This is a genomic window from Burkholderia sp. 22088, from assembly GCF_052045915.1.
In the GTDB taxonomy this organism is placed as follows: Bacteria; Pseudomonadota; Gammaproteobacteria; order Burkholderiales; family Burkholderiaceae; genus Burkholderia; species Burkholderia cepacia.
Genome location: NZ_JBQEPY010000018.1, coordinates 108719 through 212603 on the forward strand (window position 1 = coordinate 108719; position 103885 = coordinate 212603).

Sequence of the window (103885 nt, forward strand, 5' to 3'; positions counted from 1 at the left end):
CCTGCCGCCGTACGCGTTCACGTCGCAAGAGGTGGAAATTTCCTATGTGTAGATCCATCACTCGCGAGCGCGTCGCGGAACGCCTCACGTACGACGCAGCCACCGGACAGCTGATCTGGAAGACGGCCGCCAAGAACAAGGCACACGTGATCGGTAAGCCTGCGGGCCGCATCGAAGCCAACGGTTACTGGCACGTGAAGATCGACAACGTTCTGTATTCATCGCACCGCCTGATCTGGCTGTTGGCCCACGGCGAATGGCCGAAGGGAATGATCGACCACATCGATGGCGACCGCACCAACAACCGCCTTTCCAATCTGCGAGACGTCGATGCGAAAGGCAACGGCGCGAACCGCAACAAGGTTCGAAAGGATTGCCGATCAGGTGAATTCGGCGTCTTCGAACAACGCTCGCGCTGGTATGCGTACGTGTGCCGCGACGGACGAAAGATCAGTTTGGGCGGCTATCCCGACAAGGCGTCAGCAGTCGCCGCACGGGCCGCATTCAAGAAATCTGAGGGAGAAAACCATGTCTGATATCACCGACCTCCGCGGCACCATCGTGCCGAAGTCCGACCAGCTGAACGCGGAGCAACTGCTCGCAGGCGACCTGACCATCACCGTCACCGATGTGCGCATGGGTAGCGAGGATCAGCCCGTGATCCTGCACTACCAGAACGACGAAGGCCGGCCGTACAAGCCGTGCAAGACCATGCGCAAGCTGCTGATCTTCGCCTGGGGCGAGGATGGCCGCGCGTGGGTCGGAAAGTCGATGACGCTCTACAACGACCATGCCGTGCGTTTCGGCGGCATGACGGTGGGCGGCATCCGCATCAGCCACCTGAGCAACATCGAGCGCGAGATCTCGCTTTCGCTGACCGCGACGAAGGGCAAGAAGGCGATGCACACAGTGCTGCCGCTCGAGGTCGTGAAACTCGACGACGTGCTGAAGGCGATCGCAACTGCGACCGACCGCAACGGCATGAACGCAGCGCGTGCGCTGGCGATGAAGCTGCCGCCGGGCGACCAGGCGCAGGCAGCGCAGGACGCATACAACGCCCGCATGAAGGAACTGCGCGGCGCGGCGACGCGCAAGCCTGCCGACCAGCCGTCGACCGACGGCCCGAGCACCGAAGAAGCGGCCGCGCTTGCGCAGATCGAAGCATGCGCAGACGTCGACACGCTCGACGCCTGCCTCGATGGCTTCCGCGACTACCCGGCAGACATGCTCGAACGCCTGACCGAAGCGTACAACCGGCGCCGCGAAGCGCTGCTCGGCGCGTAACCCCCTCCATCACCACCCGGAGCAACCATGTTCGAAATCAAAGACAGCACCCTCGCGAAGATCGTCAGCTGCACGAACGTTTCCGAGAAGCACGGCGCCGAGCGCAAGCCCGCGATCTCGACCGGCCTCTACATTGTCGGCGGCGGCGAACTGCTCGATATGTTCGACCCGGCGCTGCGCGGCATGCTCTACCGCCGCCCGCAGCCGAAGCCCGGCGAGCTGGAAATGGAGCACGACGGCCTGACCGAGCTGCGCTTCCCGTTCATGCGCAACCTCGTGTGGGACAGAAATTACGAAGGGTATCTGCTGCGCTTCCACATCGGCGCGACGGGCGCCGAGGACGTGCTGCTCGCCGAGTGCGGCCTGAAGGACATCCGGTTCACCACGCAGGAAGGCGGCTCCGTCGGAGTGCACTTCAAGATCACCGCGCATCCGAAGGACGACGAGGACCACGGCAAGATCGCGCGCCGCGTGCAGCAGGAGATCGGCATCACGCTGACGCCGCCGAGCGACTACGTCGAGCCCAGGCTGTTCGGCGATGCGCCGCCGGCGGACGACGAGCACCGCCCCTTCGCAGGATCGGATCTCGACACGCAGCCCGACGAGGAAGTAGAGGAAGAGTGAACTACCAGCCGCGCGGCACCCGTCGCGCGGCAACCCAAGCTTCAACGGTGGGTGCTCGGTGTGACGGGTGGGCGCCGTCACAACGCCAAAAGATCTGCAGCGCGGCGCTTTCATGCAACCAGCTGCCACATGCTAGCCGAGCACTCGCCATTGAGGCTTGATCTACTGATTTAGAGGATGACGATGGTACCAACCGCGATTTTCCTGTTCGACCGCACCGGCAACATGGCTCGGCCGTGGGCGGACGCCGGCTATCGCTGCATCTGCTACGACATCCAGCACGTCGGCCGCACGGTGCGTGACGGGATCATCTTTCAGCAATGGGATGCGCTGCTTGGCGCGCCTGGGATCCCCGCGGACTCGACCGTCGTGTTCGGCTTCGCATTTCCGCCCTGCACGGATCTCGCGGTCAGCGGCGCACGCTGGTTCAAGGAAAAGGGTCTGCGCCGGCTCGCCCAGGCGATAGAAATGGTCGCGATCGCCGACGAGTTCCTGAGCGGCCTCGGCGTGCCGTATGGCATCGAAAACCCCGTGAGCGTGATCTCGTCGCATTGGCGCAAGCCCGATTACACGTTCCACCCATACGAGTTCACGGGGTTCGAGCTGTCCGACAACTACACGAAGAAGACGTGCGTATGGGCCGGCGGTGGATTCGAGATGCCGGAGCCGAATCGAGCTGACGGCCTCGGCGCACCCGACAACCGAATCCATGCCGCCCCCCCCTCTGACGACCGCGGCGACATCCGCTCGGCGACGCCGATGGGATTCGCTCGCGCAGTGTTCGTGGCGAACGCGAAGCAACTGATCAACGAAGGCCAATGATGATCGACTGGATCGACCACTCCCATCGCGGCGACTGCCGGGACCTGATGCGTGCAATGATCGCCGACGGCGTGCGCGTGCAGACGATCGTGACCTCGCCTCCATACTGGGGGCTGCGCTCGTATCTGCCCGAAGGCCACCCGGACAAGCACCGCGAGATCGGTCAGGAGTCGACGCTGCGCGAGTTCATCGACACGCTCGTCGGTGTGTTCGACCTCGCGCGCGAGCTGCTCGCGGATGACGGCACGCTCTGGCTGAACATGGGCGACGCATACGCCGGTTCGTGGGGCGCGCAGGGGCGCACTGGACAGATGTCGGACCGGTCGGTGATCAGCGCGCAGCAGATCGCCGCTGCGCAGCACCGGAAAAGCGGCACCGGATCGCGCGAGCGCACGGGCCTGAAGCCGAAAGACCTGATGGGCCAGCCGTGGCGCCTCGCATTTGCCTTGCAGGATGCCGGCTGGTATCTCAGGCAAGACATCGTGTGGGAAAAATTGAACCCGATGCCCGAGAGCGTGCGCGACCGTTGCACCAAGGCACACGAGTACATGTTCCTGTTGAGCAAGAACGAGCGGTACTACTTCGATCAGGAAGCGATTCTCGAACCGGTGAGCCCGAATACGCATGCACGTCTATCGCAGAACGTGCAGGCGCAGATCGGCAGCGAGCGCGCGAACGGCGGGGCGAAGTCGAACGGGAACATGAAGGCCGTCGGCCGCGGAGTCGGCTGGGGGCATGGCACCGACGCTGACGAGCGTTCGCGCGGACGCGTGAAGCGAAAGCTGGCTGACGAAGGCGCCGGAACGAAGAACAACGCCAGCTTCGACGAAGCGATGGCGATCATGCCGACGATGCGTAACCGCCGTTCGGTCTGGCACATCCCGACGCAGTCGTATAGCGGCGCGCACTTCGCGACCTTCCCCGAAGCGCTCGTCGAGCCCTGCGTGCTCGCAGGCAGCCGGCCGGGCGACGTCGTGTTCGATCCGTTCTTCGGCAGCGGCACCGTCGGCCAGGTCGCGCAGCGGCTCGGCCGCCGGTTCCTCGGCTGCGAGCTGAATCCCGACTACGAAACCCTGCAACGCGACCGGCTGCGCCAGCCAGGGCTCGCGCTCGCCTGACCACCTGAGGACCAAACACCATGACGACCAATGAAAATCCCGCAGCCGTCCGCGTGTGCGCAATCGCCGACATCCAATGTTCGCGCGGTTGCGGCACCGGCGCATGCAAGCGCGAGGCTGAATCGTTGCAGCCCGCAGCAGCGCCGATCGACCGCGCAGAAATGGTGAAATCTTGGGGCGAAATCAGCTCGCAGATGTTCGCCAAAATGACCCCGTGGCAGTTCTACGAGGCTGGTTGGGTTGCGGCATGCGCAACGGTTCCCGCACCCTCGCCGGCGGACGAGCGGGCGGCGCTGTCGGATCAAGACATCTACGACAAGTTCAGCTTCTTGGAAGGGCTCGTCAACGAGAGCACCTACATGCGAATCGCTGACACGGCTATCGAGATTGCCCGCGCCGCATCTGCCAGTGAGACGGGGGCGGAAGGGGCGATCGAGCTGCCGCACTGGTTCGAAATGTTCCTGACGAACGTTTGCGAACTTCCCGACCGGAACAGCCCTGAAGGCGAACCCGACGCGATCGTCGCGACGCTCGACGAGCTGCGCAACTGCGCGATCAATGCGATCGAGCAATGCATTTCCTATGCCGTACCAGCGCCCGCTATGGCGGCGGAAGCGGTGGCGATCCCGGTCGGATGGAAGCTCGTGCCGATTCGTCCGACCGGCGTGATGAAGGATGCCGGGCATTGGTCGTTGCCGGTAGGCGTCGGCGGCCCGTGGACTGCCGCAGCCGTCTATCAGGCGATGATCGACACCGCCCCGCAGTCGCCCGCGCAGGCTCACCCGAATGTGCTGCTTGAACAGGCTGCATGCGCGCTGGAAAGCATGGGCATGAAGGAAATGGCTCGCATCGTGCGCGGCGACAAGATTCCGAATGACGGCAGCACGATCACCCAGCCCGCGCAGCCCGACGCACCGGCAGAGGCGCACGAGCCGATCGGGCCGCACGATCTGAACACCAGCGAGGGAGGCCGGGGCTACGTGGCCGAGTTCTTCGTGAAACGCCTGCGCAACCGTCACTACGGGCGCTATATCGAGGAACGGCTGGCGGCCGACTTCGCGTGCGCGCTGGCTCAATACCTGCGTGATCGCGACGTCGCCCCGCAGCCCGCGCAGGCAGACGCTCGGGTCGGGCTGACGGACGAGCTGCGCGAGTCGGTCGAGCACGCGGCGACGTGGCTGGCGCGATCCGAAGACCTGCAGAACAAAGCCCACGCGGAACGTCTGCGCGACCTTCTCCAAGGAGCCAACCATGACTGAAGATCAGATCAATCGACGCTGGGTCGAGATCCTGCTCGACACTCTGAGCGCGGAGAAGCCAGTCACGATCGGCCCACGCGATGCGTCATGCTTCATCAACGCCCTCCGCGCCCTTCTCGCCACACCGCTGCCGGAGCCGCGCACCGAGGTGACGGACGAAGTCATCGCGTGGGATCGCGTCGTCGGTATCGGCCTGCAGCACGGCATGCAATGGACGGACGAGGCGGGTTGGTCGTTCGCGAATGACGATCCACTGCATGCGTTCGCGAACGATCTCGCTCGTTTCGTCGCCGCCCGCACCGGAGCCTCATCGTGACCAGCCGCCGCATCAACAGCACCGCGGTGTTCAACGTCCTGACCAGCGGCACGCACACCGCGCGCGAGATCGCGGCCGAGTTGCAGACGTCGACCGCGCTCGTGCAGGGCTTCCTCGACACGCTGTTCTACGCAGGGCGCATCCGGATCGATCGGCGCGTGCGCACGGACACGGCGTACGAGGTTGTGCCGGCCGCGACGTCACGCGCGCCACTCGACACGCCGTCCGCCGGGCCGCGCCTCGCACCCAACCTGCAATCCACGCTAGCCGGCTACGATCGCGAGATCATCCGCCGCGTCGAGCTTGCCATGACCACGAGGGGAAAATGATGAAGATCAGACTGAGCGATTGGCTCGAACGCGAATTCAGCCCGGCACCCGCGATGCGCACTGCATCCCGGTGGGTCAAGGAAGGCAAGATCTACCCGCCCCCGATCAAGGTCGGCAACGCGTATTACGTCGAGCAAAATGCCGTCTATCAGGACAGCGCTCGCCCTCGCCTCGTCCATAGGATCGCATGATGGCCGCCCGACCACGCATCCGCATTCGGGCCAGTTGGCCCGAGCATCTTCACGAGCCGCGGCCCGGATATTTCACCTGGTTCGATCCGCGCACGAAGAAGACGCACATCCTCGGCCGCATGCCGCTTGCCCAGGCGATTTACGAAGCGACCGAGGCGAACATGTCGATCGCCGAAGGCAAGAAGACGCTCGCCGAACGCGTGGAAAGCGATTCGCCGACATTCAGCGAGTTGCTCAAGAAGATGCCCGTGTCAGAGAAGCACAACACCGCCAAGAGTCGGAAGCTGGCAGATGGCCGGCTCGAGGCGAAGATTGGCAAGGTCAAGTGCCGCGAGCTGACGACGAAGCACTTCGCAGACATCATCGAGGCGATCCTCGCCGAGGGAAAGGCGGCTCTGGCAAAAGTCGTGCGTGCGCGCGCCATGGCGATCTGTCGCCGCGGCGTGTCGCTCGGCTGGATGGATTCCAACCCGGCCGCCGTGACGGAAGGCGTGAAGTTCAAAACGAAGCGCAGCCGTCTGACGCTGGAATCGTTCGAGAAAATTCTCGCGCAAGCCCCGACCGTCACGAACTGGCTGGAAAACGTGATGCTGCTCGCGCTCGTCTCGGGACAGGATCGATCAACCTGCGCGCGCTGGGAGCGGTCATGGATCAAGCATGGACATGCGCGCGTCGCTCGGCAGAAGACCGGTGTCGTTATCGAAATTCCGACGAGCCTACGCCTGGATGCTATCGGCATGACACTGGCCGACGTGATCACGCGATGCAAGAAAACTGGCGTCATCAGCCAGTACCTGATCCACTACACGACCAGAAAGAACGGAACCGTGCCGGGCGCACCGGTCGGACTGGGGGTCATCTCGGCAGCGTTCGCTCGGGCACGCAAAAAGGCCAAGATTCCGGATGAGAACGCACCGTCGTTCCACGAGATTCGAAGCCTCTCGAAGCGACTGTACGACAAGCAGGGGAACGTCGACACGAAGGCGCTACTCGGCCACATGTCGGATACGTCGGCCGAAACCTACGCGGATGCGCGAGGAATCGAGCCTATTCGGGTGAAGGTGGGTTTTTAACGAATTCTGAACAGGTTCTGAACACGCGCTTATGCGATAAGGGTTTCCGGCCGATCGAATGTTTCAATCAAATACACGCCTGGCCTCGCCGGAATCCTGAATACGTTGAAAATCCGCGTCTTCGCCGACATCGGGCATGCTCATCAGCACTTGCGCAAATGTCTTTCGCTTCGGCCGGCCGAGCGCATCGGCCAGAATGGCCCGATGTTCGGCCTCGGCACTCCGGCCATTTGCCGCAGCCCGCTCGCGCAGGCTCTGAACGATATTGTCGTCCACGTTACGCACCAGTAGATTTGCCATGGTTCCCTCCATCCGGATTGATATCAATGATAGCGCCATGACCGGGAATTGCAATCATTGCTATCATCGCCAACAACGGAAGGAGGACGGTGGTTGGCATCAGCGAACGGCAACGGGCCGCATGAACCCTTTCGGCATGCGCCGCTCGCCCGACACGTCGAACTGCTGTTTGAAAGGTAAGCCGGATCGAAACGGCGGGAAAGACAGCCGATCGGCTAGTCACGGCTGAACGGCCTGCGCGGGCGCGCGCCGATCGATGCGGGACGGCTGCATTCACCGATTCCGCGTGCGGTGCTCGCGAGGGTCGTCGGCCCTCCCGTGCCAACATCCGTTGGCCCGCCCGTACCGGCGATGCCGGCCGTTCCCCGCCCGGCACACGCAACGACGCCCCGCCGCTCAGAACCGATACGAAATCCCGATCTGCAACACCGGATACCACCGGTAGCGCGACATCACCTGCCGCAGCGAATCCAGCCCGCTCGCGGCCAGGATCTGGCTCTTCGCGGGCCCGGCCGCGGCCGCCAGCTCCGGCGACAGCGTGTACGAGCATTTCGGTATCCCGTACGCGACGCCGAGGTCGGCGACGAATCCCAGCCCTTTCGACGCCGGCCGGTGCCCGTAGCCGATCCCGAAGTACGGCATCACGGTCGGATAGCGCGCTTCGGCCACCGCGTACATCCCCGGCCGCGCCGGATAACGCTTGCCGCCGAACACGTAAGTGCCATTGGTCGGCACCGATACGCCGCGAAGCTCGTCGTCGTTGAAGCGTAGCCCGAGCGTCGCGCGGAAGCCGCTGCCTCGCCACGGAAAGATGTCCGCGTACAAGCCGCCCTGGCGCAGCTTAAGGTCGTCCTGGTAGCGATTGCCGGCCACCGTGAAGTCATGCGAAAGATCGATCGCATTGAAATCCGCATGCGCACCGAGCATCGAATTGAAGCTCACGGCCGCGCCGATGCCCACGCCCTGCGTGCCGCCCTGCAGGTAGATTTCCTGCGCATGCGCACTCGCGGCAAACACCACCGCGACGAATGCCCATTGGTTCACTGTCGTTTTCACGGGCGCCTCCCCCGACATGTGCCGGGCGCGCCTCGCCAACGCATGCGGCCTGCGTCGCCATGCGTGATGCGAACCCCGGCACGACACCTTGCAAGCACGCTTGCTGTTCGACGGATCGGGAACACGTTGCCCATGCGCATGACCGATACGACATGCGCGGCAGGTACGTCGCGACAGGCGACGCCCGCGGCCCGATCCGATTCCCCGTTTGTTTCGATGTCGTTGCATGCCGCCGACGCGTTCGTCGTTCTCGCGAAATTCGTTTGCACCAGCGGCACCGGGTCAACCGCAAGGCACGTGCCATGCGGCGCAAATCGAAGCGGGAAAAGCGTGTCCACGTCGCACGGGCGGCAACGCGGGGCGCAATGGTGGGGAAATGTTTCAGGAACGTATCCGTATCCGGCGCGCCGAGCCGAAAGGCGCGATTGGCGGAATTGCGCGTCAATCGCGCAGCGCCTGTGGATCGAGGCCGGACGGCCGTCAGCGCACGCGCGTCGCCACGACGATCAATCGTGTGCAGAGGAATACGTCGGAAAAGCGTTGCAAAAGTGTGACCTTTTGCCGGGCGCACGCGATGCCGATGTGCGATCGTACGTGACGAGGCAGGGTGAATACCGATGCGTGCGCATCCATCTGTCCGAGCCCGGCACAGATGCGATACGCGAGCCGATCGGTATATCGGCCCGCGTCGTCGATGATTTTCGGAAGGGATGGCGCGCGATATCCGCGCGCAAAACTACCGACCGTTCAGATACGGTTGTCCGAATGAATTTGCCACTTCGGCATGCCGCTACACCCCATACCCACCGGAAACATTCAACTGCTGCCCGGTAATGTAACCAGCCCGATCCGACGCCAGAAACACCGCCGCCCGCCCGACATCGTGCGCCTTCCCCCAGCGCTTGAGCGCGAGCATCTTCTGCGTCTCGTCGATCCACGCCTGGTCGAACTGCCCCTGTTCGAGCAGCACCGGAAACATCCCGGCCTCGATCACGCCGACCAGGATCGAATTCGCGCGAATGTCGTAGCGCCCTTCCTCGCGCGCCAGCCCTTTCACCAGCGCCTCGTTCGCTGCCTTCGGCGCGACCGACAGCCCGTCGCGCTCGGGCCAGCGCACGTGCCCGGCCGACCCGAGCGTCACGAACGATCCGCCGCCCGACGCACGGAAGTGCGGCAGCGCGGCCTTCGCCGCCACGAAGAAGCCGATCGTTTCGACGTCGATCGCGCGGCGCCAGTCGTCGTGTGTCATGTCGCCGATATGACGCTGGTTCACGAACGGCCCGGCCGCCCAGACCACCGTGTGCACGCGGCCATGCGCGCCGATCGCGGCCGCGAGCGCGGCGTCGACCTGTGCGGGATCGGTCACGTCCACGCAGTGCGTGGTGGCCGCGACACCCTCGCCGCGAATGTCGCGCGCGACACGCTCGGCCACGTCGGCCTTGCTGCGGTAGCCCACCGCGACCGGCACACCGGCCCGCGCGAACTCGAGCGCGACACCCTGCCCGATCCCGCCGCTGCCGCCGAACACCAGCACCGCACCCTGCGGAAACCCGTTGTCGTTCATGCGTTCATCCCGTTCGTGTACGGCGGCGGCGCTCAGGCCGCCGCCTCGGTCCCCGCCCGCAGGCGGTACTTCAGCACCTTCCCGGCCGCACTCGTCGGCAGTTGTTCGACGAACGTGAAATAACGCGGCACCTTGTAGTTCGCCATGTTGCGGCGCGCCCAGTCGTTCAGTTCGTCGGCGTCGGCATGCGCGCCCGGCCGCAGCACGACATACGCGTGCCCGACCTCGCCGAGCCGCGTATCGGGCACGCCGACCAGCGCGACCTGCGCGATCGCCGGATGCGCGGCGAGCAGCCGCTCGATCTCGGCCGGATAGCAGTTGAAGCCGCCGACGATGAACATGTCCTTGATGCGGTCGGTGATCTTCAGGTTGCCGTTCGCGTCGACGCAGCCGAGATCGCCCGTATGCAGCCAGCCATCGGGATCGACGGTTTCGCGCGTCGCGTCCGGCTGGTTGAAATAGCCGCGCATCACGTTGTAGCCGCGCACCCAGATCTCGCCGGTCTCGTCCGGCCCGAGCGGCGCGCCGCCCGGCCCCGCGATGCGCAATTCGACATCCGGCATCGGCCGGCCGGACGTACAGGCGACCGTCTGCGCATCGTCGCCTTGGCGGCACAGCGTCGCGAAGCCGCACGATTCGGTCAGCCCGTAGCCGGTCAGCACCGTCTCGAAGCCGAGCTCGGCGCGCATCCGTTCGATCAGGCTCGGGGCGATCGCCGCCGCGCCCGTGACCGCGATCCGCAGCGACGACAGGTCGTGCGTCGCGCGATCGGGCGCGTCGAGCAGCGCGTAGTACAGCGTCGGCGGGCCGGGCAGCACCGATATGCGGTCGTCGGCAACGCGCCGCAGCACGTCGGCCGGCTGGAACACGAGATGCGGCAGCACGGTCGCGCCGCTCGACAGCGCGGCGAGCCAGCCCGCCTTGTAGCCGAACGTGTGGAAGAACGGATTGACGATCAGGTAGCGGTCGTCAGGACGCACGCCGGCGATCGCCGCCCACGCCTGCGCGGCGCGCAGGTTCTGGCCGTGTGCGGTCATCACGCCCTTCGGGCGGCCCGTCGTGCCGGACGTGAACATCAGGTCCATCACGGTGTCGGGCGTCACCTGTGCCTCGCGTTCGCGCACCGCGTCCAGCGGCACCTCGGCGCCGCGCGCGAGGAACGCGTTCCAGGTCTCGTCGTGCGCGCCGGGCGGCGGTTCGCCATCGAACACGACGACGCGCTCGAGCGTCGCCGGCCGGTGCGGCGCGAGCATCGCCGGATAGGATTCGCCGAGGAACGTGCCGCTGCAGAACAGCAGCCGCGCGCCGCCGTCGTGCAGGATGCCGCCCACCTCCATCCCCTTCATCCGCGTATTGACCGGCACGAGGATCGCGCCGACGGTGTGGATCGCCAGCGCCGCGACGATCCATTGCGGCAGGTTCGGCGCCCACACCGCGATGCGGTCGCCGGCCTCGATGCCGCTCGCGAGCAGCGCGCGGGCCGCGTCGAGGCGGGCCGTGTCGAGTTCCGCGTAGGTCAGCCGGCCGTGCTCCGACTCGATCGCCGGATGCGCGCCGTGGCGCGCGGCTGCCCGTGCGATCAGCGCGGGCGTGGTCAGGATTTCGTTGTCCATCGTCATAGATCAGGGTGGCCGTGCGCGCCGCCGGCGCGCATCGGCTCAGTCGGGAAACACCACGCGCAGTGCATCGCTCGCGGGCCGTGCGCAACAGGCGAGCGTCCAGCCGGCCGCGATCTCGTCGTCGTCGAGCACGTGGTTGCTGTCGAGCGCGACCTCGCCGCGCTCGATCCGGCACATGCACGCGCCGCATTGCCCCATCCGGCAAGAATTCGGCGCCGGCACGCCCGCGCGCAGCATCGCGTCGAGCAGCGTTTCGCCGGGCGCGCTGTCGAACGCGAACGCGTCGCCGTCGAGCACCGTCTCGATCGCCGCACCGTCGCCGGACGCCGATGCTGCCGCCGTAGTCGCCGTAGCCGCCGTAGTCGCGGCCGGCGCCGGCGCATCGGGCAACGACGCGAACCGCTCGACATGCACGCGCGCACGCGGCAGCCCGAGGCCGAGCATCGCGGCCAGCGCGTTCTCCATGAACAGCGCAGGCCCGCAGATGAACGTCTCCTGCCGGCTGAACGGCCGCGCGAGTTCCTCGAGATGGCGCTGCTGCGGAATGCCCTGCACGCTGTCGAGCCAGTGGATCACGCGCACGCGCCCGGGATGGCGCTGCGCGAGCTGCTGAAGTTCGTCGCGGAAAATCACCGAGCGTTCGTCGCGGTTCGCGTAGATCAGCGTCAGCATCCCGCGCCCGTGCACGAGCGCCGATTTCAGGATCGACAGCACGGGCGTGATGCCGCTGCCGCCCGCGAACAGCAGCAGGTCGCCGTCGAGCGCGCGCGGCGTGAACACGCCGGCCGGCGGCAGCACCTCGAGCGTGTCGCCCGCCCGCACGCGGTCGCACAGCCAGTTCGACGCCCGGCCGTCGCGCACGCGCTTGACGGTGATCTTCGGCGCGGCGTCGATGCCGGGCGCGCTCGACAGCGAATAGCAGCGCGCAACGGCCGCGTCCGCGCACGGCACGTTCAGCGTCAGGAACTGCCCGGGCCGGTATGCGAATGCGTCGCGCAACGCGGCCGGCACGTCGAACACGAACGAGCACGCGTCGTCGCTTTCGGCAATCACTTCGGCAACGGTCAGCCGATGGAAGCGCGAATCGCTCATCGCCGGCTCCTCACGTCACGCGGCCGCACGGGCCACCGGCGCGCCGGGCGTCGTGTAGGCGCCGTCGAGATAGACGAGCGGATCGACGTCGCCGCACATCAGCACCTCGCGAATGCGCCCGATGAACACCGTATGCGTGCCGTATTCGAAGCGGCCGTCCTGCTCGCAAACGAGGCTCGCCTGCGAATCGCGCAGATAGGGCACGCCGTGCGGCGACGTGTGCCAGTCGCCGGTCGTGAAGCGCGCTTCGCCCTTCAGCCGGCCGCTGCAGTCGATCGCGATGCCTTCGTGCCGGGCCGACAGCACGTTCACGCAGAACGGTGCGCCCGCATCGAGCGGCGGATACAGCGACGCGGTGCGATTGATGCAGATCAGCAGCGAAGGCGGATCGGTCGACAGCGAATCGACCGCCGTCGCGGACATCGAGTAGCGCCGGCCGTCGTGCGCGCTGCTGATGACCGTGACGGAGCGCGCGAGGCGGCGCATCGCCAGCAGCATGTCGGTGCGCAGCGGATGGGGGGTGAGATCGCTCATCATTGGACTCCGTCAAGTTCAGTCGTGGATGGCCGGGCCGGCCGGCCGCCGGCGTCGGCCGCGTGCGCGGCCAGATGATCGGCGGCGATATACCCGAAGGTCATCGCCGGGCCGAGCGTCGAGCCCGCGCCGGGGTAGCTCGCGCCCATCATCGACGCGCTGGTATTGCCGATCGCGTAAAGGCCGGCGATCGGTTCGCCGTCGGCGCGCAGCACGCGGGCCAGCGCGTCGGTGACGAGCCCGCCCTTCGTGCCGATGTCGCCCGCGTCGATCCGCACCGCGTAGAACGGCGCCTGGTCGACCGGCCCGAGGCACGGGTTCGGCTCGTTCCGCGGATCGCCGTAATACGTATCGAACACGTTGTCGCCCTTGCCGAACGCCTCGTCGATTCCGGTCGCCGCGTAGCGCGCCATGTCGCACAGCGTGTCGTGCAGCCCGGCCGCGTCGACGCCGATGCGCGCCGCAAGCGCGTCGATCGTGTCGGCCTTCACGAGCACGTCGCGAAACGCTGCCGGAATCCGCGCATCGGGCATCATCGACGCCGGCATGATCGGCCCGCACGGATACTTGCGGCGAAACCGCGCGTCGAACACCATCCATGCGGGCACGCTCGCGCCGGTGCGCGCATGGTCGCGATACATCGCCGGCACGAATTCGGAATACGGCGCGGCTTCGTTGACGAAGCGCTTGCCGAGGCCGTTGACGATCACGCAGCCCGGCAGGTTGCGTTCGACGAACAGCGCGCGCTGTTTCTCCTCGCCGGCGACCCCGACCGTCGGTGCGCCCCACACGTGCTCCATCAGCGCCAGCGCGCCGCCGAGCCGATGGCCTTCGGCGATCGCATCGCCGGTATTGGCAGGCGGCGTCGCGCTCCACTGCGCCTGCGTCGGCTGCGGCAGGTAGCGTTCGCGCATCGGCTGGTTACGCTCGAAACCGCCCGCGCCGAGGATCACGCCGCGTCGCGCGGCGATCGTCACGGGCTGCCCGAAGCGCTGCGCGCGCACGCCCGTCACGCGGCCGTCCACGTCGAGCAGGTCGCGCATCGGCGTGTCGAGCCACACGGGCACGTTGCGCTCGAGCAGCGCGCGGCGCAGCCCGCCGATCAGCGCATTGCCGAGCGTCAGGCGCCGGTCGCGCCGCGTGCGGCGGCGCATCCCGATATCGAGCCAATAGCGGCCGAACTGTGCGATCGCGAGCGTCATGAAACCGGGCCCGCGCGAGAACAGCGTGTGCGCTTCCTTCGACGTCACCGCCACACGTCCGCCGATCAGCGTGCCGGGCGACGGCGGCCGCAGCCGGTCGAGCTCGTCGCCGAGCAGCGCGCCGTCGAACGGCAGCGGATCGAGCGCGCGATAACCCGGCATCGCGCCCGGCACCTTCTGGAAATAGTCCGCGTACTTCGGCAGCGACTGGTAGCGCACCGGGGTCTTCGATTCGAGGTAGCGCAGCATCTCCGGCGCGCGGTCGAGATACGCGTCGAGCTTCTCGGGCGTCGACGCGCCGGCCACGCAGGCTTCGATGTAGCCGCGCGCGGCCTCGCGCGAATCGGTCGCGCCCAGCTCGGCGATATGGTGGTTGCACGGCACCCAGATCCCGCCGCCCGACACGGCCGACGTGCCGCCGTACAGCGCCGTCTTCTCGATCACGACGACGGACAGGCCGCGGTCGGCCGCACGGCACGCGGCGAGCAGCGCACCCGCGCCCGAACCGACGACCACCACGTCGAACACGTATTGCTGTGCTTGCGGGTCGTTCATCGCGTCTCCGTCAGATGAAGAAGTCGGTGTTCTCGCGGCCGAGCATCACGGCGCCGAGGTTCTGGCCGAAACGGTCGACGTTGTTCGCGTAATGCGCGCGGGCGGCATGCAGGTCGAGGAAGCGGCGCACCAGCGGATTGCGGTGATAGATGCCGTTGCCGCCCGCGTAGCGCAGCAGCGCGTTCGCCGCCTGCGCGCAGCGCTCGGCGACCTGCGCGGACTGGTAGCGGAAATGCACGCGGCGCTCGATCGACACGGCCGGCCCGCCCGTCACCGACGCCATCAGTTCCGCGAAATTGCGCTTGAGCAGCACCTTCATCTCGTCGATCGCGACAGCCGCATTCGCGCACGTGTTCTGCGCGCCCGGATCGTCGGTCGTCTTCGCGCCGCTGTTGGCCGACACGCGCGTGGCCGCATAACCGGTGAAATCGTCGAGCGCGCCCTGCAGCGCGCCGATGCACGACGTGCACACGGCGCGCACGAAGATCTGCGCGAACGGCAACCTGAACAGCGGCGCATCGTTGACGGCGAGGCCCGGGCTCGTGCCCATCATCCCGTCGATGGCCTTGTGCGTGCGGTACGCGGGCACGAACACGTCGTCGACGACGATGTCGTGGCTGCCCGTCGCGCGCAGGCCGAGCACGTCCCAGTCCTGCTGGATCCGGTAATCGGATTTCGGCAGCAGGAAGGTGCGGTATTCGGGCGGCTGGCCGGCCTCGGCCGGCGGCACCAGCGCGCCGAGGAACACCCATTCGCACAGTTCGCTGCCGCTCGAGAACTTCCAGTGGCCCGACAGGCGGAAGCCGCCGTCGACCGGCGTGACGCGGCCGACCGGCATGTAGGTCGACGCGATCAGCGTCGCCGGGTCGTTGCCCCACACGTCCTGCTGCGCGCGCGCGTCGAACAGCGCGAGCTGCCAGTTGTGCACGCCGACGACGCCGTACACCCACGCGGTCGACATGCAGCCGCGCGCGAGTGCCATCTGGATGTCGAAGAACGCCTGCGGATCGAGCTCGTAGCCGCCGTAGCGCTTCGGCTGCAGCACCTTGAAGAAACCGGCGGCCTGCATGTCGGCGATCGTCTCGGCCGGGATGCGGCCCTGCGCTTCCGCCTGCGCGGCGCGGCCGGCCAGCGTCGGCGCCAGCGCCTCGGCCCGGGCGATCAGCGTGGCGGCCAATGCGTTCGAATCGTTGTCGCGATGCACGAATGTCTCCTGTGGAACGGGGGCTGCGCCGCGGCGCCCGCCCCGCTCTCGTTCAAAGTTGTCCGGCGCGGCCTGGCCGCGGGCGATGCTCGCCACCACCGATGGTCGGCTTCGCGCGACCGCGCCGCATCGTCCGACCGGACGGGACGACGGGCGCGGCCCGACCCGCCTTACGCGCAGGCACGCTCCTTCTCCTTGTTGAAGAACGGGATCACGTGCTCGCCGATATTGCGGATCGTCTCCATCTGCGCTTCGTGCGGCACCGTCCCCATCTGGCACAGGAACAGCACTTCGTCGACGCCGGCTTCCTGCAGGCGGCCGACATAGCCGATGCAGTCGTCCACCGTGCCGTACGCGTGGTTCGGGTTCATCATTGCGAGCGCCGGATCGGCGAAGTTCACGACGACTTCCTCCGACGCGAAGCGCGAGCGGATCACCATCTCGCCGGTGTCGGCCTGCACGAGGTCGTCGCCCCACTTCGCCGGGTCCGGACGCTCGCCGCCCGTGTACCAGTACGCGAGCGATTCCATGAAGTAGCGCTGGCCGCGGATGCCGATCTTGCGGGCGGCCTGGCCGTCGGCCATCACGACCGTCGGGCACAGCGCCGCGAGGTGCTGGGTCGGGCGGAAGCCGACCTGGTCTTCCGGCTTGCGGTTCGCCCACGCTTCGCGATACACGGCGTTCTTCTTCGCGACTTCATCGGGGCCGCCGAAACCGAGCACCAGCGCGCCCATCCCGCGCTGGCCGGCGCGCAGCAGCGCGTCGGTGTTGGTGCACGCGAGGTACATCGGCGGGTGCGGGTCCTGGAACGGCTTCGGGTGGATCGGACGCTTCGGGATCTTGATGTACTTGCCGTCGTGCTCGATCTCGTCCTGCACGAACATCTTCGGCACGAGGTACATCGATTCGTCGATCATCGGCTGCAGCTCGTTGAGGTCGTAGCCGAACGCGCCGGCTTCCTGCTGGCTCCCACCCTTGCCGACGCCGAAGTGCACGCGGCCGCCCGACAGGATGTCGAGCAGCGCGACGCGCTCGGCGACCTTGATCGGGTGGTTCATCGCGGGCGGCAGGCACACGACGCCGTGGCCGAGGCCGATGCGCGTCGTGCGGCCGGCCAGGTACGCAAGGAAGGTTTCCGGCGCGCTCATGTGTGCATAGTTGGTCAGCGACGTGTGCTCGACACACCAGATCGTGTCGAAGCCGACCTGCTCGGCGAGCAGCGCCTGTTCAACCGTCTCCTTGAACACCCGGTGGTCGCCCTCGCGCGATGCGTCGGTGGTCTGGGCTTCGTAGATGAGGGAAAACTTCATTGCGTGCGTCTCCATGTATGTTGGACGAGTCGGGGTCGCGCAGCCCGCCCGCACGATACGGACGAATAGCGACGGTCCACGGATGGGAGTGTCGGCGCGCGGCCGGGCGCGGGCATCGTCTGTTCGGAGTATCGGCACGCATGCGGGGACAGAGGGGTTTCACGGTCATCCGATCGGACTGCGTGAGCGCACGAACGGCGCGCTAGCATCGAACGGCGGCACGTTGCACGCCGCCCACATCAAGACAAGGGAGATCCGGGATGAAGGTATCGATGCTGCTGTATCCCGTCGACGACATCGACACGGCGCTGCCGCTGTTCGTCGACGGGCTGGGCCTGAACGTGAAGTTCCGCGACGGCGATCGTTATTGCGCGCTCGACGGCGGCCCGCTGACGATCGCGCTGGTCGCGGGCGACGAGCAGATCGTCGAGCGCGCGGCGCTCACGCTGCGCGTCGACGAGGACGACGACCTGTATGCGGCGATGGCGCGGGTCGTGAAGGCCGGCGCGTCGGTGCGCGTGCCCGTGCAGGCCGGGCCGCACGAATACCGCGCGGTGCTGGAGGACAAGAACGGCGCGCTGCTGGTGATTTCGCAGAAGCGGGCTGCGTGACGGCCGCATGATGGAGCGCGTCACATCGCGTTGCGCGGGCGCCGGAGCCGGGCGCGTCGCGCATGGCGAGCCCGTTACGCGTTCGCGCCCGGTGTGCTCAGGTCGCTCGCTTCCAGCAATTCGAGCAGCGTGCGCGCCGGCTGGCTGAGCCGCTTCGCGGCCAGTGCGATGAATTCGATATCGGGCAGCTCGGGCAGCGCGCCGCCGTTGACCAGCGGCGCCAGCCCGCCCGTCGACAAATAGTGCGACGTCGCGGTCAAGCCGAGCCCCGCGCGCGCGGCCGCGATGCAGCCCGGCTGGCTGCGGCTCGAACACACGACTTCCCAGCCGATGCCCTTCTCGGCGAGCGCGTTCAGGACGATCGCGCGCGTCACGCTCGGCTCGACGACCAGCACGAGCGGCAGCGGCCGCTCCGGATCGACGACGGTGCCGGGCCGCGCGACCCACTCGAGCCGCGTGCGCAGGAGCGGCGTGCCGCGCCGCTCGCCGAGCCGCCGCTTGCCGATCATCAGGTCGAGCGCCCCCGCGTCCAGCCCTTCGTAGAGCCGGCTCGTCATGCCGGTGGTGATCTCCAGCGCGACGTCCGGGTGCGCGGCGCGAAACCCGGCCAGCACGTCCGGCAACGCGACGAGCGCGAGGTCGTCCGGCGCGCCGAGCCGCACCAGGCCCTGCAGCCTCGGCTTGCGGAATTGCGATTCCGCGCGGTTCAGCGCCTGCAGGATCACGTTCGCATGCACGAGCAGCGCCTCGCCGTCGGCCGTCATCGCGATCGAATGGGTGTCGCGCACGAACAGCCGCCGCCCGACGCTTTCTTCGAGACGACGGATGTGTTCGCTGACGCTCGACTGGTTGAGCCCGAGCTGCCGGCCCGCTTCGGTGAAGCTGCGGCAGTTCGTGACGGTCGCGAACGTCTTGAGCCAGACGGGATTGAGCATCCCGCATTGTCATCGTTGTTTCCAATGACAGTCAACGTCATCAGGCAGCTTCCCGATGACCATCGGAATCGGTACCATCGTGCGCTTGAAGACCGGCTGGCGCCGTGCCGACGCGCCGCCCGCGCCGGCCTTCGCACCATCGAATTCGCCATGTCCCGGGAACCCACACATTCCGCGCTGCTCTGGATCGTCGCCGCTGCGTTCTTCATGCAGTCGCTCGACACGACGATCGTCAACACCGCCCTGCCTTCGATCGCGCAAAGCCTGAACGCGTCGCCGCTCGCGATGCAGCCCGTCGTGGTCGTCTATACGCTGACGATGGCGATGCTCACGCCGGCGTCCGGCTGGCTGGCCGACCGGTTCGGCACGCGCCGCGTGTTCTCGATTGCGATTCTCGTATTCGTGCTCGCATCGATCGGCTGCGCGGCGTCGCATACGCTCGGCCAGCTCGTCGCCGCGCGCGCGCTGCAGGGCATCGGCGGCTCGATGCTGCTGCCGATCGGGCGGCTCGCCGTGCTGCGCCGCGTGCCGGGCGAACAGTACGTCGCGGCGATCGCGTTCGTGTCGACCGCCGGCCAGCTCGGCCCGATCGTCGGGCCGACGCTCGGCGGCTGGCTCACGCAGGCGATTTCGTGGCACTGGGTGTTCATCGTCAACGTGCCGGTCGGCGTGGTCGGCTTCCTCGCCGTGCAGCGCTACCTGCCGCACGACCAGGCGACACAACCGCCGCCCTTCGATTTCGTCGGCTGTGCGCTGCTGTCGGTCGCGATGATCGCGCTGTCGCTCGCGATCGACCCGCCGATGCCCGCGCATCGCGCCGCATGGGCGGCCGGGCTCGCGGCTCTCGGGCTGGCGAGCGCGCTCGCGTACCTGCCGTACGCGCGGCGCCGCGCGCAGCCGCTGTTCCGGCTCGGGCTGTTCCGCGAGCCGAATTTCGGTTCGGGGCTGCTCGGCAACCTGCTGTGCCGGATCGGCACGAGCTCGGTGCCGTTCATGCTGCCGCTGCTGATGCAGGTGCAGCTCGGCTATACGCCGCTGCAATCGGGGCTGATGATGCTCCCGGCCGCGATCGCGGGGGTCATCGCGAAACGCTGGATCGCGCCGCTCGTGAAGCGCTTCGGCTATGCGGCGTTCCTGGTGGTGAATACGGGGATCGTCGGGTGCGCGATCGCGGGGTTCGCGCTGGTGTCGGTGCGGCCCGCGCCGGTACTGGAAAGCGTGCTGCTGATCGTGTTCGGCACCGCGAACTCGATGCAGTTCGCGGCGATGAACGGCGTGACGCTCAAGGGGCTGTCGCATGCCGACGCCGGCAGCGGCAACAGCCTGTTCACGATGATGCAGATGCTGGCGATGGGGCTCGGCGTGTCGATCGGCGGCGGCCTCGTCAACCTGTTTGCCGCCTATCGGGGCTCGATGGCGCACGGATTCATGCTGTCGTTCGCGTGCATGGGTGGGGTGACGCTGCTGTCGTCCATCGTGTTCCGGCGGATCGATACGGCCGCGCCGCCGGCCGGTGCCGCGGCGCGCCCGTCCGCGTGAGCGCGGCCGTCAGTTCACCTGACTGCGCTCGACGACGCGCTTGAGCACCCAGCGAATCGACGAGCCGTCGGCCGGCGGCCGAGCCACGCGGTATTCGTCGATTTCAAGCGTGTACAGGTATCCGGGCTGGTAAGCGAAGCCTTCGATGCCCGCGTACCACAGGCTCCACGGCTCGTTCGGGCCGTTTCGCACCTGCAGGCACTCCATCGGCGCGACGCCCGTGCATCGCGCGGATTGCGGCGCGACCTGGACGGTCCTGGTCACCGGCTTGCCGTCGGCCGGACGCGCCGCGTTCGGCGCCGTGGCGACCGCGTCGGTCTGGCATCCGGCGAGGAGCGTGCTGCCGGCAATGACGGCCGCGCCGAGCAGCGTTCTGGATTGGCGAATCATCTGATGTTCCTCAGGAAGCGTTGGAGGGCCGATTAGAAATCCTCGCCGCGGGAAAGTTCACAAACACCTTACAGAAACGGGGCCACCACCTTCATTCGTGGGATGTCGCGCGCGCGCCGGTCCGTTACCGTGATCCGGTTCAGCCGCGCGCATCGCCGCCGGCGGCTCGCACGTGCACGCCGGGCGGCGGGGCCTGTTCAGCCCTGCCGACCCGGTGCCCGCAACAGGAGACAACCCGAATGACCACGGCGCCCGCGGCCCTGCCGCCGTATCTCGCCCAGCGCGGGCCTGCGCACGCCCGACGGAATCGGGTGCCGTTTCCGCGTGTGCCCCGGCGGCAGCGCCGGTTCGACGAGCACCGGCCGCCCGGAAAACCGCGACGACAAGGCGCAACGCACACCGGCCACGCGGATGGCGCGGCTCGGCGAGTCACCGCCTCGTCGCGAAAACGATGACGTGGCTGTGCTCGCCCGCCGCGCGCTTCATTACCGGTCAGGCGATCGCCGTCGACGGCGGGTTCGCCGTGTGATGATCGTGTACCATCGACGCTTCCCGACTGGCCTGATCGCGCTGCGTTCGTCCGCCCGCCTCCACGCGTACGATCCGCTCAGCACACCCCGCTTCGCATGACCTCACCCGTTCCGTCCGACGCCGCGCTGCGCCCGCTGCCGATCGATGCGCTGACCGTGCCGGCCGCGCTCGACGGACGCACGGGCACCAACCGCTCGACCGGCACGCATCCGCAGATTGCCGCGACCAACGACCTCGACGCGGTGCGCGCCTGGCTCGCGCGCTTCGTCGACACACCGACCACGTTCCAGAATTACCGCAAGGAAGCCGAGCGCCTGCTGCTGTGGGCCGTGATCGCGTGCGGCAAGCCGCTGTCGTCGCTCACGCACGAAGATCTGATCGTCTACCGGCAGTTCCTGCTCGCGCCCGCGCCGGCCGAGCTGTGGTGCGCGAACGGCGGACGCAAGCATCCGCGCGACGATCCGCGCTGGCGGCCGTTCTACGGGCCGCTGTCGGCGGCCAGCCAGCGGCAGGCGCTGGTGATCCTGAACGTGATGTTCTCGTGGCTCGTGCAGGCCGGTTACCTGGCCGGCAATCCGCTCGCGTTGTCGCGCCAGCGGCAGCGCCGGCCCGCACCGCGCGTCACGCGCCATCTCGGGCAACCGCTGTGGCAGTCGGTCAAGGAGGCGATCGCCGCGATGCCGCGCGACGACGCGCGGGCGGACTTCCATGCGGACCGCGCGCGGTGGCTATTCACGCTGCTGTATCTCGGCGGGCTGCGCATCACCGAAGCGGCCGACACGACGATGGGCCAGTTCTTCTGCCGGCGCGACGCGGACGGGCGCGACCGCTGGTGGCTCGACGTGACGGGCAAAGGCGGCCGGCAACGGCTCGTGCCGGCCACCGACGAAATGATGGCCGAGCTGTCGCGCTACCGGCGCGCGCACGGCCTGCCCGCGTTGCCGTCCGACGGCGAGTCCACGCCGCTCGTGCTGCCGGTCGGCCAGGCACGCAAGCCGCTCACGCGCGCGGCGCTGCACCGGATCGTGAAGCAGGTGTTCCGGCACGCGGCCGACCGGCTGCGCGCGAACGGCGAAGCCGGCGAGCAGCAGGCACGCGTGCTCGAACAGGCATCCGCGCACTGGCTGCGCCACAGCGCGGGCTCGCACATGGCCGACGGCCGCGTCGACCTGCGGCTCGTGCGCGACAACCTCGGCCACGTGTCGCTCACGACGACGAGCCAGTACCTGCATGCGGACGACGACTGGCGGCATCGCGAGACGGAGGAGAAGCACCGGATCGGGTGGTAGGCGCGCACCGGCCTGACGGTTCCCGGCTCGCACGCCGCGTCGGCGCTCAGTGATCGAGTTCGAGCCCGCCCAGGCCGCCGTTGCTGCGGCATTTCGCGCGGTCGCTTTTCGCCGGCACGTCGATCTGGCTGCACAGCACGTCGATGCGCTTGCGGTAGCTATCGATCAGGCACTGCGTCGTCGTGCAGCGGTTACGCGTCTTCAGCCACGCCCTCTGCGTCGCCATGAACTGCTCGTACTCGGGCGGATCCTCGACCGGATAGTTGCTGAAGTCGTAGAGCATGTGCTGGAAATCCGCGTTGAGCGCATCGTCGAGACGCGACAACGTCGGATTGGCGCAGATTTCACGCTCCACGAACGTGGACGCCTTCGTGCAGTTGAACGACGCGGCGTGCGCGCCGGTCATGCCGGCGACGACGGCCAGCGCAACGAGCCATGCTTTCATGTGGGTGCCGTAACGAAGAAATCGGCGGCCGCGGATCGGCTCGCCGTGGCGGACGAACGGGAATGCCCGTCGCCGGATGCCCGTCGCCGGGATCCGGCAGCTTAGGGCAACGTGCATCGCAGTTCAATACACGATGCCGCTTCCCCACACCCTCGCCGCACGCCGCACGGCACGTCACGCCCGATCAGTACACGCCCACCCAGTGCCCGGGCACCCACGCCCAGTGATTGCCGGCCCACCGGTAATGCCCCTTCGCCCAGCGATAGCCCGGCGCGGGCATCGGCGGCGGCATCTCGACGACCGGTGCCGGCTGCGGCGGCCGCACGGGCTCGACCACGCAGGCGGACATCAGCGTCGCACTGGCCGCTACCAGCACGGTGAGCGAAACGGACCTGATCTTCATCATCTTGCATTCTCCCTTTTGTGTCGTGAATGAATCGGCGCGCATCACGCCGTACCGCGAATCAGCCCGCTCATCGGCGGCATCGCGCCGCTTTCGGCGAACAGCGCGGACGCGGTGCGGTGCGGATCGAGCCGCAGGCTTTCGGCGGCGGCGCCCGAGATCAGCGCGTCGAGCGACGCGGTCGGCTTCAGGTCGCGCCCTTCGTACAGGTCGCCCGGCCGCAAACCCGGCCAGTCGGCGATCACGCGGCCGCCCGCGACCGCGCCGCCCGCGAGCATCGCGACCGACGCCTGCCCGTGATCGGTGCCGCCCGTGCCGTTCGCGGCGGCCGTGCGACCGAACTCGGTCGCCACCAGCACCGTGGTCTGCTGCCATGCGGGCCCGAGACCGTCGCGCAGCGCGGCGAGCATCGTGTCGAGCGCTTTCAGCTGATTCGCGAGCCGCGCGTTCTGCGCACTGTGCGTGTCCCAGCCGCCCGTTTCGATCATCGCGATGCGCGGGCCGTCGTCGCGCGCGAGAAACGTCGCGGCGAGCTTGCCGACACCCGCCGGATCCTGCCGCGCATGCGCATCGCCGGCGAGGCCGCGCGCATCCATCGCCGATTGCCACAACGGGCCGAGCTGCGCGTCGGCCTCGTAGAGCGCCGACACGCGCGCGAGCAGGTCGTCCGGCGCGGCCGGCAAACCGGACGGCGCGTACGACGCCGCCTGCACGGTGCCGCGCAGCGCGAGCGGCACGGTCGGTGCGAACGCGATCGCGCTTTCGCGCGTCGCCGGCAGCAGCGCGGCGAGCCGGTTCAGCCATCCATCCTTCACCTGGTACGGCGCACGGCCGCCCGTCTCGAGCACGTTCTGGCCGTCGAAATGCGAGCGGTCGCGATACGGCGACGCGATCGCATGAACGAACAGCGCCTGCCCGTCGCGGTACAACTGCGCGGTCTGCACGAGCGACGGATGCAACGCGAACGTGCCGTCGAGCCGCGTCGCGGCCGCCGTGTCGATCGCCAGCGGGCCGCGCAGCGACGCATACGCGGGTTCGGCATACGGCACCAGCGTGTTCAGGCCGTCGGCTGCGCCGCGCTGGATCACGAACACGAAGCGCCGGTCGGTCTCGACGTTCGCGAACACGATCCGCGGCGCGACGAGCATCGCGCCGGCGCCGGCGGCCGCCACGCGCAGGAATTGTCGGCGGGACAGTGCCATGGTCATCTCCGTTGGAAATCGGGCGATACGAGCAGCAAGGCGAGCGACGTGGCCGCGCTTTCGGCACGCGACAACGCGGTTGCCGTCGGCGCGCTCAGCGAACCCGCGAGCAGCGTGTTGCCGAGCGTGCGCGGATCGAGCCGGTCGCCCGTGCGCGCGGCCAGCCGCTGCGCCAGCTCGACGCGGCGCACGAGCGCATCGGGCGCGGCCCAGCTCGCGGCCACGTCGTCGTAGCCGGCCGGCGAGCCCGGCCGCCACACCGGCTGGCCGAGCTGCGTGAGCAGCGGCGCGGCCTTCAGGTCACCCGTGTCGTGCCAGCCGAGCCCGCGCAGCGAAGAAACGGCCCACTCCCACGGCGTCTTGAACTTGCGGTTGACCGGCGACCACGCATCGGGCGCGTCGACGAGCGCGCGATAGACGGTCGGCAAATCGCCGCCGCTCGCGTCGAATGCGCGGGCCAGCCGGTCGGTCAGCGCGGGCGGCGGATTGTCGGCGACGAAATGACGGGCGAGCTGGAACGCGATATGCCGACCGGTCGCCTCCGAATGCGCGAGGTCGTGCAGGATCGCGCGGGCCTGCGATTCGCCGGGCTGATCGTAGCTGCGCCCCATCACGGTCCGCACGCCGGGCTCGTGCAGTTTCGGGCGAAACACGAACGCGCCGGGCGCCGCATCGCCGGGCTGCGGGCCGCGCCCGCCGGCGATGCTCCAGCCGGTCAGCGCGCGCGCGAATTCCGTCACGTCGGCTTGCGTATAACCCGTGCGTACGCCAAGCGTGTGCAGTTCCATGATTTCGCGCGCGAGATTCTCGTTGAGCCCGCGCCTGCCCGACGGATTGCGCGCTTCGGCACGCAGCGCGGCCGGGCTGTCGGGGCCGACCGAGCGCGCCTGGTCGAGGAACAGCTGCATCGCGGGATGCTGCTCGACGGCGACCAGCATGTCCTCGAAACGGCCGAGCACGTGCGGGCGGATCGCGTCGCGTTCGAATGCGCCCGCGTAGGCCGCCACCGGCCCCTTGTCGACCGATACCGCGAAATGGTTCGCCCAGAAATGCACGAGACGCTCGACGAACGGCGCGGGCGTGTTCAGCGCGCTGTTGACCCGCGCGACGACGGCGCTGCGGTACGTGTCGTTGCCGTCGCGCCGGATCGACTGCTCGGTCGCGCGCTTCGTTGCGGGATCGTCGCCGGTCATCGCATTGCGCGCGTTCGCGAAGCGCGTGGCAAGCGCCACCGCGTCGGGCTCGCCGGCCCACGCGGCCGGCCGCGCTTCGTAACGGTCGAATTGCGCGACGAGCGCCGCCTTCGGGTCGGCAGGCGGCGCTTCGTCGGCCCGCGCGCCGAGACCGAAGCGGTTCAGCGCGATGGCGGCCGGGGTGATGTCGTTCGGGTGGTCCATGACGGGGCTCTTGCGATGCGTACCCGTGTTAAACGTCGGCCGGCGGGAAATCCGTCGCCGGGAAGACGAATATTTCGGGTTTGGCGCGCGGGCTTGAAAACGTGTGTGTCGCCGTTCGAGTTTCCAGCGCGGATTCGACCGGCGGTGGCAGCGCATCGACGGATCGCTCAGCCGCCGCAACGCTGCCCCGTGCCCCGCCGAGGGACGGGCACGCTTCGACATTCGGCCGACAGACTTTCGCCCGCCTGACCGGCATGGACCCGGCCGGAACGTGCGTCGTCCGAAACCCTGGACGGGTCGAATGCCGCCTTGTCGCCGATATCCGCCCGGCGCTTGCCGTTCCCGGAAAGCGGCCTAGACTCAATGGAATGTATCGCTCCGGGTCACGGAGGTATCGTCGCCCCGCCCCGGAGCAAGAATTCGACGCAACCGGAGATCGGCCGTGACCACGCTGCTCGCCATCCTGCTGCCGGATCACGTTGACGCCTTTGCCGATCTATTCGCATGAAGGACGACGCGCGCGACCTCAGGCGCTACATCGGCGAAATCGTTCAGGTTGCCGAATCGCCTTGAACGCCGCGCGTCCGGTGGAACACGACGGTTCAGGCAGCCACGGCCCGGCACACTCGCGTCGACGTGGCGCCGCTACATTGAACAGGAGAAGCTGCGCACTCCGGCCGGCCACGGCGGAATGCGCCGGCCACCGCTACGATGAACCCACTTCCCGTCAGCTTGCACGCGCGGTTTCGTTGCTTCGGTGCGAAGCGTCCGGCCATGCGCCGGGCACGCGCGTGGCTGCTCGCCGCGGCGTTGGCGCTGCACGGTTATCCCGCTCACGCGCAGGGCCAGCCGAGGGTCGTCGACGTCCCGACCCGTCCCGGGGTCACCCAGCGGTTTCTCTTCATCGCGCCGGACGCGCCGAAAGCCGCGGCCATCCTTTACGCCGGCGGACACGGCGGGCTGCAACTGGACCCGTCCGGCCGGTTCGGATGGGGCGCAGGCAACTTTCTCGTGCGCACCAGGCAGCTGTTCGTGAATGACGGTATCGCTGTCGCGGTCATCGATGCACCGAGCGACCGGCAATCCGCGCCCTACCTCAACGGCTTTCGACTCTCGAAGGAACACGCCGACGACGCGCGTGCCGTGATCGCGTGGTTGAGGGAGCAACTGCACGTGCCGGTCTGGCTGGTCGGGACGAGCCGCGGCACCCAGTCCGCCGCTGCCGTTGCGATCGCGCTGGCCGGCGGCGGCGGGCCGGACGGTATCGTGCTGACGTCCACCATCCTCCGTGAAGATCGAGGCGGTACCGCGGTCACCGACATGAACCTGGCCAGCCTCAGGATTCCGGTGCTCGTCGTTCATCACCAGAACGACGGCTGCAAGCATTGCCCCGTGTCCGAAACGGATACGCTGTTGAAGAAGCTGGAGGCATCGCCGAAGGCCGAACGGATGATCGTGTCGGGCGGCACGTCCCGGGGCGATCCGTGCGAAGCGTTCGCCTATCACGGCTTCAATGGCCTGGAGAGCAGCGTGGTCGACGCGATCTCCGCGTGGATGCTGGCACGTTGAACGTCCCCGCCGCGTCACGTGGTCGTGGCCGTGGTCGCGTTGCGATCGTTCGCGAAAGCGTGCCAAAGCATTGCCGACCGGCGTTCCGCGTACGCGTTGCACAGCGCAGGAAAGGCGCGCCGCCGCACGTCTCCCGCGCCGCGTTTCCTTACTGACTCCCCGCCTCGCCCTGCTTCTTCTGCAACCTCGGCGGCAACCGCCAGTTGCCGCTACGCCGCAACCCGTCGACGAACTTCGCGCGCTCGTCCGGCGTCAGCGTCGCCGCGAAATCGACGACGCTGCGCTCCACCTGCGCACGCAGCGCGGTATCGGCCGCACGCGTGCGGTCGAGCGCGGCGTCGATCGCCGTGCGATCGAGTTGCGGCGCGGCGAGTAGATCCAGCACGGTGATCCGGTCGTCGCGCCCTTCCCGCGCGAAGTCGCGACCGTCCTTGCGTGCCGCCTTCAGCGCGGCGGCGAATTCCTGCCGGCGTGTGTCCGGCAACTCGTCCGCGGCGAAACGCAATGCGGTGCGCGACGCAGGTGCGCCCGCGGCCCGCAGGTCGCGATGCGTCGAGAACCACTGATACGCGCCGCCGCCGATCGCGCCGAGCATGAATACGTTCAGCACGACCGAACCGACGAGGACGAATTTCCAGCCACGCTCACTCATTCATCACTCCAGTCCACGCTCGGTCCGCCGAACGTCGTTGTCAGATAGCCCTGCTCGTGCGCAGGCGGCACGCTCCCGAGCATCAGCATCGACACGGCCACCGCGCCCGCGAGCGCGCCGGCCAGGCCCACGCCCGCGAATGCCGCGCCCGACCACCACACGGTGCCCCGCCGACGCGTGCGCCGCGGAGCGGGCGCCGTCGCGACGATGCGCTCGACGAGCGCCGGCGCGGGCGGTGCGACCGTATCGCTGGCGAGCCACGCGTCGAGTTCGGCGGCCTCGTCCAGCGCCGCCAACGCGTCGCCCGGATGCGCGCGCGCCCATGCCTCGGCGGCCGCGCGCTCGCCGTCCGGCCAGCGCCGCGCATCCGAGCCGTACGCGGCGACGATGGTACGAAATCGTTCGGGTGTCATCGGATGTCCTCGCTAGGTGAATCGCCGGCCAGTTGCGCGCGCAAGTTTCGCCGCGCGCGCGCGAGCAGGCTTTCCAGCGCGTCGACGGTAATGCCCATCAGGTCGGCCGCCTCCATGTTCGACATGTCCTGATAGTACTGGAGCACGAGCGCTTCGCGCTGCCGCGCCGGCAACGCCGCGAGCGCCTGCCGCACGCGCGCGTCGCGCGAGCGGGTCTCCGCGCGGGTGGCCGGTTCCGGTTGCGGATCGGGCACGTCGGGCAACACGTCGACCGGTTCCTCGCGGCGGCCGCGCAAGCGGTCGTAGCACAGGTTCAGCACCACACGATGCAGCCACGTGTCGAACCGCGCCTCGCCCTCGCGCCAGCCCGGCGCCTGTTTCCAGATCCGCAAGAACGTCTCCTGTGCGACGTCCTCGGCTTCCGTGCGGTCGCCGAGCATGCGCGTCGCGAGCGCGAGCAGCCGCGGCAGCTTGCGCGCGACGAGCACGCGCACGGCCGACGCGTCGCGCGCGCCGACCCGTGCCACCAGCGCGGCGTCCGGATCGCCGTCGCTCAACGCGGGGCGCTCCAGCGCATCGCGCGTCTGTGCCGCGGCACGCTCGTGAATGCGCCCGCCGGCAGACCGAAGCTCATCGTCGTGCTCTCCTTGCATGCGCCGCGCCATTACCCGGCCCCGCCCCACCGGCGGTTCGGGATCGCCGCACGCATCGCGCGCGGCATCGGCAAGGTCCGTTTCATCGGCATCGGTTTCAGGCCGCATGGCGATCGTGTCGATCGGTTCGATCGGATGCCGGCCGCCCGGTCGCGCGAGCGGCGCCCGGCGCGCTCAATATACGACGACCGGCGCGGGCCGGTAATAGGCCGGACGCGCCGGCACCACGACACAGCCGGCCAGCACGATGGCTGCGGCTGCCAGTATCACGACGGTTCGAAAGGGCATGGCTGCGACTCATGACGTTGCGGGAAGGCGCCGCCGCGCCGGCACCGCGTGCCGTGCGGCGGCATACGCATCAGGCCCAGTGACCCGGAACCCAGCGCCACGCCGGACCGCGCGCGGCCCAGTGGCCCGGCACCCAGTGATAACCGACGCGAACCACTTGCCAGTGGCCTGGAATCCAGACATAACGACCCTGGCGCCAGTGCCAGTGGCCCTGGTCCCACACGTAGCCCGCGCGCGGCGCCGGCATCACTTCGACGCGAGGCGGCGGCGGCGCGTAAGGCGCGACGATGACGGCCTGCGCGAACGCAGCGGACGCAGCGAGCGCGGCCACGCATGCCGTGGCAAACCGCAACGGAATGGAAAGCTTCATGAAAGACTCCGACGTAGCAGGTATCGACCGGAAGCGGCCGTTCATGCGTTAAACGGTGCAGGTGGTCAGAATCCGTCGCGATGTCGGCAAATAAATATCGGCCGAAGCGGACGCGCGTCGCCGCGGGCCGGATGCCCCGATCCGCAAGCTCGGCAGGCGCCGGCGCTCCCGCGGGTTGCCGTGCTGTCACAACCCGGCAAAACTGCGCTTCGACAATGTCCGGCACCGGGATCCCGCTCGTTTCCGGCCCACGCCCCGGCCACGCTTACGCACGGCCGGGCGGTTCCGCATCTCGCGTCTCCATCCACGAAAACACCGACCATGTCGAACCAGGACAACTCCCCGATCCAGCCGAACGAGCCCGCCGCATCCGTCTCGCGCCGCGGCTTCCTGAAACTCGCCGGCGTATCCGGCCTCGCCACCGCCGCCGGTGGCCTCGCGGCAGCCCGGGCCGCCGCGTCGACCCCGGACGGCACGCCCGAACAGGTCCACCTGACGTGGGGCAACGACCCGACGTCGGAAGTCGTGATCTCGTGGGCGTCGCTCGCGTCGGCCGTCAATCCGCGCGCGCGCATCGTCGCCGACGGCGAGCCGCCGCGCACCGTGCATGGCGTCCAGCGCCTGTACACCGACGGCCTGAACGGCGAGACCGTATTCGCGTACCACGCGCGCGTGCACGGGCTGAAGCCGAATACGCGTTACCGCTACGAGATCACGGCCGACAACGACAGCAATGCCGCGCAGCCGTTCTCCGCGAATTTCTCGACCGCACCGCGCGGCCGCGCGCCGTTCCGCTTCACGAGCTACGGCGACCTTGCGACGCCGAACGGTGCCTGGGTGCTGTCGTCGCCGCAGAGCCGCTTCGCGGTGCAGGCCGTCGAGCAGTTCCAGCCGCTGTTCCACCTGCTGAACGGCGACCTCTGCTACGCGAACCTGAACCCCGCGCACCAGCCCGAGGTGTGGCGCGATTTCGGCAACAACAACCAGACGTCGGCCGCCAATCGTCCGTGGATGCCCTGCCCCGGCAACCATGAGATCGAGTTCAACAATGGTCCGCAGGGGCTCGACTCGTATCTCGCGCGCTATACGCTGCCGGAGAACGGCACGCGCTTCCCGGGCCGCTGGTACAGCTTCCGCGTGAGCTCGGTGCTGTTCGTGTCGCTCGACGCCGACGACGTCGTGTACCAGGATGCCGCCGCGTTCGTCGGCGGCCCCGCGCCGCTCGTGCCGGCCGCGAGCACGGGCCGCCCGCCGATCGAGCCCGGCACGTCGTTCTACGTGCGCGGCTACAGCAACGGCGAGCAGACGCGCTGGCTCGAACACACGCTGCGTCATGCCGCGCACGACGACGACATCGACTGGATCGTCGTGCAGATGCACCAGGACGCGCTCAGTTCGTCGAAGACGGGCAACGGTTCCGACAAGGGCATTCGCGAAGCGTGGCTGCCGCTGTTCGACCGTTACGGCGTCGACCTCGTGCTGTGCGGCCACGATCACGACTACGAGCGCAGCTACCCGGTACGCGGCTGCAATCACCGCGCGGGCGTCGATGCGACGACCGGCGAAGTGGTCGAGACGCTGCAGCCGCGCCCGGTCGGATCGAACGACCCGGACCGCACGACGTTCGACACGAGCCACGGCACGATCCACCTGATCCTGGGCGGCGGCGGCACCAGCGCGCCGCTCGACGTATACGGCGAGAACCCGGCGACCGGCTTTGCACAGGCGAAGGTGTTCACGAAGCCGAACCGGCCGGTGCCGGGCACGGCACCGAATACGTTCGTGCGCCAGCCGGCCGATGCGCTCGAGGATGCGATCTGGTCCGCGCGTCGCGATACGGGCACCGGCTACGGGATTGCCGTGTTCGACCACGACCCGGGCAAGCCGGGCGGGCATACGACGATCACGATGCGCTACTACCACGCACCGGGCGCCGACCAGCACCCGACCGCCGACTACACACTGTTCGAGACGATCGAGCTGAGCAAGAAGCGCAACGACCGGTGATCAGTCAGGCGCCCGTTGCGACGGGCGCCTGACGCCGTGCGCGCGGGATTCGTTGCATGCGCAACGTCATGGGGCAATCAGGATGCCGCGGTTCGCGAAATAGCGGTCGAACGTGGCGCGCGGCATCGCCACGTTGCGCTGCGTGCGCACGTCGAACCCGGACGGGTTGTGGAACAGCCAGTCGCCGGTGTCGCGGTTCGCGCCGAACACGAGCACCAGATGCCCGCCCCGCGACGGCGGCTCAAAGCCGTCGTGCCGGATGCCGGGATGCACCGACGCCATCAGCATGTGCCCGTCATGCAGCTTCGGTTCGAGCGCGGCCGAATCGATCCCTTCCACCACATCGCCATCGATCCCGTAGCGCTCGCGCACCCAGTGCACGAAGGGCCGGTAATGCAGACGCTTGCCCGTGTCGCCGAGTTCGGGCCGGTAGACGCCGAACCCGACGGCCTCGCGTACCAGTTCGAGCAGCGGCACGATCGTGTTCGAGCGGTATGCGAGCAGCATCTTCAGGCACGCGATACCGCAGATGTTCGGGCTCCACTGCGCGTATTCTTCCGGCGTGCTTGCGCCGGAGCGATGCCACAACGGGTCGTCCTCCGCGCGCAATTCGCGGGACACGAACCGCGAAACCAGGTGCATCGATTCCCACTGCGAGAAATACGGCACTTCTTTCATGGCTTCCCTCCCTGAAAGCGCGATACAGGCGACTGGCTTCAACGAAAACCTGACCAACTGCTCGATGCGAATCTGCCGCGCCACTATACCGCGATGGCGCACGGGCACCTGTTGTACGCCCATCACAAGCCATTGCGCGACGACACGCGGTAGACTGCGCGCCTCGTACTCCGCCATGAGCGGGGCGTTCGCGACCGTCAACTGCTTCGGCGAAGACGACGGGACGACGCCGTTCGACGGCGACGAGGCATCCGGGGTCGGCGGCCGTGGCATGTCGATCCCGGTGCGCGGCCGGCACACCGGGATCGAGACCATCTTGATCGACGTACCCGTGGATCCCGCGCAGGCGGAACCGAATCATCCAATAGCGAATTTGAATGTTGAAACAGGCAGGACGCATGAAGCGCAAGAATAAGGCAACGCTCGCCGGGCTCGGCGCGGTGTTGTTGTGGGCCTCCGTGGTCGCCCTCGTTCGTGGAGTCAGCGAAAGCCTCGGCGCGACCGGCGGCGCCGCGATGATCTATACGGTGGCCTCCGTGCTTCTGCTGTTCTCGGTCGGTTTCCCCGACCTGAGCCGGTTCCCGAAAAACTATCTGCTCTGGGGCGGGCTGCTGTTCGTCTCGTACGAGGTGTGCCTGTCGCTGTCGATCGGCTATGCCAGCAACGGCCGGCAGGCGATCGAAGTCGCGATGGTCAACTATCTGTGGCCGAGCTTCACGCTGGTCGCGGCAATCGTGTTCAACAAGCAGCGCGCCAACCTGCTGGTCGTGCCCGGCGTCCTGCTGTCGATGCTCGGGATCTGCCGGGTGCTCGGCGGCGACCAGGGGCTCGATCCGGCCGGCATGCTGCGCAACGTCACGGACAATCCGCTGAGCTACGGCCTCGCGTTCTTCGGTGCGCTGATCTGGGCCGGCTATTGCACGGTGACGGCGCGCATCGCGGACGGCAAGAACGGCGTCACGCCGTTCTTCATGCTGGTTGCGCTGGCGCTCTGGATCAAGTTCGCGGTCGAAGGCGGCGGCGGCATGACGGTCAGCCTGCAAGCGGCCATCTACATCGTGCTGGCGGCATCGGCGCTGGGGTTCGGCTATGCGGCCTGGAACACCGGCATCATGCACGGCAACGTGACGATCATCGTCGGCGCATCGTATTTCACCCCGGTACTCGCCGCCATGCTCGCCGCGACGCTGCTGCATGCGCCGCTGTCGATCGAATTCTGGCAAGGCGCGTCGATGGTATGCGGCGGGTCGATCCTGTGCTGGCTCGCGACGCGCGGCCGGCGCAACGCAAAAGCCGCGCCCGTGCGGGTCGGCAACGAAGCGCAGGGCAACAGACAGGGCTGACGAAACCGGGCGCATTCGTCACGATGCAACTCGGAAGCACCCAGCGATCCCGCAAACCGTCGGCCACTCACTCGCGTCAGCTGCGCGACTCCAGTGCGATACGCACGGCGAGCCCAGCCAGCACCGTGCCCATCAACCAGCGCTGAACCGACGCCCAGACCGGCCGCCCCGCCAGAAAACCCGCGATGGCGCCGGCCATGCAGGCAATCAGCGCGTTCACGCTGACGCTCACCGCGATCTGCACGCTGCCGAGCGCCAGCGATTGCGCGAGCACGCTGCCGTGCCCCGGCGAAATGAACTGCGGCAGCAGCGACAGATACATCACCGCGATCTTCGGATTCGCGAGGTTCGTGACGAAGCCCATCGTGAAGAGCCTCGCGCGGCTATCGTGCGGCAGCTGCCTGATCTGGAACGCCGAGCGGCCGCCCGGCTTCAGAGCCTGCCACGCCAGGTACGCCAGATAAAGCGCACCGGCAAAGCGCAGCACGTCGTACGCATACGGCACGGCCAACACCAGCGCTGTGATGCCCAGCGCCGCGCACACCATGTAGAAGACGAACCCCAGCGCGACGCCGCCGAGCGACACCAGCCCGGCACGGCGGCCCTGGCAGATCGAGCGCGACACCAGGTAGATCATGTTCGGCCCGGGCGTCAGCACCATGCCGAGCGACACGAGTCCGAATGCAAGCAAGGTGGGCAAGGCCGGCACGGCAATCTCCTTCGGGGCGAAGCGGTCAGGGGGCGGGTTCGCTCAATGTATTGCATCTCGATCACCGTCTGCATGAATAAACTGCAAGCCGCCCATGAGCGCTTTTCATCGCACCGGCCGTTCGTTACCGGCTCCTTTTCGCGCGCGCGTGAATCGCCTTCGCCGCCTTCGCGCGTTGCGCGTCGACGAGCCGCACGAACGCATCGGCGATCGCATTGCCGGACGTGTTCCACGACAGCCGGACGGAACGATGCAGCCGTGGTGAAAGCGCCAGCACGCGGCCACCGAACGGGGTGTACGTGAGCGTGATGCGCGGAACGATCGACACGCCCATGCCGGCCTCCGCCATCGACAGGATGGTGCGCATCTCGACCACGTTGAACGCGGCGCGCAGCGGCGTGCCGCTGCGCGCGAAGTAATCCGCGATCACCGGCCCGCATCCTGCCTTCGAGAAAATGAACGGGGCCGCGGACAACTGCTTCGCCGACACGCTCTTGCGGCCCGTGAACATGCCATCCGCCGCCACCGCGACGAAGTCCTCGTCGAGCAGCGGCAGCGTGTGCGCGAAGGTCTTCGTGCCGGCCACCACGCCGACGTCGGCGGTACCGTCCTCGATCCACCCTTCGACTTCGCTGTCCGTGCCTTCGAGCAGCACCGCCGACACGCCCTGGTGCATCTCCTTCAGCGCCTCGAGTGCCGGCACGACGAATGCCAGCGACACGCTTGGCAGCGACGCGACCACCAGCTTCCCTTCGAGCTTGCCGCGCGACAGGCTGAACTGCTGGCGCAGCAACTGCGCTTCGCGCACCACGTTCTGGATGTGCGGCCACAGGCGTTCGCCCGCCGCCGTCAGGACGACCGGCTGCCGGTCGCGCCAGAGCAGCTTGACCTCCGTGATATCTTCCAGCTCGGTCAGTGCATGACTGATCGCGGATTGACTGCGGCTCAACCGGTCGGCCGCGGCCGTGAGCGAGCCGAGTTCGACCACGGCCGCCAGGGCCTGCAACTGCGCAAGGGTCATCGGGTCTCCTTGTTCCAGTAGATGCATATCGCGCATGAGGCGATGCATGGTCATGAATTATATTGAACCGCGTACATGATCGCGCCGACGATACCGGCGGCACGCCGCGCCCCGCGCCGAATATCCTCCGCAACGCTCGGGTAAGATGCATCCTCGAACCGCGCGTCGATTGCCTGCGGACCCGGCCGCGCAACGATGCGGCGCCGTGCGATCGACGCCCGGCCAAGCCGATCCAGAACACATGCGTGCAACACGCACGCGCCGCAACGGGCTCCTTCGACAGCGCTCGCTGCCGGATATGCCGCGACAAGCCATTCCATGATGCATTTCAATCTGACTGAAGGTGTGCTGGTTTCCAGCCTGCAGGGGCTCGGCGCGTTCGATCTGGCCGGCATCGCCGTCGCGCTGCTGCTGGGCGGCATGGCCAAGGGGATCACCGGCATAGGCGTGCCGCTGATCGCGATGCCGATACTCAGCCAGTTCCTGCCGATCCGGCATGCGGTGCTGCTGCTGTCGATGCCGATCATCCTCGGCAACATTCCGCAGGCGCTGGAAGGCGGCCAGGTGCTGGCGACCGCACGCAAGATCGCCGCACCGATCGCGGGCACCGTGATCGGCAACATCGTCGGTGTCGCGATCCTGCTCTCGCTCAATCCGGGTCATGCGCAGGCGGCGTCCGGCGCGCTGCTGATCGTCGCCGCGACGCTGATGCTCGCCGCGCCGAAGCTCAACCTGCCTCCCGCTTGGCAGAAACCCGTCGGCTTCGCACTCGGCTTCGGCGCCGCGCTGATGGAAAGCATCGCGTCGGTTCCCGGCCCGCTGCTCGCCACCTACCTGATTTCGTCCGGCGCGACCGGGCGCGTCTTCACGAAGCAGATCGCGATCATCCTCGTGGTGTCGATCGTCACGCTGCTCACGACGTTCAGCGGCGCCGCGCACGCGAGCGCCGCCGACCTCGCGATCTCGGCGGCGGCCAGCCTGCCGGCCATTGCCGGCATGTGGCTCGTTCGCCCGCTACGGGACAAGATGTCGCCCCGCAGCTTCAGGATGGTCGTGCTGCTCTTCGTGCTCGTCGCGGCATCGCAGATGATCTGGAAATCGGGCGTGTTCCGGCACGGCGGATCGCACGTTACCCAGGTGGACAACACGCGCGCGGGCACGCACTGACGGGCGGCGGATTGCAATCGATCCCGCATGCGTTCTGAAAGCTGCCGAGCGTAGTATTCGCGGACCCGGCGTATCGCCGCGCCCGACGATGCGAACGATACGTCACCGACTGTCCTGCTCGCGCGCCGATGTCCGCATCGGCGCTGCCACGCTTTCAGAGACCTGCAATGGAAACCTACGTGTTGCTCGGCTGCGGATTCGGCCTTGGCCTGTTGATCGCCGTCTGGGGTATCTGGCAACTCAAGTAACGCTCGCCAGCCGCGTCCGTGCGCAAGCATTCCGTATGGAAACGGACGGGAAATCGTAGTGTGCGGCGGCGCTCATTTCTCAACTCCTTCGCACTCCGACCCGGCCATCCGGCAGCGTCGGCTACCCGTGCCGGCTTCCGTTCGAAAGCAAGCGTGACCGAGCCGCATCGAAGCGTGCGCACTCGGCCTTGAGCCAGTCCGAAAAAACCGTGGTGCGCGGATCGTCGGGATTGCGTGACAACAGCATGTAGCGCGCCGGCGCACGCACGTGCCTGCCGAAAACATCCACGAGCCGTCCGCTCGCGATCTCGTCATGTACCAGGGCGGCGCGCCCCATCGCGACGCCCTGATGGTTCAGCGCGGCCGTGATTGCCAGGCTGGAGAAATTGAACTGCGGGCCGTCAAGATGCGCCATCCACGCGGGACGAACTGCCTCCAGCCACGTGCGCCACTCCACGAACTCGGGTGCGCCGCCCCACGGAGCCGCGTCGTGCAGCAGGACGACGCCGTCCAGCGACTCCCCGCCGGCAAAGGACGGATGCTGCGCCAGATACGCGGGCGTGGCGACCGGAAACAGGATTTCGTCGAGGATGGCCTCGGCATGCAGCCGCCCGTATTGCACCGGGTCGTAGCGCACCGCCACGTCGATGTCGTCGGTCTCCATGGCCTGACGATCCAGCACCTGAAACTCGGCCTTCACGCGAACCGGCACGTCCGGTTGCAGCCGATGAAATTCGGACAGGCGCGGCATCAGCCATTGCAGCGCGAGCGACGGCAGACAGCTCACCTGCAGCGGCGCGTCCGGCATGCCGAGCGCCTGAAGCGTGCGATGGATGTCGCCGAACGCGCTCGACATCGTTCCGAGCAGGGTCGCGCCCTTCTCGGTCAACTTCAGCCCGCGCGCCTGACGCACGAACAGCGGGTAACCCAGCCGGTCCTCCAGGTTCCGGATCTGCTGGCTCACGGCGCTTTGCGTCAGGTTGAACGCCTGTGCCGTCTTCGTGAAGCTCAGCAACCGGCCGGCCGTTTCAAAGCACAGCAACGCACCAAGGATCGAACCGTCGAGTCGCATCGTTATAAGCCAGGCTAATGCATTCATTAGAAATCGGCGCTTTTGCGCAACCGGTTCGAATCGTAGCATTCAAGCCTGATTCACCGTTCATCCGACGCAAGACCGATCCATGACCTTCACGCTCCAGCCTTCCGATCTATTAGCCAAGCTGCAATCGCGCCACCCGCTGCTGTGGCTGAACCCCCACGCCGGCAGCCCGCTGCCGCACGACGCACCGACGATTGACGCCATTGCGATGGCCGAAGCGCGGCTGGCGCGCTGCGAACCGCTGATGGCCGAGCTGTTTCCCGAACTCGCGGCGAGCGCAGGAAAAATCGAATCGCCGCTGATGCCGGCAGACAGCCTGCAGCGCAGCTTGTCGCTCCCGGCAGACGAACACGGCGCGTGGTTCATCAAGCGCGACGACGCACTGCCGGTCGCCGGCTCGATCAAGGCGCGCGGCGGCTTTCACGAAGTGCTCGCGCTCGCGGAGTCGATCGCGATCGAACACGGCCTGCTCGAACCCGCGGGCGACCGTCGGCTCCTGGCCTCGACCGCCGCACGCGAACTGTTTGCCGCGCATACCGTCATCGTGGGCAGCACCGGCAATCTCGGCCTGAGCATCGGCGTGATGGCCGCCGCGCTAGGGTTCGAGTCGGTCGTTCACATGTCGACCGACGCGAAGCCGTGGAAGAAGGCGCGCCTGAGAGCACGCGGCGTTCGCGTGATCGAACATGACGGCGACTACGCGCAAGCCGTCGCGGCGGGACGCTCGCAGGCACGCCATCAGCCGCGCAGCCACTTCGTCGACGACGAAGGCTCGCTGATGCTGTTCCTCGGCTACGCGGCCGGTGCCCGGCATCTCGCCGCGCAGCTCGCCGGGGCGGGCCGCAGCGTGGATGCGGCGCATCCGCTCTTCGTCCATATCCCGTGCGGCGTCGGCGGCGCGCCGGGCGGCATCGCCTATGGTCTCAAGGCGCTGTTCGGCGAGCACGTGCATTGCTTTTTCGCGGAACCCGTCGCTTCGCCGTGCATGCTGGTCCAGCTGGCCGCCGGCCCCGGGAAGCCTGTATCCGTCTACGACGCGGGGCTCGACAACCGGACCGAGGCCGATGGCCTGGCAGTCGCGCAGGCGTCGCACCTCGTCAGCCCGCTGATGGCGTCCCAGCTGTCGGGCGTCTTCACCGTCAGCGACGCGCAGCTTTACGCGCAGTTGCTCGCGGTCCGGCGCGCGACGGGCGTGGAACTCGAGCCGTCGGCCGCCGCTGCCGTCGGCGGCCCCGGCTGGCTGACGCACTCCCCGGCCGGAAAGGACTACGTGCATCGCCACGCGATCGACCTGCGCCGGGCGACGCACGTCATCTGGGCGACGGGCGGCTCGCTCGTGCCGCCGGAAGAACATCGCCGCTTCCAGTCGCATGCAAACGCGCTCGCCGATGCCGCACCCGGCGCCTGATCCACTCAAGCCGGTGCGTCCAGCCCCGTTCCCGAAGACGCGTTAGACTGTCCGGATGGAACAATGCCGTTATTGCCAGAGAATCCGCGATGAATGGGATTGCCACGGTGACGAATGCCGCCGGGCAATCGCCAAGGCGCTGCGCCGGCAGCGCGCGGGCCTGCCCATGGTGCCCGATCGCATCCGCAACGAACTGCCGTCCGGCGCGCCGACCCAGCAGGTGATCGCCGTGCTGTCGCGCCAGCGCCTGCGCGCGCGGCGCGGCAACGAGGAACGCCGGGAACGCAAGGAAATCGACGACGACGTCTGACCCGTCGGCAACGCAACCCGTCGGCCGCCTCTCCACCCGCGCATTCGCCGTCGGGCACCCGTCCGTGTACGCCATCCGCGTCGCGCGCATTCGCTCCGCTCCCTTGCAAATCCGGCAACATCGAATAGGGACGGAACGCGCATATCTCGGAATTATTACTCCAGCGACAACGATCTTTCACCAAAACTCACGTTTACCCTAGGTCGACCGGCGCCTACGATGTAATCAACCGCTTACGACATGGTGTCGAACGCGGAAAGCCAATAAACATCGGAGGTCATCATGAAATCGCTCGTTTCCGCAGTCGTTGCCGCTGTCGCCCTGTCCGCTTCGTTCGGCGCATTCGCCCAAAGCACCGTGACCCGCGCGCAAGTGAAGAACGAACTGGTTCAGCTCGAACAAGCCGGCTACAAGCCGAGCCAGGCGAGCCCGCACTACCCGGCCGACATCGAAGCCGCGCAAGCCCGCGTGCGCGGCGCCGACAACAGCGGCTACGGTGCGCAACCGGCCGCGACCGTCCAGGGTGGCGCACCGGTCGTCAAGGTGCAGAACCCGCGCGACTCGGTCTACTTCGGCCACTAAGCCTGCCGCCGCGCGCCTTCGCGCGCAGCCTGCACCATCAACGAGCCCGTCCCGCGACGGGCTCGTTACGTTTGCATCGCACGTATCGTGCGGCCGGCCGTCACCGGCTTTCGCCCGATGCGACGCGGCCGGCCGCTTCGTCCGCGCCGCCGCCGGCGGCACTCCCGCTGCCGACCAGTTCCTGGTAGCGCACGTATGCGCATTGCGCAGACGCCTTCGCCGCGTACATCGCCGCGTCGGCCTTGACGAGCAGTTCCTCGGCGGACGCGCCGTCGGCCGGAAACTCGCTGACGCCGATGCTCGCGCCGACGGCCATGCGCCGGTCGCCGAACTCCAGTTCTTCAGCCATCACGAGCTGGATGCGCGACGCGACGTCGCCGATCACCGCCGGTGAGCGCACGTCCGCAATCAGCACGATGAATTCGTCGCCGCCGAGCCGCGCGACCATGTCGCCGCCGCGCAGCACGAGGCTCAACCGCTTGGCGACCGCGACGAGCGCGCGGTCGCCGGCCGAGTGTCCGTGCTGGTCGTTGATCTGCTTGAAGCGGTCGAGATCGACGAACATCACGGCCAGCCCCTCATGCATCGCGGCCGCACGCCGGATCGCGGCATCGAGCTGCTCCATGAACAGCAGGCGGTTCGGCAGCGCGGTCAGCGCATCGTGGCCGGCGAGGTGCGTGAGCTCCAGTTGCTTCGCGCGCAGCATCGCGACCTGCGTGCGGATCTCGACGCGCATGCTGTCGAAACAGCGCGCGAGCACGCCGATCTCGTCGGCGCGCCCGACCGGCAACTGCTCGGCGGCCGGATCGTCGAACACGTGCGTCGCCGCGCGCGCGAGCGTCTGCAGCGGCCGCGTGATCGCACGCGCGAACAGGATCGCGAGGATGACCGCCATCAGGCTCGACACGAGCACCATCCGGATGATCCGTTCGCCGAGCACGCCGGCCGGCGCCAGCACGTCGGCCAGCGGGCGCCCCATCCCGAGCACGACGAAGCGGTTGCCCTCGTCGTGCCCGAACGGCGTACGCGCGAACGCGAACATCTGCCCCGGCGCATCGGCGGGATCGGTCAGGCCGTTGAGGGTAACGTTCGTGCGGGCGCTGTCGAACAGCGCGCGCGTGACGGCGAAGCGGTCCTGCATCAGCACGCGCCGCCCGCGATCGAAGCCGAACGTCTGCGACGGATCGGGGTGCACGAGGAAATCGCCCCACTCGTTCGCGAGATACACCGCGTAGTCTTCCGGCAGATCGCGCTCGAGCCGGTCGAACACGCGCGACAGTTCGACATCGACGACGAGTGCGCCGACCGTCTGGCCCGACGCGTCGACGACCGGCGTGCCCACGCGCAGGATCGGCAGCCCCTCGGCCGCATGCGTTCCCGTCTCGTGGTTGATCACGATCGGCGACAGGTAGATATGACCCGGTGCCGTCGCGAGCGTATCGAATACGTAGGAAAACTGTCCTTTCTCCTGGAACGCGCTGTCCGGCAGCACGACGATGCCGTGCGCATCGCGATCGACGCGAATGCGTTCGATCCCGAAATCCCCGCGCGCGATCAGGCGAACCTGCAGGTATTCCGGGTGATTTCTCATGAAGCTGTAGAACACCTGCTCGAGCTCGAGCCGCGCGCGTGACGCGCCTTCCCGGTTGTCGCCGCCCGAGACCAGCGCGCACGACGGCATCTGCGCGAGCACGAGCGCATCGTCCGCGACGTCGGACAGCGCGGTGGTGAAGCGTTGCCCGAGCAGTTGCGTCGACATCAGCAGGCTGTGCTGTGCCTCCTGCACGAGCATCGCGCGGTTCGCGCGATATGCGTAATAGCCGGTCGTGCCGGACGCGATCACGCCGATGCATGCGAACAGCACCGACAGTTTCGATGTGAGCCCGAGCCGGATCATTTTCCGAACCGCTCCGGACGGTCGCCCGACACGATGCGGCTCCACAGCGATTCGCGCCGCGCGATGTCCTCGACGGGCTGGAGCCAGACGAGATGCTGGTGCGCGGTGTCGAGGCCCGGCGGCGGCGCGAGCGTGTTCGCGAGGCCCTGGCGTTCGGTCAGCAGCGCGCCGATCGCCGGTTCCAGCATGTAGTTGATCCATGCGAACGCGAGCTCGGGATGCTGCGCGCCGCGCGTGACGGCCCAGCAGTCGAGCCACGCGAGCGCGCCTTCGTCCGGGATCACGTAGCCGACGTCCGCGCCGGCGCGCCGCAGCAGTTCCACCTGCTGCGTGCCGTAATTGCCGAACATCAGCGCCGCGCGATGCTCGACGAACAGCGCGGTCGCCTCTTCAGGAAGCGTGTAGTACGTCAGCAGGTTGCGGCGCAGGTCGATCAGCTTGTGCGCAACGGCGAGCGTCTGCGCGGGCGACAGGCGGAACGGATCGGGATAGCCGAGCGCCAGCGCCGTGAACGAAAAATTGTGCTGCGCGCTGTTGAAGTCGAGCACCTTGCCGCGGTAGCGCGGATTCCACAGCTCCCGCATCGAGCGCGGTGCGGCGGAAACCTGCCTGCGGTCGTAGATCAGCCCCATCGACGAATACGTAAACGGGATCGCATGGGCAGCCCCCTCTTCGACGAGCCCGTCGATCGTCGCGAGCTGCTGGAAGTTCGGCAACTGCCGCCGCCGGTTCGGGATGCGCGACAGGTCGATCGGCGCGAGCAGACGTTCGTGCGCGTAGCGCTGGATCTCGGCCGTGTTTGCGGCCAGCACGTCGTACGGCGGCGGCGCCGCGCTGTGCATCCGGGTCCACAACGCTTCGTCGGAGTCGACGAACGTCACTTCGACGCGTACGTGAAATTGCGACTCGAACGCGCTGACGACGTCGCGGTCCGCATAACCGGGCCAGGCCAGCACGCGCAGCACGTTGTCGTTGACGGTTTCGGGAGAGTCGGCGAAAGCCGGCAGGCCGGGCGCGAGCAAGCCCAGTGTCAATATGATGAGCAGCCTGCGCACGGCGCCGCGGGCGCGCGTACGTGCGCCGATTCCCCTGACTAATCGGACCCCGTGTGAATCGCCCGGCTGCATTCGACGTCCTTTTTCGAGTCGATGCGATATCCCGCAACGAGACCATAAAACGCATCGCCGCGCAATCGGCAGAAGCCGCACGCAGCGCGTGCGCGGCGACGACGGCGCCGCTTCGCCGGCACATCGCCGCACACGCATGAAACGCCGTCGGGCGAGCGGCCAATGATCAGTCGAAAGCGCGCCGTCGTCGCTTCACCGGTTCGGGAACCGGCCCGTCACGCTTGCGCATCGCGATGTCCGTCGATGGCGCGCGGCACGCCCAGCGGATTCGCATCGCGCAGCGCATCGGGCAGCAGCGCATCGGGCACGTCCTGATAGCAGACCGGGCGCAGGAAGCGGCCGATCGCGAGGCTGCCCACCGATGTCGAGCGGCCGTCCGACGTCGCCGGATACGGACCGCCGTGCACCATCGCATGCGCGACCTCGACACCCGTGCCGAAGCCGTTCACGAGAATGCGCCCCGCGCGCCGTTCGAGCAGCGGCATGAATGCACGCGCCGCGTCGTGATCGCCGTCGTCGACATGCAGCGCTGTCGTGAGCTGCCCGTCGAGCCGCTCGACGAGCGCATGCATCGTGTCGAGATCCGGGCAGCGCACGACGAGCGATGCGGGGCCGAACACTTCGTCGTGCAACCCGGGCTGATGCGCGAACCGGTCGGCCTGCGTCGCGAACAGCGCCGCGCGGCCCGCATGACGGATCCCGTCATCGGCCGCCGCGCCGCGCGCAAGCAATTCGACACCGGCCTGCGCACCAAGGCGCACGACCGCCTCGTCGTACGCGCGGTGAATGCCGGGCGTAAGCATCGCAGCCGCGGGCAGATCGGCCAGCGTGGCGGCGGCAGCGGCCTCGAAGCGCCGCAGCGCGGGGCCGTCGACGCCGAGAATCAGGCCCGGATTCGTGCAGAACTGACCGACGCCGAGCGTCAGCGCCGCCGCAAATGCGCGGCCGATCGCCTCCGCGCGCGCGTCGAGCGCATGCGCAAACAGCAGCACGGGATTCACGCTGCTCATCTCCGCGTAGACGGGTATCGGCTGCGGTCGCGCAGCCGCGAGCGCCATCAGCGCGACGCCGCCGCCGCGCGAGCCCGTAAAGCCCACCGCCTGGATGCGTGGATCGCGCACGAGCGCGGCACCCACCTCGTAACCGTCGTCGAACAGCAGCGAGAACGTGCCATCCGGCATCGCACATGCCTCCACGGCTTGCTGAATCGCGCGACCGACGAGCGCCGACGTGCCCGGATGCGCGGGATGCGCCTTCACGATCACCGGGCAGCCGGCCGCCAGCGCCGACGCCGTGTCGCCGCCCGCGACCGAGAATGCCAGCGGGAAATTGCTCGCACCGAACACGGCGACGGGGCCCAGCGCGACGTGCTGTACGCGCAGGTCGACGCGCGGCAGCGGCTGACGCGCCGGCTGCGCGGGATCGATGCGCACGCCGACAAAGTCGCCCGCCCGCACGACCTGCGCGAACATCCGAAGCTGCGCGACGGTGCGGGCGCGCTCGCCTTCGATGCGCGCGCGCGGCAGACCGCTTTCCGCGACGCAGCGCTCGACCAGTGAATCCCCGAGCGCGAGCAGCCTCTCGGCGATCGTGTCGAGAAACGCCGCGCGCGCGTGCAGCGACGTATGCGAATACGCGTCGAATGCCTGTGCGGCCAGCACGCAGGCTGCGTCGACGTCCTGCGCCGATGCGCGGCCGAACACGGGGGCAAGTACCGCGCCGGTCGCCGGGTCGATCGCCTGGAATCCCGCGGCGCCGGCCGCGCTGCGTCGACCGATCAGGGAAGCGCCAGAAATCTGCATAAATCGTCCTCGTTGAACATCGTTGAACCGTGCCGTCGCGCGCAGCGCTCAGCGGCCCCAGCGCAGCACAAGCGGATCGAGCGAGCGGGCGATCCGCAGCAGGCTCGCGCGCGTGTCGGGATGCATCGACGGCAGCGGATGACGCACGGCGTCCGACGCGATCACGCCGCCCGCCTTCATCAGCACCTTCGCGGTCGCGATGCCGCCTTGGCGGTTCTCGTGATTGATGAGCGGCAGCCAGCGCCCGTACTCGCGCTCGGCTTCGTCCGCACGGCCGGCCGCCCATGCGTCGACGATCCGGCGGATCCCGTCCGGATACGCGCCGCCCGTCATGGCCCCCGTCGCGCCTGCTTCGAGATCGGCCATCAGCGTGATCGCCTCCTCGCCGTCCCACGGCCCGACGATCGCGTCGCCGCCGAGCGCGATCAGCTCGCGCAGCTTCGCGGCCGCCTGCGGCACCTCGATCTTGAAGTACGACACGTTCGGAATCTCGATCGCCATCCGCGCGAGCAGCGCGGCAGGCAGGTGCGTGCCGCTCGCCGGCGCGTCCTGGATCATGATCGGGATGTCGATCGCATCGGAGACGCTGCGGAAGAACTCGACGATCGCCGCCTCGCCCGCGCGAAACGTCGCACCGTGATACGGCGGCATCACCATCACCATCGCGGCGCCCGCGTCCTGCGCGCGGCGGCTGCGCTGCGCGCACACGGTCGTGCCGAAATGCGATGTGGTGACGATCACCGGCACGCGGCCGGCGACGTGCTCGAGCACACAGTGCATCACCGCATCGCGCTCGTCGTCGGCGAGCGAGAACTGCTCGGAGAAATTCGCGAGCACGCACAGGCCGTTCGATCCCGCATCGATCATGAAGTCGACGCAGCGGCGTTGTCCGTCGAGGTCGAGACGGCCGTCGTCGGTGAAGATCGTCGGCACGACGGGAAACACGCCACGAAAGCGCGCGGATGAAATGTTCGGTTGCATCAGTGGCACTCCTTGCCGCAGAGGATTCAAATCAGGTGATCGCGCCGATCTGCCACGGCACGAATTCGTTCTGCCCGTAGCCGTGCAGCTCGCTGCGCGTCGCGTGGCCGGACGCCGCGTCGAGCATCATCCGGAACAGCGTCGCGCCGAGCGCGTCGATGCGCGCGCCGCCGTCGAGCACATCGCCGCAGTTCAGGTCGATGTCGTCGGCCTGCCGCCGCCACAGCGCGCTGTTGGTCGCGAGCTTCAGCGACGGCGTCGGCGCGCAGCCGTATGCGGAGCCGCGCCCCGTCGTGAAGCAGATCAGGTTCGCACCGCCCGCGACCTGCCCGGTCGCGGAGATCGGGTCGTAGCCTGGCGTATCCATGAACACGAGCCCTTTCGCGCGAACGGGCATCGCGTATTCGTAGACGTCGACGAGATTCGTGCTGCCGGCCTTCGCGATGCCGCCGAGCGATTTCTCCAGCACGGTCGTGAGACCGCCCGCCTTGTTGCCGGCCGACGGGTTGTTGTTCATCGCCGCGTGATGGCGCGCGCAATAGTCCTCCCACCAGCGGATCCGCGCGACCAGCTTCTCGCCGACGTCGCGCGACTCCGCGCGGCGCGTGAGCAAATGCTCGGCGCCGTAGATCTCCGGCGTTTCGGACAGGATCGCGGTGCCGCCGTGCTTCACCAGCAGGTCGACCGCCGCGCCGAGCACGGGGTTCGCGGTGATGCCCGAATAGCCGTCGGAGCCGCCGCATTGCAGGCCGACCGTCAGGTGGCTCGCATCGACGGGCTCGCGCCGCACGTCGTTCGCGGCGGCCAGCATCGACTCGACGAGCGCGATGCCCTTCTCGATCGTCTTGCGCGTGCCGCCGCTGTCCTGGATCGTGAACGTGCGCAGCCGCGCGTGCTCCGTCAGCCCCTGGGTTTCGAGCAGGCGCGGAATCTGGTTGGTTTCGCAACCGAGCCCGATCACCAGCACGGCCGCGAAATTCGGATGGCACGCATAGCCGCCGAGCGTGCGCTGCAGGATCGCGAGGGCGTCGCCGTCGGGGTCGACCGCGCAGCCGACGCCGTGCGTCAGCGCCACCACGCCGTCGACGTTCGGATACGCGGCGAGCGCGTCGGGGTGGATGTCGCGGCGGAAATGATCGGCGACAGCGCGCGCGACCGTCGCCGAGCAGTTCACCGACGTCAGGATGCCGATGTAGTTGCGCGTCGCGACCCGGCCGTCGGCGCGCACGATGCCGTCGAACGTCGCGCGCTGCGCCTCGGGCACGAACGCGGTATCGCGGGTGCCTTCGCCGAACGCGTAATCGCGCGCGAACTCGCCCATGTCGAGGTTGTGCGTGTGGACGTGCTGGCCGGGCCGGATCGGCTGACTCGCGAAGCCGATGATCTGGCCGTAGCGGCGCACGGGCGCGCCGGCGTCGATCGCGCGCGTCGCAATCTTGTGACCGGGCGGGATCAGCCCCGCGACGCTCACGCCTTCGTCGTCGAGGCGCGTGCCGCTGACGAGCTGCTCGACGGCGATGACGACATCGTCGGCGGGATCGAGCCGGATCGCGCGCGTGCGCGACGCGGCCGGCGGCTGCCGGGTTTCGGTGGGAAGTGACGACATGGTTCGGTTCCGGTTGAATCGGGCGACGGGCTTCAGTCGAGGCCCCGGTCGCGGTAATCGATGAGGCTCGCGCAGACGGCCAGGCCGAATGCCGCGACGACGAAGAACATCAGCGCAAGGAAATAGGTGCCGGTGAACTGCACGATGAGGCCGATCAGGATCGGCACGATGACGCCGACGATGTTGCCGCCGAAGTTCATCGCGCCCGCGAGCAGGCCCGCCCGGGACTGGCCGCCGAGCGCCGCCGGCACGCCCCAGAACATCCCGCACCAGCGGATGAAGAACAACGCGACCGACAGCAGCACGACGACGCTGACGAGCCCCGTCGCGAAGCTCACCGCGAGGATCGCCGCGGCGGACGCGAGGCCCGCGACCGAGAACATCGCGCGCATCACGCGGTTCGGCGCGCCGCCGGCCGCACGCCACTTGTCGGCGAGCCAGCCGCCGAACAGCTCGCCGACGAAGCCGCACATGAAGATGATGAAGGTCGCGCCGCCCATCTGCTTGAGGTCGAAGCCGTGCGCCTTGTGCAGGTAGCTGGGCATCCACGTCATCAGCCCGTAGAACACGCTGTTGTAGCAGGCCCAGCTCGCGAACATGAACAGCACGGAACGGTCGCGCAGCAGTTCGCGAAACGGCACGCTGCCCTTCGGCTCGCCCGCGCGGGCCGCGGCCGCATGCGCGGTCACGTGCTCGAGCTCGGCCGCGTTCACGCCGGCATGCTCGGACGGATGGTTGCGGATGTACCACCACGCGAAGATGCCGACGACGATCGTGCCCGCGCCCGCGACGACGAACGCGAGCCGCCACGAGCCGAGGCCCGCGATCAGCGCGGTGATGATGATCGCACCGCACGCCGAGCCGAGCGGCGCGCCGCCGTCGAGCAGCGCGGCGCCGCGGCCGCGCTCGGCCGGCGTGAGCCACGTACCCGCGAGCTTCGCGCCGGCCGGCATGATCGGCGATTCGGCGATGCCGAGTCCGAGCCGCGTCAGCAGCAGCGGCACCCAACTGAAGCACGCGGCCGCGACGGCCTGACATGCGCCCCAGCCGATCGTCGCGAGGCCGACGATGGTGCGCGCCTTGAAGCGGTCGACCAGCAGCCCGCTCGGGATCTGCATCAGCGCGTACGTCCAGAAGAACGCGCTGAGCAGCACGCCTTCCATCGCGGGCGACAGGCTGAATTCGGTCGAGATGATCGGCAGCGCGACGGACAGCGACGCGCGGTCGATGTAGTTGATCGACGACAGCAACAACAGCAGCCAGAAAATCCGCCAGCGCACGGCCGTCGGCGCGGCGGTCGAGGCATGGGCCGTCGGGCGGGGTCCGGCTGAGTCTTCGAGGTGCATACGTGTCTCCAGTGGGAATGGGTCGCCGGTCACGCTTTCTTCGAAGCGTTGGCCAACTAATATATTAGTTGGCGATTATAGAGATACCTTCCGGTGCCGATACGGGGGTAAACCCCGGAATCGATCGATCGAGAATCCGCCACCGATCCGCCGAAATCGGTATGCGCACTAATATACTGATCGACCGGCACCCACCGAGGACGCCGGTCGCCTGCCACCCTCTAGCCCATTCATGAAGTCAGAACGCACCACCCAGGACACCTTCATCGCCCGCCTGATCCCAGCCGAATTCACGCTGGACCGCTCGCAGGCCCTGTCCGTGCAGATTCACGCGCTGTTGCGCGACGCGATCGTGACGATGACGCTGCTTCCGAACGACGTGATCTACGAGCGCGCGATCGCGGAGGCGCTCGGCGTGTCGCGCACGCCCGTGCGCGAGGCGCTGCTGCAGCTTGCACGCGAGGAGCTCGTGCTGATCGCCGCGCAATCGGGCACCTTCGTCGCGCCCGTGAAGCGCGAGCAGTTCGTCGAGAGCGCGCTGATCCGCAAGGTGCTGGAAACGGCCGCGATCCGCCGCGCGGCCGAAGTCATCAGCGCGCGCGAGCTCGAACAGCTCCACGACATCCAGGATGCGCACCGGCGCGCGATCGAACGCGGCAACGCGGTCGCGGCGATCGCGTGCGACAACGCGTTTCATGCAACCGTCAGCGCGGCCGCCCGGCTACCGCGCGTGCAGCAGCTCGTCGAGATCGTGCGCGCGCCGATCGACCGTGTGCGGCACGTGACCGTGCGCGATCCGATCGTCGGCGAGGTCACGCTTGCGCAGCATCAGAAAGTGCTCGACGCGCTCGAGCGGCACGACGCCGATGCGGCCGAGCGCGCACTACACGAGCATCTCGACGATGCGTACGCACGGCAGCAGCGCGCGTATGACGAGCATGTCGCGTTGTTCGAAGGGCTTTGATGGTGGTAGCGGCGGCCTGAAACGCGGCCCGCGGCAGCGGGCCTGTCGCACCGCTCGCCTGCTGCCGGCGCGCTAGCGCCACGCTTGCGTGAACTCCGCGATCACGCGCGACAGGTGCGCGCGCATCGCGTCGCGGGCCCCTCCCGCATCGCGCGCCATGATCGCCGCGAAGATCCGCTGGTGATCCTGCTGCGACGCCTCGCGCAGCGCGGTCGAGTGAAAGTGCTCCTCGATCTTGTCCCACAGCGGATCGCTGCGCGCGCAGTCCCACATCGCGGTGACCATGTGCAGCAGCACCGTGTTGCCGGTCGATTCCGCGATCCGCAGGTGGAACTGGCGATCGGCCGCGTCGTATGCAGCCTTGTCGTCCATCTGCTCGCGCATCGTCGTCAGCGAGAAAAACAGGCGATCGAGATCGGCATCCTTGCGCTCGGTCGCCGCGAGCGCGGCAACCTCCGCCTCGATCAGCCCGCGCGCGCGCAGCGTCTCGATCGGCCCCGGGCCGCGCGGCACCTCGAACGTCACCGGCCGCGCGGCATCGGCCGCCGACACGTAGATGCCCGAACCGATCCGCACCTCGACGATCCCCTGCACTTCGAGCGCGATGATCGCCTCGCGCACCTGCGTGCGGCTCACGCCGAACTGGTCGGCCAGGCTGCGCTCGGACGGCAGCCGCGCGCCGGCCTCGAACGCACCGGCAGCCACCATCGCGTGAATCTGCCGCGCGAGGCCGATATAGGAGCGGTCCGCGGCATCGGCATCGCGGCTGGCTGGCTGGCTGGAAAGATCGGTCATCGAAAGGCTCGCAACAGGCTGGCCGGCACCGTCGCGACGCCGGATCGGCAAAATGGTACACCAATTTCGGCCCGCGTCCGGTTCGACGTATTGGCCGACGCGCCAGGGTGCGCGGAGAAGCGTCATGCCGCCGGTTGCGATCCCGACAACTGGTAAACCACTATCCCGCATAACTGGCATACCAATCATAATCCGCACACCGGAGACGGGCCGGCACGCCGCCGCCCGTCCGCCCGATGCATCAACCGCCAGCCAGGAGCCGCTCCAGTGAAGATGTCTTTCCGTTGGTACGGCGAGTCCGATCCGGTCTCGCTGCAATACATCCGCCAGATCCCGGGCGTCACGCATATCGTGTCGGCGATCTACGACGAACCGGTGGGCGAAGTCTGGCCCGCGCACAAGATCGACGCGCTGAAGGCGACGATCGAACGCGCCGGCCTGCAGTTCGAAGTCGTCGAATCGGTGCCGGTGCACGAGGACATCAAGCTCGGCAAGCCGGGCCGCGACCGCCTGATCGACAACTACCGTCAGACGATTCGCCATCTCGGCGCGGCCGGTGTCCGCGTCATCTGCTACAACTTCATGCCCGTCTTCGACTGGACGCGCACCGAGCTGTCGAAGACGCTCGACGACGGCTCGACCTGCCTCGCGTTCAGCACCGCATCGGTCGACCGGATCGATCCGAACGACGGCATCGCGCTACCCGGCTGGGATTCGAGCTACCGGCCCGAACAACTGCAGGCGCTGCTCGCCGACTATCGCGAAGTCGACGAAAACGCGCTGTGGGCGAACCTCGAATACTTCCTGAAGGCGATCATCCCCGCGGCCGAGGAAGCCGGCGTGAAGATGGCGATCCACCCCGACGATCCGCCGCGCCCGATCTTCGGGCTGCCGCGCATCGTGAAGAACCGCGACGATCTCGCGCGGATCGTGCGCATCGTCGACACGCCCGCAAACGGGCTGACGCTGTGCTCGGGCTCGCTCGGCGCGGGCCCGCAGAACGATGTCGAAGCGCTCGTGCGCGAGTTCGGCGCGATGGGCCGCATCCATTTCGCGCACATCCGCAACGTGAAGGTCGATGCGAACGGCGATTTCGAGGAAACCGCACACCTGTCGAGCTGCGGCTCGCTTGACATCGCCGCAATCGTGAAGGCGTACCACGACACCGGCTTCACCGGATACGTGCGCCCCGACCACGGCCGGATGATCTGGGGCGAGACGGGCAAGCCCGGTTATGGCCTCTACGACCGCGCGCTCGGCGCGGTCTACCTGAACGGCCTGTGGGAAGCGCTGGCGAAGTACGACCGCGCGCCGCAAGCGTCGCAATAACCCGCCCATCGAGGCGGCCGGCGCAGCGGATCGCCGGTCGCCCGTCACGACATTCCGCGCGGAGACACCCCATGCCACGCATCCGATGGGCCATGATCCTGATGTGCTTCCTGGCCAACGTCATCAACTTCATCGACCGCGCAAACCTCGCGATCGCCGCACCCAGCATCCGCGCCGAGCTCGGCCTCGACGCGGTCGGCATGGGGCTCGTGCTGAGCGCGTTCTTCTGGACCTACGCGTTCCTGCAACTGCCGGCCGGCTGGTTCATCGACAAGGTCGGCGTGCGCGTGAGCCTCGCGCTGGCCGTGGGCTGGTGGTCGGCGTTCACCGTCGCGACGGGCGCCGCGCGCGGCCTTGCGCAACTGGTTGGCGTGCGGCTGATGCTCGGCGTCGGCGAAGCGGCTGCGATCCCGTCGTTCGCGAAGGTCGCGTTCAACTGGTTCCCGCGCAGCGAACGCGGACTCGCGAGCAGCATCTTCGACAGCGGCTCGCGCGTCGGCTCCGCGCTGTCGCTGCCGCTCGTCGCGTGGCTGATCTCGATCGTCGGCTGGCGCGGGTCGTTCGTGATCACGGGCGGCATCGGCATCGTGTGGGCGCTGGCGTGGTGGTTCGTCTATCGCGACCCGGAACGCTATCGCGCGATCGCGCCCGATGCCGTCGATGCCCTGCTCGCGCAGCGCGGCGCACCGGCCGTTGCGGCCGCAACCGACGGCCCGAAGGTGTCGTGGCTCGACCTGTTCCGCTATCGCACCGTGTGGGGCATGATGATCGGCCTGTTCTGCCTGAACTTCGCGATCTACTTCTTCATCACGTGGTTCCCGAGCTACCTGCTGCAGTCGCGCGGCTTCTCGCTCGCGTCGCTCGGCACGTGGGGCATGCTGCCCGCGCTGCTCGCGATTCCGGGCGGCTGGCTCGGCGGCTACGTGTCGGACAGCCTGTTCCGCCGCGGCTGGAGCGCGACCGCCGCGCGCAAGACCTGCCTCGTGCTCGGGATGCTGCTGTCTTCGTCGATCGCGCTGTCGGCCTTTGTCGAGAACGTCTGGGCGTGCCTTGCGCTGTTCGCGCTCGCGTATGCCAGCCTGTCGTTCGCGGGCGCCAACGTATGGACGCTCGTCGGCGAAGTCGCGCCGACGCCGGCGCATGTCGCGTCGCTCGGCGGCATCCAGAATTTCGCGGGCAATCTCGCGGGGATCTTCATCACGACGTTCACGGGCGTGATGCTGTCGATCACGAAGGGCTCGTTCGTCGTGCCGCTCGCGGTGGCCGGTGCGTTGTGCGTGGTCGGCGCGCTGTCGTACCTGTTCATCGTCGGCAAGGTCGAGCCGCTGCCGCCGCTGCGCGGCGGTGCGAACCGGCGGAACGTGGAGCCGAACGCGGCCTGACGCGGCGAGAACGCGCGGCCGGCACGCGTGCACTTTCCTTTTCGGGCCGCGCATCGGACAATGAGCCGCGCCCGCCGGCGCGGCGCCAGTCCGGCCCGCGCGCGGCGACGGCGCGCGCCACCCTCGCCGATGAAACGCTACGAAACCCTCGCCCATACGATCGCCGACGACATCCGCAACGGCAACCTCGCCGTCGGCACGCGGCTGCCGTCGCTGCGGCAGATCATCGCGCAGCACGGCGTGAGCCAGTCGACGGTGTTTCGCGCGTACTACCTGCTCGAACAGTGGGGGCTGATCCGTGCGCGCGAACGCTCGGGCTACTACGTCGCGCCGGGCGCGACGCCGGAGGCGGGCCCGTCGCCCACCCGCCGCGCGAAACGGGCCGGCGCCACGCGCAAGGTCGACATCAGCAGTCTCGTGTTCTCCGTCCTCGACGCGGCCACGCAGCCCGGCATCGTGCCGCTCGGCTCCGCATTCCCGTCGCCTCAACTGTTTCCGTTGCCGCGCCTCGCGAAATCGCTCGCGCAGGCCACGCGGCTCGTCAGCCCGTGGAGCACGGTCGTCGACCTGCCGCCCGGCAACGAGGCGCTGCGCCAGCAGATCGCCCGGCGCTATCTCGCGACGGGCATCTCGCAGCCCATCGACGAGATCGTCGTCACGAACGGCGCGCTCGAGGCGCTGAACCTGTGCCTGATGGCCGTCACGCGGCCCGGCGACGTCGTGGCCGTCGAAGCGCCCGGCTTCTATGCGGCGCTGCAGGCGATCGAACGGCTCGACCTGCGCGCGGTCGAGATTCCCGTCGATCCGCGCACGGGCCTCGATCTCGATGCGCTCGCGAACGCGCTCGACCGGCACGACATTCGCGCGTGCTGGTTCATGACCAATTTCCAGAATCCGACCGGGGTCACGCTGTCCACCGAAAAAAAGCGTGCGCTCGTCGAATTGCTCGCCGCGCGCGACGTGCCGCTGATCGAGGACGACGTATACGGCGAGCTGCATTTCGGCCCCGACTACCCGCTGCCCGCGCGCGCGTTCGATCGGCACGGACTCGTGATGCACTGCAGCTCGTTCTCGAAGACGCTCGCGCCCGGCTACCGGATCGGCTGGGCCGCCGCCGGCCGGTTCGCGGAGAAGGTGCAGCGGCTCAAGCTGATGACGACGCTGTCGGCCAGCATTCCCGCGCAGGCCGGCATCGCGAACTATCTCGAGCACGGCGGCTACGACCGGCACTTGCGCAAGCTGCGCGGCGCGCTGCACACGCAGCTCGACCGGATGGACGACGCGCTGCGCCGCTGGCTGCCGGCCGGCGTCGAGTGGGTGCGGCCCGAAGGCGGCTATTTTCTGTGGCTCGCGTTTCCCGACGCGATCGACGCGATGGAGCTGCATCGCCAGGCGATCGCACGCGGGATCAGTTTCGCGCCGGGGCCGCTGTTTTCGGCCGCGCACGGCTTCGAACGTTGCGTGCGCGTGAACTTCGGCCATCCGTGGAGCCGCGACATCGAACGCGCGATCCGCGTGCTCGGCGAGCTGGTCGCGCAGCCGTCGGTCCGCAAGGGCGATTGAAGCGCACACGGTGCGCCGCCTGCGTCACGCGCCATGCACGCAACCCGTGCGCGGGTTACAGTGCTGATCCCGCCGCCTCTTCATGATTTCCCATGAGTCAACTGCCCTACCTCGATCACGACGCGCTGTTGAAACTGGCCACCGAAGCAGCGCACGTCACGCAGCCGTGCACCTGCACGAAAACGCCGCTCGCCGGATGGACGACCTTGCCGCTGTCGCTGCAGGACGCGCAACTGACCGAAGTCGCCACGCTCACGCCGCCGGGCGAGGCTGAGCCGACCTACGCCGAATATCATCCGGCCGGCACGCGCTACGCGTCGGACGACGCGCCGATCGCACTGCGCCACTTCCCGTACAACCGCTGCACCGTGAGCCGCTGCCGCGCGTGCGGCCGGCTGTTCCTGCGCTACCAGGAAGGCGGCGGCTACTTCATCGACCAGCGCATCCGCGCGCTCGATCCGGCGCTCGTCGTCGACGCCGACGCGTAAGCACCCGTCACGGGCATGCACGCATGCCCGGCCCGCGCCGGCCTGCACCGGCATCTCGCCGGCCTCTCGCCGGCCATCTGCTGCGCCCTTTTCGTCCCGATCTGCTGCTTGTCCCGCCGCCCCGCGTTCCCTACGCTGTCTCCGGTTGCCTGACACCCGTCGCAACGCCCTCCCGAGCCGTGCGCATCGTGCCGTGGCTCCTCTCGCGTATCACGTCATGTATCGATATACCGTTTTCGACCGGGCGCTCGTGCACAGCCGCGCCGCCCAGTTTCGCGACCAGCTCGAGCGCTGGCAGCTCGGCACGCTGAGCGAAGACGCGTTCCGGCCGCTGCGCCTGCAGAACGGCTGGTACGTGCAGCGCCACGCGCCGATGCTGCGCGTGGCCGTGCCCTATGGCGAACTGTCCAGCGCGCAGCTGCGCGTGCTCGCGCGGATCGCGCGCGAATACGATGTGCCCGACGACGCCACCTACCGCGCCGCATGCGACGCGCAGGCCCTGCTCGGCACGCTGCGCCTGCCGACCCGCAGCGCGCATTTCACGACGCGCACCAACGTGCAGTTCAACTGGATTCCGCTCGCCAGGGCAGCCGACGTGATGGACCTGCTCGCGACCGTCGACATGCACGGCATCCAGACGAGCGGCAACTGCATCCGCAATATTTCGTGCGACGAGCGCGCCGGCGTCGCGCCGGACGAGATCGCCGATCCGCGCCCGTTCGCCGAGGTGATGCGCCAGTGGACGACGCTGCACCCCGAATTCGCGTTCCTGCCGCGCAAGTTCAAGATCGCGATCACCGGGGCGGCCGAGGATCGTGCCGCGACCGACTGGCACGACGTCGGCCTCAAGCTCGTGCGCGACGATACGGGCGCACTCGGCTTTCGCGTGAGCGTGGGCGGCGGGATGGGCCGTACGCCGACGATCGCGACGCTGCTGCGCGCGTTCCTGCCCTGGCAGCACGTGATGAACTACATCGAGGCGATCGTCCGCGTGTACAACCGCTACGGACGGCGCGACAACAAGTACAAGGCGCGCATCAAGATCCTCGTGAAGACCGAGGGGCAACGCTACATCGACGACGTCGAGGAAGAGTTCCGCCAGATCGTCGAACACGACGGCGGGCTGCACACGATCGCCCAGGTCGAGTTCGACCGCGTCGCCGCGTCGTTCGTCGCACCGTGCCTCAAGCCGCGCACGGTCAGCCTGCGCGACGCGAACCTGCGCGTGTCGGCCCAGGCGGCACACCATCCGGCCTTCGCGCGCTGGCTTGCACGCAATGTCGCCGATCACCGCGACCCGGCGCTGCGCATCGTCACGCTGTCGTTCAAGCGCCGCCTGCAGGCACCGGGCGACGCATCGCCGGACCAGCTCGATGCGCTCGCCGATCTCGCCGACCGCTTCTCGGCCGGCGAGGCGCGCGTCACGCACACGCAGAACGTCGTGCTGCCGTGGGTGCATGTCGACGACCTGTTCCCGCTGTGGGAAAACGCCCGCGCGATCGGGCTTGCCAGCGCGAACGTCGGACTCCTGACGGACATGATCGCGTGCCCCGGCGGTGACTTCTGCGCGCTGGCGAACGCACGCTCGATCCCGATCGCCGACGCGATCGCCGAGCGCTTCCAGGATCTCGACATGCTGCACGACGTCGGCGACATCGACCTGCACATCAGCGGCTGCATCAACTCGTGCGGCCATCATCACAGCGGCCACCTCGGCATCCTCGGCGTCGACAAGGACGGCGCCGAGTGGTACCAGGTCACACTCGGCGGCTCGGACGGCTCGACCGCGAGCGGCCCGGCGCGGCCGGGCAAGGTGATCGGCCCGTCGTTTTCGGCGGACGAGATCGTCGATGTCGTCGAAGCGATCGTCAACGCGTACCTCGACGCGCGGATCGACAGCGACGGCCGCAGCGAACGGTTCATCGACACCGTCCGCCGCATCGGCACGGAACCCTTCAAGGCCGCGGCGAACAACGCGCGCCATCAGGTGGAGCCCGCATGAAGCCAGAACACCCGACCGAACGCATCCGGCTGCTGACGCCGGTCGAACATGCCGCCGATACGCAGCGGCACGACGCCGCGACGCTGACGATCGGCAACGACGAGGAACTGCCGCCGCTTGCCGCGCAAATCGCGCAGGCCGCGCGCATCGACCTGCAGTTTCCGTCGTTCACCGATGGCCGTGCATACAGCCAGGCCTACCTGCTGCGCAAGCGCTACGGCTTCGCCGGCGACCTGCGCGCGACCGGCGAGGTGCTGGTCGACCAGTTGCTGCTGATGGAGCGCACCGGGTTTTCGAGCGCGGTGCTCGGCGACGGCACGGACATCACGGCCGCGCGGCGGCAGCTCGACCGGTTCCCGGGCTTCTATCAGCACGATGCGAGAACGGCGATGCCGCAGCAGAACGCGGCAACGCCCGCCGCAAAATGAAACGGGCGGCACGCTGGCCGCCCGTACGAAGAACCGGAAAGGTCCGGCCGGCGCCCGCCGCGAAGCGGGCGCCGGCGTTCAGCGCGCCGCCACCGGCTTGCCGAACGCGCCGAGAATCTTCTTCTCGAGCGCGATGTAGTCGCGGCCGAAGTGGTGATCGCCCTGCGTCTTGATCACGTCGGCGCCCGTGTTCACAAGCGCCGGACACATCGTGTCCTTCTCCTCCGCGCCATAGAAGCACTGCACGAGCTGCGGCGGCACCTTCGCGATTTCCGGCGCGACCTTCAGCGCCTTGTCGCTCGCGGGCATGCCGAGCCAGCCCGTCACGCGGATCTGGAAATCGGCGGCCGGCGCGAAGCCGAGCAGCGACATCACGGCGACCTTGTCGCGCAGGTCGGCCGGCAGCCGGTTGTACGCGAACGGCATCACGTCGGCACCGAACGAGTAGCCGACCAGCGCCACGCGATTCGCATGCCAGCGCGCCATGTAGGTGCGCATCACGCGCGCGAGATCGCGGCTCACCTGCGCCGGCGGCTTCTCGCTCCAGAAATAGCGCAGGCTGTCGATGCCGACCACCGACACGCCGTCGCGCTGCAGCGCCTCGGCGATCGTCTTGTCGAGATCCCGCCAGCCGCCGTCGCCCGAGATCACGATCGCGAGCTGGCCGTTGCCGCCCTTGGCCGGCAGCTCGACGAGCGGCAGATCCGACACGTCGAGTTCGTCGCTGCTGGTGGTGTCCCGCAGGTGCGACGTGACGAGCGACACGAGCTTCGCGGAATCGCCCGCGGCCGCCGTTTCGACGAAACCCGGCATCGCGCGGCGCACGATCGTCGGATCGGGCGGGCACGGCTTGAAGCGCGGATCGAGCCTGGCCGCCGGACCGACCGATACGACGCCGGCGATCGTGTTCTCCGGCGCCATCGACAGGATCTGCTTCGCGATCGCGCCGCCCTGGCCCACGCCCGCGACGATCGGCGTGAAATAGCGCGACGATTGCGCGAGGCGTTCGAGCTGGTGACTGACCGCTTCGGCGTCGCCGTCGAGGTGGTGGCAGGTCTCCTGCTTCGCGGCGAGATTCGTCGCGTAACGCTCCGAATCGACGCCGACCGTCATCGCACCGGCTTTCGCGAGCGCATCGGCGGCCTGCTGGTCGGCCGCACTCCAGCCGGCCTCGCGCGAGAACAGCACGACGAAGCCGCGCAGCGGCCCGCCGGGCTTGGTCACGGTGACGGGCCCGTAGCGGCCGCCCGATACGGTTTCGGCTTTCACCGCGGCCGGCTGCGTGGCGCACGCGGCGCCGGCCAGCATCATTCCCGCGCAGGCGGCTGCCGCCCGCGCGATTCCCTTCTTCAACATCATGAACGCCGACCTCCAGCCAGCAATGACAGGTCCGCGAGCGTGACGAACACGCCGACCGAGCCCGAGGCCGCGAGATAACGCGGCTCCCAGTGCGGTTCGAACTTGCTCTTGAATGCGCGCAAGCCGCGGAAGTTGTAGAAGCGGCCGCCGAAGCGCCAGACCATCAGGCCGACCCGGTGCCACGGCGACGGCATCTTCGCCGCCCCCATCCCCGAGAACGGCGCGATGCCCAGGCTCAGCTTGCGGAAGCCCGCTTCCTTCAGATGCAGCGCGAGCTGCGTAAACAGATATTCCATCGCGTACGGCGATGCGTCCGGCAGGTGGCGCATCACGCCGACCGTCGCCTCGGTGTTGAGGTCGGTCGTCATGAACGTGACGAACGCGATCGGCTTGTCGGCCTGCCGCACGAGCATCACCGACTGCGTCGCCAGATAGCCGTCGTGGAACGCCGCTACCGAGAAGCTCTTCTCACGCGCGTCGCGGCTGTCGAGCCAGCCATCGGAGATGTCGCGCAAGGCCGGCAGCGTGGCCGGCACGTCGGGCGGTGCGATCACCTCGACCGTCAGCGCATCCTTGTCGCCGCGGCGCAGCGCGTAGCGCAGGTGCGACCGGTTCGAACCCTTCAGGTCGAACTGGTCGAGCGCGATATGCGCTTCCTCGCCGAGCTTCATCAGCGTGAGCCCCGCGTCGAGATACAGCGGCAGCGCGTTGGCGCGCACCTGGTAGAACGCCGCACGACCGCTGTGCGCGTGCGCGAGCGCGATGAACTTGCCGATCAGCGCAGGCCATTCCTCGCGCGGCCCGACCGGGTCGTGCAGCGCGGCCCACGTGCGGCCGTACTTCGCGTACATCAGGAACGCCTGGCGCGATTCGGAGAACAGGAACGACTTGTCGCCCATCAGCGCGAGGCCCGCATCGCTGCATTCCTGCGCGCGGATGATCCGTTCGGCATCCGACAAGTCCTGCGCCGCGGGCTTCACGAAACGGCCGGGCGCCGGGCGCAGCAGTTGCCACAGCGCGAACAGCGCGACGAACACGCCGGCTGCGAGCGTCGCGCGCAGCGCACGCGGCGCACGCGCGTCGAACGAGAAATGCGACCAGAGCTCGCGCGTGTACGGCACGTCGCGGAACGCGAAGAACAGCACCCACACGGCCAGCATCAGCACCATCGCCACCGACACGAACCAGCTCACCGTGAAGCGCTCCGCGAGCAGCGACGAATGGCGGTTGAAACGGCGGCGGCTGACGAGCAGCAGCACCAGCAGCGTGCCAAGCACGCCGGCCTCGACGAACGCGAGGCCTTTCGCGAGCGACAGCGCGAGGCTTGCGAGCGTCAGCGCGAAGGTCATCCACCACGCACCGTCGAGGCGGCGCAGCAGCCCGCGCGCGACGAACAGCAGCGCGACGCCGAGCACGCTGCAGATCACCTGCGAGCCTTCGAGCACCCACAGCGGCACGAGGTGGCGCAGGATCGCGATCCGGTGCCAGAACGCGGGCGTCGCGCTCGAGATCACCAGCATGCTACCGACCGCGAACGTCACGAGGCTCAGGAACACCGGCGCGAGCTGCGACACGCGCACGGCCTGCCGCGTGACGAGCCGGCGGCGCAGCGCGCGGCCCTCGAAACCGGCCAGCAGGCCGGCCGACAGCACGAGCGGCACGCCGAAATAGATTGCGCGATACGCGATGAGCGCGGCGACCATCGCGTGCGGGGGCACTTCGCGACCGAGCGTGAAGACCATCGCGGCTTCGAACACGCCGATCCCGCCCGGCGTATGGCCGATCATCCCGAGCAGCAGCGCGGCCGCATACACCGTGATGAAGGTCGGGAAGCCGACCGGCGCGGCCGGCAGCAGCACCCACAGCGTCAGGCCCGCGGCGACGACGTCGAGGATCGCATAGACGACCTGCGCGACGAGATCGCGCCGCGCCGGCACGTCGAACGACAGCCACTTGAAACGCGTGACGACCGGGCGCGCCGTGCTGCCGCACATCGCGACCATCGCGGCCAGCACCACGAGCAGCGCGGCGCCGGTCCACGTCAGCACGCCGGGCGCGACGTGCAGCATCGCGGCGAGCGCCTTCGGCACGCAGACCATGCCGACCGCCGTCATCAACACCATGGCGAGCGCCAGCGTGCCGCTCGTGAACACCGTCATCCGGCCGATCTGCGCGGGCGTGACGCCCGACACGCCGTACACGCGTGCGCGGACTGCGCCGCCCGTCAGTGCGCCGAAGCCGGTCGCGTTACCGAGCGCGGACCCGGCGATCGCGCCGATCCACAACGCGACACGCGGCACTTTCGCGGCGACATAACGCAGGCCGACCGCATCGCGGGCGACGAGCGCGAGATAACTGAGGGCCGTCGCGGCCAGCGATGCGCCCCACTCGCCGACGGACATGTGACGCAACTCGCGGATCACCGACCGGTAGTCGACGGATTCCGACAGGTGCTGGAAAACCACGATCAGCAGCAGGCCGATGCCGAGCGCGAGCAGCGGCGACAGCACACGCTCGTTGCGGATCAGCGCCCGGACACGGGCGATCACCGCCGCGGCGCGGCCGGGCGAACCAGAGTGGCGGGAAGACATAGATGTTCAGTGGTGGTGCATAGCGTGTCGCGGCGCAAGACGGCCAGGCGGCGACGTATCTGGTTGTTCTGCGTGGGCGGTCGGCCGAAGGAAATGGCAGGCGGCGCCTGGATCAGAACTTACGAGTATACGGAATTTATATTACAGAATCTTTCAGCTTCGGATTGTGCGGTTTTGTGGGGCCTCGCCCATCAAAATCGCATCAAAAATAGTGCGTTCGACAAACGCAAGGTGCGCATCATACCGGGAACCGGCGGGGATTTTTCATCGGATGAATGACTTGTGATGCATTTGGGAGAAATCTGCCGGGCGGAGCGCGAAAGGCGAGGACGAAAACATGATGGCGCGGGGCGTTTCAGGAATGGGGACAGGTTGATTCGGTGCGCTCGCACCCGCTTTGCGCCGTTACGGAATCGTACGGCGTACGGTCACTTCGCCCGTTCATGCTCCCCCAACCCGATCGCCTTGTAGTCGTAAGTCGGGTAGAACTCCGTCCGATACGCACCCCACGCCGTATCTTCGAGCACCCGATTGACCTCGCGCACCCGCGATGCCGGCAACCGCAGCACGACGATCTGCCCGATCCCCATCGTCACGGTCCAGCTCACCACTTCGACGCCCGGCGGCGGAAACGCCTTGTAGAACCCCTGCTTCGCCAATTGCGCGTTCAGCTCGGCGAGCGGACGCGACTGATCGTGTTTCAGGAAGACGGTGAGCAGCACCGCATTGTCGGGCGTCGCCGCAGCCGAACCAGCGGGTACGGTCGATGTCTGGCCGATGGCCGGCGCGCTGCAGGTCACGGCCGCCACCAGCGCCGCGGCAATGGCCAAAGTACGAACCGGAAAATGAAGAGATACCGTCATGACGCGACTCCATCGTTTCGTGGCTGGAGCCGCCATCATGCGCTGCCGGGCAAATCGACGCAGGCAGCCGGCGCAACGCTTACGCCGCGCTTGCGCCGTCGCGCTCCCGCAGCACGTCGATGAATGCGCGCAGCTTCGCCGGCACGTGCTTGCGATTCACGTAATACAGCCACATCGGCGGCAGCGTCCGGCACGCGCCCGGCAACACCTCGACGAGCGTGCCGTCGCGCAAGTCCTGTTCGATGCGCTCGCGCATGAACGCAAAAGCGATCCCGACACCGGCACGCGCCGCGTCGATCACCGCATCGGCATCGTTCGTCACGAATACGCCTTCCGGATCGAGATCGACATCGCGGCGCCCGTCGTGCAGCAGCCATTTGTGCAGCCGCCCGCTCTCCGAAAACCTGAAGCGGATACATGCATGACGTTCGAGCGCCGCGATCGACGCCGGCGTGCCGTACCGCGCCAGATAACCGGGCGACGCGACCAGCGCACACGAAAGCGCCGGCGCGATCCGCACGCCGATCGTCCCCGGCTGCAGCCGGTCGGCGAGGCGAATCCCCGCATCGAACCCGTCCTTCGCGATGTCGACGAGCTCGTTCTCGTAGCGGATCTCGAGCCTCACTTTCGGATAACGCTCGCGGAATACGGCCAGCACCGGCGCGATCACGAGCGTGCGCGCCAGCGGCAGCGCGGTGACGCGCAACACGCCGCTCGGCTCGCTGCGCGCATCCCTCAGCGCGTCGCGCGCGTGCACGACCTGCCGGTACGCGGGCTCCGTCTGCCGCCAGTAGTGCTGCCCGGCTTCCGTCAGGCTCACGCCGCGCGTGCTGCGATTGAACAGCTTCACGTTCAGCTCGCCCTCGAGCTGCCCGATCGCGAGGCTGACGGCAGCCGGCGTCAGGCCGAGCGCGGCGGCCGCCCGCGTGAAGTTGCCGGCCGTCGCGACCGTCATGAACACGTGCAGCCCGGCCATCGGATCGCGTCGGCTCATCATTAGAAAAACTTGAAACTCTTTCGAGCGGAATGCGGATTCTCCCATATACCGCACCTGCCTACACTGGGGCCTGTCGTCCCACCGGAGCCTCGCATGGACCCGCTCACCGCCGCGCTACCGCTCGCAGCCGCCCGCCGTACGATCGAATCCGCACTCGCGCATGCCGCGTCGCTGCAGGTCGCCGGCGTCGCCATCGCAATCGTCGATGCCGGCGCGAACCTGCTCGCGTTCGCGGGCACCGACGACTGCTTCCTCGGCGCGATCGATCTCGCGCAGCGCAAGGCGCTGACGGCGGTCCGCTTCCGCATATCGACCGGCGCGCTCGGTGCGATGTCGGGCGACGGGCCGCTGCGCGGGATCGAGCACAGCCACGGCGGGCTCGTCACGTTCGGCGGCGGCGAACCGCTCGTCGACGGCAGCGGACGCTGCGTCGGCGCCATCGGCGTATCGGGCGGCAGCGTCGACGAAGACACCGCGATCGCCCGGCACGGCCGCGACCGCTTTCAGGCAACCCTTCCCACCACAAGGTAAGCAACATGGCACGGAAACGCATCCTCATTACCGGCGCAGGCACCGGCTTCGGCCGTGAAGTGGCGCTGCGGCTCGCCGAACGCGGCCACGACGTGACGGCCGGCGTGCGCGTCACCGTCGAGATCGACGCACTGACGGACGCCGCCGCGCAACGCGGCACCACGCTGCGCGCCATCAAGCTCGATGTCACGTCGGCCGACGATCGCGCCCGCGCGGCCGAGCTGGACGTCGACGTGCTCGTGAACAACGCGGGCGTCGGCGAAGCCGGCGCGCTCGTCGACCTGCCGGTCGGGATCGTCCGCGACCTGTTCGACGTCAACGTGTTCGGGCCGCTCGAACTCACGCAGCACATCGCGCGCGGGATGCTCGCGCGCCGGCACGGCAAGATCGTGTTCGTGTCGTCGATCGCGGGCCTGATCACCGGGCCGTTCACGGGCGCCTATTGCGCGTCGAAGCACGCGGTCGAATCGATCGCCGAGGCGATGCACGCGGAGCTGGCGCCGCACGGAATCCGTGTCGCGGTCGTGAACCCCGGCCCGTACAGCACGGGTTTCAACGACCGGATGATGGAAACGACGCGGCGCTGGCACGATCCGGCCGTCCACACGGTAACGCCCGAGCGGCTGACGTTCCCGCTCGAACAGCACGATCCGGAAGAGATGATCGCGAAAATGGTCGACGTGATCGACAGCGACGGCGGCGCGTTCCGCAACCTGCTGCCGCGGTCGTCGGAAACGTTCGTCCGTGCCGAACAGGCGCGCGCGTGGGAGCGTCAGCAGTAACGCAAACCGGCGGCGACCGGCGGTTCATGCCATGCAGGAACGCCGTGCCCGCTGCCCGGCCTGTCGCGTGCGACGTGCGACGTTCGCCGTCGACGGCCTCCCCGACGGACGGCTCGGCGCGGCTCGTCGCAGGCCGACGCGTCTCCCGGCGCCGGGCCCGCAAACCGGCGGGCCGCGTCGCGCCGCACCGTACCGCTCGCGGTCAGTACACGTCCCGCATGTAGCGGCGCGCCTTCGCGAGCCGCGCGACGTAGTCGTTCGCGGCTTCGTCCGACATGCCGCCGTGCTCGGCGACGACGGCCTTCAGCGCGGCATCGACGTCCTTCGCCATCCGCGCGGCGTCGCCGCACACGTAGAAGTGCGCGCCTTCCTCCAGCCACGCGAACAGCTCGGCGCCCTGCTCGCGCATCCGGTCCTGCACGTAGATCTTGTCGGCCTGGTCGCGCGAGAACGCGAGATCGAGCCGCGTCAGGAAACCGCTGTCGCGCATCGCGCCCAGCTCGTCGCCGTAGTAGAAGTCCGTCTGCGCATGCTGTTCGCCGAAGAACAACCAGTTGCGCCCGCGCGCGCCGCGCGCCTGCCGTTCGTGCAGGAAACCGCGGAACGGCGCGACGCCGGTGCCCGGGCCGACCATCACGATCGGCACGTCGCCGTTCACCGGCGGCCGGAAATGCGCGGATTTCTGCACGAACACGGGCACGCGGCCGTCGTCCGCGCGATCGGCAAGGAACGTCGATGCGACACCTTTGCGCGCGCGCCGGCCGTTGTGATAGCGCACGGCCGACACGGTCAGGTGGATCTCGCCCGGGTGCGCGCTCGGGCTCGACGCGATCGAATAAAGACGCGGCTGCATGCGCTTCAGCATCCCGACGAGCTCATTGCCCGACAGCTCGACCGGAAACTCGTGCAGCACGTCCGCGAGTTGTTGCCCCCACAACCATTGCTTCAGGTCGCCCTTGCGGTCGTCGCCGAGCAGCGACTTCAGCGCGCCGTTCGCGCTGCGCGACGCGATGAACGCGAGCGTGTCCGGATGCGGGCGCGTGATGTCGAAATGACGCGCGAGTGCGTCGCCGAGGCGCACGTCGCCGACACCCGCCACCGACACGGGTGCATCGGCCTTCAGCGCGGTGACGGACAGCAGTTCGTCGACCAGTTCCGGGCAGTTGGTCGGCCACACGCCGAGCGCGTCGCCGGTTTCGTATTCGAGGTTCGCGCCTTCGGTCGACAGCGACACGTAACGCGTGTCCTTCGCCGCGCCCGGACGGTTGAGCCGCAGGTTCGCGACGAGCTTCGACGGCGCCGGATGCGCCTTCGTCGGCAGCAGCCCCGACGGGCCCAGGCCGCCGGACGGCACCGCGTGCAGCGCGGCATCGGCCTCCTTGATCCGCGCGACGACGCGTTCGAGCCACTGGTCGGCATCGCGCTGGAATTCGACGTCGCAATCGACGCGCGCGCACAGGCGTGCCGCGCCGAGTTCCGCGAGCCGCGCGTCGAGCCGGCGGCCATGGCCGCAGAACTGGTCGTAGTTGCGGTCGCCGAACGCGAGCACCGCGAAGTGCACGCCGTCGAGGCGCGCGGCGCTGCCGGCCTGCAGCGCTTCCCAGAATTCGCTGCCGTTGTCGGGCGCGTCGCCGTCGCCGAACGTGCTCGTCATCAGCAGCACGTATTGCGCACCGGCGAGCGACGCCACCGGATAGTCGGACATGCACGCGGTGCGGATCTCGAAGCCCGCGTTCATCAGCTGCGTCGCGTAATCCTCGGTCAACGATTCGATGTTGCCGGTCTGCGACGCCCACAGCAGCACGACCTTCGGCCGCGTGCGCACGATCCGCACGCCGCCGGACGCGGCGGCATCGGCCGGCAGCGCGGGGGCCGCGGCGCCCGGCAAGCTCGCCGGCAGCGAGCGGCTGAACAACCCCGCGAGCATCCCGTCGAGCCAGAACCGCACCGGCGGCGTGAGCGGCGCGCCGGCCGGCAGCACCGGCACGCCGCCCTCGCGCCGGCCGGCGCTTGCCTTCAGCCCGCTGACGAACCCGGCCACATACAGCCGTTCGGTGTCCGTCAACGGCGGCGGCGCGAAGTCGGCAACGCCGAGCGCGGCCGCGAAAGTGTCGATGTCTGCCATGTCGGATTCCTGTGAAGCAGTCGCCTGCACCGTCGCCGGCGCGGGCCGTGCGTCGTCGGCGCGGGCATCGGGTTGCGCCGTCCGGTCGTCGGCGGACGCGAACGCAGCGGTCTCGACGCGCCGCAGCGCGACCGCGCAGTATTTCAGTTCAGGTTGCTGCGATTCGGGATCGATCGCGTCGTTCGTCACCGCGTTGATGCACAGGTCATCGCCGTACACGTCGTTCCAGTGCATCGGCGCGAAGCAGTCGCCGCGCCGCACGCGCTCGGTCAAGACGGCCGGCAGCACCGCGCGGCCGCGCGCCGAGCGGATCTCGACGCTGTCCTTCGCGGCAATGCCGAGCGCGCTCGCGTCGTCCGGATGCAGCTCGACGAACGGGCGCGGGTTCAGCTTGTTCAGCATCGCGACCTTGCCCGTCTTGGTCATCGTGTGCCACTGATGCTGCAGCCGCCCCGTGTTCAGCACGATCGGGAACGTGTCGTCGGGCAATTCGGCCGGATCGACGTGCGGCCGGGCGAAGAAGCGCGCCTTGCCCGACGGCGTCGGGAACGCGATGCGCGGCGCGTCGTCGCCGTCGGCGGCCGGGCGCAGCGGCTGGCTCACGCCGTCGTTCAGGTAGCGGATCGGGTGCCGCTCGCGCGCGGTGCCCGGCGCGACCGGCCACTGCACGGGCCCGTCGCGCAGCGCCGCATGGCTCGCGCCGCGCAGGTCGTAGCCCGTCGCCGGATTCGAGAAGCGGACGATCTCGTCGAACACGTCGGCCGCCGACGCATAGTCGAACGCATCGCCGAACCCCATCGCGCGCGCGACTTCCGCGACGATGCGCCAGTCGGGCAGCGCGTCGCCCGGCGGCGCGACCGCCGCGCGCATCAGCGTCATGTTGCGCTCGGAGTTGATCATCACGCCGTCGCCCTCGGCCCACAGCGCGCCGGGCAGCAGGATGTCCGCGTATCGGTTGGTCTCGGTATCGAGGAACGCGTCCTGCGCAATCACGAGTTCCGCTGCCTGCAATCCGGCGATCACGTTCTGCCGGTTCGGCACCGTGGCGACCGGGTTCGTGCAGATGATCCAGCATGCCTTGATGTCGCCGGCCGCCATCCGCTCGAACAGGTCGACGGTGCCGTTGCCGGTTTCCTTGCGCAGCGTGCCGGCCGGCACGCGCCACAGCTGCTCGACGAAACGGCGATCGTCGTCGGACGCCACCGAGCGCTGGCCCGGCAGGCCGGGGCCCATGTAGCCCATCTCGCGCCCGCCCATCGCGTTCGGCTGGCCCGTCAGCGAGAACGGCCCGCTGCCGGCGCGGCAGATCCTGCCCGTCGCGAGATGCAGGTTGCAGATCGCGTTGGTGTTCCACACGCCGTGCGTGCTCTGGTTGAGCCCCATCGTCCAGCAGCTCATCCATTCCTGCGCGTCGCCGATCCATTGCGCGGCCGTGCGCAGGTCGGCTTCCGCGAGCCCCGTGATTTCGGCCACGCGCCCGGGCGTGTAGTCGGCGAGGAACGCGGGCATCGCGTCCCAGCCTTCGGTGTACGCGTCGATGAACGCGCCGTCGGTGCGGCCGTTCGCATGCAGCAGGTGCAGCAGCCCGTTGGTCAGCGCGAGATCGGTGCCCGGCCGGATCTGCAGGAACAGGTCGGCCTTGTCGGCGGTGCCGGTGCGGCGCGGATCGACGACGATCAGCTTCGCGCCGGCCTTCACGCGGTCCATCATCCGCAGGAACAGGATCGGATGGCAGTCGGCCATGTTCGCGCCGATCACGAAGAACAGGTTCGCGCGATCGAAGTCCTGGTACGACCCGGGCGGGCCGTCCGCGCCGAGCGACTGCTTGTAGCCGGTGCTCGCGCTCGCCATGCAGAGGCGCGAGTTCGACTCGATGTTGTGGGTGCCGACGAAACCCTTCGCGAGCTTGTTGACGAGGTATTGCGCCTCGATCGACATCTGCCCCGACACGTAGAACGACAGCGCGTCCGGCCCGTGCGCATCGAGCACCGCGCGCAGGCGGCGCGCGGTGTCGGCGATCGCGTCGCGCGCCGGCAGCGGCACGAGGTCGTCCTCGCGCGCGCGGCGCACGAACGCGCGGTCGAGCCGCCCCGAGCGGCGCAGCGCGACGTGCGCCGACGAGCCCTTCGTGCACAGCCGCCCGAAGTTGGCCGGATGGTCGGCGTCGCCGGACACCTTGACGACTTCGCCTTCCTCGACGTGCAGCACCATCCCGCAGCCGACGCCGCAGTACGGGCACACGCTCTTGACGGGGGTGGCGGTCATGCGCGCTCCGGGGCGGTCAGGCCGCGATCCACACGAAGCCGTCCTCGACCCGCGACGGATACGTGCTCACCGACTGCTCGGGTGCCTCCAGGCATTCGCCGGTGCGCAGGTCGAAATGCTGCTTGTACAGCGGCGACGCGACGACGACGCGCTCGCCGAGGCTGCCGATCAGCCCGCGCGACATCACGGCCGCCTGCGACACGGGATCGACGTTGCCGATCGCGAACACGCCGCCTTCCTCGGCATGCGCGACGTGAAAGACCGCGACCTGCTCGCCGTTGACGAGCGCACACACGCCGGTGTTCGGCACGATGTCGTCGAGCGCGCACACGCGGGTCCAGGACGGCGGCAGACGATCGTTCATGATGGGCTCCTTGGAAAAGACACGGGTGTCGGTCAGGGTCAAACGGTGGCGGGTTCGGTTGCGGCTTGCGTCACGCCGTCGGCGACGACGGGAATCGAAACGGGCTTGCCGCCCGTCCGTTCGCCGGGCGTCGCGGGCCGGATCTGGCCGCGCGTCTCGACGAATTCGATGGTCGAGTCCGGCGCATCGCTGTTCACGAAGTGACGGAAGCGCCTGCGCGTGTCGGGATCGGTGACGGCCCGCTTCCACTCGCACTCGTAGGTGTCGACCACGTGCTGCATGTCGGCTTCGAGTTCGGCGCCGATCCCGAGCCGGTCGTGCACGACGACGTCGATCAGGTAGTCGAGGCCGCCTTCGAGGTTGTCGCGCCATACGCTCGTGCGCTGCAGCCGGTCGGCCGTGCGCACGTAGAACATCAGCAAACGGTCGATGTAGCGAACCAGCGTCGCGCGGTCGAGGTCGGACGCGAGCAGTTCCGCGTGGCGCGGCTTCATCCCGCCGTTGCCGCACACGTACAGGTTCCAGCCCTTCTCGGTCGCGATGATGCCGACGTCCTTGCCCTGCGCTTCCGCGCACTCGCGCGTGCAGCCGGACACGCCGAACTTGATCTTGTGCGGCGCGCGCAGCCCCTTGTAGCGATTCTCGAGGTCGATCGCGAGGCCGACCGAATCGTCGACGCCGTAACGGCACCACGTCGAGCCGACACACGACTTCACGGTGCGCAGCGCCTTGCCGTATGCGTGGCCCGATTCGAAACCGGCCGCGATCAGTTCCTCCCAGATCGACGGCAGCTGCTCGACGCGCGCACCGAACAGGTCGACGCGCTGGCCGCCGGTGATCTTCGTGTAGAGCCCGTACTTCTTCGCGACCTGGCCGACCGCGATCAGCCCTTCCGGCGTGACCTCGCCGCCCGGCATGCGCGGCACGACCGAATACGTGCCGTCGCGCTGGATGTTCGCGAGGTAGTAGTCGTTCGAATCCTGCAGCCCCGCGTGTTCCTTCTTCAGCACGAATTCGTTGAAGCACGACGCGAGGATGCCCGCCACCGCCGGCTTGCACACGTCGCAGCCGAGGCCATGGCCGTGCTTCGCGAGCAGCGCGTCGAAGGTCGTGATGCGCTCGACGCGAATCAGGTGGAACAGCTCCTGGCGCGAATACGGGAAGTGCTCGCAGATATGGTTGTTGACCGCGAGGCCCTGCTTCTTCATCTCGGCCTTCATGATCTGCGTGACGAGCGGTACGCAGCCGCCGCACGACGTGCCGGCGCCCGTGCACGACTTCAGTGCGCCGAGGCTCGTCGCGCCGTCGGCGACCGCCGTGCAGATCTGCGACTTCGACACGTTGTTGCACGAGCAGATCTGGGCGCCGTCAGGCAGCGCGTCGACGCCGAGCGCCGGCTTCGCGACGCCGTCCGACGACGGCAGGATCAGGAATTCCGGCGACTCGGGCAGCTCGATGCGGTTCAGCATCATCTGCAGCAGCGTGCCGTATTCGGCCGCGTCGCCGACCATCACCGCGCCGTGCAGGAACTTGCCGCAGTCGGACACGACGAGCTTCTTGTAGACCTGGCGGCGCTCGTCCGCGTACTGGTAGGTGCGGCTGCCGGCCGTCGTGCCGTGCGCGTCGCCGATGCTCGCGACGTCGACGCCCATCAGCTTCAGCTTCGTGCTCATGTCGGCGCCCGCGAACGTAGGTGCGTCGTTCGTGCCACCTCCCAGCTGCTTCGCGACCACGCGCGCCATGTCGTAGCCGGGGGCGACGAGGCCGTACACCATGCCGTTCCAGGCCGCGCATTCGCCGATCGCGTAGATGTCGGCGTCGCTCGTGCGGCACGCGTCGTCGATCGCGACGCCGCCGCGCGGGCCGATTTCCAGGCCGCACGCACGCGCCAGCTCGTCGCGTGCGCGAATGCCGGCCGAAAACACGATCATGTCGGCGTCGAGATGGGAGCCGTCGGCGAACGCCATCCGGTGCGTGCCCTCTTCGCCGTCGACGATCTCGAGCGTGTTCTTGCCCGTATGCACGGTTACGCCGAGCGCCTCGATCTTCGCGCGCAGCATCCGGCCGCCGCCGTCGTCGACCTGCACGGCCATCAGCCGCGGCGCGAATTCGACGACGTGCGTGTCGAGCCCCATGTCGCGCAACGCCTTCGCGCATTCGAGGCCGAGCAGCCCGCCGCCGACCACGACGCCGCGCTTCGCGTGCGTGCCGCACACCTGCATCGCCTCGAGATCCTCGATCGTCCGGTACACGAAGCAGCCCTCACGATCGTGCCCCGGCATCGGCGGCACGAACGGGCGCGAACCCGTCGCCAGCACCAGCTTGTCGTACGCGAGCGTTTCCCCGGACACGAGCGTGACCGTATGCGCGGCGCGGTCGATCGACGCGACGCGCGCGTTCAGGCGCAGATCGAACTGCGGATGACGCTCGAAGAAGCCGGGTTCGACGAGCGACAGGTCGTCCGCCGACTTGCCCGCGAAGAACTCGGACAGGTGCACGCGGTCGTAGGCCGGGCGCGGTTCCTCGCCGAGCACGGTGACCTGCAGCGCCGCCGACGCGCCCGCTTCCGCCGCGACGCATTCGAGGAACTTGTGGCCGACCATGCCGTGGCCGATGACGATGAGTTTCATGATGACGTTTCCCTCGGTCGATCAGTTCGCGACGCTGCCGGCAGCCAGCGCGCGGTCGCGCAGCTCGGCTTCGCGCGCCTTGTGTTCTTCGCTGAAGCGCACGGCCATCGCGCACAGCGCGGTCGCGGTGACGGCAAGGCCGAGCAGGCCGAGCGTGTGCTGCACGTCGCCGACGCCTTTGAGCAGGAAGCTCGCGGCGACCGCGCCGACGTTGCCGCCCGCGCCGACGATCCCCGCGACGCCGCCGAGTGCCTTGCGGTCGATGAAGGGCACCAGCGCGTAGGTCGCGCCGCACGCCATGTGCGTGAAGAGGCCGAACGCGAGCATCGCGACGAGTGCGATGCCGACGCTTTGCGCATGCGAGAACCAGATCAGCCCGAGCCCTTCGCCGACGATCAGCGCGCACAGCAGCATCGCGCGCACGTCGAGGCTGCGGCGCGCGGCGACCTTGTCGGACAGCCAGCCGCCGAGCGCGCGGGCGAACAGGGCGAGCAGCCCGAACATGCCGACCGCGAAACCGGCGTCCTTCAGCGACAGGCTGAAGTGATCGACGTAGTACAGCGCGGCGATGTTGTGGATGAACACCTCGACGCCGAAGCATGCGCCGTACGTGATGAACAGCATCCACACGCGATAGTTGCCGCAGGCCGCGAAGAAGCTCGCCCAGCCGCCCTTCTTGCCGCTGTCGACCGTCACGCCTTCCTTGCGCAGCGCGACGAAGTCGCCTTGCGGGCAATCCTGCGTGAAGCGCCAGTACGCCCAGGCCATCGCGAGCATCGCGACGCCCGGCACGACCAGCGCGATACGCCACGACGAATCCTCGCCGAAGCCGAGCATCAGGCCGGCGGCGACGAGCAGCGGCATCAGCGCCTGCGTCGCGCCCGCGCCGGCATTGCCCCAGCCGGCCGTCGTCGCGTTCGCGGTGCCGACGACGTTCGGCGCGAACATCACCGACGTGTGGTACTGCGTGATCACGAAGCCCGCGCCGATCGCGCCGATGCCGAGCCGGCAGATCAGGAACGACAGGTAATCGTGCGTGAACGACACCGCGAACACGGGGATCGCGCCGAGCAGCAGCAGGCCGACGTACACGCGGCGCGGGCCGAAGCGGTCGCACAGCGGGCCGACCAGCAGCCGCACGGCGATCGTCGCGGCCACGGCCGCGATGTTGATGTTGGCGACCTGCGCCGCGCTCAGATGAAATTCGCGTGCGATCAGCGGCATCAGCGGCGCGCATGCAAACCACGCGAAGAAGCACACGAAGAACGCCATCCACGTCAGGTGGAACGCGCGCATCGGCGCGGTGCGGAGGCTGAAGAGATCGATACGGGTAGCTTTGTCGGTCATGTCATCCGCCAAACGAAAAACGGCGTCCTGCGCACCCGGTCTCGTCGAGACCCGATGCGTAGGACGCCGTTGCCCATGAAGCCCGTTGCCGGGCGCGTCTGTAATCGGTACTGCCGGACGAATCGCCATTGATTCGCCCGAACCGGCTTACGCAAACGCCGTGCCATGTCGCCGCGAATCGGGCCCGCAGCCCCGCCGCGCAAGGCTCGTCCGGCGTCGTGCGGCGCGCGGCGACAGCCGGCACACGACGCGCGGTGATGCAGCGAGGCACAGATGTGGTGCGATGCAGCACTGTCGCCGTGCGACATCGCGGTGCGCACGGGCGGGGCACGATGCACGCCGATGCGGCATTGCGGGTGCCGGCGCGCGGCCGCCTCAGGCAGGCACGGGGGTCGTACTTGGCCCGCAATTGGCCCGTATTCGGCCCGCATTTCGCCCGCACGTGGCCATCGCGCGGCGCGGTGCGCGCCGTTCCCGCCGCGCGGGCGCGACGGGCGATACCGGTTGGCCCGGATATTGCTGAACCCGCTGCATGACACCGGCAACGGCGCCGGTGGGCAGTCCCCTCAAAACCGGGCCCGTCGTGCAGGCGGGCCGCCCAGGACAACGGCGTCCTCCCGTGCGCGGCACGGCCGGATGCCGATACGTCGACCGCCCGCCGCCGCCGCGCAACAACGCGCTATCGGCCGCCGCATGCAGGCGGCACTGGAACACGACATGACGACAGGCAAAGTCACCCTGCTGGGCGCCGGCCCCGGCGATCCCGATCTCCTCACGCTCAAGGCCGTGAAAGCGCTGGCCGCTGCCGACGTGCTGCTGCTCGACGATCTCGTCGCGCCCGGCATCGTCGAACTCGCGCCGCAGGCGCGCGTCATCCGTGTCGGCAAGCGCGGCGGTTGCCGCTCCACGCCCCAGGCATTCATCGAGAAGCTGATGCGCCGTTACGCGCTGCGCGGCGCGCACGTGGTGCGCGTGAAAGGCGGCGAGGCGCTGCTGTTCGGGCGCGCCGGCGAAGAACTCGCGACGCTGCGCGCCGCCGCGATTCCGGTCGAGATCGTCAACGGCATCTCGTCGGGGTTCGCCGCCGCCGCGAGCCTCGGCATCTCGCTCACGCACCGCGCGCATTGCCACGGCGTCACGTTCGTCACCGCCCATCGCCAAGACCACGGCGAACCCGACTGGGCGCGTCTCGCCGCGACCGGCACCACGCTCGCGATCTACATGGGCATGAGCCGCGTCGACAGCATCGCCGCCGGCCTGCTCGCCGTGCTGCCGGCATCGACGCCGGCCGCGGCCGTGCAATGGGCCGGCACGCCCGACGAACGCCGCTGGACCGGCACGCTCGGCGATCTCGCGCGCGGCATCGACGCAGCACGGCTCGGCAGTCCGGCCGTGATCCTCGTCGGCGGCGCGATCGGCGAAACGGCCGTGGCGGAGGTGCCGGACGCGGGCACAGCCGGGGCCGCGATCGACACGGCCTTCTCCCGGGCCGCGTAGCATGCGCGACACCACGCGGCACCGGCCGCCCACCTGCCATGAAAACAGCGGCGCCGTTCGCACCGGCTGCCGGGTCGCCGCGCGCGGCACCGGCACGACATGCGCACGGGGCCGCCTCCGATCCGCGCATCGCGCCACGATTTCGCCGCCGCCGTTCGCATCATGAGTGCGCCCGCTTCCTCCCCCCGCCTGCGCGTGCTGCTCGTCACCGATACCGACAAGCCGATCGGCGAGCTCGGCGACGCGCTCGCGCAGCTCGGCTACGACATGCTGAACGACGTCGCGACGCCCGCGCGCCTGCCGGCCGCCGTCGAGGAGCAGCATCCCGACGTCGTGATCATCGATACCGATTCGCCGTCGCGCGACACGCTCGAGCAGCTCGCGGTCATGCACGCGACCGCGCCGCGCCCCGTGCTGATGTTCAGCCACGACGCCAACCAGTCGCTGATCCGCGCGGCAGTCGGCGCGGGCGTCAGCGCGTATCTCGTCGAAGGGCTGTCGGCCGAACGCCTTGCACCGATTCTCGAAGTCGCGCTCGCGCGCTTTTCGCACGACGACGCGCTGCGCCGCCGGCTTGCCGATGTCGAACGCGAACTCGCCGAACGCAAGCTGATCGACCGCGCGAAGCGGATGCTGATGGACCAGCGCAGGCTGTCCGAACACGACGCGTATGCGGCGCTGCGCAAGCGCGCGATGGATCAGGGCCTGCGCATCGTCGACGTCGCGCGGCAATTGCTCGACGCGTCACCTCAGTCATGACCGCCATGGATACCACCTCTCCTGTCGCGCCGGAACGCGCGCATCTTCGCCTCGGGTTCGTCGCGCTGAGCGACGCGGCCCCGCTGATCGTCGCACAGCACCTGAACCTCGGTGCGCGGCACGGCCTCACGCTCGAACTCAGCCGCCAGCCGTCGTGGGCCGCCGTCCGCGACAAGCTGCTGAGCGGCGAGCTCGACGCCGCGCATGCGTTGTACGGGCTGGTCTGCGGGCTGCAGCTCGGGATCGGCGGCCCGCAGGCCGACATGGCCGCGCTGATGGTGCTGAACCGCAACGGCCAGGCGATCTCGTTGTCGCGCGGCCTCGCCGACGCGTACCGCGCCAGCGGCAGCGTGCGCGACGCGTTCGCGACGCTCGGCCGCAAGCCGCTCCTCGCGCAGACGTTCCCGACCGGCACGCACGCGATGTGGCTGAACCACTGGCTCGCGTCGCACGGCGTCGATCCGCTGCGCGACGTGCGCAGCGTCGTGATCCCGCCGCCCGAGATGGTGGCCGCGCTCGCCGGCGGCGAACTCGACGGCTTCTGCGCCGGCGAACCGTGGCATGCCGTGGCCGAGGCCTGCGACGCGGGGCGGACCGTCGCCGTCACGAGCGAGATCTGGCCCGATCATCCGGAGAAGGTGCTCGCGGCCCGGCGCGATTTCGTCGCGCTGTATCCGGCCACCGCGCGCGCGCTGATCCGCACGCTCGTCGATGCCTGCGCGTGGCTCGACAGCGCCACGCACCGTCGCGAGGCGGCCGGCTGGCTCGCGTCGCCCGACGCGCTCGGCGTCCCGGCCCGGCTGATCGCGCCGCGCCTGCTCGGCGACTACGGATCGGGGCCGTTCGCCGTGCCGCCGCTGCCGATCCGCTTTCACGACGGCGGCGCCGTGAACCGCCCCGATCCGCGCGAAGGCGAGTGGTTCCTGTCCCAATACCGGCGCTGGGGCATGCTCGACGGTTCGCACGACGACGCGGCGATCGCCCGCGCGATCGCGCAAACCGCGTTGTATGATGCTGCCGTCGCCGAAAGCGGCGCACCGGGCCCGTCGCGGGCGTGAGGCGCGCCGCGTGATGCAGGCGGCGCGCGCTCCCGCGCCACGCCTGCCCGGGCCGCCTGTCGGCGCCCGGCATGCGGCCCCCGGGGCGCCGCACGACCCCTCCGTCCCCGATCCGATTCGATGCCAAAACCCACGCGCGCGCCGCTCGACGTGCTGCTCACTGAAATCCGCGCGTGCCGTGCCTGCGAAGCCGACCTGCCGCTCGGCCCGCGCCCGGTCGTGCGTGCCCATCGCGACGCGCGCATCCTGATCGTCGGGCAGGCGCCGGGCGCACGCGTCCATGCGAGCGGCATCCCGTGGGACGATGCGAGCGGCAAGCGTCTGCGCGGCTGGCTCGACGTCGACGCCGACACGTTCTACGACGAAACCCGCTTCGCGATCGTGCCGATGGGCTTCTGCTACCCGGGCCGCGGCACGAGCGGCGACAACCCGCCGCGCCCCGAATGCGCGCCGCTGTGGATCGACCGGCTGCTCGCCGAGTTGCCGTCGATCCGGCTCACGCTGCTGATCGGCCAGTATGCGCAGCGGCATTTCCTGCGCGACGCGCGCAAGGCCACGCTGACGGACACCGTCCACGCGTGGCGCGACTATGGCCCCGACGTGCTGCCGCTGCCGCATCCGTCGCCGCGCAACCAGGCGTGGTTCAAGCACCACCCCTGGTTCGACGCCGACGTCGTGCCCGAGCTGCGGCGCCGGGTCGCGCCGCTGGTCGCCCGGTAAACGAAATCACCGCCGTGTCGCGACGCTTCGCGACACCCCGTCATCCGTATCGAATCAAGCATGAACGACACCCCTACCGACCTCGACTTTGCCTGCAACGGCTGCGGCGGATGCTGCCGCGACCTGCGCATTCCGCTGACGATCGACGAGGCCACCGCGTGGCTGCAACGCGGCGGCCACGTGGAGCTGCTGTGCGATGCGATGCCGTGGCTCGTCGAGCCCGAGCCCGACAACGCGTTCGCCGCGTACAAACGCGCACGCTCGACCGCCGCGCTCAGCGGCTCGCTGCCCGTCCGCGTGACGGTCATGCTCACGGCGTCCCATGCGGGGCCGTGCCCGAACCTGCGCGACGACCTGCGGTGCGCGATCTACGACGAGCGACCGCTCGTGTGCCGGATCTACCCGGCCGAAGTGAATCCGTTCGTGCCGCTGGCACCGGCCGGCAAGCAATGCTCGCCCGATGCGTGGCAGCAAACGCCGTTCGTCCGCGGCGGCACGATCGTCGACGCGGCCACCCACGAGAACATCGCGCGCTCGCGCGCGGCGAGCGAAGCCGAAACGCCGCTGCGGGCACGGTTGTGCGAGAGGCTGGGGATCGAAACAGCGGCCGTGGCCAACGAAGGGTTCGCGATCCACGCGCCGCCGGCCGCCACGCTGCTCGCCGCGCTGACGGACCTGCGCGCGTCCGCACCGGCCGGCGCCGACGACACCATCGCGTGGACACTGATCTCGAACCGCGCGACGACGGTGGACGCGCTCGCATCGGTCGGCGGGGCAAGCCGGCGCGCCGGCGGCGACAGCCCGCACGCCCGCTACCTCGGTTTTCACCCGGACGAATGACCGCCGCGCGGCACGCCGCGAGCGGTTCCGGGCCAGGCCGCAAGGTGGCACGGATCGCCGTCGCGCCCGGTTCGCTGTACCATCGCGGCTCAACCGCGTCACGACCAGCAGAATCCTTCATGCCCTCCACCGCCCCGCCGCGCCTGTACGGGATGCCCGAACGCAGCGACCGGCTCGACTTCTACATCCGCGACCAGGCGTCGCGCCAGGCGATCACCGAGCCGCACCGGCACGCGTATTTCCAGATCCAGTTCAATCTCGGCGGCGACACCGAGCAGCGGATCGGCGGCGTCACGCGGCCGTTTCCGCGCGGCGCGCTCGCGTTCGTGCTGCCGCACCGCGAGCACCTGATCCCGCATCCGGAAGGCGCGCACTTCATCGTGATCAACTTCAGCCAGGCGTTCCTGCGCGCCGATCTCGACGTCGACCCGCTCGACCTGGAGGACGTGCCCGCCCACCGCTTTCCCGAGCTGACGCCGTTCCGCTTCCAGGAACACCTCGACTTCATCCTGACCGGCGACACCTACGACGAAGCGCGCCGCCTCGCGCTGTGCATGCTCGACACCGATCGCGTGCGCACGTTCGGCTCGACCACGTTGCTGCGCGGCTACCTGCTGCAGCTGATCGGGCTCGTCTGCACGCAGTACGCGGGCGCGCTCGACAAGCTCGCGCAGCGCGGCGCCCAGCGCGCCGGCCGGCGCGATGCGCTCGCGCGCGTGCTGCGGCACGTCCGCGCCAACCTCACCCGCGAGGACCTGACGCTCGCCGCGACCGCCGAGGCGGCGTTCCTGTCGCCCAACTACCTCGCGCACCTGGTCCGCAAGGAAACCGGCAGCACCTTCACCGATCTCGTGACGGAGCGCCGGATCGCGCTCGCGCAGTCGCTGCTGGCCCACACGAGCCGGCGCATCGCGGACATCGCCCGCTCGGTCGGCTTCCGCGACGAAGGGTATTTCGCGCGGCGTTTCCGCGCGCGGGTCGGCGTGTCGCCGAAGGCGTACCGCGACGCGAATGCCGCGCTGCCGGAAGGCGACGACACGCCGGCAGCACCCGACGCGTAGTTTTGTCCCGGTAAAACGCAGTTGCGTCGCATCCGGCGGCACGGGCGTCGGGTATCGTTGCACGCATGCCGGCCCGTGCGCCGCACGGGCGCGGCATCCGTCTTCCCACCGAACGAGGCCATCCGATGTCCGCCTATGTCATCGACGCTGCCGAGCGTCCTTCCGTCGAAGTCGACCAGTCGTCCGCGCGCTTTCCGGTGCGCCGCGTCTTCTGCGTCGGCCGCAACTACGCCGACCACGCGCGCGAAATGGGCGCCGATCCCGACCGCGAACCGCCGTTCTTCTTCACGAAGCCGGGCGACGCGATCGTCCCGGCCAGCGGCACCGTCCCCTATCCGCCGCTGACGAACGACCTCCATCACGAAATCGAGCTGGTCGTCGCGATCGGCAAGGACGGGCGGTCGATCGACCCGGCCGACGCGCTGTCGCACGTATGGGGCTACGGCGTCGGCGTCGACCTCACGCGCCGCGACCTGCAGGCCGAAGCGAAGAAACTGAGCCGTCCGTGGGACTGGGCGAAAGGCTTCGACGCGTCAGGCCCCGTGACCGCGCTGCGCGCGGCGTCGGCCACCGGTCATCCGGCCAAGGGCCGCATCTGGCTCGCGGTCAACGGCGACACGCGCCAGCAAGGCGACCTGGCCGACATGATCTGGGCCGTGCCCGACGTCATCGCGTACGTGTCGCGCTCGGTCGAGTTGAAGGCCGGCGATTTGATCTTCACCGGCACCCCGGCCGGCGTCGGCGCGCTGCAACCGGGCGACCGCGTGACGGGCGGCGTCGACGGCGTCGCGACGTTCGAGTTCGTCGTGGGCGCGAAGCCGTAAGCCATAAGCCGTGACGCAACAAGCACGGCGGCCCCCCGCGCGGGGCCGCCGTGCGATATCCCGATTTCGGTCAGTCGTAGCGGCGCAGGAATGCGTCGACGACGGCCGGCGGATTCAGCGCTTTCGCCGATTCGTTTTCCAGCGCTTCGGCCGCGTCGTCGTCGCTGATCGACACGAACAGCGTGATCGCCGCCCGTTCGTCGCCGGTGCCGAACAGGCCCTCGCGGTCGAGCAGGCGCAGCGCACCGATCATGTCGGCGTGCAGTTGCCGCGAAAATTCCGGGAATCTCGACCGGACAAACTGCGGGCTCAGCACGTCATCGGCGAGCTTGCCGCAGATCGCATTGAACGGCGACGCTTCCGCCGCCGCATACGCCCATTCCGAAAAGCCCCACGCATACCACGGGTCGTCGTCCGCGACAGCCTGCTGCTCGCGGACCCGGCGCAGCCCCTCGACCGAATTGGCGGCCGGCACCACCGTCATCGCGCCGCTGTCGGTATAGAGCGCGAACGCGTAGAAATGCTCGTCCGGGTGCAGCGCCCGCAGCGCCCTGAATGTCGCTCTCGCGGCGTCGGCAATGTCTCGCTGGAAATCAGAAAAGTCGCTCATCGCTCCCTCGTCCAACCGCCCTTCGCGCGCCGGAGCATGCTCGGCGCGCGGCGGGTTCGTCGTCTCCCGATATTCGATCGATTGTCCGCCAATCGCCCGCGGCACGGTAGCGGTGCCCGCACCGATGCCCGATTCGGCGCGGCGATGCTGCGTCCTCGCGTTCACCGCCCGGCGTCCCGCGCGTCGAACACCCGCACGCAGACGGCCGCCGCCAGCGCGATCGCGGCCGACAGCAACATCATCGCCAGCGGCGCATAACCCGCGTTGCCGGGCGTCAGTACCGCCCCCGTCAGCGACGAAAGCGCGGCGCCGCCGGCGATCGTCATCGCACCGGCCAGCCCCGACGCGCTCCCGGCCAGCGCCGGGCGTACCGACACCGCGCCGGCATGGGCACCGGGATTCGTCAGCCCGTTGCCGATGCCGACCAGCACGCACGGCCCGAACCACGCGATCGCATGCGTCGCGCCGCCGAACATCGACGCGAGGCCGATCAACGGTCCCGCGCATGCAACGATCCGACCGCACAGGATCGTCGTGGCCAGCGCGAAGCGGCGCGCGTAACGCGCGGCCAGGAAGCTGCCGCACACGAAGCCGGCCGTGATGGTTCCCATGTAGAAGCCGATCTCCGCGGGCGCGATGCCGAACACCGTTTGCGCGGCCAGCGGCGCGCCGGCCAGGAACGCGTAGAACGAGCCGGTCGAAAACGCCATGCACAGCGCGTAGGCCCAGAAACGGCGCGCGCGCAGCAGCGCCGGATACGCGCGCAGTTGCTGCCCGAGGCTCGACGACCGGTTCGCATGGGTTTCGACGAAATCGAACCCGCACCAGACGAACAGCGCGACGCCCGCCGCGCCGAGCAGCCAGAAGCTCGCGCGCCAGCCCGCCGTCTGGTCGAGCGCGCCGCCGAGCGTCGGGCCGAGCATCGGCGCGAACGCGGCCGCCATCGCCGCATAGCCGATCCGGCTCGCCGCGCGCGCACCGCCGCCGGTATCCCGGATCGTCGCCATCGACACCGGATAAACCGACGTGATCGCCGCCTGCATCAGCCGGCATGCCAGAAACACCCGGATATCGGTCGCCATCGCACAGCCGAGCGAGCCGAGCGCGAAGATGCCGACGCTCGCCAGCACGACCGGCCGCCGCCCGAACCGGTCCGACAGCGGCCCCATCACGAACTCCAGCGACGCGGCCACCGCCGCGTAGCCGCCGAGCGAAAGCGCGACGAGCGCATAGTCGGCGCGCAGGTCGCGTGCGATTGCCGGCAGCGACGGCAGGAACAGGCTCAGCGGCAGCACCGAGCACGCGCACAGCAGGATCAGCGTCGCGTGCCTCGGCGACGCCCGTTCGGAAGCGATCGGCAGGTTCGGTTGCAAGCGGATGTCCTCCGCGCACGTGCCGCACGGCCGTGCGCAATGCAAAAAAAAGCCCCCGAACGAGTCGGGGGCGCAGGGATGCCGGCGCGGTGCCGCTACCGGACCCTGCGCCTGTGTACGACTACGATGAAGGTTGCTGCTTTCATGCCGGATGGCTCCTGGTTGCCTGGCTGGCTTCGTGCGGTGTCGGACGATACCGGACGATGGTAGGCGGACGATACCGACCGCGTCAACGCCCTAACGCGCACGCACCGACACGAACTTCCGCGCGTTGTTGCGCTGGATCAGCACCGCGATCACGCTGCCGCCGTTCGCTTCGAGCGACTGCACGTCGTCCGGCGTCTCGAGCAGCGTGTCGTTGAGCTCCAGCACGACGTCGCCCGGCCGGATGCCCGCGTTCGCCGCCGGGCCGTGCACCGCGTCCACCATCATCCCGACCGCGAGCCCGGTCGAGCGGCGCTCGTCGTCGCTCAGCGCGTGCATCGTCAGCCCGAGGCGGTCGCCGCCGTCGCCCGCGCCCGCACTCGCTCCCGGCCCCGGTCGTGCGGCCGCCTTCGGCGCGGCCATGCCGACGGTCGTGCCCGCGTTGCCGGCGGCCTCGTCGGCGCCCGTGATCGTCAGCCTCACCGGCGCACGATTGCGGATCACGCGCAACGGCGTCTTCTGGCCGGGCGGCAGCGCGGCGGCCAGGTCGTTCAGCTCGGCCGAACGGCCGATCGACTTGTCGCCCAGCTTGACGATCACGTCGCCGGGCCTCACGCCGGCCGCGGCGGCCGGCGAGCCGGGCGCCACGCCGTTGACGAGCGCGCCCGCCGGACGCGGCAACCCGAACGCGGCGGCCAGCCCGATGCCGACATCCTGCACGTCGACGCCAAGCGCGTTGCCGGACGACGGCTCGCCCGGCTCCTGGGACTGCTGCGCCTGCGCCTGCATCTGCTTCTGCAGTTGTGCACGCACCTTTGCGGCAAACGCGATCGGAATCGCGAACGTCATGCTCGCGTAGCGGTCGGTGCCCGTATACACCTGCACCGCGATGCCGATCACGTCGCCCGCGCGATTGAATACGGGGCCGCCCGAGTTGTCGGGGTTCGGGGCGATGTCGGTTTCGAAGAACGGAAACGCGCTGCCGTCCGGCAGCCGGCGCGACGTCGCGCTGACGATGCCGGCCGTGACCGTGTTGCCCGATCCGTCCGGCGCGCCGATCGTCATCACCGGTTCGCCCGCGCGTACCTTCGCCGAATCGCCGATGCGCACGAACGGCAGTTTCGTCGCGGTAACGCGCAGCACGGCGACGTCGCTTTGCGGATCGACGGCCAGCACGGTCGCCTTGAATTCGCGGCGGTCCGTGAGCCGCACGGTCACGTCGGTCGCATCGTCGACCACGTGCGCGGAGGTGAGGATCAGGCCGTCGGCACTGACGATGAAACCCGAGCCGGTGCCCGATACCGCACGCGGCGCCGTGTCGGGCGCCGGCGTCTGGAGGCCCTGCGCGGGAGGCGGCGCGCCGCGCCGGAAGAATGCGGCGAGCGGATCGTCGGGATCGAGGATCGTGAACGACTGGACACCGGCCTGCTGGTCGGGTGCGGCGGTCGTGACAGTCACGACCGCCGGGCCGTAGCGGTCGACGATCGCCGGAAAATCGACCGGCATCGCATAAGGCATCGCACCCGGCCTTTGTTTCGTCGCGGGTGGCGTGGCGGATGGCGACAGGGTTCCGGAAACGGCGGCCGGCGAAGGCAGCAAACAGCCGGCAAACACGCCCCCGATCAACGCGGTGCGAAGCACGGCGCGAGCAAGCGTCTGGCGAACCACGGTGCACCTCCCCCGGGAGTCGCGGCGCCGACATGCGCGAGACGCGCAGGCGCCTGACAAGCACCGGTACACGCATCCATTTATAGTCCACGCGGCCTGTTCGAACATACGAATCGAAACCCGTATGCCGGGCGGCACGGCGGGCGCGGAGCCGCGACGGCGTTCGTTTCGAACAAAGTGCGCGGTTCGTCAATCCGCACAAGTCCGATTGTCGTGCGCGGCGGTGGGCGGTTTGTGCCGGTATGTGGAGCCGAACCCGGCGGCGGCATCCGGTCGATGGACGAAAAACAGCCCGCTGACAGCGGTGAACTTGCTGCCGCCGACCGCCGAGAAGCGGTATCGAGTCAAAGGTCGGCGGCTTCCTGCACCTGATCGCCGCGCCGCCGGCTCAGGCAACGCGTACGCACGTCACGCCCCACCCACCCGCTCCGCGATCGCCGACAGCATCCGCAACATCGGCTCGAACGCGTCGGCCGACGTATTGCCGAAACCGAGCACCAGCCCGTTGTCTGCCGATGCCGCATCGATCGAAAAGCCCGACAGCGGGAACGGCCCGATGCCGTGGGCGCGCGCCGCGTCGACGATCGCGCGATCGCGGTAGCGCGCAGGCATCCGCAGCGCGAGATGCAGCCCGCACGGCCCGCCCTCGATCTGGTGCGGCACGCTCAGGCTGCCGTCGAGCGCGGCGAGCAGCAACCGCCGCCGGTCGCGGTACAGCCGGCGCATGCGGCCGAGATGCCGGCCGTACTCGCCCGTCTCGATGAAATCCGCCAGCGCGAGCTGCACGTGGCGCGTGCCGCCGCGCAGCATCTCCGGCAGCACCGGCCGCACCGCGGCCAGCAGCGCGTCGGGCAGCACGAGAAAACCGATGCGCAGCGCCGGAAACATCGTCTTGCTGAACGAGCCGAGATAGACGACGGGCGAATCGGGCGCGAGCCCGTGCATCGCGCCGATCGGCTCGCCGGTGTGACGGAATTCGCTGTCGTAGTCGTCCTCGATGATCCACGCGCGATGCCGGCGCGCGGCATCGATCAGCGCGAGCCGGCGCGAGATCGACAGCACGGCGCCGGTCGGGAACTGGTTCGACGGCGTCGTATAGACGAGGCGCGGCGTCCGCTCGCGCCAGTCGTCCGCTTCGGCGCGCATCCCTTCCGCGTCGACCGGCATCGGCACGACGTCGAGGTCGGCCGCCTGCATCGCGGTGCGCGCGCCGCGATAGCCGGGCTCCTCGACCCACACCGTATCGCCCGGGTTCGTCAGCAGCTGCGCGCACAACGAGATCGCTCCCTGCGCGCCCTCCGTGATCACGATCTGCTCGGGATCGCAGCGCACGCCGCGCGTCACGGCCAGGTGGCGCGCGATCGATTCGCGCAGCGCGCGCTCGCCGAGCGGATCGCCGTAGCCGAGCAGGTCGCGGCCGCTGCGGCGCAGCGCTCGGTCGATCGCGTGGCGCCACGCGTCCACCGGGAAATGCGTCAGCGCGGGCACGCCCGGCCGGAAACCCTCCGTTTCGCCGGTGCCGATGCGGCTCGGGCGAATGCGGCCGAGCCGCTGCGCGACGGCCGGCGGCGCGGCACGCCGGCGCGGCGGCGCCGGCCGCGACAACCCGACGACACGCGTGCCGCGGCGGTCGGACTGCAGGAAGCCTTCGGCGACGAGCTGCTCGTAGACGGCGGCCGTCGTATTGCGTGACACGCCGAGCATCTCGGCCAGCGCACGCGTGCCGGGCAGCCGGGTGCCGGCCGGCATCGCGCCGCCGAGAATCGCGTCGCGCACGCGGCGCAGCAACTGGCGCTGCAGCGAAGGCGCGCCCGGCGTGCGCGCCAGCGGCGCGTCGAGCGGCAGCAACGGCGCGTCGCCGGAAGGCAGGATTGTCGTCATCGGAACATCGCAGCGTGAAAATGTCGGAACGTGGCGGACGGCTAGTGGTGGACGGCCGGTTGCGGACGGCCGGTCGCGCACGGCCAGCGGCGCACGGCTCGTGGCACCATAAATTTGCCGATCTCTGGCGCTTCTCATGGTACCTCGCCACGACTACGATCGTCTGCATGCCGGCATGTCGCCGGCCGCCAACCGAAGCGAGATCGACCTTGTCCACGCTCACCAACGCTTTCCAGCAATCCATCGGCCACCCCGTTCCCGACTGGTCCGCGCGCCCGCGCCCGGAGCGCATCGTGCTCGAAGGCCGCTACTGCCGTCTCGAACCGCTCGACGCCGAGCGCCACGCGGCCGACCTGTACGCCGCCTACGCCCAGGCGCCGAACGGCAGCGACTGGACCTATCTCGCACACGGCCCGTACACCGACGAGTCGAGCTACCGCGACTATGCGCGCGGCGCGCAGGCGAGCGCGGATCCGCTGCACTACACGGTGATCGACCGTGCCACGGGCCGCGCGGTCGGCACGCTCGCGCTGATGCGCATCGATCCGGCCAACGGCGTGATCGAGGTCGGCTCCGTCACGTTCTCGCCGCTGCTCAAGCGCACGCCCGTCTCGACCGAAGCGCAGTTCCTGCTGATGAAGTACGCGTTCGACACGCTCGGCTACCGGCGCTACGAATGGAAATGCGACGACCTGAACGTGCCGTCGCGCAAGGCCGCCGCACGGCTCGGCTTCCGCTACGAAGGCACGTTCCGGCAGGCGATCATCTACCGCGGCCGCAATCGCGACACCGCGTGGTTCTCGATCATCGACGGCGAATGGCCGGATGTCCGCGCCGCGTTCGACGCGTGGCTCGCACCGGAAAACTTCGACGCGCAGGGTCAGCAGCGCCAGTCGCTCACCGCGATCCGCCACGCGCAGGCGAGCGCGCGCGATGCGGCCGGCCGCGCGCACGACGCGACGCGCGTCACGGTGCGCCCGCTCGTCGCCGCCGACGAAGCCGCGTGGCGCCCGCTGTGGCAGGGTTACCAGAAGTTTTACGACACCGCGCTGAGCGACGCGGTGTTCGCGACGACGTGGGCCCGCCTGATGGATCCTGCCGAGCCGATGTTCGTGCTCGGCGCATTCGACGCATCGGGGGCGCTGATCGGGATCGTGCATTCGATCTACCACCGCTCGTGCTGGACCGAAGGGCCGTACTGCTACCTGCAGGACCTGTACACCGCGCCCGACGCACGCGGGCAAGGCGCAGGCGGTGCGCTGATCGAGGCCGTGTACGACCATGCCCGCGAAGCCGGCGCGAGCCGCGTGTACTGGCTCACGCACGAAACCAACACGACCGCGCGCGCGCTGTACGACAAGCTCGCGAACAACGCCGGGTTCATCCAGTACCGGCACGACGTGAAGAAATGACGTGATGCCGCGGCCGGCCGGCGTTCAGCCGCGAACGTCGGCCGGAACGTATGCGTCGTCACCGTCCGCCGTGACGCCACACGCCGCGCCGGTTGCACCGGGCACCGACGCCGGGCGGATCATCTCGTCGCCATTGGCCGGCACGGGCCGCCGCACCGGCCGGAACACCGGCTCGCCCGGCTCGATCGGCTGCCCCGAGATCGCGCAACGGCCCGGCTGCAACGCGACGCGCAAGCGCCAGCGCTGTTCGCCGTAATGGCAACGGCCGCTCTCGACCCAGCGAACCAGCAACGCGTCGTCGCCGGCCTCCAGCACCGTGACGAACAGTTGCGGGCGCAACGGCGAGACGGCCGCAGCGGCATGCTCGGGAGCAGGCGCTCCGCCGAGCGTCGCGAGCGGATGCGCGGCGCCGCCGCGCGGCGGCATCGCATCGTGTTCGACCCGTGCCGGCGCATCGCACGGCACGTCTTCTTCGCAAATCAGGCTTTCCATGGTGTTGAGCATGCTTGACGGATTTCCGTGCAGGTTGAACGGCGCCGCGCTCAGCGCCGGCCCATCGGTTCGCGCAGCAGCGACAGGCCGATCGCCGCGCCGGTGACGGCGGCCGCGAGCATCAGTCCGATGCCGCCCGACCAGCCGAATGCACCGACGATCGAACCGATCGCCAGCGGCCCGATCACCTGTCCGAGATAGTTGCCCTGCACGACCCAGCCGATGCTCAGCGGCGCCAGCGACGGCGTCGGCGCGGAGCCCGGCGCGCACGCGAGGATCGTCGCCGGCAGCATCCCCGCGATCGCCGAGAACGCGAAACCCAGCGCGACCGCGAGCGGTGCCGGCGTGGCCGCGCTGAAGAGCCCCGCGCCCGCCGCGCCGATCGCGACCGACGTCGCAGCCATGACGATCCCCGGCCGTGCGCCGCGCGACAGCAACCAGCCGGCCGTCAGGTTGCCGACCACGCACGCGGCGACGATCGCCGCGCTGATCAGCCCCGCCGCGCCGACCGCGACGCCGAGGCGCTGCATCAGGAAAACCGGCAGGAACGTCATCGCCGCGAAGAACTGCACGTTGTAGGTGGCGAAACCCAGCGCGAGCAGCGTGGTCGACCGCGACGCGAGCACGTCACGCAGCGCGGGCCCGATGCGCGGCGCCGCGGCCTGCCGGGCCGGCGCACCGGCGGACGTCGTGACGGGAACCGCGACGGCCGCGGCGAGCGTCAGCGCCGAAGCCGCGAGCCAGCCGTTGCGCCAGCCGCCGAGCAGCGGCCCGACCAGCATCGACAGCGCCATGCCGGCCGGCATGAACGTGCTCCACAGCCCGAACGCGAGATTGCGCCGCTCGGGCGGCGTCACGCGATTCAGCACGGCCGGCGCGGCGACCACCACGATCACGAAACCGAGCCCCTCGGCGAAGCGCGTGGCGAGCAGCAGCGCGAAACTGCCGGCCGATGCGCCGGCGACACTCGACAGGCCGAGGATCACCAGGCCCGCGATCAGCGTCCGCCGGTCGCCCCAGCGCCGTACCAGCAGCCCGGCCGCGATGCCGCCGAACACGCCGACGAACGGAAACACCGACATGATCCCGCTCAGCGAAGCGAGCGAGCCGCCGAACTCGTGCTGCAGCGACGGCAACGCGATCGTCGCCTTGCCGACGTGCAGCGCGGACACGATGCTCGCCAGCACGACGTTCGCGACGGCGGCCCGGTAGCTGCGCGACGGCAGCGTCGCGGCATCGGCCGCGACAGGCGATTCGGTCATCTCCACCTCCGTTGGAGCGGCCGCGTGCAACGGGGTGCGTCACGCGTCCGCGATCGGACTGGCGCACATGATACAAATTGAAGTTAACTTCAAGTAAAGGGGTATCGCGCGCAACGATCCGTTTCGCCGATCGCGGCAATGGCCCCGCGCGGCGGCGAGCGGCCGCCTGATTTAAGCTGTCGGCTTCGCCCCGACCACGTTGCGCCCGCATGCCGACCGCCTATCCCGCTCCCGACGCCCCGCTTCCGCTCGACGCAGCCTGGTCGACCTTCCCCCGCCGCAAGGCCGCCGTGCGCATCTTCGTCGCCGGCTACTGCGCCGCACGCGACCGGCGCGATGCGCCGCTGCACGACAGCCCGGACGGCCAGGTCGTGCGGTTCGACGCCGGCATGGGGCGGCCTTTCGAGCACTTCGTGATCGAGGGCGCGCCCGCGTATGGCGACGGCCCGTTCACCGTCGGCGCGTGGATCACGCGCTACGGCGCCGCGCCGCTGCCGCCCGCACTGGAAGGCAGGACACGCCGGTTGTCGGACGAGCATTTCATGGCCGCCGATATCGACACGCTGTCCGGCGACGATGCACTCGCGCAGGCGCTCGGGTGCCACACGCCGCGCGACATCGAAACGTTCAATGCGGACGCCCCGTTCCCGCCATTCCAGCCGAATCCGGCCGCGTTCCTGTTCGCGCATCGCCTGGACGGGCAGATCGCCGCCACCGCACGCTACGGATTTGCGTCGGCGCACGATATCGTCGTCGACCGCGTCGCGACGGCAGATGCGTACCGCCGCCGGGGGCTCGCGATGCAGTCGCTCGCCGCGATCGTCGCGCACGCACGGCAACGCGGCGCGCAGCGCGTGTGGCTCGTGTCCACCGAGGCCGGCCTGCCGCTGTACCGCGCCGCCGGATTCACGCGGCTCGCACCGGTCGCCGTGGACGAAATCGTCGCCTGACCGCGCGTCGAACGGCGCCGCGCGTCTCGCGATTCGTCTCATTGCACTGAGACGAACGTCCCAGCGTCTCACCGGCGTGCCGTTCAGCAGTTGCAGCAAATTTCGCGCGCCTCCCCCGCCGAATCTTTTCCTGTCAACGGAACAAGCGAATGGTGCATCGCATCACGCACGTTCCGTTGAATCGCCATCCGGCGTACCCGCTCGAGCTGGCCCCGTTCCTGCATACCGGTCGATCGCGCAATCGCGCAACGGGCACACCGGCCAACCATGCCGCGTGCCCGACGACAACCTGACGGAGACAGCAACGTGAGTACACCGGCATCGACCACCGCCCCCAGCATGAAGGCCGCCGTCTGGCACGGCCGCCACGACATCCGCGTCGAACAGGTTCCCGTTCCGGCGCGCCCGCCGGCCGGCTGGGTCACGATTCGCGTGCACTGGTGCGGGATCTGCGGCTCCGACCTGCACGAATACGTCGCGGGCCCCGTCTTCATCCCGGTCGACGCGCCGCATCCGCTGACGGGCCTGAAGGGCCAGTGCATCCTCGGCCACGAGTTCAGCGGCGAGATCGCCGAGCTCGGCGCGGGCGTGACCGGCTTCGCGGTCGGCGACCGCGTGACGGCCGACGCATGCCAGCATTGCGGCACCTGCTGGTATTGCCGGCACGGGCTGTACAACATCTGCGAGAACCTCGCGTTCACCGGGCTGATGAACAACGGTGCGTTCGCCGAATACGTGAACGTGCCGGCCGAGTTGCTGTACAAGCTGCCCGACGGTTTCCCGACCGAGGCCGGCGCGCTGATCGAGCCGCTCGCGGTCGGGCTGCATGCGGTCAAGAAGGCCGGCAACATCGTCGGGCAGACCGTCGTCGTGGTCGGCGCGGGCACGATCGGCCTGTGCACGATCATGTGCGCGAAGGCCGCGGGCGCCGGGCGCGTGATCGCGCTGGAGATGTCGGCCGCGCGCAAGCAGAAGGCGCTTGAGGTCGGCGCGAGCGTCGTCATCGATCCGAAGACGTCCGACGCGATCGCCGAAGTCAAGGCGCTGACCGACGGCTACGGCGCCGACGTGTCGTTCGAGTGCATCGGGCACACGGCCACGGCGAAGCTCGCGATCGACGTGATCCGCAAGGCCGGCAAGTCGGTGATGGTCGGCATCTTCGAGGAGCCGGCACCGTTCAACTTCTTCGACATCGTGTCGACCGAAAAGGAGGTGATCGGCTCGCTCGCGTACAACGGCGAGTTCGCGGACGTGATCCGCTTCATCGCGGACGGCCGCATCGACGTGCAGCCGCTCATCACCGGGCGCATCGCGCTCGGCGACATCGTCTCGCACGGCTTCGAGGAACTGGTCAATCACAAGGACCGTAACGTGAAGATCATCGTTCGGCCCGCCGTCGCCTGACCGCTCGCGCGGCCGCGGCACCGATTCGCGCCGCGGCACACCTGCTGCAGCATCGTCCTGAAGCGTCGCCCGTATACGGGCGGCGCACCTGCCTTCCATTCCCGTCCAGCCCCCTCCTTGCCGCCATCGTCCGAAGCGGACCTGATGCCGCACCACACGGCAGACGCGCAGATCAAGAATATTCGCAATCCAAACCATCTGCCGTAGCGCGCCACGGGTTCAATACGCGATCAGGGTTTCTCCGGATCAAGCGCGATTCGCCCGATGTCGACAGGGCACTGACGCAAGGTGATCCTGTGCAACGCGAGATCCGGCCTCCCGGCCGGGATCGTGGCCGCCCCGTGAAGGCGGCCGCCCCCCACAAAACCTTACGGCGTCACGGCGCCGACAGGCCGAGAATACGGGCCCACCCGGGACAGCTTGCAAACATGGTGTGTCATGAATCGTTCATTCTCGTTTAGCCGGGAACACGCATATAACATTCGATCGCTGACGATCCTGCAGAAGACGCATATCGGCTTCGCGCTCGTCACCACGCTGCTGGCCTTGCTCTGCGGCACGATCATCTGGGGGAGTTTCCGGCAATACCGGCAGGAAAACGCCGACCTGCAGAGCTTCGAATTCGTCCGCGGCGCGATGAGCGCCGCCAACGTGATCTCGGCCGAACGCGGCCCGACGAACGACCTGCTGGTACGCCTGCAGGACGACGGCGCCGCCGAGATCCGCAACCTGCTCGCCGCGCGCGCGCGTTCCGACAACGCGCTCGAACGTTTTCGCGCCGGCATCGCGCAGGCGGCCGTGCTCGACGACCGCGAGCGCGGCAACCTGCTGCATGCACTCGACTCCGTCCGGATGACGCTTGCCGATGCGCGTGCCGAAGTCGATGCGCTCGACGCGCGGCCGCTCGCGTCACGCAGCGTTCACGATATCCAGCACGCGCAGGCGCGCCTGTTCCGGATCGTCGACACGCTGTCGCTGCTGATCGACGGCGCGATGACCGACACGGCGATGCGCGATCCGCGCACGTCCGGTGCGATCCTGCTCGCGCGGCTCCTCGGCGATCTCCGGGAATACGCGGGGCGCACGGGTTCGCTGCTGATCGCGCCGATGTTCGCGCGGCAGGCGCTCGATCGCGCGCAGCTCGCGGACATCATGCGGATGCGCGGCCGCATCGAGCAATTGCGCGCGCTGATCGACGGCGCGATCGGCACGCAACTCGACGACCCCGACGTCGCACGCGAATATGCGCAGCTCAACGCGGCCTTCGATGCGCACATCCTGCCGCTCGTCGACACGACCGTCGCCGGCGGCCGGGACGGCGCGTATGCCATGAGCGCTGCCGATTTTTCCCGCGCGATCGTGCCGCATTTCCGGCCGAGCGAGCTGCTGCGCGACCGCGTGATCGACCTTGCCCGGCATCGCGCGATCGGCGACCGGAACGCCGCCCGGATCAGGGTCGGGGTGTCGGCGTTCGCCACGACGCTGTGCATCGCGATCCTGGCCTCGCTCGCGCGCGGCATGCAGCGGCTGCTGTCAAAGCCGCTCGATGTGCTCGGCCGCCGGATCGTCGCGCTCAGCGAAGGCGATACGTCGCACGTCGCGCTGCCGCGCGGCGTCGGGCCCGAGATCGCGCGGATCCACGCGTCGCTGGAAACGTTGCGCAACGCGACCGTCCGCCGCGACATGCTCGAGCGCCAGCGCAACGACATGCTGACGCTGTTTTCGCACGACATGCGCGCCCCGCTGACGTCGCTGATCATCCTGATCGACACGCAGGCGCAGCGGGCGGGCGACGCGCAGATAAAGCAGCAGTTCGCGAGAATCGCCAGGCTGGCGCGGCACACGCTGGCGATGGCCGACGGTTTCGCGCAGCTGTCGCGTGCGGAGGCGAGCGAATACGAACGCGTGCCGGTCAACCTCGCCGACCTGATGAACGAGGCACGCGATGCGGTGTGGCCGCTCGCGCACCGGAAATCCATGTCGATCGACGACGTGCCGCGGCGCGACGACACGATCGTGCCGGGCGACCCGGCGCTGCTGTCGCGCGCGCTGATCAACCTGCTGGACAACGCCATCAAGTACAGCCCGCCGCTGACGAGCATCGAATGCAAGGTCGAGCCGGGCGCCGACGGCAAGACCGTGCGCTGCACGATCCGCGACAGCGGGTGCGGAATCAGCAGCGGGGACCAGACGCGACTGTTCGAGCGCTACCGGCGCTTCCGCACCGCCGGCCAGCCGGAAACCAGCGGCGTCGGGCTCGGCATGGCATTCGTCAAGGCCGTCGTCGAACGGCACGGAGGCCACATCCACGTGCACAGCGTCGTGCTGCAGGGCACCACCATCACGATCACGCTGCCGGCCGCGGCGGCGCCATGACGATGGTGCCGGCGGATAGCGGCCGAAGCCGTGCCGCAACCCCGCGCGATTCTTCGATATACTGGACCGAACCCTTTTCGGGGCAACCGGTGGCCACCACACCCATTGCGCGTTCGCCCCAACCTGCGTGGAATTGCTCACCGTGAAACCGCGAGCCGGACTCATTCTCGAACTCTTCGTCAACCTGGTGCTGCCCTGGGTTGCCTACCGGGCCGCGCAGCCGTATTTCGGCGAAACCGGCGCGCTGTACGCGTCGGCGGTCCCGCCGGTCATCTGGTCGATCGTCGAATTCATCCGCTCGCGCCGCGTCGATGCGGTGGCGGCCATCGTGCTGCTCGGCATCGCGCTGTCGATCATCGGGATGGCGTTCGGCGGCAGCGCACGCACGCTGCTGATGCGCGAATCGCTCGCGTCGGGCACGATCGGCGTCGTGTTCCTGCTGTCGCTGTTCCGCGAACGCCCGCTGATCTTCTATCTCGCGCGCGCCACCATCGCCCGCGAGATGGATGGCGGTGCCGCGCATTTCGAAGCGGTCTGGAACGCGCAGCCGGGGCTGCGGCAGATGCTCCGGCGCATGACCTTCGTCTGGGGCGGGTTCATGACGCTGGAAATGCTGCTGCGCTGCTGGATGGTCGTGACCTGGCCGGTCGAACGCGTGCTGGTCGTGTCGCCGATCATCGGCTATACCGTGTTCGGCTGTCTGCTGACGTGGACGTTCTGGTACCGGCGGCGGATGCGCGTGCGCAACAGCGTCGACATCCCGGGCCGCGACGGCGTCACCGAAACCGCCGGCCGCTGACGGCTCCCGGCCGGCATGACCGGAAGGCTGCTGTATGATGCGCGGCGTCTCGTCCGACGAATGCCGCTCCTGTCATGTCCCTCTCGCTCCTTCCATCCGCCACGATCTGGCTTGCCCTGTTCGCGGCCGCCGCGTTTGCGTGGCATCGCCCGCAGCACGGCCTGAGCGTCGGCCTTGCCGCGCTCGGTTATGCGTGCGCGCTGGCGTTCGGCAAGCTCGCGCCGCTCGCGCTGGCGCCGCTCGCGTTGCTGGCCGCGGCCGCCTGGGGCGTGATGCCCGGGCGCCCGCGCGCGGTGCGCATCGCCGCGCACGCCATCTTCGCCGCACTCGCGGTCGCGCTCAGCCTGCATCTGCTTCCCGGCTTCCACAATCCCCTCGTGATCGCCCCGACGCGCTTCACGCCGGATGCCGTCCCGTTCACGATGTACCTGAACCTCGACAAGCCGCTCGTCGGCCTGTGGCTGGTGTGGGTGCTGCCGTGGGTCGCCCCCGACGTCCCGCTGTCGCGCGCGCTGCGCACCGGCGCGGTGGCGGCCGTCGCCACGGCGGCCGCGTGCCTGGCCGGCGCGCTCGCGTTCGGCATGGTCGGCTGGGCGCCCAAGTGGCCGGCGTCGGGCTGGCTGTGGCTCGTCAATAACCTGCTGCTCGTGACGCTCGCCGAGGAGGCGCTGTTCCGCGGCTACGTGCAGGGCGGGCTGACGCGCGCGTTCGGTGCGTTCGCGTGGGGGCCATGGGCCGCGCTGGCGATCGGCGCGGTGCTGCTCGGCGCCGCGCATGCGGCCGGCGGCTGGTCATGGATCGTGCTCGGCACGGTGGCCGGCGTCGGCTACGGCCTCGCATGGCGGCGCGGCGGACTGCTCGCGTCCGCGCTCGCGCATGCGGGGCTCAACGTCGTCCACTTCGGACTGTTCACCTACCCGATGCTCGCCGCCGCGCGCTGAGGGCCGCGCGGCGCCGCTCAGTCGAACCCGGCGACCGCGTGCGGCACGTACGGGCGCTCGAGCGTGGCGATCTCGTCGTCGGTCAGCTTCAGCTCGAGCGCGGCCAGTGCGTCGTCCAGTTGCCGCGGCTTCGAAATACCGACGATCGGCGCGGTGACCCCGGCCTTCTGCGCGACCCACGCGAGTGCCACCTGCGCACGCGGCACGTTTCGTGCGGCCGCGATCGTCGCGACGGCGTCGACGACCGCCCTGTCCGACTCGGCCGTCGCGTCGTAAAGCCGCTGGCCGACCGCGTCGCTCTGCTGCCGCTCGGTCGACTCGTCCCAGTTGCGCGTCAGGCGGCCGCGCGCGAGCGGGCTCCATGGAATCACCGCGATCCCCTCGTCTGCGCACAGCGGCAGCATTTCCCGCTCTTCTTCCCGATACAGCAGGTTCAGGTGATTCTGCATGCTGACGAAGCGGGTCCAGCCGTGCTGCTTCGACGTATGCAGCGCCTTCGCGAACTGCCACGCGGACATCGACGACGCGCCGATATAGCGCGCCTTGCCGGCCTTCACGACGTCGTGCAGCGCCTCGAGCGTCTCCTCGATCGGCGTGCCGTAATCCCAGCGGTGAATCTGGTAGAGATCGACGTAATCGGTGCCGAGCCGCTTCAGGCTCTGGTCGATGTCGGTCATGATCGCCTTGCGCGACAACCCCGCGCCGTTCGGCCCCGGCCGCATCCGGTAGAACACCTTGGTCGCGATCACGATCTCGTCGCGTTTCGCGAAATCGCGCAGCGCGCGGCCGACGATCTCCTCCGACGTGCCGTCCGAATAGATGTTCGCGGTATCGAAGAAGTTGATGCCGGCTTCGACCGCCCGCTGGATGATCGGGCGGCTCTCCGCTTCCGGCAGCGTCCACGGGTGCGAGCCGCGCGACGGTTCGCCGAACGTCATGCAACCCAGCACCAGGCTGGACACTTCCAGCCCTGTCGATCCGAATTTCACGTATTCCATTGCACGCCTCGCCATTGAAGTTGAGCTGACGGCCGGATGCGCGCCGCGCATCGGCCGGACCGTCGCATGGTATCCCGGGCGGCAAAAAGACGTGCGGCGTCGCCGCATCGGACGAAGGGGCGTTCGCCGGCGCGAGGTCGCGAGGTAGCGAGGCCGCGCGGGGCGCCGGCTGCGCGGGACATGCGCCGCGGCGCGGGCCGCTTACTTGGCCTGGTCGGCGATCGGCTGCAGGAACGCGGAAAAGCCGGTCAGCATGATCTGCACGCCGATGCACAGCAGCAGGAACGCCGACACGCGCTTCGCGACCTTGGTGCCTTCGCTGCCGAGGTAGCGCGACAGCAGCGCGGAGCGGCTGTAGACCTGCCAGATCACGACCGCGACCAGCACGGACACGGCGATCGACACGATGCTCGACAGCATGAACTCCGACAGCTTGTGCGTGCGGTTCGCGTTCAGCGCGATCGCGGTCGCGATCGAGCCGGGGCCGACCGTCAGCGGCACGGTCAGCGGGAAGAACGCGCGCGTCATGATCGCGTTCGCGTCGATCGGCTTGACCGGCGTGTCGCCGCCGCCCGGCCCGTCGGGTTCGTTCAGCATCTGCCAGCCGGCCACGGCAACCGCGAAGCCGCCGCCGATCCGCAGCGCTTCCATCGAAATCCCGAAGAAATGCAGCACCGGCGTGCCGGCGAAAAACGCGACCAGCAGCACGATGAACGAGTTGAACGCGACCTTCCGGGCGAGCAGGTCCCGCTCGTGTTCGGTGAGCGCCTCGGTCCGTTCGAGAAACAGGAACGCGATGCCGATCGGGTTGATGATGCCGATCAGGCCGGTGAAGCCGAACAGGATCTCGGAGATAAGGCGGTTGACGATCATCGGATGAAGAATCGGTCGGGGCTGGGCCGGCGGGGCGCCGGGGGTCACGCATTGTAGAGCAAGCGCCCGCGGCGCAAAATGCGGGCTCGCCCGTTGCGCCGCCGATCGTCTCCGCTTGCGCTTATTCGGCGCCCGCCTCCCATGCCGGCGGCCGCTTCGCGAAGAACGCGGCGAAGCCTTCCTTCGCTTCCGGCGTCGCCCGCACGCGGGAGATCGTCTGCGCGGTGAACGCCGCGCGCTCGTCGGACGACGGATACTCGCCGATCGTGTCGAAGAAGCGCTTGATCTCCATCAGCGCGTTCGGGCCGTTCCGGCCGAGTTCGGCGAGCGTCCGGTCGAGCGCTTCGTCGAGCGACTCGAGCGGCACGGCCTGGTGGATCAGGCCGATCGCGACCGCCTCGCCGGCGGCGAGCTGCGTCGCGGTGAGCGCGAGCCGCCGCGCCTGGCGCTGACCGACCGCCTCGACCAGATACGGCCCGATCACGGCCGGCAGGATCCCGAAGCGTGCCTCGCTGACCGAGAAGCGTGCGTGATCGCTCGCAATCACGATGTCGCACGCCGCGCACAGGCCGACGCCGCCGCCGAACGCGTGACCTTGCACGCGCGCCACCGTCGGCTTCGGGCATTGCCGGATCGCGCGCATCATCGCGGCGAACCGCTCCGCATCGCGCAGGTTCGCGGCCGCGTCGTTCGCGCTCGCGCGCTGCATCCACTGCAGGTCGGCGCCGGCGCAGAACGCACGGCCGTCCGAACGCAGCACGATCGCGCGCACGTCGTCGCGTGAGCCGAGCGTGGTGAACGCGACGGTCAGTTCGGCGATCATCGTCTCGTCGAACGCGTTGAGCACGTCGCCGCGCTGCAACGCGACGGTTGCGATGCCGCGCGCATCGACCGTGACGGCCAGGGTCTTCAATCCATCCATCGAACAGGTTTCCTCGGGTAGAACGGCAAACATCGGAATTACGCGGCCTGGCGGCGGTCGATCACGCGCCGTGCCTTGCCGGTCGCGGTCGCGGGAATGCCGCCCGCCGCCAGCACCGTCACGCCGGACGACACGCCGACCATCGTCTTGATCCGGTGCTGCAGCTCGCGCGCGAGCGCCGCGCGATCGCTTTCGGTGACGGACGCGGCCGCTTCGGAGCGCAGTTCGACCGCGAGGTCGAGCCGGTCCATGTGACCGTCGCGCGACAGCGTGATCTGGAACTGGCCCGACAGCTGCGGCAGCGCGACGACGATCTCCTTGATCTGGCTCGGGAACACGTTCACGCCGCGCACGATCAGCATGTCGTCGGAGCGGCCGGTGATCTTCGCGAGACGGCGCATCGCGCGCGCGGTCGGCGGCAGCAGCGCGGTGAGGTCGCGCGTGCGGTAGCGGATCACCGGCATCGCTTCCTTCGTCAGCGACGTGAACACGAGCTCGCCCTGGCTGCCGTCGGGCAGCACTTCGCCCGTGACGGGATCGATGATCTCCGGATAGAAATGGTCTTCCCAGATTACCGGGCCGTCCTTCGTCTCGACGCATTCGCACGCGACGCCCGGGCCCATCACTTCCGACAGCCCGTAGATGTCCAGCGCGTCGATGCCCGCACGCGTCTCCACTTCCTCGCGCAGCGCCTGCGTCCACGGCTCGGCGCCGAAGATGCCGATCTTCAGCGACGACTCGGCCGGGTCCATCCCCTGCCGCACCATCTCGTCGATCAGGTTCAGCATGTACGACGGCGTGACGAGGATGATCTTCGGCTCGAAATCGCGGATCAGTTGCACCTGCTTCTCGGTCTGCCCGCCCGACATCGGCACGACCATGCAGCCGAGCCGTTCCGCACCATAGTGAATCCCGAGACCGCCCGTGAAGAGGCCATAGCCGAACGCGTTGTGCAGCGTGTCGCCCGGGCGGCCGCCGGCCGCGCGGATCGAGCGCGCGGTCACGTTCGCCCAGGTATCGATGTCGCGCGCGGTGTAGCCGACCACCGTCGGCTTGCCCGTCGTGCCGCTCGACGCGTGCACGCGCACGACCTGCTCGCGCGGCACGGCGAACAGCCCGAACGGATAGTTGTCGCGCAAATCGTTCTTGGTCGAGAACGGAAACTTCGCGAGATCGGCGAGCGACTTCAGGTCGTCCGGGTGCACGCCGGCCGCATCGAACGTGCGGCGATAGTGCGGGACGTTGTCGTACGCGTGGCGCAGCGACCACTTCATGCGATCGAGCTGCAGTGCCTGCAGTTCGTCGCGGCTGGCGGTCTCGATCGGCTCGAGGGCGGCGGCGGGATGCGTCGGGTGGGTCATCGGGGTGCTCCTCCAATGGAGTGATGTCGTTATCGTGTTCGAGGTGACGAAGCCGGCGTTACGACCGGAACGTGCGGCCGGCCGCATGCAGTGCGGCGATGCGCGGCGACACGCGATAGCGGTCCTCGCCATAGCTCGCCGCCAGGTTCGACAGCACGCGAAACACGCGGCCGATGCCGATCGCATCGGCCCACGCGAGCGGGCCGCACGGGTAGTTCACGCCCTTCTCCATCGCGAGATCGAGATCGGCGGGCGAGCACACGCCCTGGTTCACCGTGTCGGCCGCCTCGTTCGCGAGCATCGCGACGGTGCGCATCGCGACCATGCCCGGCACGTCCGCGACGCCGACGACACGAAAACCCGCCTGCTGGAACAGGCCGACCGCGTCCGCATAGGCCGCGTCGCTGCACTGGAGCGCACGCGTCAGCGCGACGAGCCCGGCCTGCGTGTAATCGCGCGCCAGGTCGACCAGCACGAGATCGGCCACGCCCGTCTGCGCGGCGCGCGCGGTCGCGGTGCGGCCGTCGGTCAGCGCGATCGACGCGCGGCCGGCCGTCGCGAGCAGGTCGTCGGCATGCGCGCCGGCCTGCCGGGCGCCCGCGATGCGTTCGGTGAAGCGCGTATGCAGCGCGGCGGCCGGGCCGTCCTGCGCAAACAGTGCGACGTCGGCCGGCGCGGCGCGCGGGGCTTCGAGATCGGGCGCGGGCGGCGTCGCGCCGTCCGCATACGAGTAGAAACCGCGCCCCGACTTGCGCCCGAGGAAACCCGCGTTCACGAGTTCCTGCTGGATCAGCGACGGCGTGTAGCGCGGGTCGTTGAAGTACGCGCGGAACACCGATTCGGTCACCGCGAAGTTCACGTCGTGACCGATCAGGTCCATCAGCTCGAACGGCCCCATCCGGAAGCCGCCGGCCTCGCGCATCACCGCGTCGATCGACGCCGGCGCACCACCCTGTTCGTTCAGCACGCGCAGCGCCTCCGCGTAATACGGCCGCGCGACGCGGTTCACGATGAAGCCCGGCGTCGATTTGGCCATCACGGGCTGCTTGCCCCACGCGGCGGCGGTCGCAACCAGCACCTGTGCGACTTCGGGCGCGGTCGCGAGCCCGCTGACCACCTCGACGAGCGCCATCAACGGCGCCGGGTTGAAGAAATGCAGGCCGGCGACGCGCTGCGGCGCGCGCAGCCCGGCCGCGATCGACGTGATCGAGATCGACGACGTGTTGGTCGCCAGCAGGCACGCGTCGTCGACATGGCGCTCGAGCGTCGCGAAGATCTCGCGCTTCACGTCGAGCCGCTCGGCGGCCGCCTCGACGATCAGCGCGGCACCTGCGAAATCGGCCAGCGCACGCACCGCGCGGAGCCGGCTGCCTGCCGCATCGGCCTGTGCCGGTTCGAGCCGGCCTTTCTCCGCGAGCCGCGCGAACTGCGCACGGATGCCGGCCAGCGCCTTGTCGCAAGCGGCTTCGTTCAGGTCGTACAGCAGCACCGTATGGCCGGCCGCCGCCGCGACCTGCGCAATGCCCGCGCCCATCGCGCCGGCACCGATCACGCCGACGACTGCCGACGGCGCCAGCGCGCCCGGGTTCACCGAATGTGCAGAAGAAACAGCCATCGCTTGCGATCCGTCATGAAGTGGAAGTGCGAGCGATTATAAACCGACCGGTCGGTAGATTTATGTCAGGGCGTGCCCGAATTTGTCGTGCAAGAGACCGTTACGGAAACTGCAAAGACAAAAAATTCGAACGTTCGGGGCACTTTTTGCAAACCGAAAGGTCAATGAAAGCGTTCGAATATGAGATAGCGACCCCCGAACGCCTGATAAAATCCGGCAAACCACCGGATTTCAGGGGGAAACCGCGTGTCACGCCGCCACTGCCGTCCATTGCCGGCCGCCCTTCCGGGGTCGGAACCGAGCCTCCGGCACGCGCGTCGTCTCACGCGCCCGCCTCGCGGTTTGCGGCGGGCGCATCGAATCGTTTCATCCCGCGACGGGCTCCGGCCCGCCCGCGCCCCTCGCTGCCTCACGGCGGCGAACCCAGGGCAGCACCGTTGCGTGCTGCCATCTTTCGGTTTCATCATCCTCGTTCGGCGGATAGTACGGCCGGGCTTCGTCAACCCGTGACGGCGCGTCGCGCGCCGCCACTCGCATAAGGAAACCCTCCATGCCGCTCTCGTCCAACCAGCTCCCGCGCTGGACCCTCGTGGCCCCGCTTGCCGCATGGCTGGTCCTCGCGCTGTCGCGCGTCGTGCCGGCCGAAGGCCTCGTCATCGCGGTGTTCGCCGCCGCACTCGCCGGCGCCGTGTTCGCCGCCGTCCACCACGCCGAAGTCGTCGCCCATCGGGTCGGCGAACCGTTCGGCACGCTCGTGCTCGCAGTCGCCGTGACCGTCATCGAAGTCGCGCTGATCGTGTCGGTGATGCTCGGCGCCGGCCCCGAGAAATCGGGCCTCGCACGCGACACCGTGTTCGCCGCCGTGATGATCATCTGCAACGGTATCGTCGGCATCTGCCTGCTGGTCGGCGCATGGAAGCACGGCGAGCAGGACTTCCAGGGGCGCGGCGCGAGCAAGGCGCTCGCGGTGCTGGCTTCCCTGTCCGTGCTGTCGCTCGTGATGCCGAACTACCTGAACGCCGCACCGGGCCCGTTCTTTTCGAAATCGCAGCTCGCGTTCGCCGGCGTGTCGTCGCTCGTGCTGTACGGCGCATTCGTGTTCGTGCAGACCGTGCGTCACCGCGATTACTTCCTCACCGCGCACGACAGCGCGAACGAATCGGTTCACGCGGCGCCGCCGAGCAGCCGCACCGCGCTGATCAGCCTGCTGCTGCTGTTCGCGAGCCTCGTCGCGGTCGTGCTGCTCGCGAAGCTGCTGTCGCCGGCCGTCGAGCATGCCGTATTGCGGCTCGGTGCGCCCGAAGCCGCGGTCGGTATCGTGATCGCCGCGCTCGTGCTGCTGCCGGAAGGGCTCGCGGCCGTCACCGCCGCACGCGCGAATCGCCTGCAGACCAGCATGAACCTTGCGCTCGGGTCGGCGCTCGCGAGTATCGGGCTCACGATCCCGACCGTCGCGGCCGTGTTCATCTGGGTCGGCCAGCCGCTCACGCTCGGCATCGGCCCGATGGAAACCGTGCTGCTGGCACTGACGCTGCTCGTCAGCACGCTGACGCTCAGCCAGGGCCGCACGACGGTGCTGCACGGCGTCGTGCACCTGTCGCTGTTCGCCGCCTACCTGTTCCTGTCGATCACCCACTGACGCCCACCTGCGCGCGGCCCGGCGCGAACTTGTCGGGGTTGAAGGTGCCGTCGTCGTTGCGGCAGCCGAAGTAGCCCGACGCGATTTCCCAGATGATGTCGCCGCCGTTCTCGCGGTGGTACTTCGACAGC

General features: G+C 68.9%; 96 protein-coding genes (1 of these 96 only partly in view). 46 read left to right on the plus strand and 50 right to left on the minus strand.

Going from position 1 to position 103885, the window contains the following annotated elements; genetic code table 11:
* From ACTJLD_RS30425 to ACTJLD_RS30475, 11 genes are all read left to right on the plus strand, one after another.
* Positions 1–52 carry the end of a PD-(D/E)XK nuclease-like domain-containing protein gene (locus ACTJLD_RS30425; RefSeq protein WP_440660440.1) on the plus strand. The gene continues 836 nt to the left of window position 1, outside the view, so only the last 52 of its 888 coding nucleotides appear in the window; the start codon falls outside the window, past its left edge; its stop codon occupies positions 50–52.
* Positions 45–536, plus strand: coding sequence for an HNH endonuclease signature motif containing protein (locus ACTJLD_RS30430; RefSeq protein WP_440660442.1), 492 nt, complete (start codon positions 45–47; stop codon positions 534–536). The genes ACTJLD_RS30425 and ACTJLD_RS30430 overlap by 8 nt, the downstream gene beginning before the upstream one ends.
* Complete coding sequence (locus ACTJLD_RS30435) at positions 529–1284, plus strand: hypothetical protein (protein WP_440660443.1); 756 nt, start codon at positions 529–531, stop codon at positions 1282–1284. Before ACTJLD_RS30430 ends, ACTJLD_RS30435 begins: the two co-directional genes overlap by 8 nt.
* A gap of 27 nt (positions 1285–1311) precedes the next feature.
* Positions 1312–1908, plus strand: coding sequence for a hypothetical protein (locus tag ACTJLD_RS30440; RefSeq protein WP_440660444.1), 597 nt, complete (start codon positions 1312–1314; stop codon positions 1906–1908).
* Between the two features lie 177 nt (positions 1909–2085).
* The gene (locus ACTJLD_RS30445; protein WP_440660445.1) at positions 2086–2730 is read left to right on the plus strand and encodes a hypothetical protein; all 645 of its coding nucleotides are present in this window, start codon (positions 2086–2088) and stop codon (positions 2728–2730) included.
* Between the two features lie 2 nt (positions 2731–2732).
* Positions 2733–3848, plus strand: a complete 1116-nt coding sequence (locus tag ACTJLD_RS30450; protein ID WP_440660524.1) for a DNA-methyltransferase — start codon at positions 2733–2735, stop codon at positions 3846–3848.
* 20 nt (positions 3849–3868) lie between these two features.
* On the plus strand, positions 3869–5107 hold the full coding sequence (locus ACTJLD_RS30455) for a hypothetical protein (protein WP_440660447.1): 1239 nt from the start codon (positions 3869–3871) through the stop codon (positions 5105–5107).
* Positions 5100–5423, plus strand: a complete 324-nt coding sequence (locus ACTJLD_RS30460) for a hypothetical protein (protein ID WP_440660448.1) — start codon at positions 5100–5102, stop codon at positions 5421–5423. Before ACTJLD_RS30455 ends, ACTJLD_RS30460 begins: the two co-directional genes overlap by 8 nt.
* Entirely contained in the window at positions 5420–5752 is a 333-nt protein-coding gene (locus ACTJLD_RS30465) for a DNA-binding protein (RefSeq protein ID WP_440660449.1), read from the plus strand. The genes ACTJLD_RS30460 and ACTJLD_RS30465 overlap by 4 nt, the downstream gene beginning before the upstream one ends.
* Positions 5749–5943, plus strand: coding sequence for an excisionase (locus ACTJLD_RS30470; RefSeq protein ID WP_234743167.1), 195 nt, complete (start codon positions 5749–5751; stop codon positions 5941–5943). Before ACTJLD_RS30465 ends, ACTJLD_RS30470 begins: the two co-directional genes overlap by 4 nt.
* Positions 5943–7016, plus strand: a complete 1074-nt coding sequence (locus tag ACTJLD_RS30475) for a tyrosine-type recombinase/integrase (RefSeq protein WP_440660450.1) — start codon at positions 5943–5945, stop codon at positions 7014–7016. Before ACTJLD_RS30470 ends, ACTJLD_RS30475 begins: the two co-directional genes overlap by 1 nt.
* Positions 7017–7079: 63 nt before the next feature.
* On the opposite strand, the gene ACTJLD_RS30480 is transcribed toward ACTJLD_RS30475, so the two are convergent.
* The 9 genes from ACTJLD_RS30480 to ACTJLD_RS30520 all read right to left on the minus strand — a co-directional run bounded on the left by ACTJLD_RS30480 (position 7080) and on the right by ACTJLD_RS30520 (position 17452).
* Positions 7080–7316 carry a FitA-like ribbon-helix-helix domain-containing protein gene (locus ACTJLD_RS30480; RefSeq protein ID WP_021159426.1) on the minus strand — a complete coding sequence of 79 codons (237 nt, stop codon included), beginning with the start codon at positions 7314–7316 and terminating at the stop codon, positions 7080–7082.
* A gap of 396 nt (positions 7317–7712) precedes the next feature.
* Positions 7713–8390 (minus strand): hypothetical protein, encoded by a 678-nt coding sequence (locus ACTJLD_RS30485; protein ID WP_091919336.1) that lies wholly within the window; start codon positions 8388–8390, stop codon positions 7713–7715.
* Between the two features lie 772 nt (positions 8391–9162).
* A complete protein-coding gene (locus ACTJLD_RS30490) occupies positions 9163–9936 on the minus strand; it encodes an SDR family NAD(P)-dependent oxidoreductase (protein ID WP_440660451.1) in 774 nt (257 codons plus the stop codon).
* Between the two features lie 32 nt (positions 9937–9968).
* Positions 9969–11555, minus strand: a complete 1587-nt coding sequence (locus tag ACTJLD_RS30495; RefSeq protein ID WP_440660452.1) for a FadD3 family acyl-CoA ligase — start codon at positions 11553–11555, stop codon at positions 9969–9971.
* Positions 11556–11594: 39 nt separating this feature from the next.
* Positions 11595–12647, minus strand: a complete 1053-nt coding sequence (locus tag ACTJLD_RS30500; RefSeq protein WP_440660454.1) for a 2Fe-2S iron-sulfur cluster-binding protein — start codon at positions 12645–12647, stop codon at positions 11595–11597.
* Between the two features lie 15 nt (positions 12648–12662).
* Positions 12663–13181, minus strand: a complete 519-nt coding sequence (locus ACTJLD_RS30505; protein ID WP_021159417.1) for a flavin reductase family protein — start codon at positions 13179–13181, stop codon at positions 12663–12665.
* Positions 13181–14938, minus strand: a complete 1758-nt coding sequence (locus ACTJLD_RS30510; protein WP_440660455.1) for an FAD-dependent oxidoreductase — start codon at positions 14936–14938, stop codon at positions 13181–13183. The genes ACTJLD_RS30505 and ACTJLD_RS30510 overlap by 1 nt, the downstream gene beginning before the upstream one ends.
* Before the next feature lie 10 nt (positions 14939–14948).
* A complete protein-coding gene (locus ACTJLD_RS30515) occupies positions 14949–16142 on the minus strand; it encodes an acyl-CoA dehydrogenase family protein (RefSeq protein WP_440660457.1) in 1194 nt (397 codons plus the stop codon).
* Between the two features lie 170 nt (positions 16143–16312).
* The gene (locus ACTJLD_RS30520; protein WP_011355016.1) at positions 16313–17452 is read right to left on the minus strand and encodes an LLM class flavin-dependent oxidoreductase; all 1140 of its coding nucleotides are present in this window, start codon (positions 17450–17452) and stop codon (positions 16313–16315) included.
* A 260-nt stretch (positions 17453–17712) separates the two neighbouring features.
* Here ACTJLD_RS30520 and ACTJLD_RS30525 point away from each other — a divergent pair, with 260 nt between their 5' ends.
* Complete coding sequence (locus ACTJLD_RS30525; protein ID WP_011355015.1) at positions 17713–18063, plus strand: VOC family protein; 351 nt, start codon at positions 17713–17715, stop codon at positions 18061–18063.
* Positions 18064–18137: 74 nt separating this feature from the next.
* Here ACTJLD_RS30525 and ACTJLD_RS30530 read toward each other — a convergent pair whose 3' ends face one another.
* Positions 18138–18998, minus strand: coding sequence for a LysR family transcriptional regulator (locus tag ACTJLD_RS30530; protein ID WP_440660459.1), 861 nt, complete (start codon positions 18996–18998; stop codon positions 18138–18140).
* A 150-nt stretch (positions 18999–19148) separates the two neighbouring features.
* Here ACTJLD_RS30530 and ACTJLD_RS30535 point away from each other — a divergent pair, with 150 nt between their 5' ends.
* On the plus strand, positions 19149–20537 hold the full coding sequence (locus ACTJLD_RS30535; protein ID WP_134255063.1) for a DHA2 family efflux MFS transporter permease subunit: 1389 nt from the start codon (positions 19149–19151) through the stop codon (positions 20535–20537).
* A gap of 9 nt (positions 20538–20546) precedes the next feature.
* On the opposite strand, the gene ACTJLD_RS30540 is transcribed toward ACTJLD_RS30535, so the two are convergent.
* On the minus strand, positions 20547–20927 hold the full coding sequence (locus tag ACTJLD_RS30540) for a DUF4377 domain-containing protein (RefSeq protein ID WP_334046831.1): 381 nt from the start codon (positions 20925–20927) through the stop codon (positions 20547–20549).
* Between the two features lie 214 nt (positions 20928–21141).
* Between ACTJLD_RS30540 and ACTJLD_RS30545 the strand changes: the two genes are divergently transcribed.
* Positions 21142–21456 (plus strand): SDR family oxidoreductase, encoded by a 315-nt coding sequence (locus tag ACTJLD_RS30545; RefSeq protein WP_440660526.1) that lies wholly within the window; start codon positions 21142–21144, stop codon positions 21454–21456.
* 97 nt (positions 21457–21553) lie between these two features.
* Positions 21554–22747: a tyrosine-type recombinase/integrase gene (locus tag ACTJLD_RS30550; protein WP_440660460.1), complete on the plus strand. Its 1194-nt coding sequence runs from the start codon at positions 21554–21556 to the stop codon at positions 22745–22747.
* 46 nt (positions 22748–22793) lie between these two features.
* On the opposite strand, the gene ACTJLD_RS30555 is transcribed toward ACTJLD_RS30550, so the two are convergent.
* The 4 genes from ACTJLD_RS30555 to ACTJLD_RS30570 all read right to left on the minus strand — a co-directional run bounded on the left by ACTJLD_RS30555 (position 22794) and on the right by ACTJLD_RS30570 (position 26194).
* Positions 22794–23192 carry a lysozyme inhibitor LprI family protein gene (locus tag ACTJLD_RS30555; RefSeq protein ID WP_060085392.1) on the minus strand — a complete coding sequence of 133 codons (399 nt, stop codon included), beginning with the start codon at positions 23190–23192 and terminating at the stop codon, positions 22794–22796.
* Positions 23193–23376: 184 nt separating this feature from the next.
* Entirely contained in the window at positions 23377–23595 is a 219-nt protein-coding gene (locus tag ACTJLD_RS30560) for a YXWGXW repeat-containing protein (RefSeq protein WP_321908854.1), read from the minus strand.
* 44 nt (positions 23596–23639) lie between these two features.
* The gene (locus tag ACTJLD_RS30565; protein WP_440660462.1) at positions 23640–24797 is read right to left on the minus strand and encodes a DUF1501 domain-containing protein; all 1158 of its coding nucleotides are present in this window, start codon (positions 24795–24797) and stop codon (positions 23640–23642) included.
* Positions 24798–24799: 2 nt separating this feature from the next.
* Complete coding sequence (locus ACTJLD_RS30570; protein WP_440660464.1) at positions 24800–26194, minus strand: DUF1800 domain-containing protein; 1395 nt, start codon at positions 26192–26194, stop codon at positions 24800–24802.
* A gap of 774 nt (positions 26195–26968) precedes the next feature.
* Here ACTJLD_RS30570 and ACTJLD_RS30575 point away from each other — a divergent pair.
* The gene (locus tag ACTJLD_RS30575) at positions 26969–27763 is read left to right on the plus strand and encodes an alpha/beta hydrolase (protein WP_440660466.1); all 795 of its coding nucleotides are present in this window, start codon (positions 26969–26971) and stop codon (positions 27761–27763) included.
* 148 nt (positions 27764–27911) lie between these two features.
* Here the strand turns inward: ACTJLD_RS30575 and ACTJLD_RS30580 are convergent, their stop codons facing one another.
* The 4 genes from ACTJLD_RS30580 to ACTJLD_RS30595 form a co-directional block, all read right to left on the minus strand.
* Positions 27912–28415 (minus strand): periplasmic heavy metal sensor, encoded by a 504-nt coding sequence (locus ACTJLD_RS30580; RefSeq protein WP_027791776.1) that lies wholly within the window; start codon positions 28413–28415, stop codon positions 27912–27914.
* Positions 28412–28828, minus strand: coding sequence for a hypothetical protein (locus tag ACTJLD_RS30585; RefSeq protein ID WP_059697356.1), 417 nt, complete (start codon positions 28826–28828; stop codon positions 28412–28414). The genes ACTJLD_RS30580 and ACTJLD_RS30585 overlap by 4 nt, the downstream gene beginning before the upstream one ends.
* Positions 28825–29589 (minus strand): RNA polymerase sigma factor, encoded by a 765-nt coding sequence (locus ACTJLD_RS30590; protein ID WP_440660468.1) that lies wholly within the window; start codon positions 29587–29589, stop codon positions 28825–28827. The genes ACTJLD_RS30585 and ACTJLD_RS30590 overlap by 4 nt, the downstream gene beginning before the upstream one ends.
* A gap of 250 nt (positions 29590–29839) precedes the next feature.
* Complete coding sequence (locus ACTJLD_RS30595) at positions 29840–30139, minus strand: YXWGXW repeat-containing protein (RefSeq protein WP_027791779.1); 300 nt, start codon at positions 30137–30139, stop codon at positions 29840–29842.
* 321 nt (positions 30140–30460) lie between these two features.
* Between ACTJLD_RS30595 and ACTJLD_RS30600 the strand changes: the two genes are divergently transcribed.
* A complete protein-coding gene (locus tag ACTJLD_RS30600; RefSeq protein WP_174393529.1) occupies positions 30461–32146 on the plus strand; it encodes a purple acid phosphatase family protein in 1686 nt (561 codons plus the stop codon).
* A 66-nt stretch (positions 32147–32212) separates the two neighbouring features.
* Here ACTJLD_RS30600 and ACTJLD_RS30605 read toward each other — a convergent pair whose 3' ends face one another.
* On the minus strand, positions 32213–32824 hold the full coding sequence (locus tag ACTJLD_RS30605; protein WP_027791781.1) for a C39 family peptidase: 612 nt from the start codon (positions 32822–32824) through the stop codon (positions 32213–32215).
* Between ACTJLD_RS30605 and ACTJLD_RS30610 the strand changes: the two genes are divergently transcribed.
* Together ACTJLD_RS30610 and yddG are read left to right on the plus strand one after the other, a co-directional pair.
* Complete coding sequence (locus ACTJLD_RS30610; protein ID WP_440660470.1) at positions 32823–33239, plus strand: hypothetical protein; 417 nt, start codon at positions 32823–32825, stop codon at positions 33237–33239. The genes ACTJLD_RS30605 and ACTJLD_RS30610 overlap by 2 nt on opposite strands.
* Positions 33223–34167, plus strand: a complete 945-nt coding sequence (gene yddG, locus ACTJLD_RS30615) for an aromatic amino acid DMT transporter YddG (protein ID WP_440660472.1) — start codon at positions 33223–33225, stop codon at positions 34165–34167. Before ACTJLD_RS30610 ends, yddG begins: the two co-directional genes overlap by 17 nt.
* 76 nt (positions 34168–34243) lie before the next feature.
* Here yddG and ACTJLD_RS30620 read toward each other — a convergent pair whose 3' ends face one another.
* From ACTJLD_RS30620 to ACTJLD_RS30630, 3 genes are all read right to left on the minus strand, one after another.
* On the minus strand, positions 34244–34876 hold the full coding sequence (locus ACTJLD_RS30620; RefSeq protein WP_060170648.1) for a LysE family translocator: 633 nt from the start codon (positions 34874–34876) through the stop codon (positions 34244–34246).
* A gap of 124 nt (positions 34877–35000) precedes the next feature.
* Positions 35001–35897, minus strand: a complete 897-nt coding sequence (locus tag ACTJLD_RS30625) for a LysR family transcriptional regulator (RefSeq protein ID WP_334009770.1) — start codon at positions 35895–35897, stop codon at positions 35001–35003.
* A gap of 50 nt (positions 35898–35947) precedes the next feature.
* A complete protein-coding gene (locus ACTJLD_RS30630; RefSeq protein WP_060170644.1) occupies positions 35948–36217 on the minus strand; it encodes a hypothetical protein in 270 nt (89 codons plus the stop codon).
* Here ACTJLD_RS30630 and ACTJLD_RS30635 point away from each other — a divergent pair.
* Positions 36216–37064 (plus strand): sulfite exporter TauE/SafE family protein, encoded by an 849-nt coding sequence (locus tag ACTJLD_RS30635; protein ID WP_440660475.1) that lies wholly within the window; start codon positions 36216–36218, stop codon positions 37062–37064. The genes ACTJLD_RS30630 and ACTJLD_RS30635 overlap by 2 nt on opposite strands.
* Before the next feature lie 369 nt (positions 37065–37433).
* On the opposite strand, the gene ACTJLD_RS30640 is transcribed toward ACTJLD_RS30635, so the two are convergent.
* Positions 37434–38384, minus strand: coding sequence for a LysR substrate-binding domain-containing protein (locus tag ACTJLD_RS30640; RefSeq protein ID WP_059697360.1), 951 nt, complete (start codon positions 38382–38384; stop codon positions 37434–37436).
* A 109-nt stretch (positions 38385–38493) separates the two neighbouring features.
* Here ACTJLD_RS30640 and ACTJLD_RS30645 point away from each other — a divergent pair, with 109 nt between their 5' ends.
* From ACTJLD_RS30645 to ACTJLD_RS30655, 3 genes are all read left to right on the plus strand, one after another.
* Positions 38494–39819: a D-serine ammonia-lyase gene (locus tag ACTJLD_RS30645; RefSeq protein WP_440660477.1), complete on the plus strand. Its 1326-nt coding sequence runs from the start codon at positions 38494–38496 to the stop codon at positions 39817–39819.
* Between the two features lie 55 nt (positions 39820–39874).
* Complete coding sequence (locus ACTJLD_RS30650; RefSeq protein WP_027791787.1) at positions 39875–40129, plus strand: hypothetical protein; 255 nt, start codon at positions 39875–39877, stop codon at positions 40127–40129.
* 282 nt (positions 40130–40411) lie between these two features.
* On the plus strand, positions 40412–40711 hold the full coding sequence (locus tag ACTJLD_RS30655; protein WP_027791788.1) for a DUF4148 domain-containing protein: 300 nt from the start codon (positions 40412–40414) through the stop codon (positions 40709–40711).
* A gap of 100 nt (positions 40712–40811) precedes the next feature.
* On the opposite strand, the gene ACTJLD_RS30660 is transcribed toward ACTJLD_RS30655, so the two are convergent.
* From ACTJLD_RS30660 to ACTJLD_RS30685, 6 genes are all read right to left on the minus strand, one after another.
* A complete protein-coding gene (locus ACTJLD_RS30660) occupies positions 40812–42608 on the minus strand; it encodes a GGDEF domain-containing protein (RefSeq protein WP_334046838.1) in 1797 nt (598 codons plus the stop codon).
* Positions 42605–43735 (minus strand): extracellular solute-binding protein, encoded by a 1131-nt coding sequence (locus ACTJLD_RS30665; protein ID WP_440660480.1) that lies wholly within the window; start codon positions 43733–43735, stop codon positions 42605–42607. Before ACTJLD_RS30665 ends, ACTJLD_RS30660 begins: the two co-directional genes overlap by 4 nt.
* Positions 43736–43950: 215 nt before the next feature.
* On the minus strand, positions 43951–45537 hold the full coding sequence (locus ACTJLD_RS30670; RefSeq protein ID WP_059683764.1) for an aldehyde dehydrogenase (NADP(+)): 1587 nt from the start codon (positions 45535–45537) through the stop codon (positions 43951–43953).
* A 48-nt stretch (positions 45538–45585) separates the two neighbouring features.
* Positions 45586–46518: a dihydrodipicolinate synthase family protein gene (locus ACTJLD_RS30675; RefSeq protein WP_059683765.1), complete on the minus strand. Its 933-nt coding sequence runs from the start codon at positions 46516–46518 to the stop codon at positions 45586–45588.
* A gap of 31 nt (positions 46519–46549) precedes the next feature.
* Positions 46550–48124 (minus strand): UxaA family hydrolase, encoded by a 1575-nt coding sequence (locus tag ACTJLD_RS30680; protein ID WP_059683767.1) that lies wholly within the window; start codon positions 48122–48124, stop codon positions 46550–46552.
* A gap of 32 nt (positions 48125–48156) precedes the next feature.
* Positions 48157–49470, minus strand: a complete 1314-nt coding sequence (locus tag ACTJLD_RS30685; RefSeq protein ID WP_059683769.1) for an MFS transporter — start codon at positions 49468–49470, stop codon at positions 48157–48159.
* Between the two features lie 232 nt (positions 49471–49702).
* Here ACTJLD_RS30685 and ACTJLD_RS30690 point away from each other — a divergent pair, with 232 nt between their 5' ends.
* Positions 49703–50434 (plus strand): GntR family transcriptional regulator, encoded by a 732-nt coding sequence (locus ACTJLD_RS30690; protein WP_059697363.1) that lies wholly within the window; start codon positions 49703–49705, stop codon positions 50432–50434.
* A 72-nt stretch (positions 50435–50506) separates the two neighbouring features.
* On the opposite strand, the gene ACTJLD_RS30695 is transcribed toward ACTJLD_RS30690, so the two are convergent.
* Positions 50507–51229, minus strand: coding sequence for a FadR/GntR family transcriptional regulator (locus ACTJLD_RS30695; RefSeq protein ID WP_440660483.1), 723 nt, complete (start codon positions 51227–51229; stop codon positions 50507–50509).
* A 267-nt stretch (positions 51230–51496) separates the two neighbouring features.
* On the opposite strand from ACTJLD_RS30695, the gene uxuA reads away from it, so the two are divergent.
* The 6 genes from uxuA (at position 51497) to ACTJLD_RS30725 (ending at position 58421) form a co-directional block, all read left to right on the plus strand.
* Positions 51497–52558 carry a mannonate dehydratase gene (uxuA, locus tag ACTJLD_RS30700; RefSeq protein WP_440660485.1) on the plus strand — a complete coding sequence of 354 codons (1062 nt, stop codon included), beginning with the start codon at positions 51497–51499 and terminating at the stop codon, positions 52556–52558.
* Between the two features lie 71 nt (positions 52559–52629).
* Positions 52630–53940: an MFS transporter gene (locus ACTJLD_RS30705; RefSeq protein ID WP_321882065.1), complete on the plus strand. Its 1311-nt coding sequence runs from the start codon at positions 52630–52632 to the stop codon at positions 53938–53940.
* A gap of 129 nt (positions 53941–54069) precedes the next feature.
* Positions 54070–55503, plus strand: coding sequence for a PLP-dependent aminotransferase family protein (locus tag ACTJLD_RS30710; protein ID WP_440660487.1), 1434 nt, complete (start codon positions 54070–54072; stop codon positions 55501–55503).
* 92 nt (positions 55504–55595) lie between these two features.
* Entirely contained in the window at positions 55596–55991 is a 396-nt protein-coding gene (locus ACTJLD_RS30715; RefSeq protein ID WP_027791795.1) for a hypothetical protein, read from the plus strand.
* 217 nt (positions 55992–56208) lie between these two features.
* The gene (locus ACTJLD_RS30720) at positions 56209–57993 is read left to right on the plus strand and encodes a nitrite/sulfite reductase (RefSeq protein ID WP_440660489.1); all 1785 of its coding nucleotides are present in this window, start codon (positions 56209–56211) and stop codon (positions 57991–57993) included.
* Positions 57990–58421 (plus strand): DUF934 domain-containing protein, encoded by a 432-nt coding sequence (locus ACTJLD_RS30725; RefSeq protein WP_027791797.1) that lies wholly within the window; start codon positions 57990–57992, stop codon positions 58419–58421. Before ACTJLD_RS30720 ends, ACTJLD_RS30725 begins: the two co-directional genes overlap by 4 nt.
* 78 nt (positions 58422–58499) lie before the next feature.
* Here ACTJLD_RS30725 and ACTJLD_RS30730 read toward each other — a convergent pair whose 3' ends face one another.
* The 4 genes from ACTJLD_RS30730 to ACTJLD_RS30745 all read right to left on the minus strand — a co-directional run bounded on the left by ACTJLD_RS30730 (position 58500) and on the right by ACTJLD_RS30745 (position 64228).
* Complete coding sequence (locus tag ACTJLD_RS30730) at positions 58500–59780, minus strand: virulence factor family protein (RefSeq protein WP_059697369.1); 1281 nt, start codon at positions 59778–59780, stop codon at positions 58500–58502.
* Complete coding sequence (mprF, locus tag ACTJLD_RS30735) at positions 59777–62371, minus strand: bifunctional lysylphosphatidylglycerol flippase/synthetase MprF (protein WP_440660491.1); 2595 nt, start codon at positions 62369–62371, stop codon at positions 59777–59779. The genes ACTJLD_RS30730 and mprF overlap by 4 nt, the downstream gene beginning before the upstream one ends.
* A gap of 428 nt (positions 62372–62799) precedes the next feature.
* Positions 62800–63234 carry a hypothetical protein gene (locus tag ACTJLD_RS30740; protein ID WP_021162920.1) on the minus strand — a complete coding sequence of 145 codons (435 nt, stop codon included), beginning with the start codon at positions 63232–63234 and terminating at the stop codon, positions 62800–62802.
* A 79-nt stretch (positions 63235–63313) separates the two neighbouring features.
* Positions 63314–64228 (minus strand): LysR family transcriptional regulator, encoded by a 915-nt coding sequence (locus ACTJLD_RS30745; protein ID WP_081072598.1) that lies wholly within the window; start codon positions 64226–64228, stop codon positions 63314–63316.
* Positions 64229–64324: 96 nt separating this feature from the next.
* On the opposite strand from ACTJLD_RS30745, the gene ACTJLD_RS30750 reads away from it, so the two are divergent.
* Positions 64325–64762 carry a GlcG/HbpS family heme-binding protein gene (locus ACTJLD_RS30750; RefSeq protein ID WP_440660494.1) on the plus strand — a complete coding sequence of 146 codons (438 nt, stop codon included), beginning with the start codon at positions 64325–64327 and terminating at the stop codon, positions 64760–64762.
* A 5-nt stretch (positions 64763–64767) separates the two neighbouring features.
* The gene (locus tag ACTJLD_RS30755) at positions 64768–65544 is read left to right on the plus strand and encodes an SDR family oxidoreductase (protein WP_060371885.1); all 777 of its coding nucleotides are present in this window, start codon (positions 64768–64770) and stop codon (positions 65542–65544) included.
* A gap of 202 nt (positions 65545–65746) precedes the next feature.
* On the opposite strand, the gene ACTJLD_RS30760 is transcribed toward ACTJLD_RS30755, so the two are convergent.
* From ACTJLD_RS30760 to ACTJLD_RS30775, 4 genes are read right to left on the minus strand one after another with little or no spacing between them, the layout of a single operon-like run.
* Positions 65747–69934 carry a molybdopterin-dependent oxidoreductase gene (locus ACTJLD_RS30760; RefSeq protein WP_440660496.1) on the minus strand — a complete coding sequence of 1396 codons (4188 nt, stop codon included), beginning with the start codon at positions 69932–69934 and terminating at the stop codon, positions 65747–65749.
* A 16-nt stretch (positions 69935–69950) separates the two neighbouring features.
* Positions 69951–70298, minus strand: coding sequence for a nitrite reductase small subunit NirD (gene nirD / locus ACTJLD_RS30765; protein ID WP_175863302.1), 348 nt, complete (start codon positions 70296–70298; stop codon positions 69951–69953).
* A 38-nt stretch (positions 70299–70336) separates the two neighbouring features.
* Positions 70337–72928, minus strand: coding sequence for a nitrite reductase large subunit NirB (gene nirB / locus ACTJLD_RS30770; protein ID WP_440660497.1), 2592 nt, complete (start codon positions 72926–72928; stop codon positions 70337–70339).
* A 21-nt stretch (positions 72929–72949) separates the two neighbouring features.
* Positions 72950–74275 (minus strand): MFS transporter, encoded by a 1326-nt coding sequence (locus tag ACTJLD_RS30775; protein ID WP_027791812.1) that lies wholly within the window; start codon positions 74273–74275, stop codon positions 72950–72952.
* 717 nt (positions 74276–74992) lie between these two features.
* Here ACTJLD_RS30775 and cobA point away from each other — a divergent pair.
* The 7 genes from cobA to ACTJLD_RS30810 all read left to right on the plus strand — a co-directional run bounded on the left by cobA (position 74993) and on the right by ACTJLD_RS30810 (position 81034).
* A complete protein-coding gene (cobA, locus tag ACTJLD_RS30780; RefSeq protein ID WP_124814617.1) occupies positions 74993–75772 on the plus strand; it encodes a uroporphyrinogen-III C-methyltransferase in 780 nt (259 codons plus the stop codon).
* 162 nt (positions 75773–75934) lie between these two features.
* Complete coding sequence (locus ACTJLD_RS30785) at positions 75935–76531, plus strand: ANTAR domain-containing response regulator (protein ID WP_042977474.1); 597 nt, start codon at positions 75935–75937, stop codon at positions 76529–76531.
* Between the two features lie 5 nt (positions 76532–76536).
* Positions 76537–77589, plus strand: a complete 1053-nt coding sequence (locus ACTJLD_RS30790; RefSeq protein WP_060371881.1) for a CmpA/NrtA family ABC transporter substrate-binding protein — start codon at positions 76537–76539, stop codon at positions 77587–77589.
* Positions 77590–77709: 120 nt separating this feature from the next.
* Positions 77710–78309, plus strand: a complete 600-nt coding sequence (locus tag ACTJLD_RS30795; protein WP_222213226.1) for a uracil-DNA glycosylase family protein — start codon at positions 77710–77712, stop codon at positions 78307–78309.
* Positions 78310–78369: 60 nt separating this feature from the next.
* Positions 78370–79149, plus strand: coding sequence for a YkgJ family cysteine cluster protein (locus ACTJLD_RS30800; protein ID WP_175897516.1), 780 nt, complete (start codon positions 78370–78372; stop codon positions 79147–79149).
* 119 nt (positions 79150–79268) lie between these two features.
* Complete coding sequence (locus tag ACTJLD_RS30805; protein ID WP_060359172.1) at positions 79269–80210, plus strand: helix-turn-helix transcriptional regulator; 942 nt, start codon at positions 79269–79271, stop codon at positions 80208–80210.
* A 125-nt stretch (positions 80211–80335) separates the two neighbouring features.
* Complete coding sequence (locus tag ACTJLD_RS30810) at positions 80336–81034, plus strand: fumarylacetoacetate hydrolase family protein (RefSeq protein ID WP_048025513.1); 699 nt, start codon at positions 80336–80338, stop codon at positions 81032–81034.
* Positions 81035–81104: 70 nt separating this feature from the next.
* On the opposite strand, the gene ACTJLD_RS30815 is transcribed toward ACTJLD_RS30810, so the two are convergent.
* The 4 genes from ACTJLD_RS30815 to pdxR all read right to left on the minus strand — a co-directional run bounded on the left by ACTJLD_RS30815 (position 81105) and on the right by pdxR (position 86710).
* The gene (locus ACTJLD_RS30815; protein WP_059697777.1) at positions 81105–81644 is read right to left on the minus strand and encodes a DUF4303 domain-containing protein; all 540 of its coding nucleotides are present in this window, start codon (positions 81642–81644) and stop codon (positions 81105–81107) included.
* A gap of 161 nt (positions 81645–81805) precedes the next feature.
* Positions 81806–83017, minus strand: a complete 1212-nt coding sequence (locus ACTJLD_RS30820; protein ID WP_060319711.1) for an MFS transporter — start codon at positions 83015–83017, stop codon at positions 81806–81808.
* A gap of 237 nt (positions 83018–83254) precedes the next feature.
* On the minus strand, positions 83255–84829 hold the full coding sequence (locus ACTJLD_RS30825) for a trypsin-like peptidase domain-containing protein (RefSeq protein WP_440660501.1): 1575 nt from the start codon (positions 84827–84829) through the stop codon (positions 83255–83257).
* Positions 84830–85237: 408 nt separating this feature from the next.
* Positions 85238–86710: a MocR-like pyridoxine biosynthesis transcription factor PdxR gene (gene pdxR / locus ACTJLD_RS30830; protein ID WP_060085425.1), complete on the minus strand. Its 1473-nt coding sequence runs from the start codon at positions 86708–86710 to the stop codon at positions 85238–85240.
* A gap of 209 nt (positions 86711–86919) precedes the next feature.
* Here pdxR and ACTJLD_RS30835 point away from each other — a divergent pair, with 209 nt between their 5' ends.
* Entirely contained in the window at positions 86920–88122 is a 1203-nt protein-coding gene (locus tag ACTJLD_RS30835) for a GNAT family N-acetyltransferase (protein ID WP_440660503.1), read from the plus strand.
* Positions 88123–88146: 24 nt separating this feature from the next.
* On the opposite strand, the gene ACTJLD_RS30840 is transcribed toward ACTJLD_RS30835, so the two are convergent.
* Both ACTJLD_RS30840 and ACTJLD_RS30845 read right to left on the minus strand, forming a co-directional pair.
* Positions 88147–88626, minus strand: a complete 480-nt coding sequence (locus ACTJLD_RS30840) for a DUF3331 domain-containing protein (protein ID WP_175863311.1) — start codon at positions 88624–88626, stop codon at positions 88147–88149.
* A gap of 38 nt (positions 88627–88664) precedes the next feature.
* Positions 88665–89876: an MFS transporter gene (locus tag ACTJLD_RS30845; RefSeq protein WP_440660506.1), complete on the minus strand. Its 1212-nt coding sequence runs from the start codon at positions 89874–89876 to the stop codon at positions 88665–88667.
* 209 nt (positions 89877–90085) lie between these two features.
* Here ACTJLD_RS30845 and ACTJLD_RS30850 point away from each other — a divergent pair, with 209 nt between their 5' ends.
* From ACTJLD_RS30850 to ACTJLD_RS30870, 5 genes are all read left to right on the plus strand, one after another.
* Positions 90086–90826, plus strand: coding sequence for a GNAT family N-acetyltransferase (locus tag ACTJLD_RS30850; protein ID WP_440660508.1), 741 nt, complete (start codon positions 90086–90088; stop codon positions 90824–90826).
* A 339-nt stretch (positions 90827–91165) separates the two neighbouring features.
* Positions 91166–92230: a 2,3-butanediol dehydrogenase gene (locus ACTJLD_RS30855; protein ID WP_042978224.1), complete on the plus strand. Its 1065-nt coding sequence runs from the start codon at positions 91166–91168 to the stop codon at positions 92228–92230.
* 438 nt (positions 92231–92668) lie between these two features.
* Positions 92669–94606, plus strand: coding sequence for a sensor histidine kinase (locus ACTJLD_RS30860; RefSeq protein ID WP_440660510.1), 1938 nt, complete (start codon positions 92669–92671; stop codon positions 94604–94606).
* 142 nt (positions 94607–94748) lie between these two features.
* Entirely contained in the window at positions 94749–95405 is a 657-nt protein-coding gene (locus tag ACTJLD_RS30865; RefSeq protein WP_440660512.1) for a VC0807 family protein, read from the plus strand.
* Positions 95406–95479: 74 nt separating this feature from the next.
* On the plus strand, positions 95480–96346 hold the full coding sequence (locus tag ACTJLD_RS30870; protein WP_440660513.1) for a lysostaphin resistance A-like protein: 867 nt from the start codon (positions 95480–95482) through the stop codon (positions 96344–96346).
* A gap of 17 nt (positions 96347–96363) precedes the next feature.
* On the opposite strand, the gene ACTJLD_RS30875 is transcribed toward ACTJLD_RS30870, so the two are convergent.
* From ACTJLD_RS30875 to ACTJLD_RS30895, 5 genes are all read right to left on the minus strand, one after another.
* Positions 96364–97344 (minus strand): aldo/keto reductase, encoded by a 981-nt coding sequence (locus ACTJLD_RS30875; protein WP_027791832.1) that lies wholly within the window; start codon positions 97342–97344, stop codon positions 96364–96366.
* 201 nt (positions 97345–97545) lie between these two features.
* The gene (locus tag ACTJLD_RS30880; RefSeq protein ID WP_021162011.1) at positions 97546–98217 is read right to left on the minus strand and encodes a MarC family protein; all 672 of its coding nucleotides are present in this window, start codon (positions 98215–98217) and stop codon (positions 97546–97548) included.
* A 121-nt stretch (positions 98218–98338) separates the two neighbouring features.
* Positions 98339–99139 carry an enoyl-CoA hydratase-related protein gene (locus tag ACTJLD_RS30885; protein WP_146253944.1) on the minus strand — a complete coding sequence of 267 codons (801 nt, stop codon included), beginning with the start codon at positions 99137–99139 and terminating at the stop codon, positions 98339–98341.
* 38 nt (positions 99140–99177) lie between these two features.
* Positions 99178–100500, minus strand: a complete 1323-nt coding sequence (gene paaK / locus ACTJLD_RS30890) for a phenylacetate--CoA ligase PaaK (RefSeq protein WP_440660516.1) — start codon at positions 100498–100500, stop codon at positions 99178–99180.
* Between the two features lie 58 nt (positions 100501–100558).
* Positions 100559–102115 (minus strand): 3-hydroxyacyl-CoA dehydrogenase, encoded by a 1557-nt coding sequence (locus ACTJLD_RS30895; protein ID WP_060085436.1) that lies wholly within the window; start codon positions 102113–102115, stop codon positions 100559–100561.
* A gap of 550 nt (positions 102116–102665) precedes the next feature.
* Here ACTJLD_RS30895 and ACTJLD_RS30900 point away from each other — a divergent pair.
* Complete coding sequence (locus tag ACTJLD_RS30900) at positions 102666–103754, plus strand: calcium:proton antiporter (RefSeq protein ID WP_021162015.1); 1089 nt, start codon at positions 102666–102668, stop codon at positions 103752–103754.
* Positions 103755–103885: the final 131 nt, after the last annotated feature.

Excerpts from the sequence above, each read along its gene's own strand:
- ACTJLD_RS30840 (WP_175863311.1), bottom strand. The coding sequence starts at position 88,626 with ATGCTCAACACCATGGAAAGCCTGATTTGCGAAGAAGACGTGCCGTGC.
- ACTJLD_RS30675 (WP_059683765.1), bottom strand. The coding sequence starts at position 46,518 with ATGCAACCGAACATTTCATCCGCGCGCTTTCGTGGCGTGTTTCCCGTC.
- ACTJLD_RS30570 (WP_440660464.1), bottom strand. The coding sequence starts at position 26,194 with ATGGACCACCCGAACGACATCACCCCGGCCGCCATCGCGCTGAACCGC.
- cobA (WP_124814617.1), top strand. The coding sequence starts at position 74,993 with ATGACGACAGGCAAAGTCACCCTGCTGGGCGCCGGCCCCGGCGATCCC.
- ACTJLD_RS30845 (WP_440660506.1), bottom strand. The coding sequence starts at position 89,876 with ATGACCGAATCGCCTGTCGCGGCCGATGCCGCGACGCTGCCGTCGCGC.
- ACTJLD_RS30810 (WP_048025513.1), top strand. The coding sequence starts at position 80,336 with ATGTCCGCCTATGTCATCGACGCTGCCGAGCGTCCTTCCGTCGAAGTC.
- ACTJLD_RS30530 (WP_440660459.1), bottom strand. The coding sequence starts at position 18,998 with ATGCTCAATCCCGTCTGGCTCAAGACGTTCGCGACCGTCACGAACTGC.
- ACTJLD_RS30785 (WP_042977474.1), top strand. The coding sequence starts at position 75,935 with ATGAGTGCGCCCGCTTCCTCCCCCCGCCTGCGCGTGCTGCTCGTCACC.
- ACTJLD_RS30510 (WP_440660455.1), bottom strand. The coding sequence starts at position 14,938 with ATGAACGACCCGCAAGCACAGCAATACGTGTTCGACGTGGTGGTCGTC.
- ACTJLD_RS30585 (WP_059697356.1), bottom strand. The coding sequence starts at position 28,828 with ATGACACCCGAACGATTTCGTACCATCGTCGCCGCGTACGGCTCGGAT.
- ACTJLD_RS30650 (WP_027791787.1), top strand. The coding sequence starts at position 39,875 with ATGGAACAATGCCGTTATTGCCAGAGAATCCGCGATGAATGGGATTGC.
- ACTJLD_RS30875 (WP_027791832.1), bottom strand. The coding sequence starts at position 97,344 with ATGGAATACGTGAAATTCGGATCGACAGGGCTGGAAGTGTCCAGCCTG.
- ACTJLD_RS30435 (WP_440660443.1), top strand. The coding sequence starts at position 529 with ATGTCTGATATCACCGACCTCCGCGGCACCATCGTGCCGAAGTCCGAC.
- ACTJLD_RS30665 (WP_440660480.1), bottom strand. The coding sequence starts at position 43,735 with ATGCAGCCGGGCGATTCACACGGGGTCCGATTAGTCAGGGGAATCGGC.
- ACTJLD_RS30475 (WP_440660450.1), top strand. The coding sequence starts at position 5,943 with ATGGCCGCCCGACCACGCATCCGCATTCGGGCCAGTTGGCCCGAGCAT.
- ACTJLD_RS30595 (WP_027791779.1), bottom strand. The coding sequence starts at position 30,139 with ATGAAGCTTTCCATTCCGTTGCGGTTTGCCACGGCATGCGTGGCCGCG.
- ACTJLD_RS30505 (WP_021159417.1), bottom strand. The coding sequence starts at position 13,181 with ATGAGCGATCTCACCCCCCATCCGCTGCGCACCGACATGCTGCTGGCG.
- ACTJLD_RS30590 (WP_440660468.1), bottom strand. The coding sequence starts at position 29,589 with ATGCGGCCTGAAACCGATGCCGATGAAACGGACCTTGCCGATGCCGCG.
- ACTJLD_RS30460 (WP_440660448.1), top strand. The coding sequence starts at position 5,100 with ATGACTGAAGATCAGATCAATCGACGCTGGGTCGAGATCCTGCTCGAC.
- ACTJLD_RS30575 (WP_440660466.1), top strand. The coding sequence starts at position 26,969 with ATGCGCCGGGCACGCGCGTGGCTGCTCGCCGCGGCGTTGGCGCTGCAC.
- ACTJLD_RS30740 (WP_021162920.1), bottom strand. The coding sequence starts at position 63,234 with ATGACGGTATCTCTTCATTTTCCGGTTCGTACTTTGGCCATTGCCGCG.
- ACTJLD_RS30445 (WP_440660445.1), top strand. The coding sequence starts at position 2,086 with ATGACGATGGTACCAACCGCGATTTTCCTGTTCGACCGCACCGGCAAC.
- ACTJLD_RS30555 (WP_060085392.1), bottom strand. The coding sequence starts at position 23,192 with ATGAAAGCATGGCTCGTTGCGCTGGCCGTCGTCGCCGGCATGACCGGC.
- ACTJLD_RS30885 (WP_146253944.1), bottom strand. The coding sequence starts at position 99,139 with ATGGATGGATTGAAGACCCTGGCCGTCACGGTCGATGCGCGCGGCATC.
- ACTJLD_RS30550 (WP_440660460.1), top strand. The coding sequence starts at position 21,554 with ATGACCTCACCCGTTCCGTCCGACGCCGCGCTGCGCCCGCTGCCGATC.
- ACTJLD_RS30715 (WP_027791795.1), top strand. The coding sequence starts at position 55,596 with ATGAGTCAACTGCCCTACCTCGATCACGACGCGCTGTTGAAACTGGCC.
- ACTJLD_RS30685 (WP_059683769.1), bottom strand. The coding sequence starts at position 49,470 with ATGCACCTCGAAGACTCAGCCGGACCCCGCCCGACGGCCCATGCCTCG.
- ACTJLD_RS30705 (WP_321882065.1), top strand. The coding sequence starts at position 52,630 with ATGCCACGCATCCGATGGGCCATGATCCTGATGTGCTTCCTGGCCAAC.
- ACTJLD_RS30500 (WP_440660454.1), bottom strand. The coding sequence starts at position 12,647 with ATGAGCGATTCGCGCTTCCATCGGCTGACCGTTGCCGAAGTGATTGCC.
- ACTJLD_RS30805 (WP_060359172.1), top strand. The coding sequence starts at position 79,269 with ATGCCCTCCACCGCCCCGCCGCGCCTGTACGGGATGCCCGAACGCAGC.
- ACTJLD_RS30690 (WP_059697363.1), top strand. The coding sequence starts at position 49,703 with ATGAAGTCAGAACGCACCACCCAGGACACCTTCATCGCCCGCCTGATC.
- ACTJLD_RS30880 (WP_021162011.1), bottom strand. The coding sequence starts at position 98,217 with ATGATCGTCAACCGCCTTATCTCCGAGATCCTGTTCGGCTTCACCGGC.
- ACTJLD_RS30525 (WP_011355015.1), top strand. The coding sequence starts at position 17,713 with ATGAAGGTATCGATGCTGCTGTATCCCGTCGACGACATCGACACGGCG.
- ACTJLD_RS30745 (WP_081072598.1), bottom strand. The coding sequence starts at position 64,228 with ATGAGCCGACGCGATCCGATGGCCGGGCTGCACGTGTTCATGACGGTC.
- ACTJLD_RS30755 (WP_060371885.1), top strand. The coding sequence starts at position 64,768 with ATGGCACGGAAACGCATCCTCATTACCGGCGCAGGCACCGGCTTCGGC.
- mprF (WP_440660491.1), bottom strand. The coding sequence starts at position 62,371 with ATGTCTTCCCGCCACTCTGGTTCGCCCGGCCGCGCCGCGGCGGTGATC.
- ACTJLD_RS30670 (WP_059683764.1), bottom strand. The coding sequence starts at position 45,537 with ATGCAGATTTCTGGCGCTTCCCTGATCGGTCGACGCAGCGCGGCCGGC.
- ACTJLD_RS30605 (WP_027791781.1), bottom strand. The coding sequence starts at position 32,824 with ATGAAAGAAGTGCCGTATTTCTCGCAGTGGGAATCGATGCACCTGGTT.
- ACTJLD_RS30490 (WP_440660451.1), bottom strand. The coding sequence starts at position 9,936 with ATGAACGACAACGGGTTTCCGCAGGGTGCGGTGCTGGTGTTCGGCGGC.
- ACTJLD_RS30470 (WP_234743167.1), top strand. The coding sequence starts at position 5,749 with ATGATGAAGATCAGACTGAGCGATTGGCTCGAACGCGAATTCAGCCCG.
- ACTJLD_RS30695 (WP_440660483.1), bottom strand. The coding sequence starts at position 51,229 with ATGACCGATCTTTCCAGCCAGCCAGCCAGCCGCGATGCCGATGCCGCG.
- ACTJLD_RS30520 (WP_011355016.1), bottom strand. The coding sequence starts at position 17,452 with ATGAAGTTTTCCCTCATCTACGAAGCCCAGACCACCGACGCATCGCGC.
- ACTJLD_RS30455 (WP_440660447.1), top strand. The coding sequence starts at position 3,869 with ATGACGACCAATGAAAATCCCGCAGCCGTCCGCGTGTGCGCAATCGCC.
- ACTJLD_RS30540 (WP_334046831.1), bottom strand. The coding sequence starts at position 20,927 with ATGATTCGCCAATCCAGAACGCTGCTCGGCGCGGCCGTCATTGCCGGC.
- ACTJLD_RS30775 (WP_027791812.1), bottom strand. The coding sequence starts at position 74,275 with ATGACCGACAAAGCTACCCGTATCGATCTCTTCAGCCTCCGCACCGCG.
- ACTJLD_RS30440 (WP_440660444.1), top strand. The coding sequence starts at position 1,312 with ATGTTCGAAATCAAAGACAGCACCCTCGCGAAGATCGTCAGCTGCACG.
- ACTJLD_RS30635 (WP_440660475.1), top strand. The coding sequence starts at position 36,216 with ATGATGCATTTCAATCTGACTGAAGGTGTGCTGGTTTCCAGCCTGCAG.
- nirB (WP_440660497.1), bottom strand. The coding sequence starts at position 72,928 with ATGAAACTCATCGTCATCGGCCACGGCATGGTCGGCCACAAGTTCCTC.
- ACTJLD_RS30795 (WP_222213226.1), top strand. The coding sequence starts at position 77,710 with ATGCCAAAACCCACGCGCGCGCCGCTCGACGTGCTGCTCACTGAAATC.
- ACTJLD_RS30480 (WP_021159426.1), bottom strand. The coding sequence starts at position 7,316 with ATGGCAAATCTACTGGTGCGTAACGTGGACGACAATATCGTTCAGAGC.
- ACTJLD_RS30600 (WP_174393529.1), top strand. The coding sequence starts at position 30,461 with ATGTCGAACCAGGACAACTCCCCGATCCAGCCGAACGAGCCCGCCGCA.
- ACTJLD_RS30430 (WP_440660442.1), top strand. The coding sequence starts at position 45 with ATGTGTAGATCCATCACTCGCGAGCGCGTCGCGGAACGCCTCACGTAC.
- ACTJLD_RS30645 (WP_440660477.1), top strand. The coding sequence starts at position 38,494 with ATGACCTTCACGCTCCAGCCTTCCGATCTATTAGCCAAGCTGCAATCG.
- ACTJLD_RS30750 (WP_440660494.1), top strand. The coding sequence starts at position 64,325 with ATGGACCCGCTCACCGCCGCGCTACCGCTCGCAGCCGCCCGCCGTACG.
- nirD (WP_175863302.1), bottom strand. The coding sequence starts at position 70,298 with ATGAACGATCGTCTGCCGCCGTCCTGGACCCGCGTGTGCGCGCTCGAC.
- ACTJLD_RS30630 (WP_060170644.1), bottom strand. The coding sequence starts at position 36,217 with ATGGAATGGCTTGTCGCGGCATATCCGGCAGCGAGCGCTGTCGAAGGA.
- ACTJLD_RS30640 (WP_059697360.1), bottom strand. The coding sequence starts at position 38,384 with ATGCGACTCGACGGTTCGATCCTTGGTGCGTTGCTGTGCTTTGAAACG.
- ACTJLD_RS30900 (WP_021162015.1), top strand. The coding sequence starts at position 102,666 with ATGCCGCTCTCGTCCAACCAGCTCCCGCGCTGGACCCTCGTGGCCCCG.
- ACTJLD_RS30560 (WP_321908854.1), bottom strand. The coding sequence starts at position 23,595 with ATGAAGATCAGGTCCGTTTCGCTCACCGTGCTGGTAGCGGCCAGTGCG.
- ACTJLD_RS30790 (WP_060371881.1), top strand. The coding sequence starts at position 76,537 with ATGGATACCACCTCTCCTGTCGCGCCGGAACGCGCGCATCTTCGCCTC.
- ACTJLD_RS30655 (WP_027791788.1), top strand. The coding sequence starts at position 40,412 with ATGAAATCGCTCGTTTCCGCAGTCGTTGCCGCTGTCGCCCTGTCCGCT.
- ACTJLD_RS30870 (WP_440660513.1), top strand. The coding sequence starts at position 95,480 with ATGTCCCTCTCGCTCCTTCCATCCGCCACGATCTGGCTTGCCCTGTTC.
- ACTJLD_RS30660 (WP_334046838.1), bottom strand. The coding sequence starts at position 42,608 with ATGATCCGGCTCGGGCTCACATCGAAACTGTCGGTGCTGTTCGCATGC.
- ACTJLD_RS30625 (WP_334009770.1), bottom strand. The coding sequence starts at position 35,897 with ATGACCCTTGCGCAGTTGCAGGCCCTGGCGGCCGTGGTCGAACTCGGC.
- ACTJLD_RS30895 (WP_060085436.1), bottom strand. The coding sequence starts at position 102,115 with ATGGCTGTTTCTTCTGCACATTCGGTGAACCCGGGCGCGCTGGCGCCG.
- ACTJLD_RS30860 (WP_440660510.1), top strand. The coding sequence starts at position 92,669 with ATGAATCGTTCATTCTCGTTTAGCCGGGAACACGCATATAACATTCGA.
- paaK (WP_440660516.1), bottom strand. The coding sequence starts at position 100,500 with ATGACCCACCCGACGCATCCCGCCGCCGCCCTCGAGCCGATCGAGACC.
- ACTJLD_RS30855 (WP_042978224.1), top strand. The coding sequence starts at position 91,166 with ATGAAGGCCGCCGTCTGGCACGGCCGCCACGACATCCGCGTCGAACAG.
- ACTJLD_RS30680 (WP_059683767.1), bottom strand. The coding sequence starts at position 48,124 with ATGTCGTCACTTCCCACCGAAACCCGGCAGCCGCCGGCCGCGTCGCGC.
- ACTJLD_RS30710 (WP_440660487.1), top strand. The coding sequence starts at position 54,070 with ATGAAACGCTACGAAACCCTCGCCCATACGATCGCCGACGACATCCGC.
- yddG (WP_440660472.1), top strand. The coding sequence starts at position 33,223 with ATGAAGCGCAAGAATAAGGCAACGCTCGCCGGGCTCGGCGCGGTGTTG.
- ACTJLD_RS30535 (WP_134255063.1), top strand. The coding sequence starts at position 19,149 with ATGTCCCGGGAACCCACACATTCCGCGCTGCTCTGGATCGTCGCCGCT.
- ACTJLD_RS30725 (WP_027791797.1), top strand. The coding sequence starts at position 57,990 with ATGAAGCCAGAACACCCGACCGAACGCATCCGGCTGCTGACGCCGGTC.
- ACTJLD_RS30720 (WP_440660489.1), top strand. The coding sequence starts at position 56,209 with ATGTATCGATATACCGTTTTCGACCGGGCGCTCGTGCACAGCCGCGCC.
- ACTJLD_RS30730 (WP_059697369.1), bottom strand. The coding sequence starts at position 59,780 with ATGATGTTGAAGAAGGGAATCGCGCGGGCGGCAGCCGCCTGCGCGGGA.
- ACTJLD_RS30495 (WP_440660452.1), bottom strand. The coding sequence starts at position 11,555 with ATGACGATGGACAACGAAATCCTGACCACGCCCGCGCTGATCGCACGG.
- ACTJLD_RS30485 (WP_091919336.1), bottom strand. The coding sequence starts at position 8,390 with ATGTCGGGGGAGGCGCCCGTGAAAACGACAGTGAACCAATGGGCATTC.
- ACTJLD_RS30565 (WP_440660462.1), bottom strand. The coding sequence starts at position 24,797 with ATGGCACTGTCCCGCCGACAATTCCTGCGCGTGGCGGCCGCCGGCGCC.
- ACTJLD_RS30800 (WP_175897516.1), top strand. The coding sequence starts at position 78,370 with ATGAACGACACCCCTACCGACCTCGACTTTGCCTGCAACGGCTGCGGC.
- ACTJLD_RS30760 (WP_440660496.1), bottom strand. The coding sequence starts at position 69,934 with ATGACCGCCACCCCCGTCAAGAGCGTGTGCCCGTACTGCGGCGTCGGC.
- ACTJLD_RS30610 (WP_440660470.1), top strand. The coding sequence starts at position 32,823 with ATGGCTTCCCTCCCTGAAAGCGCGATACAGGCGACTGGCTTCAACGAA.
- pdxR (WP_060085425.1), bottom strand. The coding sequence starts at position 86,710 with ATGACGACAATCCTGCCTTCCGGCGACGCGCCGTTGCTGCCGCTCGAC.
- ACTJLD_RS30580 (WP_027791776.1), bottom strand. The coding sequence starts at position 28,415 with ATGAGTGAGCGTGGCTGGAAATTCGTCCTCGTCGGTTCGGTCGTGCTG.
- ACTJLD_RS30850 (WP_440660508.1), top strand. The coding sequence starts at position 90,086 with ATGCCGACCGCCTATCCCGCTCCCGACGCCCCGCTTCCGCTCGACGCA.
- ACTJLD_RS30815 (WP_059697777.1), bottom strand. The coding sequence starts at position 81,644 with ATGAGCGACTTTTCTGATTTCCAGCGAGACATTGCCGACGCCGCGAGA.